Annotated in this window: 83 protein-coding genes and 20 pseudogenes (2 of these 103 running past the window's edge); 50 read left to right on the top strand and 53 right to left on the bottom strand. The window is 71.8% G+C overall.

The window, feature by feature from the left end; genetic code table 11:
* From OJ254_RS02820 to OJ254_RS02765, 12 genes and pseudogenes are all read left to right on the top strand, one after another.
* Window positions 1–480 carry the end of a serine hydroxymethyltransferase gene (locus tag OJ254_RS02820; RefSeq protein WP_265361100.1) on the top strand. 912 nt of this gene lie to the left of the window's left edge, so 480 of the gene's 1392 nt are visible here — the last part of the coding sequence; its start codon lies off the left edge, out of view; the stop codon is at window positions 478–480.
* Window positions 481–591: 111 nt separating this feature from the next.
* A complete protein-coding gene (locus OJ254_RS02815) occupies window positions 592–1923 on the top strand; it encodes an MraY family glycosyltransferase (protein WP_265361099.1) in 1332 nt (443 codons plus the stop codon).
* A 289-nt stretch (window positions 1924–2212) separates the two neighbouring features.
* Window positions 2213–2650: a Cg1360 family ATP-synthase-associated protein gene (locus OJ254_RS02810; RefSeq protein ID WP_265361098.1), complete on the top strand. Its 438-nt coding sequence runs from the start codon at window positions 2213–2215 to the stop codon at window positions 2648–2650.
* A 279-nt stretch (window positions 2651–2929) separates the two neighbouring features.
* Window positions 2930–3723: pseudogene (gene atpB, locus OJ254_RS02805) on the top strand (F0F1 ATP synthase subunit A).
* A gap of 76 nt (window positions 3724–3799) precedes the next feature.
* On the top strand, window positions 3800–4066 hold the full coding sequence (atpE, locus tag OJ254_RS02800; protein ID WP_030811000.1) for an ATP synthase F0 subunit C: 267 nt from the start codon (window positions 3800–3802) through the stop codon (window positions 4064–4066).
* A 39-nt stretch (window positions 4067–4105) separates the two neighbouring features.
* Window positions 4106–4672, top strand: a complete 567-nt coding sequence (locus OJ254_RS02795) for a F0F1 ATP synthase subunit B (protein ID WP_265361096.1) — start codon at window positions 4106–4108, stop codon at window positions 4670–4672.
* Window positions 4669–5484, top strand: coding sequence for a F0F1 ATP synthase subunit delta (locus OJ254_RS02790; protein ID WP_265361095.1), 816 nt, complete (start codon window positions 4669–4671; stop codon window positions 5482–5484). The genes OJ254_RS02795 and OJ254_RS02790 overlap by 4 nt, the downstream gene beginning before the upstream one ends.
* 210 nt (window positions 5485–5694) lie before the next feature.
* Window positions 5695–7287: a F0F1 ATP synthase subunit alpha gene (gene atpA, locus OJ254_RS02785; protein ID WP_265361093.1), complete on the top strand. Its 1593-nt coding sequence runs from the start codon at window positions 5695–5697 to the stop codon at window positions 7285–7287.
* Window positions 7288–7307: 20 nt separating this feature from the next.
* A complete protein-coding gene (locus OJ254_RS02780) occupies window positions 7308–8228 on the top strand; it encodes a F0F1 ATP synthase subunit gamma (protein ID WP_265361091.1) in 921 nt (306 codons plus the stop codon).
* Between the two features lie 5 nt (window positions 8229–8233).
* Window positions 8234–9676, top strand: a complete 1443-nt coding sequence (atpD, locus tag OJ254_RS02775; protein WP_265361090.1) for a F0F1 ATP synthase subunit beta — start codon at window positions 8234–8236, stop codon at window positions 9674–9676.
* Window positions 9677–9784: 108 nt separating this feature from the next.
* The gene (locus OJ254_RS02770) at window positions 9785–10168 is read left to right on the top strand and encodes a F0F1 ATP synthase subunit epsilon (RefSeq protein ID WP_030981912.1); all 384 of its coding nucleotides are present in this window, start codon (window positions 9785–9787) and stop codon (window positions 10166–10168) included.
* Between the two features lie 142 nt (window positions 10169–10310).
* On the top strand, window positions 10311–10754 hold the full coding sequence (locus tag OJ254_RS02765; protein ID WP_030414133.1) for a DUF2550 domain-containing protein: 444 nt from the start codon (window positions 10311–10313) through the stop codon (window positions 10752–10754).
* Between the two features lie 297 nt (window positions 10755–11051).
* On the opposite strand, the gene OJ254_RS02760 is transcribed toward OJ254_RS02765, so the two are convergent.
* On the bottom strand, window positions 11052–11741 hold the full coding sequence (locus tag OJ254_RS02760; protein WP_261955681.1) for a response regulator: 690 nt from the start codon (window positions 11739–11741) through the stop codon (window positions 11052–11054).
* Window positions 11738–12976 (bottom strand): sensor histidine kinase, encoded by a 1239-nt coding sequence (locus OJ254_RS02755; protein ID WP_265361088.1) that lies wholly within the window; start codon window positions 12974–12976, stop codon window positions 11738–11740. The genes OJ254_RS02760 and OJ254_RS02755 overlap by 4 nt, the downstream gene beginning before the upstream one ends.
* A 172-nt stretch (window positions 12977–13148) precedes the next feature.
* Between OJ254_RS02755 and OJ254_RS02750 the strand changes: the two genes are divergently transcribed.
* The gene (locus OJ254_RS02750; RefSeq protein ID WP_265361087.1) at window positions 13149–13736 is read left to right on the top strand and encodes a hypothetical protein; all 588 of its coding nucleotides are present in this window, start codon (window positions 13149–13151) and stop codon (window positions 13734–13736) included.
* A gap of 108 nt (window positions 13737–13844) precedes the next feature.
* Here the strand turns inward: OJ254_RS02750 and OJ254_RS02745 are convergent, their stop codons facing one another.
* The 3 genes and pseudogenes from OJ254_RS02745 to OJ254_RS02735 form a co-directional block, all read right to left on the bottom strand.
* Window positions 13845–14417 carry a cob(I)yrinic acid a,c-diamide adenosyltransferase gene (locus tag OJ254_RS02745; RefSeq protein ID WP_261955678.1) on the bottom strand — a complete coding sequence of 191 codons (573 nt, stop codon included), beginning with the start codon at window positions 14415–14417 and terminating at the stop codon, window positions 13845–13847.
* Window positions 14418–14427: 10 nt separating this feature from the next.
* On the bottom strand, window positions 14428–15183 hold the full coding sequence (locus OJ254_RS02740) for an ABC transporter permease (RefSeq protein ID WP_265361086.1): 756 nt from the start codon (window positions 15181–15183) through the stop codon (window positions 14428–14430).
* A 12-nt stretch (window positions 15184–15195) separates the two neighbouring features.
* Window positions 15196–15977, bottom strand: a pseudogene (locus OJ254_RS02735) (ABC transporter ATP-binding protein).
* 80 nt (window positions 15978–16057) lie between these two features.
* On the opposite strand from OJ254_RS02735, the gene OJ254_RS02730 reads away from it, so the two are divergent.
* The 4 genes and pseudogenes from OJ254_RS02730 to OJ254_RS02720 all read left to right on the top strand — a co-directional run bounded on the left by OJ254_RS02730 (window position 16058) and on the right by OJ254_RS02720 (window position 18245).
* Complete coding sequence (locus OJ254_RS02730; RefSeq protein WP_265361085.1) at window positions 16058–16699, top strand: TetR/AcrR family transcriptional regulator; 642 nt, start codon at window positions 16058–16060, stop codon at window positions 16697–16699.
* A 265-nt stretch (window positions 16700–16964) separates the two neighbouring features.
* Window positions 16965–17416, top strand: a pseudogene (locus OJ254_RS31370) (3-hydroxyacyl-CoA dehydrogenase family protein); the annotation flags it as partial.
* 60 nt (window positions 17417–17476) lie between these two features.
* Entirely contained in the window at window positions 17477–17776 is a 300-nt protein-coding gene (locus OJ254_RS31365; RefSeq protein WP_423835994.1) for a 3-hydroxyacyl-CoA dehydrogenase family protein, read from the top strand.
* Window positions 17777–17921: 145 nt separating this feature from the next.
* Window positions 17922–18245, top strand: coding sequence for an STAS domain-containing protein (locus OJ254_RS02720; RefSeq protein ID WP_030414124.1), 324 nt, complete (start codon window positions 17922–17924; stop codon window positions 18243–18245).
* A 438-nt stretch (window positions 18246–18683) separates the two neighbouring features.
* On the opposite strand, the gene OJ254_RS31865 is transcribed toward OJ254_RS02720, so the two are convergent.
* The gene (locus OJ254_RS31865; protein WP_341483550.1) at window positions 18684–19259 is read right to left on the bottom strand and encodes a hypothetical protein; all 576 of its coding nucleotides are present in this window, start codon (window positions 19257–19259) and stop codon (window positions 18684–18686) included.
* On the opposite strand from OJ254_RS31865, the gene OJ254_RS31860 reads away from it, so the two are divergent.
* Window positions 19202–19759 carry a hypothetical protein gene (locus OJ254_RS31860; RefSeq protein WP_341483549.1) on the top strand — a complete coding sequence of 186 codons (558 nt, stop codon included), beginning with the start codon at window positions 19202–19204 and terminating at the stop codon, window positions 19757–19759. The genes OJ254_RS31865 and OJ254_RS31860 overlap by 58 nt on opposite strands.
* Window positions 19760–19877: 118 nt before the next feature.
* A complete protein-coding gene (locus OJ254_RS31855; protein ID WP_341483548.1) occupies window positions 19878–21269 on the top strand; it encodes a hypothetical protein in 1392 nt (463 codons plus the stop codon).
* Here OJ254_RS31855 and nucS read toward each other — a convergent pair.
* A pseudogene (gene nucS / locus OJ254_RS02710) lies at window positions 21221–21881 on the bottom strand (endonuclease NucS). The gene OJ254_RS31855 and the pseudogene nucS sit on opposite strands and share 49 nt — an antisense overlap.
* A 249-nt stretch (window positions 21882–22130) precedes the next feature.
* On the opposite strand from nucS, the gene OJ254_RS02705 reads away from it, so the two are divergent.
* Entirely contained in the window at window positions 22131–22523 is a 393-nt protein-coding gene (locus OJ254_RS02705) for an SCO5389 family protein (RefSeq protein ID WP_030414121.1), read from the top strand.
* Window positions 22524–22630: 107 nt separating this feature from the next.
* Here the strand turns inward: OJ254_RS02705 and OJ254_RS02700 are convergent, their stop codons facing one another.
* Window positions 22631–23680 (bottom strand): LLM class flavin-dependent oxidoreductase, encoded by a 1050-nt coding sequence (locus OJ254_RS02700; protein WP_265361084.1) that lies wholly within the window; start codon window positions 23678–23680, stop codon window positions 22631–22633.
* 193 nt (window positions 23681–23873) lie between these two features.
* On the opposite strand from OJ254_RS02700, the gene OJ254_RS02695 reads away from it, so the two are divergent.
* Window positions 23874–24191 (top strand): ATP/GTP-binding protein, encoded by a 318-nt coding sequence (locus OJ254_RS02695; protein ID WP_261955670.1) that lies wholly within the window; start codon window positions 23874–23876, stop codon window positions 24189–24191.
* Window positions 24192–24224: 33 nt separating this feature from the next.
* Here the strand turns inward: OJ254_RS02695 and OJ254_RS02690 are convergent, their stop codons facing one another.
* From OJ254_RS02690 to mce, 8 genes and pseudogenes are all read right to left on the bottom strand, one after another.
* Window positions 24225–25103, bottom strand: coding sequence for an ABC transporter permease (locus OJ254_RS02690; RefSeq protein ID WP_423835810.1), 879 nt, complete (start codon window positions 25101–25103; stop codon window positions 24225–24227).
* The gene (locus OJ254_RS02685; protein WP_265361083.1) at window positions 25100–25483 is read right to left on the bottom strand and encodes a hypothetical protein; all 384 of its coding nucleotides are present in this window, start codon (window positions 25481–25483) and stop codon (window positions 25100–25102) included. Before OJ254_RS02685 ends, OJ254_RS02690 begins: the two co-directional genes overlap by 4 nt.
* Window positions 25480–26669, bottom strand: a pseudogene (locus OJ254_RS30730) (ABC transporter ATP-binding protein). The gene OJ254_RS02685 and the pseudogene OJ254_RS30730 overlap by 4 nt, the downstream one beginning before the upstream one ends.
* Before the next feature lie 650 nt (window positions 26670–27319).
* A pseudogene (locus OJ254_RS02675) lies at window positions 27320–28092 on the bottom strand (ABC transporter permease).
* Window positions 28093–28094: 2 nt separating this feature from the next.
* Window positions 28095–29117 (bottom strand): ABC transporter ATP-binding protein, encoded by a 1023-nt coding sequence (locus OJ254_RS02670; protein ID WP_265361081.1) that lies wholly within the window; start codon window positions 29115–29117, stop codon window positions 28095–28097.
* A 146-nt stretch (window positions 29118–29263) separates the two neighbouring features.
* Window positions 29264–30202, bottom strand: coding sequence for a coiled-coil domain-containing protein (locus OJ254_RS02665; RefSeq protein WP_265361080.1), 939 nt, complete (start codon window positions 30200–30202; stop codon window positions 29264–29266).
* 113 nt (window positions 30203–30315) lie between these two features.
* Complete coding sequence (gene scy, locus OJ254_RS02660) at window positions 30316–34578, bottom strand: polarized growth protein Scy (RefSeq protein WP_265361079.1); 4263 nt, start codon at window positions 34576–34578, stop codon at window positions 30316–30318.
* A 210-nt stretch (window positions 34579–34788) separates the two neighbouring features.
* The gene (gene mce, locus OJ254_RS02655; protein WP_265361078.1) at window positions 34789–35229 is read right to left on the bottom strand and encodes a methylmalonyl-CoA epimerase; all 441 of its coding nucleotides are present in this window, start codon (window positions 35227–35229) and stop codon (window positions 34789–34791) included.
* Window positions 35230–35366: 137 nt separating this feature from the next.
* On the opposite strand from mce, the gene OJ254_RS02650 reads away from it, so the two are divergent.
* Together OJ254_RS02650 and meaB are read left to right on the top strand one after the other, a co-directional pair.
* Window positions 35367–36578, top strand: a complete 1212-nt coding sequence (locus OJ254_RS02650; protein WP_265361077.1) for an acetyl-CoA C-acetyltransferase — start codon at window positions 35367–35369, stop codon at window positions 36576–36578.
* Window positions 36579–36649: 71 nt separating this feature from the next.
* A complete protein-coding gene (meaB, locus tag OJ254_RS02645) occupies window positions 36650–37609 on the top strand; it encodes a methylmalonyl Co-A mutase-associated GTPase MeaB (RefSeq protein WP_261955663.1) in 960 nt (319 codons plus the stop codon).
* A 272-nt stretch (window positions 37610–37881) separates the two neighbouring features.
* On the opposite strand, the gene OJ254_RS02640 is transcribed toward meaB, so the two are convergent.
* Window positions 37882–38487, bottom strand: coding sequence for a PepSY domain-containing protein (locus tag OJ254_RS02640; protein WP_265361076.1), 606 nt, complete (start codon window positions 38485–38487; stop codon window positions 37882–37884).
* A 134-nt stretch (window positions 38488–38621) separates the two neighbouring features.
* Here OJ254_RS02640 and OJ254_RS02635 point away from each other — a divergent pair, with 134 nt between their 5' ends.
* Both OJ254_RS02635 and OJ254_RS02630 read left to right on the top strand, forming a co-directional pair.
* Window positions 38622–39284: a response regulator transcription factor gene (locus tag OJ254_RS02635; RefSeq protein ID WP_265361075.1), complete on the top strand. Its 663-nt coding sequence runs from the start codon at window positions 38622–38624 to the stop codon at window positions 39282–39284.
* A gap of 16 nt (window positions 39285–39300) precedes the next feature.
* Complete coding sequence (locus tag OJ254_RS02630; protein WP_265365019.1) at window positions 39301–40722, top strand: sensor histidine kinase; 1422 nt, start codon at window positions 39301–39303, stop codon at window positions 40720–40722.
* A 41-nt stretch (window positions 40723–40763) separates the two neighbouring features.
* Here OJ254_RS02630 and OJ254_RS02625 read toward each other — a convergent pair whose 3' ends face one another.
* From OJ254_RS02625 to OJ254_RS02610, 4 genes are all read right to left on the bottom strand, one after another.
* Entirely contained in the window at window positions 40764–41240 is a 477-nt protein-coding gene (locus tag OJ254_RS02625; protein WP_261955660.1) for a MarR family winged helix-turn-helix transcriptional regulator, read from the bottom strand.
* Between the two features lie 116 nt (window positions 41241–41356).
* A complete protein-coding gene (locus OJ254_RS02620; RefSeq protein WP_265361074.1) occupies window positions 41357–42130 on the bottom strand; it encodes an AIM24 family protein in 774 nt (257 codons plus the stop codon).
* Window positions 42127–42777 (bottom strand): AIM24 family protein, encoded by a 651-nt coding sequence (locus tag OJ254_RS02615; protein WP_265361073.1) that lies wholly within the window; start codon window positions 42775–42777, stop codon window positions 42127–42129. The genes OJ254_RS02620 and OJ254_RS02615 overlap by 4 nt, the downstream gene beginning before the upstream one ends.
* Complete coding sequence (locus tag OJ254_RS02610) at window positions 42777–43415, bottom strand: AIM24 family protein (RefSeq protein WP_261955657.1); 639 nt, start codon at window positions 43413–43415, stop codon at window positions 42777–42779. Before OJ254_RS02610 ends, OJ254_RS02615 begins: the two co-directional genes overlap by 1 nt.
* Before the next feature lie 281 nt (window positions 43416–43696).
* Here OJ254_RS02610 and OJ254_RS02605 point away from each other — a divergent pair, with 281 nt between their 5' ends.
* Together OJ254_RS02605 and OJ254_RS02600 are read left to right on the top strand one after the other, a co-directional pair.
* Window positions 43697–44047, top strand: coding sequence for a DUF3817 domain-containing protein (locus OJ254_RS02605; RefSeq protein WP_265361072.1), 351 nt, complete (start codon window positions 43697–43699; stop codon window positions 44045–44047).
* Window positions 44044–44340: an MTH1187 family thiamine-binding protein gene (locus tag OJ254_RS02600; RefSeq protein WP_265361071.1), complete on the top strand. Its 297-nt coding sequence runs from the start codon at window positions 44044–44046 to the stop codon at window positions 44338–44340. Before OJ254_RS02605 ends, OJ254_RS02600 begins: the two co-directional genes overlap by 4 nt.
* A 487-nt stretch (window positions 44341–44827) precedes the next feature.
* Here OJ254_RS02600 and OJ254_RS02595 read toward each other — a convergent pair.
* Window positions 44828–45807: pseudogene (locus OJ254_RS02595) on the bottom strand (ArsR/SmtB family transcription factor).
* A gap of 76 nt (window positions 45808–45883) precedes the next feature.
* Here OJ254_RS02595 and OJ254_RS02590 point away from each other — a divergent pair.
* The 4 genes and pseudogenes from OJ254_RS02590 (at window position 45884) to icmA (ending at window position 50101) form a co-directional block, all read left to right on the top strand.
* Complete coding sequence (locus OJ254_RS02590) at window positions 45884–47221, top strand: MFS transporter (RefSeq protein ID WP_265361070.1); 1338 nt, start codon at window positions 45884–45886, stop codon at window positions 47219–47221.
* Between the two features lie 43 nt (window positions 47222–47264).
* On the top strand, window positions 47265–47777 hold the full coding sequence (locus OJ254_RS02585) for a MarR family winged helix-turn-helix transcriptional regulator (protein WP_261955652.1): 513 nt from the start codon (window positions 47265–47267) through the stop codon (window positions 47775–47777).
* 143 nt (window positions 47778–47920) lie between these two features.
* Complete coding sequence (locus OJ254_RS02580; protein WP_261955651.1) at window positions 47921–48253, top strand: DUF3817 domain-containing protein; 333 nt, start codon at window positions 47921–47923, stop codon at window positions 48251–48253.
* 148 nt (window positions 48254–48401) lie between these two features.
* Window positions 48402–50101: pseudogene (icmA, locus tag OJ254_RS02575) on the top strand (coenzyme B12-dependent isobutyryl-CoA mutase large subunit).
* 131 nt (window positions 50102–50232) lie between these two features.
* Here icmA and OJ254_RS02570 read toward each other — a convergent pair.
* Window positions 50233–50760: a hypothetical protein gene (locus tag OJ254_RS02570; RefSeq protein ID WP_265361069.1), complete on the bottom strand. Its 528-nt coding sequence runs from the start codon at window positions 50758–50760 to the stop codon at window positions 50233–50235.
* 254 nt (window positions 50761–51014) lie between these two features.
* On the opposite strand from OJ254_RS02570, the gene OJ254_RS02565 reads away from it, so the two are divergent.
* The 3 genes from OJ254_RS02565 (at window position 51015) to OJ254_RS02555 (ending at window position 52977) form a co-directional block, all read left to right on the top strand.
* The gene (locus OJ254_RS02565; RefSeq protein ID WP_265361068.1) at window positions 51015–51359 is read left to right on the top strand and encodes a hypothetical protein; all 345 of its coding nucleotides are present in this window, start codon (window positions 51015–51017) and stop codon (window positions 51357–51359) included.
* A gap of 69 nt (window positions 51360–51428) precedes the next feature.
* A complete protein-coding gene (locus OJ254_RS02560) occupies window positions 51429–52652 on the top strand; it encodes a WXG100-like domain-containing protein (protein ID WP_265361067.1) in 1224 nt (407 codons plus the stop codon).
* A complete protein-coding gene (locus OJ254_RS02555) occupies window positions 52618–52977 on the top strand; it encodes a hypothetical protein (RefSeq protein WP_265361066.1) in 360 nt (119 codons plus the stop codon). Before OJ254_RS02560 ends, OJ254_RS02555 begins: the two co-directional genes overlap by 35 nt.
* A 6-nt stretch (window positions 52978–52983) precedes the next feature.
* Here the strand turns inward: OJ254_RS02555 and OJ254_RS02550 are convergent.
* Window positions 52984–54320: pseudogene (locus tag OJ254_RS02550) on the bottom strand (sensor histidine kinase).
* Between the two features lie 199 nt (window positions 54321–54519).
* Window positions 54520–55224, bottom strand: a pseudogene (locus OJ254_RS02545) (response regulator transcription factor); the annotation flags it as partial.
* Between the two features lie 57 nt (window positions 55225–55281).
* On the opposite strand from OJ254_RS02545, the gene OJ254_RS02540 reads away from it, so the two are divergent.
* Window positions 55282–56457 (top strand): UDP-N-acetylglucosamine--N-acetylmuramyl-(pentapeptide) pyrophosphoryl-undecaprenol N-acetylglucosamine transferase, encoded by a 1176-nt coding sequence (locus OJ254_RS02540; RefSeq protein WP_265361065.1) that lies wholly within the window; start codon window positions 55282–55284, stop codon window positions 56455–56457.
* Window positions 56454–57491, top strand: a complete 1038-nt coding sequence (locus OJ254_RS02535; RefSeq protein ID WP_265361064.1) for an SDR family NAD(P)-dependent oxidoreductase — start codon at window positions 56454–56456, stop codon at window positions 57489–57491. Before OJ254_RS02540 ends, OJ254_RS02535 begins: the two co-directional genes overlap by 4 nt.
* Before the next feature lie 47 nt (window positions 57492–57538).
* Here the strand turns inward: OJ254_RS02535 and OJ254_RS02530 are convergent, their stop codons facing one another.
* Entirely contained in the window at window positions 57539–58255 is a 717-nt protein-coding gene (locus OJ254_RS02530; protein ID WP_265361063.1) for a TetR/AcrR family transcriptional regulator, read from the bottom strand.
* A gap of 340 nt (window positions 58256–58595) precedes the next feature.
* Between OJ254_RS02530 and OJ254_RS02525 the strand changes: the two genes are divergently transcribed.
* The 4 genes from OJ254_RS02525 to OJ254_RS02510 all read left to right on the top strand — a co-directional run bounded on the left by OJ254_RS02525 (window position 58596) and on the right by OJ254_RS02510 (window position 62809).
* Entirely contained in the window at window positions 58596–59564 is a 969-nt protein-coding gene (locus OJ254_RS02525) for a tetratricopeptide repeat protein (RefSeq protein WP_261955640.1), read from the top strand.
* A 629-nt stretch (window positions 59565–60193) separates the two neighbouring features.
* Window positions 60194–60811: a DUF6230 family protein gene (locus tag OJ254_RS02520; RefSeq protein ID WP_030415642.1), complete on the top strand. Its 618-nt coding sequence runs from the start codon at window positions 60194–60196 to the stop codon at window positions 60809–60811.
* A 137-nt stretch (window positions 60812–60948) separates the two neighbouring features.
* Window positions 60949–61500, top strand: coding sequence for a DUF6114 domain-containing protein (locus tag OJ254_RS02515; RefSeq protein ID WP_261955639.1), 552 nt, complete (start codon window positions 60949–60951; stop codon window positions 61498–61500).
* Between the two features lie 88 nt (window positions 61501–61588).
* Window positions 61589–62809 carry a hypothetical protein gene (locus tag OJ254_RS02510; RefSeq protein WP_265361062.1) on the top strand — a complete coding sequence of 407 codons (1221 nt, stop codon included), beginning with the start codon at window positions 61589–61591 and terminating at the stop codon, window positions 62807–62809.
* A 99-nt stretch (window positions 62810–62908) separates the two neighbouring features.
* On the opposite strand, the gene pyk is transcribed toward OJ254_RS02510, so the two are convergent.
* The 3 genes from pyk to pta all read right to left on the bottom strand — a co-directional run bounded on the left by pyk (window position 62909) and on the right by pta (window position 67768).
* Window positions 62909–64336 carry a pyruvate kinase gene (pyk, locus tag OJ254_RS02505; RefSeq protein WP_265361061.1) on the bottom strand — a complete coding sequence of 476 codons (1428 nt, stop codon included), beginning with the start codon at window positions 64334–64336 and terminating at the stop codon, window positions 62909–62911.
* A gap of 61 nt (window positions 64337–64397) precedes the next feature.
* Complete coding sequence (locus tag OJ254_RS02500) at window positions 64398–65633, bottom strand: acetate kinase (RefSeq protein ID WP_265361060.1); 1236 nt, start codon at window positions 65631–65633, stop codon at window positions 64398–64400.
* Between the two features lie 41 nt (window positions 65634–65674).
* Entirely contained in the window at window positions 65675–67768 is a 2094-nt protein-coding gene (gene pta / locus OJ254_RS02495; RefSeq protein ID WP_265361059.1) for a phosphate acetyltransferase, read from the bottom strand.
* 231 nt (window positions 67769–67999) lie between these two features.
* Here pta and OJ254_RS02490 point away from each other — a divergent pair, with 231 nt between their 5' ends.
* Window positions 68000–69025, top strand: coding sequence for an ATP-dependent 6-phosphofructokinase (locus OJ254_RS02490; protein ID WP_265361058.1), 1026 nt, complete (start codon window positions 68000–68002; stop codon window positions 69023–69025).
* Window positions 69026–69180: 155 nt separating this feature from the next.
* Here OJ254_RS02490 and OJ254_RS02485 read toward each other — a convergent pair whose 3' ends face one another.
* The 8 genes and pseudogenes from OJ254_RS02485 to OJ254_RS02450 all read right to left on the bottom strand — a co-directional run bounded on the left by OJ254_RS02485 (window position 69181) and on the right by OJ254_RS02450 (window position 79320).
* On the bottom strand, window positions 69181–71775 hold the full coding sequence (locus tag OJ254_RS02485; RefSeq protein ID WP_265361057.1) for an ABC transporter permease: 2595 nt from the start codon (window positions 71773–71775) through the stop codon (window positions 69181–69183).
* 80 nt (window positions 71776–71855) lie between these two features.
* Window positions 71856–72656, bottom strand: coding sequence for an ABC transporter ATP-binding protein (locus OJ254_RS02480; protein WP_265361056.1), 801 nt, complete (start codon window positions 72654–72656; stop codon window positions 71856–71858).
* A gap of 206 nt (window positions 72657–72862) precedes the next feature.
* On the bottom strand, window positions 72863–73570 hold the full coding sequence (locus OJ254_RS02475) for a helix-turn-helix domain-containing protein (protein ID WP_265361055.1): 708 nt from the start codon (window positions 73568–73570) through the stop codon (window positions 72863–72865).
* Window positions 73571–73727: 157 nt separating this feature from the next.
* A pseudogene (locus OJ254_RS02470) lies at window positions 73728–74561 on the bottom strand (carbohydrate ABC transporter permease); the annotation flags it as partial.
* A gap of 4 nt (window positions 74562–74565) precedes the next feature.
* Window positions 74566–75486 (bottom strand): carbohydrate ABC transporter permease, encoded by a 921-nt coding sequence (locus OJ254_RS02465; protein WP_423835808.1) that lies wholly within the window; start codon window positions 75484–75486, stop codon window positions 74566–74568.
* Window positions 75483–76846, bottom strand: a pseudogene (locus OJ254_RS02460) (extracellular solute-binding protein). The gene OJ254_RS02465 and the pseudogene OJ254_RS02460 overlap by 4 nt, the downstream one beginning before the upstream one ends.
* A gap of 88 nt (window positions 76847–76934) precedes the next feature.
* On the bottom strand, window positions 76935–77654 hold the full coding sequence (locus OJ254_RS02455) for a response regulator (protein WP_265361054.1): 720 nt from the start codon (window positions 77652–77654) through the stop codon (window positions 76935–76937).
* A gap of 7 nt (window positions 77655–77661) precedes the next feature.
* Window positions 77662–79320 (bottom strand): sensor histidine kinase, encoded by a 1659-nt coding sequence (locus tag OJ254_RS02450; RefSeq protein WP_265361053.1) that lies wholly within the window; start codon window positions 79318–79320, stop codon window positions 77662–77664.
* A gap of 175 nt (window positions 79321–79495) precedes the next feature.
* On the opposite strand from OJ254_RS02450, the gene OJ254_RS02445 reads away from it, so the two are divergent.
* Entirely contained in the window at window positions 79496–80911 is a 1416-nt protein-coding gene (locus OJ254_RS02445; RefSeq protein WP_265361052.1) for a cation:dicarboxylate symporter family transporter, read from the top strand.
* 74 nt (window positions 80912–80985) lie between these two features.
* Here OJ254_RS02445 and glgB read toward each other — a convergent pair whose 3' ends face one another.
* The 10 genes and pseudogenes from glgB to OJ254_RS02395 form a co-directional block, all read right to left on the bottom strand.
* A complete protein-coding gene (gene glgB, locus OJ254_RS02440) occupies window positions 80986–83160 on the bottom strand; it encodes a 1,4-alpha-glucan branching enzyme (RefSeq protein ID WP_265365017.1) in 2175 nt (724 codons plus the stop codon).
* Window positions 83161–83506: 346 nt separating this feature from the next.
* Window positions 83507–84987: pseudogene (locus OJ254_RS02435) on the bottom strand (maltokinase N-terminal cap-like domain-containing protein).
* Between the two features lie 329 nt (window positions 84988–85316).
* A pseudogene (gene treS / locus OJ254_RS02430) lies at window positions 85317–87034 on the bottom strand (maltose alpha-D-glucosyltransferase).
* A complete protein-coding gene (locus OJ254_RS02425) occupies window positions 87031–89034 on the bottom strand; it encodes an alpha-1,4-glucan--maltose-1-phosphate maltosyltransferase (protein WP_265361051.1) in 2004 nt (667 codons plus the stop codon). The pseudogene treS and the gene OJ254_RS02425 overlap by 4 nt, the downstream one beginning before the upstream one ends.
* Window positions 89035–89604: 570 nt before the next feature.
* Window positions 89605–91251: a sensor histidine kinase gene (locus OJ254_RS02420; RefSeq protein ID WP_265361050.1), complete on the bottom strand. Its 1647-nt coding sequence runs from the start codon at window positions 91249–91251 to the stop codon at window positions 89605–89607.
* Window positions 91248–91913 (bottom strand): response regulator transcription factor, encoded by a 666-nt coding sequence (locus OJ254_RS02415; RefSeq protein WP_265361049.1) that lies wholly within the window; start codon window positions 91911–91913, stop codon window positions 91248–91250. Before OJ254_RS02415 ends, OJ254_RS02420 begins: the two co-directional genes overlap by 4 nt.
* A 136-nt stretch (window positions 91914–92049) precedes the next feature.
* Window positions 92050–93682: pseudogene (locus OJ254_RS02410) on the bottom strand (M4 family metallopeptidase).
* A 286-nt stretch (window positions 93683–93968) separates the two neighbouring features.
* Window positions 93969–96247, bottom strand: a pseudogene (locus OJ254_RS31850) (M4 family metallopeptidase).
* Between the two features lie 320 nt (window positions 96248–96567).
* Window positions 96568–98387 (bottom strand): annotated as a pseudogene (locus tag OJ254_RS02400) (ABC transporter ATP-binding protein).
* Window positions 98384–100213, bottom strand: coding sequence for an ABC transporter transmembrane domain-containing protein (locus OJ254_RS02395; RefSeq protein ID WP_265361048.1), 1830 nt, complete (start codon window positions 100211–100213; stop codon window positions 98384–98386). Before OJ254_RS02395 ends, OJ254_RS02400 begins: the two are co-directional and overlap by 4 nt.
* A gap of 132 nt (window positions 100214–100345) precedes the next feature.
* On the opposite strand from OJ254_RS02395, the gene OJ254_RS02390 reads away from it, so the two are divergent.
* Window positions 100346–100468, top strand: a complete 123-nt coding sequence (locus tag OJ254_RS02390; protein ID WP_265361047.1) for a hypothetical protein — start codon at window positions 100346–100348, stop codon at window positions 100466–100468.
* On the opposite strand, the gene OJ254_RS02385 is transcribed toward OJ254_RS02390, so the two are convergent.
* The 3 genes and pseudogenes from OJ254_RS02385 to glgX all read right to left on the bottom strand — a co-directional run bounded on the left by OJ254_RS02385 (window position 100465) and on the right by glgX (window position 106646).
* The gene (locus tag OJ254_RS02385; protein ID WP_265361046.1) at window positions 100465–102366 is read right to left on the bottom strand and encodes an ABC transporter ATP-binding protein; all 1902 of its coding nucleotides are present in this window, start codon (window positions 102364–102366) and stop codon (window positions 100465–100467) included. The two genes, OJ254_RS02390 and OJ254_RS02385, sit on opposite strands and share 4 nt — an antisense overlap.
* Window positions 102363–104245 (bottom strand): annotated as a pseudogene (locus OJ254_RS02380) (ABC transporter ATP-binding protein). Before OJ254_RS02380 ends, OJ254_RS02385 begins: the two are co-directional and overlap by 4 nt.
* A gap of 127 nt (window positions 104246–104372) precedes the next feature.
* Entirely contained in the window at window positions 104373–106646 is a 2274-nt protein-coding gene (gene glgX / locus OJ254_RS02375; protein WP_265361045.1) for a glycogen debranching protein GlgX, read from the bottom strand.
* Between the two features lie 210 nt (window positions 106647–106856).
* On the opposite strand from glgX, the gene OJ254_RS02370 reads away from it, so the two are divergent.
* The 7 genes and pseudogenes from OJ254_RS02370 (at window position 106857) to OJ254_RS02340 (ending at window position 113485) form a co-directional block, all read left to right on the top strand.
* Window positions 106857–108101: a L,D-transpeptidase gene (locus OJ254_RS02370; protein WP_265361044.1), complete on the top strand. Its 1245-nt coding sequence runs from the start codon at window positions 106857–106859 to the stop codon at window positions 108099–108101.
* Window positions 108102–108426: 325 nt separating this feature from the next.
* A pseudogene (locus tag OJ254_RS02365) lies at window positions 108427–109571 on the top strand (L,D-transpeptidase).
* A 117-nt stretch (window positions 109572–109688) separates the two neighbouring features.
* Window positions 109689–110456: an enoyl-CoA hydratase/isomerase family protein gene (locus tag OJ254_RS02360; protein WP_265361043.1), complete on the top strand. Its 768-nt coding sequence runs from the start codon at window positions 109689–109691 to the stop codon at window positions 110454–110456.
* A gap of 264 nt (window positions 110457–110720) precedes the next feature.
* Window positions 110721–111260, top strand: coding sequence for an ATP-binding protein (locus tag OJ254_RS02355; RefSeq protein WP_423835806.1), 540 nt, complete (start codon window positions 110721–110723; stop codon window positions 111258–111260).
* 88 nt (window positions 111261–111348) lie between these two features.
* Window positions 111349–111792 carry a hypothetical protein gene (locus OJ254_RS02350; RefSeq protein ID WP_265361042.1) on the top strand — a complete coding sequence of 148 codons (444 nt, stop codon included), beginning with the start codon at window positions 111349–111351 and terminating at the stop codon, window positions 111790–111792.
* Window positions 111793–111848: 56 nt separating this feature from the next.
* Window positions 111849–112625 carry a DsbA family protein gene (locus OJ254_RS02345; RefSeq protein WP_265361041.1) on the top strand — a complete coding sequence of 259 codons (777 nt, stop codon included), beginning with the start codon at window positions 111849–111851 and terminating at the stop codon, window positions 112623–112625.
* Window positions 112622–113485, top strand: coding sequence for a cytochrome c biogenesis CcdA family protein (locus OJ254_RS02340; protein ID WP_265361040.1), 864 nt, complete (start codon window positions 112622–112624; stop codon window positions 113483–113485). Before OJ254_RS02345 ends, OJ254_RS02340 begins: the two co-directional genes overlap by 4 nt.
* Window positions 113486–113573: 88 nt before the next feature.
* On the opposite strand, the pseudogene OJ254_RS02335 reads toward OJ254_RS02340, so the two are convergent.
* The 3 genes and pseudogenes from OJ254_RS02335 to OJ254_RS02325 all read right to left on the bottom strand — a co-directional run.
* Window positions 113574–113926: pseudogene (locus tag OJ254_RS02335) on the bottom strand (hypothetical protein).
* A 181-nt stretch (window positions 113927–114107) separates the two neighbouring features.
* Window positions 114108–114938 carry an ammonia-dependent NAD(+) synthetase gene (gene nadE, locus OJ254_RS02330; RefSeq protein ID WP_279349583.1) on the bottom strand — a complete coding sequence of 277 codons (831 nt, stop codon included), beginning with the start codon at window positions 114936–114938 and terminating at the stop codon, window positions 114108–114110.
* A gap of 221 nt (window positions 114939–115159) precedes the next feature.
* Window positions 115160–115343, bottom strand: the final stretch of a protein-coding gene (locus OJ254_RS02325; protein ID WP_265361039.1) for a GH25 family lysozyme. Its footprint extends 371 nt past the window's final position; only the last 184 of its 555 coding nucleotides appear in the window; the start codon falls outside the window, past its right edge; the stop codon is at window positions 115160–115162.

Genomic DNA, 115343 nt, shown 5'->3' with positions numbered 1-115343 from the left:
GTGTTCCCCTTCACCCAGGGGGGTGCGCAGATGAACGCGGTCGCCGCCAAGGCCGTCGCCTTCGCGGAGGCCGCCACCCCGGCGTTCGGCGCGTACGTCCGTCAGGTCGTCGCCAATGCCCGGGCGCTCGCCGCGGCGCTCGCCGACCAGGGCCTGACGATCACCACCGGGGGCACCGACACCCATCTGATCACCGCCGACCCCACGCCGCTGGGGCTGGACGCCCGGACCGCCCGGGGCCGGCTGGCGGCCGCCGGGATCGTGCTGGACACCTGCGCGCTGCCGTGCGCACAGGGCGCCGCGACCCGCCGTACGGGGCTGCGGCTGGGCACCGCCGCGGTCACCACCCAGGGGATGGCCGAGGCGGAGATGACGCAGGTCGCGGGGCTGATCGCGGCGGCGCTGCGGGAGGACGGCACGGCCCGCCGGGAGATCGTCGCCCTGGTCCACCGATTTCCGCCCTATCCCACCCACGGGTGACGGCCGGAACCGCGCGCTGACACCCGGCGTCTTCTCCTGTATTCACGGCCAGGGGGCGGACCCGCATAGGGTGTGGGGCTGTGATGGCCAGCTATACCTCTGGGGCAGCCCGTGCGTGAATACCTGCTGACGCTGTGCGTCACGGCCGCGATCACCTATCTGCTGACCGGGCCGGTGCGGAAATTCGCGATCGCGGCCGGCGCGATGCCGGAGATCCGCGCGCGTGACGTGCACCGCGAGCCGACACCGCGGCTCGGCGGCATCGCCATGTTCGGCGGGCTGTGCGCCGGTCTGCTGGTGGCCTCGCACCTGACCAACCTCAAGAGCGTCTTCGAGAACTCCGACGAGCCGCGGGCGCTGCTGTCCGGCGCCGCGCTGATCTGGATCCTCGGCGTGCTCGACGACAAGTGGGGCGTGGACGCGCTGGTCAAGCTGGGCGGCCAGATGATCGCCGCGGGCGTCATGGTGCTGCAGGGCCTGACGATCCTGTGGATCCCGATCCCGGGCGTCGGCACGGTCTCGCTCACGCCGATGCAGGGCACGCTGCTGACCGTCGCCCTGGTCGTGATCACCATCAACGCGGTGAACTTCGTCGACGGCCTGGACGGGCTGGCCTCCGGCATGGTGTGCATCGCCGCCGCGGCGTTCTTCATGTACGCGTACCGGATGTGGTTCGGCTACGGCATCGAGGCCGCCGCGCCCGCGACGCTGTTCTCGGTCGTCCTGATGGGCATGTGCCTGGGCTTCCTGCCGCACAACATGCACCCGGCGCGGATCTTCATGGGCGACTCCGGATCGATGCTGATCGGCCTGGTGATGGCGGCCGGCGCGGTGTCGGTGACCGGCCAGGTCGACCCGGACCTGCTCAACCAGAAGGCGGGCGGTCTGCGCGAGGCCACCCACGCGATGGTGCCGGTCTACATTCCGCTGCTGCTGCCGCTGACCGTCATCGCGGTGCCGGTCGCCGACCTGATCCTGGCCATCGTGCGGCGCACCTGGAAGGGACAGTCGCCGTTCGCCGCGGACCGCGGGCACCTGCACCACAGGCTGCTGGAGATCGGCCACTCGCACAGCCGCGCGGTGCTGATCATGTACTTCTGGTCGGCGCTGATCGCGTTCGGCGCGGTGGCCTACTCGGCGAACAACGCCAGCATGTGGATTGTGCTGGGCATCGTGCTGCTCAGCGCGGTGGGTCTGGTGCTGCTCCTGCTGCCGCGCTTCACGCCGCGGGCGCCGCGCTGGGCGGAGCGGATGGTGCCGCCGCGTTACCGCAGGGTGGTCCGTACGGTGCTGGCGCCGGCGGCCGACGACGCGGACGGGACGACGGTCGACGGGGTGCCGGCGGAGGAGCCGGAGCCGGTTCCGGCGGGGATCAACGGGGCCACCGCGATCGGCGACCGGTCACGCTTCGTGGACCGGCGCAAGGCGGGCAGTCACCGCTGAACCCGGGCCGGGATCGCTCGAACGGGCACCGAAAACCGGGACGGTTGACTCCATACCAGACAAAAAACCGGCTGTCAGTGCACCAACGCGCGGGTTCACGCTCAAGTGTGACAGGGTCCACACGAACCAGGTAAAGACCTCATCAAATAGTTTGTGATACCGTTCACGAAACCCGGCGACAGAGCCGAAGGACCGTAGTGCGACGGTCCTTTGGCCTCAGGTTCCGCCTCAGGCCGGGTCTACGCTCGTCCCTGACGAACACACCCCCACCCCATGCCGGAGCGCCGCCATGCAGTCGAATGACGCCCGACTACTCCTTCACGCCGTTGTGCCCACGCTTGCCGCCGGCGTCGTCGCCGTTGCCGTGAGCGCTGGGGTCGCGGGTGCGACAGGAGCGATCGGCGCTGTCGTCGGCACCGTACTCGTGATGCTCGTCATGGGTGCCGGCCTGGTGGTCCTGCAGAAGACTGCGAAGAACATGCCGCAGCTGTTCCAGATGATGGGCCTGCTGCTTTACACGACGCAGATCCTGTTCGTGCTCGTCTTCCTGATCGCCTTCAAGGACACAACGCTCTTTGACACAAAGGCGTTTGCGTTCACCCTGCTCGGCACCACCCTTGTGTGGATCGCGGCGCAGACCCGCGGTCACATGAAGGCAAAGATTCTGTACGTGGATCCCGACTCCGCCCAGGGGAAGAAGGCGGAGACGGCGGGGTCGCCGAAGTGACACGTAGGGCCGAGATAAATGCCCTCATGCGGGCCTGCTATCGTCCGGTGCCAACTGCGGCACAGTTGGCGCAGGCGGCTGAGCTCCCGAGTCCTACGGGACGGAACGGGAAGTTCTCGCGGCCGATGCCTGCGATACGGCCCGGCCCAGCGCCGGCCAGCCGCCCCCTAATCCGTAAGACCAGTCCAGTGCCGCTCCGTGGCTCAACGCCGCGCCGACACAACGAGGTTGCCGTACCCATGCGCCACGCTGAAGGAGCTCGCGGTGAGTGCTGAAACGATGCTCGCCTTCGAGACCGACTGCCACATCTTTTCCGGGTGCGGCTTCGACGCTCCCGGGCTTCATAACTTCGTCTTCAAGCCGCTCTTCACCGTCGGTGGCTTCGAGTTCAACAAGCCGATGCTGCTGGCGCTGCTCAGCACGGGCGTCGTCGTGTGGTTCTTCTGGGCCGCATTCGGCCGGGCCAAGGTTGTTCCCGGAAAGCTGCAGATGATCGGCGAGGCGGGCTACGACTTTGTGCGTCGCGGGCTCGTCTATGACGCGCTGGGGAAGAAGGAGGGCGAGAAATACGTCCCCTTCATGGTCTCGCTGTTCTTCTTCGTGTGGATCATGAACCTGTGGTCGATCATTCCGATCGCCTCGTTCCCGGTGACCTCGATCATCGCGTTCCCCGCGGGCCTGGCCCTGATGGTCTACGTCCTCTGGGTCTACCTGACCTTCAAGAAGCACGGCTTCATCGGCGCCTGGAAGAACATCACCGGCTACGACAAGTCCCTCGGCTGGGTCCTGCCGCTGCTGATGGTCATCGAGTTCTTCTCGAACCTGATCATCCGCCCTTCACCCACGCGGTCCGGCTCTTCGCCAACATGTTCGCGGGTCACCTGCTGATCCTGATGTTCACCATCGCCAGCTGGTACCTGCTGAACGGCATCGGCTTCGTCTACGCCGGCGCCTCGTTCGTCATGACCATCGTGATGACGGCGTTCGAGCTGTTCATCCAGGCTGTCCAGGCGTACGTCTTCGTACTCCTGGCCTGCAACTACGTTCAGGGCGCGCTCGCCGAGCACCACTGAGCCCCCTGCCTCCCAGCCCAACAGCTGTCCGGTGGCCAACCCCCACCGGTACGTGAAATGAGAAGGAAGTAACGGCATGTCCGCTGCTCTCGAACTGGTCAACCTCGCCGCCGCCGGTGACACCGCCAAGTCCGCCCTGGTCGGCAACATCGCCTCGGTCGGTTACGGCCTGGCCGCCATCGGCCCCGGCGTCGGCGTCGGCATCATCTTCGGTAACGGCACCCAGGCCCTGGCCCGCCAGCCCGAGGCCGCCGGCCTGATCCGCACCAACCAGATCATGGGTTTCGCCTTCTGTGAGGCGCTCGCCCTCATCGGCATCGTCATGGGCTTCGTTTACAAGTAAACGAAACCCTCGACATCCATTCTGACGGAAGGCACTGATGTGAACGCCCTGGTCACCATGGCGGCGGAGGTTCCCGAGAACCCCCTGATCCCGCCGATTCCAGAGCTGGTCATCGGCCTGATCGCTTTCTTCATCGTCTTCGGCATCCTCGCCAAGAAGCTCCTCCCGAACATCAACAAGGTTCTGGACGAGCGCCGGAAGCAGATCGAAGGCCGGATGGAGGAAGCCGAAGCGCTTCAGGCCGAGGCCCAGCAGGTGCTCGCGGACTACCGGGCACAGCTGGCCGACGCCCGCCACGAGGCCGCGCGTCTGCGCCAGGAGGCGCAGGAGCAGGGCGCGACCCTCATCGCGGAGATGCGCGCCGAGGGCCAGCGGCAGCGTGAGGAGATCATCGCTGCCGGTCACGCCCAGATCGAGGCGGACCGCAAGCAGGCCGCGCAGTCGCTGCGTCAGGACGTGGGCAAGCTCGCCACCGACCTGGCCGGCAAGCTCGTCGGCGAGTCCCTCGAGGACCACGCCCGGCAGAGCCGGACCATCGACCGCTTCCTCGACGAGATCGAGGCCAAGGCGGCGTCGGACGCGACGAAGGCTGAGGCCGGCCGATGAACGGAGCGAGCCGCGAGGCACTCGCCTCCGCACGCGAGCAGCTCGACGCGCTGACGGACAACCCTTCCGTCGACGCCGCGAAGCTCGCCGAGGAGCTGGCTGCCGTCACCGCTCTGCTCGACCGCGAGGTGTCGCTGCGTCGGGTCCTGACCGACCCGGCGCAGGCCGGCGAGGCCCGGGCCGAACTGGCCGGACGACTGCTCGGCAGCCGGATCGGCGGCCCGGCCACCGACCTGGTGACCGGCATGGTCCGCGCGCGCTGGTCGCGCTCGCGTGACCTGGCGGACGCGCTCGAGGAGCTGGCCTTCAGCGCCGACCTCGTCGCCGCCCAGCGGGCCGGTGCCCTCGACGACGTCGAGGACGAGCTGTTCCGGTTCGGCCGGATCGTCGGCGCCAACCCCGAGCTGCGCCGTGCCCTGACCGACCGGAACGCGGCGGCGTCGGCCAAGACGGAGCTGCTGCGTTCGCTGCTGGGCGGCCGGGCCAACCCGGTCACCGAGCGCGTCGTGATCCGTCTTGTCGTACAGCCGCGGGGCCGTAGCCTGGAAGCGGGGCTCGACGCCCTCTCCAAGCTGGCGGCGCACCGCCGGGACCGGATGGTCGCGGTGGTCACCTCCGCGGTGCCCCTCAGCGAAGGACAGCGGGAGCGGCTGAACGCCTCCCTGACCGCGCTGTACGGCCGGCAGATCCACCTGAACCTCGACGTGGACCCCGAGGTCCTCGGCGGCGTCCAGGTACGGATCGGCGACGAGGTCATCAACGGGACCATCGCGGAGCGCCTCGACGAGGCGACCCGGCGGATGGCCGGCTGACCCAGCCACCAACTCAAGAGCTGCACAACCGGCGGCCAGACGCCGGACCAGCCGGCCGGACCGAGAGGTCCGGCTGCGGTCCGGAAGAAGCCCCGGGGACCAGCACCAGCATGACGGCGGCCCGAGTTGGGCCGTAAGCGGAAAGCCCCTGGGGACAACCCCAGACCCCGCAAGTAACTTCGGGCCCAACAAGGAGAGCAGGGAACCCAGATGGCGGAGCTCACGATCCGGCCGGAGGAGATCCGGGACGCGCTGGAGAACTTCGTCCAGGCGTACAAGCCGGACGCGGCCTCGCGCGAGGAGGTCGGCACGGTTAGCGATGCCGGTGACGGCATCGCACACGTCGAGGGGCTGCCCTCGACGATGGCGAACGAGCTGCTGAAGTTCGAGGACGGCACGCTCGGTCTTGCGCTGAACCTTGAAGAGCGCGAGATCGGTGCGGTCATCCTCGGTGAGTTCAGCGGCATCGAGCAGGGCCAGTCGGTGCAGCGCACCGGCGAGGTGCTCTCGGTCGCCGTGGGCGAGGGCTACCTCGGCCGCGTCGTCGACCCGCTGGGCAACCCGATCGACGGCCTCGGCGAGATCGAGACCGACGGCCGCCGCGCCCTGGAGCTGCAGGCCCCGGGCGTCATGGTCCGTAAGTCGGTGCACGAGCCGATGGAGACCGGCTACAAGGCCGTCGACTCGATGGTGCCGATCGGCCGCGGCCAGCGTCAGCTGATCATCGGTGACCGCCAGACCGGCAAGACCGCCCTGGCCGTCGACACGATCATCAACCAGCGCGACAACTGGCGCTCGGGCGACCCCAAGAAGCAGGTCCGCTGCATCTACGTCGCCATCGGCCAGAAGGGCTCCACCATCGCGTCCGTGCGCGGCGCGCTGGAGGAGGCCGGCGCCCTGGAGTACACCACCATCGTCGCCGCCCCGGCGTCCGACCCGGCGGGCTTCAAGTACCTCGCGCCCTACACCGGCTCGGCCATCGGCCAGCACTGGATGTACCAGGGCAAGCACGTCCTGATCATCTTCGACGACCTTTCGAAGCAGGCCGACGCCTACCGCGCCGTGTCCCTGCTCCTGCGCCGTCCGCCGGGCCGCGAGGCCTACCCGGGCGACGTCTTCTACCTGCACTCGCGTCTGCTGGAGCGCTGCGCCAAGCTCTCCGACGACATGGGCGCCGGCTCGATGACCGGTCTCCCGATCGTCGAGACCAAGGCGAACGACGTGTCGGCGTTCATCCCGACCAACGTCATCTCCATCACCGACGGCCAGTGCTTCCTGGAGTCGGACCTGTTCAACGCCAACCAGCGTCCGGCGCTGAACGTCGGTATCTCCGTCTCCCGCGTCGGTGGTTCCGCCCAGCACAAGGCCATGCGCCAGGTCTCCGGCCGGCTCCGCGTGGACCTCGCCCAGTACCGCGAGCTGGAGGCGTTCGCCGCCTTCGGTTCCGACCTGGACGCGGCCTCCAAGGCGCAGCTGGAGCGCGGTAAGCGCATGACCGAGCTGCTCCGGCAGAGCCAGTACAACCCGTACCCGGTCGAGGACCAGGTCGTCTCCATCTGGGCCGGCACCAACGGCAAGATGGACGACGTCCCGGTCGAGGACATCCGCCGCTTCGAGCGCGAGCTCCTCGACCACCTCCGCCTGGAGAAGAAGGACCTCCTGACCAGCATCCGCGAGGGCGCCAAGATGTCCGACGACACCATCGGGGCGATCTCCGAGGCCGTCGACGGCTTCAAGCGGCAGTTCGAGACCTCGGACGGCAAGCTGCTCGGCGAGGACACCACGGCCGGTTCGAGCAAGTGACGACGGAAGGGACCTGATCCATGGGAGCCATGCTCCGGGTCTACAAGCGTCGCATCCGCTCCGTCACCGCGACCAAGAAGATCACCAAGGCGATGGAGATGATCGCCGCCTCGCGCGTCGTCAAGGCGCAGCGCCAGGTGGCGGCGTCGACGCCGTACGCGAGTGAACTGACCCGCGCGGTGACAGCGGTTGCCACCGGTTCGAACACCCAGCACGCGCTGACGACCGAGGCGGAGAGCCCGGCCCGGGCCGCACTGCTGCTCATCACGAGCGACCGCGGTCTGGCCGGCGGTTACTCCTCCAACGTCATCAAGGCCGCGGAGCAGCTCACCGAGCGGCTCAAGGCCGAGGGCAAGGAGGTCGACGCCTACATCGTCGGGCGCAAGGGTGTGTCGTACTACAGCTTCCGCGAGCGCAAGGTCGTGGAGTCGTGGACCGGTTTCACCGACAACCCGACGTACGCGGACGCCAAGGCGATCGCCGCACCGCTGATCGAGGCCGTGCAGAAGGACACCGCCGAGGGCGGCGTGGACGAACTCCACATCGTCTTCACGGAGTTCGTCTCGATGATGACGCAGACGGCGCTCGACGACCGGCTGCTGCCGCTGTCCCTGGACAAGGCGGCCGCAGAGTCGGCGGAGTCGTCCAAGGGCGAGATCCTTCCGCTGTTCGAGTTCGAGCCGTCGGCCGAGGACGTCCTCGACGCCCTGCTGCCGCGGTATGTCGAGTCGCGGATCTACAACGCCCTGCTGCAGGCCGCCGCCTCCAAGCACGCCGCCACCCGGCGTGCGATGAAGTCGGCGACCGACAACGCAGAAGAGCTCATCAAGTCGCTCTCGCGGCTTGCCAACGCGGCCCGCCAGGCCGAAATCACCCAGGAAATCAGCGAGATCGTCGGTGGCAGTGCCGCACTGGCCGACGCGACCGCGGGGAGTGACTGACAACTATGACCACCACTGTTGAGACGGCCGCGGCGACGGGCCGCGTCGCCCGTGTCATCGGCCCGGTCGTCGACGTGGAGTTCCCCGTCGACGCGATGCCGGACATCTACAACGCACTGACCGTCGAGGTCGCGGACCCGGCCGAGGCCGGTGTCAAGAAGACCCTGACCCTCGAGGTCGCCCAGCACCTGGGCGAGGGCCTGGTCCGTGCGATCTCCATGCAGCCCACCGACGGTCTGGTCCGCCAGGCCCCGGTGACCGACACGGGCAACGGCATCACCGTCCCGGTCGGCGACATCACCAAGGGCAAGGTGTTCAACACCCTCGGTGAGATCCTGAACAAGCCGGAGGCCGAGTCCGAGGTCACCGAGCGCTGGGCGATCCACCGCAAGGCGCCGTCCTTCGACCAGCTCGAGTCGAAGACCGAGATGTTCGAGACCGGCGTCAAGGTCATCGACCTGCTGACCCCGTACGTCAAGGGCGGCAAGATCGGTCTGTTCGGTGGTGCCGGTGTCGGCAAGACCGTTCTGATCCAGGAAATGATCTACCGCGTGGCCAACAACCACGACGGTGTGTCGGTGTTCGCCGGTGTCGGCGAGCGCACCCGTGAGGGCAACGACCTCATCGAGGAGATGCAGGACTCCGGCGTCATCGACAAGACCGCGCTGGTCTTCGGTCAGATGGACGAGCCGCCGGGCACCCGTCTCCGCGTCGCGCTGGCCGGTCTGACCATGGCGGAGTACTTCCGCGATGTGCAGAAGCAGGACGTGCTGTTCTTCATCGACAACATCTTCCGCTTCACCCAGGCCGGTTCCGAGGTCTCGACCCTGCTCGGCCGGATGCCCTCCGCAGTGGGTTACCAGCCGAACCTGGCCGACGAGATGGGTCTCCTCCAGGAGCGCATCACCTCGACCCGTGGTCACTCGATCACCTCGATGCAGGCGATCTACGTCCCCGCGGACGACCTGACCGACCCGGCGCCGGCGACGACCTTCGCGCACCTCGACGCGACGACGGTTCTCTCCCGGCCGATCTCGGAGAAGGGCATCTACCCGGCGGTCGACCCGCTGGACTCGACGTCCCGGATCCTGGACCCGCGGTACATCACGCAGGAGCACTACGACTGCGCCTCGCGCGTCAAGACGATCCTGCAGAAGTACAAGGACCTCCAGGACATCATCTCCATCCTGGGTATCGACGAGCTCGGTGAAGAGGACAAGCTCACCGTCTACCGCGCCCGTCGTATCGAGCGGTTCCTGTCGCAGAACACCCACGTGGCGAAGCAGTTCACCGGTGTCGACGGCTCGGACGTCTCGCTGGACGAGTCGATCCACGCCTTCAACGCGATCGCGGACGGCGAGTACGACCACTTCCCCGAGCAGGCCTTCTTCATGTGCGGTGGCATCGAGGACCTGGAGAAGAACGCCAAGGAGCTGGGCGTCTCCTGACCCCGGCACCGGTCCCGGGGGCGGCCCTGGCCGCCCCCGGCCCGTACGACCACTAGTATTTGACCCAACATCTGCCACGCCAGGCAGGTGGAGACCCGAGGAGCCATCGTGGCTGAGCTGCACGTCGAGTTGGTCGCCGCGGACCGTCAGGTCTGGTCCGGCGAGGCCAGCCTGGTCGTCGCGCGCACCTCGTCGGGCGACATCGGCGTCATGCCCGGACACCAGCCGCTGCTCGGCGTGCTGCAGTCGGGCCCGGTGACGATTCGTACGACCGGCGAGAGCGGGGACGGCACCGTCGTCGCCGCCGTGCACGGCGGCTTCATCTCGTTCGCCGACAACAAGCTGTCCCTGCTCGCAGAGGTGGCCGAGCTGTCGGACGAGATCGATGTCCAGCGCGCGGAGCGGGCCCTGGAGCGAGCGAAGTCGGACGCTGACGCGGCCGCCGAGCGTCGCGCCGATGTCCGGCTGCGTGCGGTGACGGGCGTTCACTGAGCCCCGTCACCGACGAGATCGATCCTCAGCCGCGGGCTGCCCGGAATTCTCCGGAGCGGCCCGCGGCTGAGGCAATGCAGGTGCGTTTCCCTCCCCCGGGTTCCGTCCGGGGACACCCAACGAGGCGAGGAGGTCGGTCGAGATGGTCCTCGCTCTGCTTGTGAGCGGCGCGGTCGTGGTGCTGGTGCTGCTGGGGCTGTTCGTCTTCGGACTGAGGCGGCGGCTCATCCAGCGGTCCGGCGGCACCTTCGACTGCAGTCTGCGCTGGAACGTGCCGGAGAACGAGCCCAGCGGCAAGGGCTGGATCTACGGCGTGGCGCGCTACAACGGCGACCGGATCGAGTGGTTCCGGGTCTTCTCGTACGCGCCCCGGCCCCGCCGCCTGCTGGAGCGCTCCGCCATCGAGGTGCTGGAGCGTCGCACCCCGCAGGGTGAGGAGGAGCTCGCCCTGCTCTCCGACTCCATCGTGCTGGCCTGCCGGCACCGCGGCACCCGCCTGGAACTGGCGATGAGCGAGGACGCGCTCACGGGTTTCCTGGCATGGCTGGAGGCGGCCCCGCCGGGCCAACGAGTCAATGTGGCCTGAGTAGGGCGTCTCGTTGAGTGGGGGTGCCCCCGGACGGAGTCTGGGGGAGAGTCAATGTGGCCTGAGTAGAGGGTCTCGTTGGGTGGGGGTGCCCCCGGACGGAGTCTGGGGGAGGGGCCATGTGGCCTGAGGGCTGATGCGGGTTTCGAGGGGTGCGGGGGCCGGGCCCCGGGTCCCCTAGGGCGGGGGCGCACGGATCCCGTAAGGGTCGCGCGGGCCCCCTGCGGGGCCACAACGCGAGGGTGGGGGAGGGTATTCCCCAGGGTGCTCCTACGGCCCGCTCCTACGGCCCCGTTCCTAAGGCCCGTCGACTCCCAACTCCTGAGCCAGGACTGCCGCTTGGACCCGGCTGCGGAGGTCGAGTTTGGCCAGCAGGCGGCTGACGTGGGTTTTGACGGTGGCCTCGGCCATCGCCAGCCGTAAGGCGATGTCGGCGTTGGAGAGGCCGCGGCCCAGGCAGCCCAGTACCTCCCGTTCGCGCGGCGTCAGTGCGTCCAGGACCGCCGGATCGGGGGCGTCCGCGTCCCGTGCCGCCCGCGCCGCCGTCCGCGGGCTGGCGAATTCCGCGATCAGCCGGCGGGTGACCGCGGGGGCGATCAGGCCCTCGCCGGACGCCACCGTGCGCACCGCGGTCAGCAGCGCACCCGCGTCGCTGTCCTTCAGCAGGAAGCCGGCGGCACCCGCCCGCAGCGCGCCGAAGACGTATTCGTCCAGGTCGAAGGTGGTCAGCACCAGGACGTCCGCCAGCTTCTCGGCGACCACTTGGCGGGTGGCGGAGACCCCGTCCAGCCGCGGCATCTGAATGTCCATCAGAACGAGGTCGGGCCGCAGTTCCCGGGCCTGCCGCACCGCCTCCTCCCCGTCCTCCGCCTCCCCGACGACCTCGATGTCGGGGGCGGAGCGCAGGATGAGGACCAGCCCGGCCCGTACGGCGGACTGGTCCTCGGCGACGAGAACCCGGATCGGCTGCGCGTCGGCGCCTGTCATCGTTGCTCTTCCTCCTCGGCCGCGGGCAGCGCTGCCCGCACCAGCCAGACTCTGCCGGCCGGCCCGCTCTCCGGGCCGGCCTCGAATGCCCCGCCGAGCAGGGCGGTCCGCTCGCGCATCCCGACCAGTCCGGTGCCCGACCCCGGGGCGCGGGGTCCGGGCCGGTCGGCGAACGGGCTGCGGACGGTGACGGTGAGCGCCCCGCCGCGGTCGTGGGCGATCCGCACCCGGACCTCGCCGGGCGCGGCGTGTTTGAGCGCGTTGGTCAGCGACTCCTGGACGATGCGGTAGACCGCCAGCTCGACCGGGGCGGCGGTGCGCGGGCCGGGCCCGGTGCCGTCCGGGTGGCGGGCGTCGTCCAGGGCGAAGGTCAGCCCGCTGCTCGCGCCGTTCGTGCGGGCCTGGGCGATCAGCGCGTCCAGCCCGTCGAGGGTGGGGGTCGCGGCCGGCTCCTCGGCGTACTCGGCGGTGGCCTTCGGGTCGCGCAACAGGCCGATCAGCCGCCGCATTTCGGACAGCCCCTGCACGCTGTTCTCCCGGATGACGCCGAGCGCCTCGCGGGTCGCCGACGGGTCGTCGATGGACTGGGCGGCGGTGGCGTGGATCGCGATCGCGGACAGGTGGTTGGCGACCATGTCGTGGAGTTCCCGGGCCATCCGCGCGCGTTCGCCCGCGACCGCCTGGGTGCGGTCCATCTCGGCCAGCAGCGCGGTCTGCTCGGCCCGCAGCCGGGCGGACTCGGCGTCGTCGCGGTGGTTGCGGATGATCAGGCCGGTCCAGGCGGGCGCGATGGTGATCAGCGCGATGCCGATGACGACCATCACGACCTGCGGGTTCTGCCACGCCGCGGTCAGTGCGACGGCCGCCACGACCGTCACCAGCACCGAGTACAGCGGGATCCGGCGGGCCGCGGCGGCCCGGCCGTAGAGCACCGCCGCGTAGACGACGTCGGTGAACATCAGGACGGTGGCGACGAGCGTGCCGGCGCAGATGTCCAGCGCCAGGGCGGGCACCGCGATGCCCAGGGCCGCCAACGGGGCGGTCCGGCGCAGCAGTTCCGCTCCGGACATCGTGGTGAGCGCGACGAGGGTGAACGCGGGCGGCAGTCCCAGCTGCGGTGGTCCGCCGTGCAGGTCCATCGCCCACAGCAGCAGTCCGCCGAGCAGCCCACCGCCCGCGATGAGCACATCGAGTCGGTGCGGCCGGCCGAGGGCGGCGGGGGAGCTGGCGGTCACCCCTCCATCAAACACGGCGGCGGCGCCCGCTGCCTCCACGTCGCGGTCATCCCCGCGTTCCGCGCGCTACATCGAAAGATGCAGTCCGGGATCGTCGCAGGTGACGACGTTTCGGGCGGCGGCCGCTGGGAGGCTTGAGGTATTCGGTGGAAGATCCTGAGAGGAGGCGGCCGTGGTCGTCGCGCTGATCATCGCCTGTGAAGTCGGCTTCTGGGTGCTGCTGGCGGGGGGCCTGGCCCTGCGCTACCTGGCCCGGATGCCGCGCACCGGGGCGGCGGTGCTCCTGATGGAGCCGCTGCTGGAGCTGGTGCTGCTGATCGTCACCGCGATCGACCTGAAGAACGGTGCCTCCGCCGACTGGAAGCACGGACTGGCCGCGCTCTACATCGGCTACACGGTCGCCTACGGGCACTACACGATCAAGTGGGTCGACGGGCACTTCGCCCACCGCTTCGCGGGCGGCCCGCGGCCCCCGAAGCGTTACGGCATGGACCGCGCGAAGCACGAGGGGATGCTGTGGCTGCGCACGGTGGTGTGGGTGGCCGTCGCGATCGGGCTGCTGCAGGTGGCGATCTGGTACGTCGGCACGGACGGCGACACCGCGTCGCTGCGCGGCTGGCAGGGCTCCTCGCTGCGCATCCTGATGATCCACGGCGTGATCGCCCTGACCTACCTCATCTGGCCGAAGAAGGCCCCGAAGGACACCCCCGCCGCCCCCACGGAAGCGGCACCCGCTCCGCAGCAGAAGACCCTGCGCTGACGGGCGCCGCCGCCCGGTCCCGGCTCCGCCGGCCCGCCGCCGCGCGATCGAGCGTTCGCCGCCCGCTCGTCAGCGTTCGCCTTCCGTGCCAGGGTTCGTCGCCGCTCGTCAGCGTTCGCCGCCCGGTACCCACAGGACGTCGCCGATCTCCTTGTTGGCCGTGCGAGCCAGGATGAAGAGGAGGTCGGAGAGGCGGTTGAGGTAGGTGGCGGTGAGGGGGTTCATGGTGTCGCCGTGTTCCTCGAAGGCGGCCCAGGTCGAGCGTTCGGCGCGGCGGACGACCGTGCAGGCCTGGTGCAGCAGGGCCGCGCCGGGGGTGCCACCCGGGAGGATGAAGCTGCGCAGCTTGTCGAGTTCGGCCAGGAAGCGGTCGCAGTCGGCCTCCAGCTTGTCGATGTAGCTCTGCTCGACGCGCAGCGGGGGGAATTCGGGGTTCTCGGCCACCGGCGTCGACAGGTCCGCACCCACGTCGAACAGGTCGTTCTGCACGCGGGTGAGGACCTTGACGACCTCGGCGTCGAGCCGGCCCAGGGCGATGGCGGTACCGATCACCGCATTCGCCTCATTGGCGTCGGCATACGCCGCGATCCGCGAATCGGTCTTGGCGGTGCGGCTCATGTCGCCCAGGGCCGTGGTGCCCTTGTCGCCGGTGCGGGTGTAGATGCGCGTCAGATTCACCATACGGGCGAGACTACGCCGCGGCCTTCCGGAAGGCGCGGGTGCCGAGCACCACGGAGAGCGCGGTGAGGGCGAACGCGACCAGCACGCCGTACAGGACCGCCGAGGACGCGTAGTCGCCGACGAACGCCGCCCGTACCGCGTCCACGAGGTAGCGGAACGGCATGACGTGCGACAGGACGTCCAGCCACGCCGGCGCCAGCGTCATCGGCAGCATCAGCCCGGACAGCAGCATCGAGGGCATGGTGACGGAGTTGATCACCGGCCCGAATTCCTGTGGCGTGTTCACCTTCAGCGCCAGCGCGTACGACAGCGAGGCCAGGGACACGGTCAGGACGGCGACGAACACGAAGCCGATGAGGATGCCGGGCAGCGGCGCCCGCAGTCCCAGCACCAGCGCCGCCAGCACCAGCAGCACCGCCTGGAACACGAACAGTACGGCGTCCCGCAGCACCCGCCCCAGCAGCAGCGCCGACCGGCTCACCGCCGTCACCCGCATCCGCTCGACGACGCCGTACTGCTTCTCGACGATGATGCCGAAGCCGCAGAACGAGGCGCCGAACAGGCCGAGTTGGAGCAGCAGGCCGGGCACCAGCACCTGCCAGGAGCTGCCGGCCGAGGACAGCGGCAGCCCGGTCAGCAGCGGCCCGAAGAAGAGCAGGTACAGCAGCGGCATCAGCACGCCGAAGAGCATCTGGAGCTTCGAACGCAGGGTCTGCCGGGCGTAGCGGCCGAAGACCAGTGCGGTGTCGGACAGCAGAGGGGACATGGGGGTCGGCTCCTAGACGGCGAGGGGAGTGGTGTCCCGGGTTGCGGGACCGCGGCCGGTGATGGCGAGGAAGGTGTCCTGGAGGGACGCGTCGGGGGAGCCGCCGTGGGCGCGCTTGAGGGCGTCCGGCGTGCCGTCGGCGACCACCACTCCCTTGTCGACGATCACCAGCCGGTCGGCGAGCGCATCGGCCTCGTCGAGGTAGTGGGTGGTCAGGAAGACGGTCGTGCCGTGCTCGGATCGGATCCGGCGGACCAGGTCCCAGAGGTCGGCGCGGCTGCCCGGATCGAGGCCGGTGGTCGGCTCGTCGAGGAAGAGGACCTCGGGGCGGTGGGTCAGGCCCATGGCGACGTCCAGCCGGCGCCGCTGGCCGCCGGAGAGGGCCGCGGTCCTCCGGTCCAGGAGCTCGGTCAGGCCCAGCTCGGCGGCCAACTCCTCGGCGCGGTCCCGGGCTTCGGCCTTGCCCAGGCGGTAGAGGCGGGCCTGGGTGACGAGTTCCTCGCGGACCGAGACGTTCGGGTCGACGCCGCCGGACTGGGCGACGTATCCGCAGGCGCGGCGCACCCCGGCCGGGTCGCGGGCCAGATCGCAGCCGGCGACGGTCGCGGTGCCGCCGGTGGGTGCGAGGAGGGTGGTGAGCATCCGCAGGGTGGTGGTCTTGCCGGCGCCGTTGGGGCGAGGAAGCCGAGGATCTCGCCGCGCTCGACGGTGAGGTCGATGCCGCGGACGGCCTCGACGGGGCCGCGCTTGGTGGAGAAGGTCCGGGCGAGTCCGGACGCGCTGAGTACGGGCATGCCGCAAGAAAAACAGAGAGACTGAAAAATTGCAACGTCCCCAAAATTTCAGTGAGCCCAGGCAGGGGTAGCCTGGGGGCATGGCAGAGGGACTCAGGGAGCGGAAGAAGCGGCAGACCCGCCAGTACATCTCGGACGTGGCGACCGGTCTCTTCCTGGAGCGCGGCTTCGACGCGGTGACCATCGCGGAGATCGCCGAGGCCGCCGACGTCTCCGTCAACACCGTGTACAACTACTTCCCGGCGAAGGAGGACCTCTTCTTCGACCGCAGCAAGGGCGTCGTCGACCGGCTGTCGCGGTTCGTACGGGCCCGGCGCGCAGGGGAGTCCGCCGCCCTCGCGGTCCTGCGGGAGCTGCGCGAAGAGGTGGAGGGCGTTTCGCCCAAGGTGGGCCTCATCGAGGGCTATGAGCGCTTCATGAAGGTCGTCCACAGCTCGCCGTCCCTCCAGGCCCGCCTGTGGTACATGCAGCGCGAGCAGTCCGAGGACCTGGAGGCCACCCTCCGGGAGGAGACCGGTGCGGCGGACGGCGACCCGATGCCCGCCCTGATGGCCGGCCAGATCAACTGGGTGCACCAGACGTTGATGACGACCATCGCCCAGGAGATGATCGCCGGCCGCGAGCCGGCGGTGGTCTCGCGCGAGGCGCTGGTCCTGCTGGACGAGATGGAGGAGCTGCTGAGCGAGCGGGTCCTCAACTACGGGGTGCGGGGCGCCGGCTGAGCGCGGTGGCCCCGCGGTGCCCGGCCCGCCGGCCTCTCCGGGGCGTCCCCCTCGTGTGATGTCCGTCATGCGCATCGAACGCCGCGGTCCGTAGGGCCTTGTTGAGGGGGCGGCCGGGTGGCGGGTGGGAGTGACTCGCATCTCTTACCCACCAAAGGATCGCCAACGACCGCTAACGTCAGCCGAAGACCGACAGACTTTCAAATGCACAGGGTGTGAGGGGACAGCAGTGGCAAAGAAGCTCGCCGTCATCGGCGCCGGACTGATGGGGTCCGGTATCGCGCAGGTCTCCGCCCAGGCGGGCTGGGACGTGGTGCTCCGCGATGTGACGGATGAGGCCCTGGCCCGCGCAAGGGCGGCATCGAGGCCTCGTACGAGAAGTTCGTCGCCAAGGGGAAGCTGGCCGCGGCCGACGCCGAGCAGGCGCTGGCCCGCATCACCACCACGACCGACCTGGAAGCCGTCGCCGACGCGGACATCGTCGTCGAGGCGGTCTTCGAGCGGATCGACGTCAAGCGCGAGATCTTCCAGACGCTGGACAAGCTGGTCAAGGACGAGGCGGTGCTGGCCTCCAACACCTCCGCCATCCCGATCACCAAGATCGCCGCGGCCACCTCCCGCCCCGAGCGGGTCGTCGGGACGCACTTCTTCTCGCCGGTGCCGATGATGCAGCTCTGCGAGCTGGTCCGCGGCTACAAGACCAGCGACGAAACCCTCGCCACGGCCCGGGAGTTCGCCGAGTCCGTCGGCAAGACCTGCGTCGTCGTCAACCGCGATGTGGCCGGCTTCGTCACCACCCGGCTGATCTCGGCGCTGGTCGTCGAGGCCGCCAAGCTCTACGAGTCCGGCGTGGCCAGCGCCGAGGACATCGACACCGCCTGCAAGCTGGGCTTCGGCCACGCGATGGGCCCGCTGGCCACCGCGGACCTGACCGGCATCGACATCCTGCTGCACGCCACCGACAACATCTACACCGAGTCCCAGGACGAGAAGTTCGCGCCGCCGGAGATCATGCGACGCATGGTCGACGCGGGCGATATCGGACGCAAGAGTGGGCAGGGCTTCTACGAGCACTGATGCCGTGTCAGGTCATTGGGCCTGATGGGGTCACCCCATGGGGTGAATTCGGTATCGGTTCGCTTACAGGCGGCAACTTCGCCGCATGAGAGGCAGTCAGATCTGTAGACGTCCATGCATGAACCCATGACACAGGGGAGCGCATATGCACATCAGGGGCGACCACGCCGAGCTGGTCGTCGAGGGCCGCCTCGACGTCCGCAGCGCGGCGGACGCCCGGACGGCGCTGCACACGGCCGTCGACTCCGGTCGGGGTGACCTGGTGCTGGACCTCACCGCGCTGGATTCCTGGGACGCCACCGGCCTCGGTGTGATCATGGGCGCACACCGCAGGGCCGGCCGGGTCAACCGGCGGCTGGTACTGCGCGGGGTGCCGCCCCAGATGCAGCGCCTGCTGGTCGCCACCCGGCTCCACCGCATCCTCGCCATCGAGGGCGGCATCGAAGCCGAATCGCTTCCTCGGGTGTGACAGCCCGGGCACGAGAGGGGGCGCGCAGGAGGGACGGGGACCTGCGCGCCTTTTCCGGAAGCCCTGCGCTCCCGAAAGGGCGCGCACAGAACGCGCCATAACGGTTGAACCGGGAGTTTTGGGGCAGTGCCCGCCCCCGCCGGTGCAAGGCCCCGCGCTCCGGGTCTAAGGTTCGGTTCCCGCCCGTATGCCATCATCCGCGGCGGACACCGGACCGGACGTGACGGCGGGGGACCACCTGCCGCAGCAGACGCGCGGACGGCCGGAGCGACTTCGGCACGGTACACGTGGGAGCTTGCAGCATGGACCCGAACACTCACCGGGGACCTGAGGAATACGGCGAGCAGGGCACTCCTGCCGATCCGCCGGCCCCGCGTTCGGCGGCGCGCAGAGCGGCCCCCGCGGCCCGGCCCGCGTCGTCCGGCTCGTCTCGGGCAACTACCTCGTCACCGTCAACCCCGTCGACGGCAGCGAGATAGAGCCCTGCCCGCCCGGGGAACGCCCCGCCGAACCCGTCCGGCTCAGCGCCCAGGAGCGCGCCGCGGCCGCCCGCGCCGCCGCACCCCGGTGCCCCCGGGGCCGCCCGGATCCGCCGGCCACGGCACCACGCTCGAAGAGCGCACCGAGGACGTCGAGCGCCTGGTCCGGCTGCTCTCCCGCGGCCGCTCGGTACGCCTCACCGGCCCGGCCGGCTCCGGCCGCACCCGTCTGCTGGACGCCGTCGCCACCGCCTGCGCCGACCTCGCCCCCGACGGCGTGGTCCGGCTCTCCGGCTACCACCGCACCGCAGCCGACCTGCTGCACGCCCTGTTCGCCGCGGTCCACCACGCCCCGCAGCACCGCCCGGACCGGCCCGAGCTGCTGCGCCTGGTCGCCGAGATCGGCGCCATCGTCGTCCTCGACGACCTCGAATTCGGCGGCGCCGCGCTCGACGAACTGCTCGACGCCACCCCCGAGTGCGCCTTCCTGATCGCCACCACCCCCGACGTCGCCGCGCCCAGCGCCGGCTCGCACCTCGAAGAGGTCTTCCTCGGCGGCATCGGCCGGGCCGGCTGCGTACGGATACTGGAGCGCGCCGTGGACCGGCCGCTCACGACGACGAGGCGGCCTGGGCCGCCGACCTGTGGTTCGAGTCCGAGGGGCTGCCGCTGCGGTTCGTCCAGGCCGCCGCCCTGCTCCGGCAGCACGACCGGCACCGCAACCGCGCCGGCGCCCTCGACGACGGCTACGGCCTCTTCCCGGCCGAGCAGCCCGGGACCACGGACAGCGGCCAGGACGGCTCCGACGCGGACGGCGCCGACGGGACAGACGGCACCGAGACCCGGCTGCCCTCCCTCGGCGAGGCCGCCGCGCCCGCTCCGCTGCTCGCCGAGGGGCTGAGCGACGCCGCCCGGGAGACCCTGCGGTTCGCCGTCGCGCTCGGCGGCGAACTGCCGCACCAGGCCCACCTGCCGGCCCTCACCGAGGACACCACGCCGACGCCGCCCTCGGCGAGCTGCTGGCCTGCGGACTGATCACCCCCGTCGGCAGCCACTACCGGCTCGCCGCCACCGTCCAGGACCAGCTCACCACGGCCGGTTATGCCGAGGGCGGCACCGCCCGGGCGCACACCGCCGCGCAGCACTACGCCTGGTGGGCCGGCCACCCCTCGGTCACCCCCGAGCGGGCCGCCGCCGAGTCCGACGCCGCGCTGGCCGCGATGGCCGTACTGACCGGCAGCCGGGAGAGCGGCCACGCCAGCGCGGCCGTGCTGCTGGCCCGTACCGCGCCCCCGCCTTCGCCGCCGCGCTGCACTGGAGCGCCTGGGAACGCGCCCTGCGGCACGGCCAGGAGGCCGCCCGGCTGGCCGGCGAGGTCGCCGAGGAGGCGTACTTCCACCACGAGCTGGGCGTCCTCGCGCTGTGCACCGGCAGCCTCGACCGGGCCCGCGCCGAACTGGAGGCGTCCATCGGGCTGCGCGGGGTGCTCTCCGACCGCAACGGCGCGGTGGCCGGACGGCGCGCGCTGGCGCTGGTCACCGACCGGGCCCGGGTCGCCTCCGCGGCCACCACGGCCGTCCCGCAGCTCCCGCCGGCCGGCCCCGGCGGCAAGCAGTCCGCCGGGCCCCGCGGTGACGGACCGGCCTCGCCCGACGCGGTGTCGACCGCCAAGCTGCGGGTGCCGCCCGCCGCCGAGGCGGCCTCGGCGACCGTGATCTCCCGCGGCGTCTCCTCGACGGCGGCCACGACGGCCCTCCCGGCCACCGCGGACACCGGCGGCGGCAAGGGCGTCAAGGCACTGCTCGGTGCCCGCCGCAACCTCGTCGCGGCCGGCGCCGGCGCCCTGCTGGTGGCCGTCTTCGGCACCGTCATCACCCTCGGCATGACCTCCGGCGGCGAGGACGCCCCCGACAACAAGGTCAGCACCGAGCAGTCCACCGACGGCGGCAGCAGCCCCGACCTGCCCGCCACGGACCCCACCACCGGACTGCCGCCCACCGGCCACCGCGCCACCCAGCCCGGCCGGACCGGCCGCCCGGCAGCCCGGCCCCGTCGACCAGCGCGCCGCCACCACCGGCGAGCCCACCGACCCCGGCACCGGCTCGGCCGACCCGACCGCCGACCCCACCACCCGACCGGAGGGCCCACCACGCCCACCAGCCGGCCGACCCGGCCCACCCACCGGCCGACGAGCGAGCCGACCGGCCCGACGCCGACCGACCCCACCCCGACGACCACCGACCCCACCCCGACGACCGACCCGACGACCGAGAAGCCTCCCAGAGCAGCGCCGCCTCCGCCTCCGCGCCCGCGGGCAACACCCCGGCGGGCACGGACGGCAGCGGCACGGCCTCGGACGGCACGGCCTCGTCCACGGGCACGCAGAGCGCCCCGACCGCGTAACAGCCCCATACGACACACGGCGCGACGGCCCGGTACCGAGAGGACCGGGCCGTCGCGCCGTGTGCCGTATGAGGTGGTGTCGCCGGAGCCGGGTCAGAACAGCCGGAGCTTGTCGTCCTCGATGCCGCGCAGGGCGTCGTAGTCCAGCACCACGCAGCCGATGCCGCGGTCGGTGGCCAGTACCCGCGCCTGCGGCTTGATCTCCTGCGCCGCGAAGACGCCCTTCACCGGCGCCAGGTGCGGGTCGCGGTTGAGGAGTTCGAGATAGCGGGTGAGCTGCTCGACCCCGTCGATCTCGCCGCGCCGCTTGATCTCGACGGCGACGGTCTGCCCATCGGCGTCCCGGCACAAGATATCCACCGGACCGATGGCAGTGGGTATTCACGCCGAATCAGCGAATAGCCCTCGCCAAGGGTTTCGATCCGGTCCGCGAGGAGTTCCTGGAGGTGCGCCTCCACACCGTCCTTGATCAGGCCCGGGTCGACGCCCAGCTCGTGCGAGGAGTCGTGCATGACCTCTTCGAGGGTGATGATGAGCTTCTCGCCCCCCTTGTTCTCCACGTCCACACGGCCCCGTCGCCCTCCTTGAGGGTGCAGGGCGGGGACATCCAGTTGAGGGGTTTGTAAGCCCGGTCGTCCGCGTGGATGGAGACCGAACCGTCCGCCTTCACCAGGATGAGGCGCGGGGCGGAAGGGAGATGGGCGGTGAGCCGGCCCGCGTAGTCCACGGAGCAGCGGGCGATGACGAGACGCATGGTGCGCCACGCTACTCGACGGAGGGCCGGCTACGCGATTCGCCCTGGACCGGGGTGCCTTTACGGGGGAAACCCCCGCACCCCAGGCGCTCACCATTGGCCGGTTGTATGTGCAATCTCCTGGTGCGGGCCTCTTGCGCGGCATACCGTTGAAGCGGGGGGTCGTGAGGCGAACACGCTCCGTCGCGGAACCCCTTGTCCCAGCCCTAGGCCCCGTCCGTCCCGGCGGGGCCGCGAGAGGAGAACCTCATGTCGCTCGACGTCTCACCGGCCCTCCTCGAACAGGCCGAGCGAGGCGAGGTCGACGAAGCCGCTTTTGTCGACTGCGTCCGGAACTCCCTCCCCTACGCATGGGGGATGATCAGCTCCCTGGTGGCCCAGCTGAAGGTGGACGGCGGAGAGTTCGCCGACAACCAGACGCCGCCGCCGGACGAGCAGGCGCGCGGTCAGCTGCTGCGCGCACTGGCGAGTGACGCGATCCGTGGTTCGCTGGAGCGCCACTTCGGGGTGCGCCTCGCCTTCCAGAACTGCCACCGGGTGGCGGTCTTCCCGCTCGACCCGGCGGTGGACGACCGGCTGGCCCGGTTCACCTCCGTCCGGGGTCAGCTGCTCAACCAGTCGCCCGAACTCCGCGACTGCTGAACGGAGTTGCTGCCGCTGAGTGCGCGGGGTTGGGCGCGCTCCGGGAACGGTGCGCCAGCGGCAGCACCACCGCATGACGACGGCACCCGTACGCCGTCGCCCAGGGATCACACCAGTTGCGGCAGGACCTCCGAGCCCAGCCGGCGGACGTTCTCCTCTGTCGCCGCGAGATCGCCGGAGCCCTCGACGAGCAGCGCGAAGCGGGTGATGCCGGTGCGCTCCGACGTCGCCGCCAGGCGGTCCGCGCACCACCGCGGCGGGCCGACCGGATGCAGCTCGCACAGCAACTCCGTGTACGCCAGCGGATCGCGCATCGACCGGTAGCGGCCGTCGACCGTCACATGCGCGCCCAGCCCCTGGCGCAGCCAGCCGGGCATCGCCTTCATCAGGGTCTCCGTCGCGGCCTCGCGGGCATCGGCGATCTGCACCACACCCGCCGAGACGTGTGCGGCCGCAGCGATCTCCTCCGGCTCCCGGCCGGCCTCGCGCGCGGCCGCCCGCCACAGCGCGATCATCTCCGCCTTCTCCTCGTCCCCGCAGTGCATGCCCAGCAGCATGGGCAGCCCGCGCGCGGCGGCCATCCGCACGGACGACGGGGAGGTGCAGGCCACCACCACGGGCGGGCCCGGCGGCCCGGCCCCCGGTTCGTCCGGATCGATCAGCGCCTGGTCCGGCCGCGGCACCACCGCCACCTCGCGGAAGGCGTACCGCTCGCCCCGCGCCCCGACCCGGGGCTCGCGCAGCCAGCGCAGCAGCAGATCGAGCGACTCGGGGAAGCCGTGGTCGTACGCGGCGAGCCCGGAGCCGAAGACCTCCAGATCCACCCAGGGGCCGCCCCGGCCGACGCCGAGCGTGAACCGCCCCTCGGACGTCAGGTGCAGCAGCGCCGCGGACTCGCCGAGCGCCACCGGATGCTGGGTCGGCAGCACGCTCACCGCCGTCCCGACGCCGATCCGGCGGGTCCGGCCCAGCAGCAGCGCGGCCAGCGTCACCGCATTGGGGCAGACGCCGTAGGGTACGAAGTGGTGTTCCGCCAGCCAGACCGCATCGAGCCCGGCCTCCTCCGCGACCACGGCGGAACGCACCGCCCGGTGCAGTGCTTCCCCCTGTCCCTGACCGGGGAATTGAGCGGCCAGGATGAAAGCTCCCACACGCATCGCTCTCTGCCTCCTCGCAGCCGACGCGGCTTCCCCCCTTACAGGCAACAACGCCTGACACGTGCCAAGGGCACGGCCTCGCCGGGAATTTCCCGATGATCACAGAAACCTGCCGCCCGGAACGCGCCGTGCCGCGTGCCGCGTACGCTGGTGACAGCCCGTGACCCCGTTCTCCCCTTTATGAGGTGTGCCCGTGTCCCCGCGTCGAAACCGCCAGCGCGGCGGTGCGAAGCCCATCGACCGCACGGGCGGCGACCGTTACGGCCTCGAACGGACCGAGGAGTGGCGCGGCGAGGACTGGGTCGTACGGCAGGTCGGGGGCGGCGGCGCGGCCAAGCACTACCGCTGCCCCGGCTGCGACCAGGAGATCCCGCCCGGCGTGCCGCACGTCGTCGCCTGGCCGCAGGACGGCGGCGTCGACGACCGCCGGCACTGGCACCGGGCCTGCTGGAACGCACGGGACCGCCGGAGCGCGCGGCTCCAGCGGTCCCGAAATGCGCCTCGCTACTGAGGCCTCGCCCGGTTCCCCGGGCCCTGGTCGTCCCTAGACGTCGCGCTGGGCGATGGCGGCGTAGGCACCGCCCAGCACCACCGCGGTGACCCCGGCCAGGATCCACAGCGGGGTCCAGCCCGACGGGCCGCTGGGCAGGAACGGGATGTCGTAGAGCGTCGCCAGCGCGCTGGGCACCGAGTACTCGATGAGCGCCCGCTGGAGCTCCTTCACGCTCTCGCCCTGCAGGAACAGCGCCAGCAGCATCGGCAGCAGCACCAGGCCCATCATGGCGCTGATGGCACCCGCGGAGTGCCGCAGCAGCGTGCCCACGCCCAGCGCCAGCAGACCGAGCAGCGCGACGTACAGACCCGCGCCCACGGTGGCGCGCAGCCACTGGTCGGTGGTCGGCGCCGGGCCGTTGAGCATCCCGAAGTCGAGCAGGGCGACCAGCGTGGTGGCGATCGTGGTGATCACCAGCGCCAGCCCGAAGAACACGACCGCCTTCGCGGTCAGCACCCGCACCCGGCTGGGGCAGGCGGTCAGCGTCGTACGGATCATGCCGGTGCCGTACTCCGAGGAGATCGACAGCACGCCCAGGGTGATCACGCAGAGGCTGCCGAGCAGGACACCGACGAACCCGACGGCGAGCAGCGGGTCCATCTCGCGCTCCGAGCCCGCGGCGAGGGTGGCGAGCAGACCGATGCCGACGATCAGCAGCAGCATCACGCCCAGCGTCCAGATCGTCGAGCGCACCGAGCGGATCTTCGTCCACTCCGAGGCCAGCGCATGGCCGAGGTGGGCCGGCCGCACCGGGATGGACGAGACATAACCGCCCGCGCCCATGGGGGCGGGCGCCGCGACCGGCGGCTGCGCCGGCGGATGGCCCTGCGGCGCGGGCGCCTGCACGGGCGGCTGGGCCTGGAGCATCATCGTGCCCCCTCGGTGGCGGGGGGCTGCGCCTGCGGAGCCTGGGCGGGCGGCTGGGGCTGGGCCTGCGGGGGCTGGGCCTGGAGCATCATCGTGCCGGCGTCCTTGCCCTTGCCCGGCCCGTGCGCGGCGAGCGGCCGCGGCTCGGGCATCGGCTGCGCCTGGAGCATCATCGTGCCGCCCTCCTTGGCCGGGGGCGGGGCGGGGGCCTGGGCCTGAGCCTGGGCCTGGGCCTGAAGCATCATCGTGCCCGCGTCCTTGGCGGGCGCGGGCTGCTCCGGGGCCGGCGGTGCGGCGGGCGGCACGGGCGGTACCGGCGGCTGTGCGGCGGCTTCCTGCGGGGCGCGCTCAGGCTGGGGCTGCGGCTGCTGAGGGCTGGTCATCGGGCGTCCTCGGTGTGGGGCACGGGCTGGTCGGCGGGGGCGGCGGGCGGCATCGGCGCGGCGGGCGGCTGCCCGTAAGGGTGGGGCGCGTACGGTGCGGGTGCCCCGTACGGGTGACCCTGAGCCGGCGCGGGCGGCGGGTACCCCGGCCCGGGAACGGCGCCGGCCGCCTGCTGGGCGTACGGGTTGGGCATCTGGCCGGGAACGCCCGGCCGCCGTACCCCGGCGCGTACCCCGCCGGAACCTCCTGCAGACCGGCTCGCGGGTCGCTGGTCGAGCGGTAGTCCACGGCGCCCTGCGTCATCCGCATGTACGCCTCTTCCAGGGACGCCTGGTGCGGCGACAGCTCCCACAGCCGGACGTCGGCCTCATGGGCGAGGTCACTGATCCGCGGCAGCGGCAGCCCCGTCACCCGCAGCGCACCGTCCGGCTCCGGCGTGGCCTGACCGCCCGCCTCGCCGATCGCGGCGGTCAGCTTCTCGCGCTGCTCCGGCTCGGAGTCGGGCGTCCGAACCCGGGCGAAATCGGCCGAGTTGGCCGAGATGAAGTCCTTGACCGACATGTCCGCGAGCAGCTGCCCGCGGCCGATCACGATCAAGTGCTCGGCGGTCAGCGCCATTTCGCTCATCAGGTGCGAGGAGACGAAGACGGTGCGCCCCTCGGACGCGAGCTGCTTCATCAGGTTCCTGACCCAGAGGATGCCCTCCGGGTCCAGGCCGTTGACCGGCTCGTCGAAGAGCAGCACCTGCGGATCGCCGAGCAGCGCCGAGGCGATGCCGAGCCGCTGGCCCATGCCCAGCGAGAAGCCCTTGGAACGTCGCCCGGCGACGTCCTGGAGACCGACCACGCCCAGCACCTCGTCGACCCGCCGGGCCGGAATGCCGGACAGCTGCGCCAGCGACAGCAGGTGCGCGCGTGCGCTGCGCCCGCCGTGCACGGCCTTGGCGTCGAGCAGCGCGCCCACCTGGCGCGGCGCGTTCGGGAGGCTGCGGAACGGGCGGCCGGCGATGGTGGCGGTCCCCGACGTCGGTGCGTCGAGCCCCAGAATCATCCGCATGGTCGTCGACTTCCCGGACCCGTTGGGCCCCAGGAAGCCGGTCACCGTGCCCGGCCGCACCTGGAACGACAGGTTGTACACGGCCGTCTTGGCGCCATAGCGCTTCGTCAGGCCGACTGCCTCGATCATTCTCCGCCCCTCGCAAGATGGTCGGGGCAGAGGCGCCCTCGTGCCCCCGTGAGGATTAGGAGGCTATCGGTGCGTTGACGGTTCCCGTAATCCGCCCACGTAGCCGTCTCTCCCGCCGCGGTTGTTGCTCGCCGTTGCGCTTTGCGGCGCGCCGCACGTACCTGGCCGTCCCGCCGCGGGGCTTGTTCGCCGTTGCTCCCCCAGCTAACGCTGGGAGGTGCCCCCAGCGGCGGGCGTTTGTGTTTTGGGTGCGGTGCCGGCCCTCCAGACTTCGTCCTCCGGTCCAGCCCCTCCCGTGAGTGGGAGGTAAGAGCTGGGGGGGGCGGGCCCGGTCTGTTGCTTGCGCGCCCGTGGGTGTTACGTACACCCCCACCGTCCTTAACTTTCCCCCCGCGGGAGGGGACGGGCCGGAGGACGAAGTCTGGAGGACCGGCACCGCACCCGACAACCACCCAGCCCGCCGCAGGCGCAACGGCGAACAACACCCGCGGCGGGACGGCCGACAACGTGCGGGGCGCCGCAAAGCGCACAACGGCGAGACGACCCGCGGCGGGAGAGACGGGTACGTGCGCGGCGCCGCAAAGCGCGCAACGGCGAGCAACACCCACGGCGCTGCAGCCGAGTACGTGGGAAGAAAGCCAAGCGCAGCGTCACGCATCGCGGCGCTTCAACACCACGTACCCCCGATGAGCGCCACCACCGTCCAAGCGATCATGATCCCCAGCCCGCCCCACGGCCCGTAGGGCACGTCTTCGCCCGCGCGGGGGACCACCTGCATGATCTTCGAGCCGGCCTGGTCGGGCAGGAAGCGGCCGATCTTCCGGGTGGCGGAGACGTTGCCGAGGATGTTGGAGATCAGGAAGAAGAACGGCATCAGGATGCCCAGCGAGAGCATCGGACTGCGCAGCATCGTGGCGACCGCCATCGAGAAGAGGGCGATCAGGGTCATATAGAGGCCGCCGCCGATCACGGCGCGCAGCACACCGGGGTCGCCGAGGTGGGCGCGCAGATTGCCCAGCATCGCCTGGCCCGCGAAGAACGTCACGAAGCTGGTGGCCAGGCCGACGACGAAGACCAGCGCGGTGGCGACCAGGAGTTTGCAGAACAGGAACGTGCCGCGCTGCGGTACCGCGGCGAGCGAGGCGCGGATCATGCCGGTGCTGTACTCGTTGGAGACCACCAGCACGCCGAAGACGATCATCGCGAGCTGGCCCAGTCCCATACCGGCGAAGCTGATGTTGGTGGCGTCGAACGACAACCGGTCCCGGGCCGGCATGGAGCTGAAGTCGTGGTTGGCCAGGGTGCAGATCAGCATGCCCAGCCCGATGGTGACCAGGACGGCGATGGCCAGCGTCCACACCGTCGACCGCACCGATCTGATCTTGGTCCACTCGGACCGGATGACCTGCCCGACCGCCGCCATGGTCAGCTCCTCTTCCTCTGCCAGTCCGTGCCCCAGCCGGTCGGCTGCGGCTCGCCCGGCCGTGCCCCGGCCGGCTGGGGGGCTGCCGGGACGGCGGTGGTCGGCACCGGCACCGGCTCGCCGTTGTGCGCGTGGTACTCCACCGATCCGGCCGTCAGCCGCATGAACGCCTCCTCCAGGGAGGCCTGCTGGGGGCTCAGCTCGTGCAGGGTCAGGTGGTGGGCCGCGGCCAGTTCGCCGAGCCGCTCGGCCGGCACCCCGTCGATCTCCAGCGCCCCGCCGCCGGCCGCCGCCGCGTGGATGCCTTCGGCGCGCAGCACGTCGAGCAGCTTCTGCTGTTCCGGGGAGCGCATCCGGACGTACGAGCGCGAGTTCTGGTGGATGAAGTCCTTCATGGACGTGTCCGCCATCAGCCGGCCCTGGCCGATGACCACCAGGTGGTCGGCGGTCAGTGCCATCTCGCTCATCAGGTGGGAGGAGACGAAGACCGTACGGCCCTGGGCCGCGAGGTGCTTCATCAGGTTGCGGATCCAGTGGATGCCCTCGGGGTCGAGGCCGTTGACCGGCTCGTCGAAGAGCAGCACCTGCGGATCGCCGAGCAGGGCGGCCGCGATGCCCAGCCGCTGGCCCATGCCGAGCGAGAAGCCCTTCGCGCGCTTCCTGGCGACCGAGCTGAGCCCGACCATTTCGAGCACCTCGCCGACCCGGCCGCGCGGGATGCCGTTGCTCTGCGCCAGGCACAGCAGGTGGTTGGCGGCGCTCCGGCCGCCGTGCACCGCCTTGGCCTCCAGCAGCGCGCCGATGTACGTCAGGGGGTCTTCGAGCTGGCGGTAGTGCTTGCCGTCGATCCGGACCGTGCCCGACGTCGGGTTGTCGAGGTCCAGCATCATCCGCATGGTGGTCGACTTGCCCGCGCCGTTGGGGCCGAGGAAGCCGGTGATGATGCCGGGCCGCACCGTGAAGGTGAGGTGGTCCACCGCGACCTTGTCGCCGTAGTGCTTGGTCAGCCCCTCAAGCTCGATCATGTACAGCACGCTAGGCGCGCCTGGGCGGCCCGGCCACCGGGGCGGGGCCGGCTGGCTGACCCCCTGTACGACCGGGCCCCCGCCACCGCCTCAGAGGGCGGTACGGGGGCTCGATCGAAACGGGCGAGAACCTTCCGACGGGTGGTTCAGCGCGTCTGCTGGGCCGGGACGCCGCGGGAGACCGCCTCGTCGTCGCCGGGGGCGCCGGCCGCGGCGACCGCCGCACCGGTCAGCGTGGCCAGCATCTCGCGGACGTTGGTCAGCTGGGCGTTGATGGAGTCGCGGCGGTTGGTCAGCGCCGCCAGCTCGCGCTCGGATTCGCTGCGGATACGGTCCGCCTTGGCGTTGGCGTCCGCCACGATGTCCTCGGCCTGGCGCTGCGCGGTCTCCACCGTCTGGCGGGCCCGGCGCTCGGCGTCCGTACGCAGCTTCTCGGCCTCCAGGCGGAGCTGCTCGGCGCGGTGCTCGATCTCGGCGAGGCGCTTCTCGGCCTTGGCCTGACGGGAGGCGAGGTCGCGCTCGGACTGCTCGCGGCGCTTGGCGAGGTTGGTCTCGAAGTCCGCGGCGGCCTGGGCGGCCTTGGCGCGGGTCTCCTCGAAGAGGGAGTCCGCTTCCTCCCGCTTGGACTGGGCGTCCTTCTGGGCCTCGGCGCGCAGCGTGGACGCCTCGCCCTTGGCCTTCTCGACGATCCGGGCGCCCTCGTCCTCCGCCTTCGCCTTGCGCTCGGCGGCGAACGCCTCCGCGTCGTTGCGGACCTGCTGGGCGGCCGACTCGGCCAGCTCGCGGTGCTGCTCGGCGGCCCGGCGGGCCTCCTCGCGCAGGTCCTTGGCCTCCTCCTCGGCGAGCCGGAGGATCTTCTCGACGCGCGCTCCGAGGCCCGCGTAGGACGGTTCGGCGTCATTGACCTGCGCCTGGGCGTTCTGCGTCTCGAGGTGGAGTTCCTCGATCCGCTTTTCCAGCGACGTGATGCGGGCCAGCGCGCCGTCGCGGTCGGCGACGAGCTTCGTGATGCGGTCATCCACCTGACCGCGGTCGTACCCACGCCGCACGAGCTCGAAGCCGAAGGGGGAGGAAGTGTCGCTCATGGGGTTCCTGTCGAAGAGACCGGTGAGGTGATAAGGAGAATCCTAGGGGTCACAACGGCGTGTCATCGAGTCATTGCCCGTTTGATCTGGAGAATGTCCCCTCATTTGAGTGGCTACCCTTCAGACTGCTTGCCACTCGAACGAGTTGCTCCGGCGCCCGCGCCCGCTTTCACCCCGTTGCCCTTGTTTTCGCCGCCTCCGCCAGGTGCCTCGAAGGACTCCAAAGCCTCCAGAACGTCCTGAACGCGGGAGATTTCGGCGTTGATGTCCTCCCGCCGGCGGACCAGGGTCTCCAGCTCGCGCTTGCCCTCGTCCACGATGCGGACGGCCTCCTCCCGGGCCTCCTCGCGCATCCGCTCCGCGTCGCGCACCGCCTCGGACTTCTTGTTCTCGGCCTCCTTGATCAGGCTCTCGGCCTTCTTGACCGCCGCGATCCGGACCTTGCTCGCCTCGCTGTTGGCGTCCGCCATCATCCGGTCGGCCTTCTCCTCGGCCTCCACCTGCTGCGCGGTGGCCTGCGCGATGAGCTTGTCGACCCGCTCGCCGGCGTTCTTCATGGTCTCCGCCGACTCCCGGCGGGCCCGGTCGTGCAGCTCCTCGACCTCGGACTCGATCCGCTGCCGCAGCTCCTCGGCGCGCTCCCTTATGGCGGTGGCGTCCCCACGGGCCTCCTCCAGCAGCGCGTTGGCGTCCGTACGGGACTTCTCCACCCGGGCGTTGCCGTCCGCGGTCGCCTCCGCGACGAGCCGGTCGGCCTCCTTGCGGGCCGCCCCGACCATGGTGTCGGCCTGCTCCTCGGCCTGGGTGGCGACCTTCAGCGCCTCCTCCTGGGCCTTGGCGATGAGCTGGTCGGCCTGCTCCGCGGCGTCCCCGCGGCGCTTGGCGGCGTCCTTGCGGGCCTCGTCGAGCAGCCGGTCGGTCTCCTCCTGGGCCTCCGCGCGCATCCGCTCCGCGGCCGCCTCCGCGTCCTCCTTGATTTTGGCCGATTCGTTACGGGTGCGGCCGGCGTGCTCCTGCGCGGCGGTGACCGTCTCGGCCGCCTCGGCCCGCAGCCGGTCCGCCTCCGCGGTGGCGGTGGCGATCATCCGGTCCGCCTGCTCGCGGGCGTCGGCCCGGGTACGGTCCGCCTCCCGCTCGGCGTCCGCGGTGGTCTCCGCGGCCTCGGCACGCAGCCGCTGCGCCTCCGTCGCGGCCTCCGACACCAGCGTGTCGGCCTGCTCCGCGGCGTCCGCACGGGCCTTGTTGGCGTCCGCGCGGGCCTGGTCGCCGGTGCGCTCGGCGTCCCGGCGGGCCTGCTCCAGCACCTCGGCCGCCTCGGACCGCAGCTGCTCGGACCGCTCGGTCGCCGCGGCCACCAGGGACTGCGCCTGCTGCTCGCCCTCCGCGCGCAGCCGCTCGGCGGCCTCCTGGGCCTCCTGGACCGTACGGTCCGCGTCCTCCTGCGCCGAAGACGTCAGCTCGGTCGCCTCGGTGACGATCCGTTCGGCCTCCGAACGGGCCTCGGTGATCAGGCGGTCGGCCTGCTCCGCGGCGTCCGACCGCATCCGGTTCGCGTCCTCGCGCGCCTCGGCACGGGTCCGCGCGGCGTCCTGCTCGCCGGCCGCCAGCGCGTCCGACGCGTCGGTGCGCAGCTGCTGTGCCTTCGCGGTGGCGTCCGTGACCAGCTTCTCGGCCTGTGCGGTCGCCTCAGAGACCAGCCGGTCGGCCTGCTCGGCGGCCTCCGTACGCGCCGCGTTGGCGTCCCGGCGGGCCTCGTCGAGCACCCCGGCCGCCTCCGTGCGCAGCCGCTCGGCCTCCTCGATGGCCTCCGCGACGGCCCGCTCGGCAAGCGTCCTGGCGGCCTCCGACGCCTCCTGCGCCTCCTGCCGGATGCGCGCCGCGTCCTCCGACGCCCGCTCCCGCTCGTCGTAGGCGTCCTTGCGGACCCGGTCGGCCTCCTCCTGGGCCTCCGACTTCGTGCGCTCCGCGGCGTGTTCGGCCGCCGACCGCAGTCCGGCGATCTCCTCGGCGGCCTGCTCGTGCAGCCCCGCGACCGAGTCCCGGACCTGCTGCGCGGTCTGCTCGGCCGTCGCCACCAGCTCGCCGGCCCGCCGGTCCGCCTCCTCGACCAGCCGCTCGGCCTCCTCCTGAGCCTCGGTCACCCGCGTACGGGCCGAGGCCAGCAGCTCCTCGCTCTGCTCGCGGGCCGCGGTGCGCTCCTGGTGGGCCTCCTCGCGGGCCTCGCCCAGCAGTTGCTCGGCCTCCCGGCGCCGCCGCGCGGCCTCCTCCTGCGCCTCGGCCAGCGCCTGCGCCGCCTCGGCGCCGGTGCGCTCCGCGGCGGCCGCGGCCTCCGCGCGCACCCGGTCCGCGGTCTCCTGCGCCTCCGACTTGAGCCGTTCGGCCTCGGCCGCCGCCTCGCTGCGCAGCCGTACGGCCACCGACTCGCCCTCGGCGCGCGCCGCCGAGGCGTCCGCGGCGGCCTCCGTGCGCAGCCGCTCGGCCTCCTCCTCGGCCTCCTGCTGGAGCGTGCGGCGACGCTCGGCGGCCTCCGACGTGAGCCGGGCGGCCTCCTCCTGCGTCTCGCGGCGCAGCCGTTCGGCCTCCGCGCGGGCCTCGCGCAGCGACTCCTCGGCGGCCGTGACCCGCTCCTCGGCCTCGGTACGCAGCCGGTCCAGCTCCGCCTGGGCGTCGGTGCGCAGCTGCTCGGCGGCCTCCTCGGCCTCCTCGCGCAGCTTCGCGGCGCTCTTCTCGGCCGTCGACGTCAGCTCCTCGGCGGCCTGGGTGCCCTCCAGCAGCAGCTGTTCGGCCTCCGAACGCGCCCGCTCCAGCGCGTCCTCCGCCTGCCGGCGCAGCGCCGAGGCCCGCTCGATGGCCTCCGTCCGCACCCGTTCGCTCTCCGCGACGGCACCCGAACGGGTCTCCTCGGCATCGGACTTGGCCTTGACCAGCAGCTCCTCGGCGGTACCGGCCGCCTCCTCGATCTGCTGGACCGCCTCGCGCCGGGCCTCGCCGCGGATCCGCTCGCCCTCGGCGACCGCGTCGGCCCGCAGCTGCTCCGCCTCACCGCGCAGCCGCCGCGCCTCCTCCTGGAGTTCGGCGGTCTTGGCGCGGTACTCCTTGGTGTCGTCCTTCGCCGCGCCCTTGAGCTGCGCCGCGGTGTCGTGCGCCTCCTCGCGCAGCCGGTCGGCCTCGGCCTCGGCCTCCTTGCGCAGCCGGTCGGCCTCCTCGGCGGCGGCCTTGGTCGCGGCCTTGGCGTCTTCGGACGCCTTGGTCAGCATCTCCTCGGCGGACCGGGCGGCTTTCGCCAGCTGCGCCGCGGAGTCCTCCGCCGCCTTCGACCGCGCGGCCTCCTGCGCCTCGGCGAGCAGCCGCTCGGTCTCCGTACGGGCGTCGACGCGCAGTTGCTCGGCCTCGGCCTTGAGCGCCTCGGCCTCCTTGGTGGCCTCACCGACCAGCCGGGCGATCTCCGCCTTGGCCGTACGGGTGCGCTGCTCGTTCTCCGACTCGGCGGCCGACAGCCGCTTTCCGGCGTTCTGCTGCGCCTCCTCGACCAGCTTCTCGGCCTCGGCGCGCGCCTCGCGCAGCGCCGTGTCCGCCTCCTGCAGCCGGGCCTCGGCGGTACGGGTCAGCTCGGTGGCCTGACGGCGCGCCTCCTCCGCCTCGGTGCCGGCCGTGGTGCGCAGCCGCTCGGCCTGATCCGTGGCCTCCTGGGCCTGGTTGGACGCGGCGGTCAGCAGCCGCTCGGCGTCCGTACGGGCGCGGCGCAGCAGGGATTCGGCTTCGGCGCGGGCCGCTTCGGCCTCCGAACCGAGCCGGGCCCGGGCCTGCTCGATGAGCCGCTGGGCCTCGGCGCGCGCGGACGCCAGGGCCGATTCGGCCTCCGCCCGGGACTCCTCCATCAGCCGGCGGGCCTGCGACTCCGTACGGGCGCGCAGCTGTTCGGCCCAGGCGACGTTCTCGTTGACGTGCGATTCGACGGTCTGCCGGCGCTCGTTGAGCTCCTCGTCGAGCCGCTGGCGGCGACTGACCGCCTCGGCGTGCAGCTCGGCCTCCAGCCGGGCCTGCCGCTCGGCCTGCTCCTGCAGCACCCGCTGGGTCTGTGCCCGTGCCTCGCGCAGCTCCCGCTCGGCGTCCGACCGCAGCTGATCGGCCTGGATCTGCGCGTTGCGCAGCAGTTGTTCGGCCTGGTGGCTGACGTTGTCGTAGGCAGGACGGGTCGCGAGGTTGCGACGCGCCTCGTGCAGCTTGGCGCGCAGCACCTCGACCTGGTAGCCGAGGTCGTCGGCGTGCTGGACGGCCTTGTCCCGCTCGGTCTTCAGCCGCTCCATCTCGGCTTCGAACTGCGAGAGGTGGTCGCCCTCAGCCCACTTACGCTCCTGGCGCTCGTTGCCCCGCACTGCGCGGTCCCATCCGTCCCCTGGTCATGGTGGCGGCCGGCTCCGGTCCTGCGGTGCTCGTCCCGTACACGTCACGTCGTACTCGACTGGCACCCGTTGGAGCTGACCCTTCTCCGAAGAAATGGTGTCAGATCATCGGCAGAGTATGGACCGAGCCCCACTCCCGTACCCCGGCCGAAGCTGCACTCTACCGGCCGGGGAACGTGAAGGTCAGTGGTCCGTGCTGGCGGGGGGTGCGGCGGTGACGAGTTCGGTGAGTACGCCGTGGCAGTCCTTGGGGTGCAGGAAGGTGATCCGCGAGCCCATCGAACCCGTCCGGGGCTGGTCGTAGAGCACCCGGACGCCCTTGCCGCGGATGGCCTCGGATTCACCGTCGACGTCCGCGGTGCCGAAGGCGATGTGGTGTACGCCCTCGCCGTTCTTGGCCAGCCATTTGCCCACCGCGGAGTCCTCGCGGGTGGGCTCCAGGAGCTGGAGGTAGGAGGCCCCGCCGTCCGAGGTCTCGTTGATCTTCAGCATGGCTTCCCGGACGCCCTGCTCCTCGTTGACCTCGGTGTGGAACACCTCGAAGCCGTACGTGGCACGGTAGAACTCGACAGTCTTGTCGAGGTCGAAACAGGCGATCCCGATGTGGTCGATTCGCGTCAGCATGGTTCCAGTGCACCCCTCTCACGACTGGTTACGCAACGTGCGCGCGATCACACCTGCTGGCCGGTGACCCGACGGGTACCGCTCAGTACATTGACGGGAACCCTCGTTAACTTCCCTGCAAAGGAAGGCCGCATCGCATGTCTGAAACCAACGGCACGAACGGCACCACCTCAGTAATCGTGGCGGGAGCCCGTACCCCGATGGGGCGGCTTCTCGGATCCCTGCGGACCTTCTCAGGCGCCGATCTGGGCGGCTTCGCCATCAAGGCGGCGCTGGACCGGGCGGGCATCGGCGGTGACCAGGTGCAGTACGTGATCATGGGCCAGGTGCTGCAGGCCGGGGCGGGGCAGATCCCGGCGCGCCAGGCCGCCGTCAAGGCCGGCATCCCGATGAACGTCCCCGCGCTCACCGTCAACAAGGTGTGCCTCTCCGGTCTGGACGCGATCGCGCTGGCCGACCAGCTGATCCGTGCGGGTGAGTTCGACGTCGTCGTCGCCGGCGGCCAGGAGTCCATGAGCAACGCGCCGCACCTCCTCCCCAAGTCCCGGGAGGGCTACAAGTACGGCGCCGTCGAGATGCTCGACGCGATGGCCCACGACGGCCTGACCGACTCGTTCGAGGGCATCGCCATGGGCGAGTCGACCGAGAAGCACAACACCCGGCTCGGCATCGCCCGGCCGGAGCAGGACGAGATCGCCGCGGCCTCCCACCAGCGGGCCGCCGCGGCCCAGAAGAACGGCCTCTTCGAGGCCGAGATCACCCCCGTGGAGATCCCGCAGCGCAAGGGCGAGCCGGTCGTCTTCAGCAAGGACGAGGGCATCCGGGCGGAGACCACCGTGGAGTCGCTGGGCAAGCTGCGCCCGGCGTTCGCCAAGGACGGCACGATCACCGCCGGCACGTCCTCGCAGATCTCCGACGGTGCGGCCGCCGTCGTCGTGATGAGCAAGGCCAAGGCCCAGGAACTCGGCCTGGAGTGGATCGCGGAGATCGGCGCGCACGGCAACGTCGCCGGCCCCGACAACTCGCTGCAGTCCCAGCCGTCCAACGCCATCAACCACGCCCTGGGCAAGGAGGGCCTGACCGTCGCCGACCTCGACCTGATCGAGATCAACGAGGCGTTCGCGGCGGTCGCCGTGCAGTCAATGAAGGATCTGGGGGTCTCCCCGGAAAAGGTGAATGTCAACGGCGGCGCGATTGCCCTGGGTCACCCGATCGGGATGTCCGGCGCCCGCATCGTGCTGCACCTGGCCCTGGAACTGCGCCGGCGCGGCGGCGGAACCGGCGCGGCCGCGCTGTGCGGTGGCGGCGGTCAGGGCGACGCGCTGATCATCCGCGTACCGGGTAAGTAAGCGACAGCCCGTACGCGCGTGCGTACAGGCTGGCCAATCGCGTACCAGCGAGCCGAAGGAGCCGAGCAGCGATGGTGGACGTCCCCCAGCTGGTGGAACAGGCACGGCAGGGCCGGCCGAGGGCGGTGGCCCGACTGATCTCCCTCGTGGAGGGGGCGGCGCCGGAGCTGCGCGAGGTGATGGCGGCGCTGGCACCGCTCACCGGCAACGCCTACGTGGTCGGGCTTACCGGCTCACCGGGCGTGGGCAAGTCCACCACCACCTCGGCCCTGGTCACCGCGTACCGCAAGACGGGCAAGCGGGTCGGCGTGCTCGCCGTCGACCCGTCCTCGCCGTTCTCCGGGGGCGCGCTGCTCGGCGACCGGGTCCGGATGAGCGAGCACGCCTCCGACCCCGGCGTCTACATCCGCTCGATGGCCACCCGCGGCCATCTGGGCGGACTGGCCTGGGCCGCACCGCAGGCCATCCGGGTCCTCGACGGGGCCGGCTGCGACGTGATCCTGGTCGAGACCGTCGGGGTCGGCCAGTCCGAGGTGGAGATCGCCTCCCAGGCGGACACCTCCGTGGTGCTGCTCGCGCCGGGCATGGGCGACGGTATCCAGGCGGCCAAGGCCGGAATCCTGGAGATCGGCGACGTCTACGTGGTCAACAAGGCCGACCGGGACGGCGCCGACGCCACCGCCCGGGAGCTCAACCACATGCTGGGCCTCGGCGAATCCCGGGCGCCCGGCGACTGGCGGCCGCCCATCGTGAAGACGGTCGCCGCCCGCTCCGAGGGCGTCGACGAGGTCGTCGAAGCGCTGGAGAAGCACCGGGCCTGGATGGAGGAGCACGGCGTGCTGGCCGAACGGCGCCGCGCCCGGGCCGCCCACGAGGTCGAGACGATCGCGGTCACGGCGCTGCGTGAGCGGATCGGCGACCTGAGCGGCGACCGCCGGCTGGAGGCCCTGGCCGAGCGGATAGTGGCGGGCGAGACGGATCCGTATCGGGCGGCGGACGAGTTGGTGGACGGCGTCACGAATGGCGGCTGACGCCGGGGCGCCCACGTACCTGGCTTTGCCGCCGTGGTGGTTGCTCGCCGTTGCGCGCTTTGCGGCGCCCCGCACGTACTTGGCCGTCCCGCCATGGGGCGTCTCGCCGTTGCGCCTGCGGCGGGCTGGGTCTTGTTGGGTGCGGTGACGGACCTCCGGGGCCGGTTGTGTGGACTGCTGACGCTTTACGTCCACACAACCGGCCCCTCCGGCCCGTCCCCTCCCGTTGGGGGAAAGACAACGGTGGTGGGGGTGGCGGCCGGTTATTCGGGTCAGTCGTCCCCGTTGTCGTCGTGCGCGGGGGCGGTGTTCAGGGTGCCGGTGTGCGGGTCGATGAGGAGCTTGTGCTCGGTGCCGTCCTTGGTGACGGTCTCGACCTCCCAGACGGCCTTGGCGCGGTGGTCGTCGTCCAGTTCGACGGAGGTGACCGTGCCGTGTTCCGCGGCGGCCTTGCGGGCGGCGGTGGCGGCGTCCGTGCGGGCGTGGTTCAGGGCGGTCCGCTCCCCGGTGTGATCGTCGTCGTCCTCGCGGTCGACGTGCTGGTTCAGCACCCGTGCGGTCCGCGCGTCGAGGGTGACCTCGTGCCACTTTCCGTCCTTGCCCAGCACATCCGCGTCCCAGACCAGACCCGGGCGGTCCTGGTCGAGGTCCAGGCCGGAGACCTTGCCGGGGACGGCCTTCAGGGCGGCGGCCGCGGCCTGGGGAGCGCTCACCCGGGCGGCGCCGGCCTCGTGGAGGTCCTCGGTGTCCTGGGGGCTGTGGCCCGCGGCCGGCGCGCCGTTGCCGGAGCCGCTGCCGCTGACCGCGACGGCGGTGACCGTACCGCCCGCCAGCAGGGCGGCCGCGGCGGCGGTGGCGATGGCGAGGTGGCGCTTCATGTGCTCTCCTCCGTGGTTGCTCGGACCCGGTCATCCGGGTCAACGTCGTGCCGCCACAGTGGCCGAACGCACCTGAAGCCGAGCTGAAGGCAGCTGAAGGACGCTTCAGGTTCCGGATGGCAGGCTTGGCCGCTATGCGGCTCTTGATCGTGGAGGACGAACAGCGGCTGGCCCGGTCGCTGGCCAGGGGCCTGCGGGCCGAGGGATACGCGGTCGACGTGGTGCACGACGGCCTCGAAGGGCTGCAACGCGCCGGCGAGGACGCCTACGACCTGGTCGTGCTGGACATCATGCTGCCCGGCATGAACGGCTACCGCGTCTGCGCCGCACTGCGGGCGGCCGGGAACGAGGTGCCGATCCTGATGCTGACCGCCAAGGACGGCGAGTACGACGAGGCCGAGGGGCTGGACACCGGTGCCGACGACTACCTGACCAAGCCGTTCTCGTATGTGGTGCTGGTGGCCCGGGTGAAGGCGCTGCTGCGGCGGCGGGGGCGGGGCGCCCCGCCGGTGCTGCGGGTGGGGACGCTCGTCGTCGACCAGGGGGCGCGCCGGGTCGAGCGGGACGGTACCGAGGTCGCGCTGACCGCGAAGGAGTTCGCCGTCCTGGAGCAGCTGGCCCTGCGGGCGGGGGAGGTGGTGTCCAAGGCGGAGATCCTGGAGCACGTGTGGGACTTCGCCTACGACGGTGACGTCAACATCATCGAGGTGTACGTGAGCGCGCTGCGGCGCAAGCTCGGCGCCGGGCACATCGTGACGGTGCGCGGTGCGGGATACCGGCTGGTGGCCGGTGCGTAGGGCGCGGGGCCGGGTCCTGGGTTCGGTACGGGCCCGGGCGGCGGCCGGCGCGACCGCGGTGGTGGCGCTGGCGCTGATCGCGGCCGGTACGGCGGTGCTGCTGGTGCTGCGCGGCAATCTGCAGGACCAGGCCGGGCTGCAGGCGGAGGTCGCGGCGCGCGAGGTGGCCGCGCAGATCGCCACCGGTACGGCGTACCCGAAGCTCGATCTGCCGGACGGCGAGGACCATCCGGTGGTGGTCACCGACGACGACGGGCGGGTGCTGGCGGCGGGCGAGGACGTCCGGGCCGTCGACGGCAGGCCGGTCAAGGGCGGGCCGGCAGCGGGCGACGCGGGTGCCGCCGGGACCGGCCGGTCGGGTGACGGTGACGACGATGACGGGGACGACGACCGGGGCGGGCCGCGGCCCGGTGAGGTCGACGACGACGTGCGGTACCGGGACGGGACCGCCGACGTCGACGGCACGGTGGCGGCCTACCGGTTCGCGGCGGTCGAGGCCGAGGACGGCCGGGGCGAGAAGGCCGTGGTGCGGGCGGGGTCGGCGCTGGCGCCGGAGCGTGCCGCGGTCGGCTCGGTACGGACCGCCATGCTGATCGGGCTGCCGCTGCTGCTCGTGGTGGTGGCGGGGGTGACCTGGCTGGTCACCCGGCGGGCGCTGCGGCCGGTGGAGGGCATCCGGTCGGAGATGGCGGCGATCACGGCCAGTACGGACCTGAGCCGGCGGGTGCCGGTGCCGTCGTCCCGGGACGAGATCGGCCGGCTGGCGCGCACCACCAACGAGACGCTGGCCGCGCTGGAGACGAGCGTCGAGCGGCAGCGGCGGTTCGTCGCGGACGCCTCGCACGAGCTGCGCAGTCCGATCGCCAGCCTGCGCACCCAGCTGGAAGTGGGGGTGGCGCACCCCGAGTTGCTGGACGTCCCGGGCGCGGTGGCGGACACCGTGCGGCTGCAGCGGCTGGCGGCGGACCTGCTGCTGCTGGCGCGGCTGGACGCGGGGGAGCGGCCGGCCGCGGCCCGGGTGGACCTCGCGGCGCTGGTGCGGGAGGAGCTCTCGCAGCGGGCCGGGGACCGGATTCCGGCCACCGCCGGTGAGCTCGCGGGCGTCGAAGTGGCCGGGTCGCGCGGTCAGTTGGGGCGGGTGCTGGGGAATCTGCTGGACAACGCGCAGCGGCATGCGGCGGGGGAGGTGCGGGTCGCGGTGGTGCGCGAGGGGGAGTGGGCCGTGCTGCGGGTCGAGGACGACGGGTCCGGGGTGCCGGAGGCGGACCGGGAGCGGATCTTCGAGCGGTTCGTCCGGCTCGACGACGCGCGGGCACGGGACGACGGCGGGGCCGGGCTGGGACTGGCCATCGCCCGGGACGTGGCGGTCCGGCACGGTGGCACGCTGGCCGTACGGGACCGGGCGGTCTTCGAGCTGCGGCTGCCGGCGGCCGGCTGAGCCGGTGCGGCCGCGGCCCCGGCGGGGCCGCGGCCGGGCGGTCAGATCGTGCCGCGCTGGACGCGGAGGTGTTCGGCCACCGGGGTGAGGGAGGCCCGCAGCGCCTGCAGGTCATCGGGGGAGAACAGGTCGATGAAGTGCTTGCGGACCGAGGCGACGTGGTGCGGGGCGACCCGGCGCATGGTGTCCCAGCCCTCCTCCGTCAGCACCGCGTAGAGGCCACGGCGGTCCGATTCGCAACTCTCGCGGCGTACCAGGCCGGCGTTCTCCATCCGGGTGATCTGGTGGGAGAGACGGCTCTTGGACTGCAGGGTGCTGGCGGCCAGGTCGCTCATCCGGAGCCGGTGGTCCTCGGCCTCGGAGAGGTTGACGAGGATCTCGTAATCGTTGTTCGTCAGGCCGAACGGTTGCAGATCGCGCTCCAGTTGGTGCATCAGCAGTCTGCTGACGTCCAGATGAGTGCGCCAAGCACGCTGCTCCTGGTCGGTCAGCCAGGGAGTGTCGCTGTCGGTCGTCATGGATGAATTCTACCTGTTAAAAGTTGAATAGTGAATTAATCCCCGTTGGGGTGACGACGACCGGCCGGGGCCGGGTGTGGGTCAGACGTTCGAGGTCACCGTCCGCAGACTACCGCTCACAGCCCGAAGCGGCGCTGGAGGCTCCCGAGGTTGCCGGGCAGCTGGGGCAGTTGTGAGCCACTTTGCGGAACGTGTCCGCCACCGCCCGGAACGCCCTCTTCCACCGGGACCGCGCCGGTCGCCACCTCCGGCATCAGCTGCTCCGTCGACTGCAGCAGGACCGTGCCGGCCCCCACGAACTCGAACTGGTGCTCCTCGCCCGAGGCCCCTCCGATACCGGTGTGCGCGCGCAGCCCGCCGAGGAATCCCCGCAGGTACTGGTGGTCGTAGTGGTGGCACGGCGAGGGGCAGTCGGCCCAGCCGACGAGCGCCTGCGGGTCCACCCGGATCGGCGGCTCCATGAACACCACCGGCCCGTTGGACGCCGCCACGAACTTGCCCGTCCCGATCAGCGTGAGGAAGCCCGGAATGATCGACTGCTTCAGCGACAGAGATGGCTGAAACGCGAGCAGATTGCCGGAGCGAATAGTGAGGTTGCCCTCATCGAGATCGTAGGAATTCACGTCGAAGGCACGGTCCGCGAGCAGCATCTTTCCCCGGCCCTCGGCGACGACCCAGTCCGCGGCGTGCAGTGGCGAATGGAAACTTCCGGCGATCAGCCGGTCCAGCCGGCCGTGCCCGATGCCCTGGAAGTCGATCTGCCCGTAGTAGGCGATCATCTTCCCCTTCTGCAGGAACCACTGGCCGTTCAGATCGACGCTGAAGGCGTACGGATTGACGTTGTCATCGGCGGGGAGCGAGGCGACGTCGTGGACAACGGGACCGGTCACAGCTTCTCCTCCGACGCCTGGACGTAGACGGTGCCCTGGCCCGACAGCTCCAGCTGGAAGGCCTCGCCCGAACCGCGGCCGACCATGTCGCGCCAGCCGAGCGCGGTGGACAGTTTGTTGCGGACCTCGCCGCGGTGCGCGACGTACGCCTGGGGGTCGACGTGGACCGGGCGCTGCGGGGTGATCGGCAGCTCCAGCACGCCGCCGTGGGCCATCACCGCGGCCGAGCCGACCCCTGCGAGCGTCGTCGTGAACAGGCCCTGGCCGGTGACCTGACCGCGGACCATGCCCATCACACCGCCCTGCGCGCCCATGAACATCGTGCCCTGCTGGAGCGAGCCGTCGAAGGCCAGCAGCCGGTCGGCCTCGACGTAGAGCGTCTCGCCGGTCAGGTCCACGACGTGGACGTGATGACCGCCGTGCCCGAACATGACCGTGCCACTGCCTTCCACGGTCATCAGCGGGGTCGCCTCACCGGCGATCCGGCGGCCGATCATCGAGCCGATCCCGCCCTGGCCGCCCTGGATGTTGGGCGTGAACGAGACCTCCCCGCGGTACGCGAGCATCGCCCCGCGCTGGCTGAACATCCGCTGGCCGGGCGTGATCGTGGCCTGCACCATGCGGGAGTTGAGCGCCGTGAACGGCATCAGACCTCACCGCCCACGGTGTTGCGCTCGCTGGGCTGGACGTAGACCAGGCCCTCGCCCTCGAAGCGGATCTGGAACGCCTCGCCCGAGCCCTCTCCCATGAACGTGCGGAAATTCACGCCCGACTGGAAATGCTGCTTCAGATCGCCGGTGTGCGCCACATAGGCGCCCGGGTCGACCTGGAGCGGGTACTGCTTGGTGACCCGCAGCACCACCGCGGGGCCGTCCGAGGTGATCGCCGCCTGGCCGCTGCCCTCGACGGTGGTGGTGAACAGGCCGTTGCCCTGGGAGGCGCCGCGCAGGCCGGTGAACGTCGTGCCCGTGCGCAGCGCCGCGTCCGTGCAGAGCAGGTTGCTGGCCTCCACGTACAGCTTCTCGCCGTGCAGCCGCACCAGATTGATCTCGCTGGCGCGATCGGCGAAATAGCAGGTGCCGTGGCCCTTCACCTCCATCACGGCCATCTGCTCACCCGTGAGCCGCCGGGTGACCATGCCGCGCAGACCCTCGCCGCCGCCGGTCATCTTCTTGAAGGACATCTGGCCGTCGTACGCGACCATCGCCCCGTTTTTCGCCTTGACGGCATCGCCCGTCATGTCGACGGCGAGCACCTTGCTCCCCTGGAGCCGAAACTGAGCCACGCGTCAGACGGTAATGGTCACCGGCCGCGCGGGGCAGGTCCTTTGCCCCTGACATCGCCCGGAGATCTCCCTGACGCCGGACCGGGGCCCGCTCGCCGGCCCCCTGCCGGCCGGCCCGGCGTGGTCCGGCTCACGTCCCCCGGCGCGGTGATCGCGGGCGCGGCTGTAACAATGGGGCGACGCTTGTGAACCCTTGCACAAGCCCGCCCGTCGCCCGACCTCCACCCCCAGAAGACGGCGCTGCGCGCCGACCGCCCATCTGCCACCCGAACGAGGTTCCCGTGGACATCAAGACCGCCGCCGCCCTGCACCGCCTGCGCCTGGCCTCCGTTCCGGAGGCCATCTCCTTCCCCGCGCTGCTGATCTTCGGTACCGGTTTCCGGCTCGCCTTCGACTACGACGCCCTGGTGATGCCGCTCGGCCTGATCCACGGCCTGCTGTTCATCACCTACGTGGTGCTGCTGCTGGACGTGTGGAACCGCACCAAGTGGCCCTTCAAGCGCGTCGCGTTCTTCTTCCTGCTGGCGATCCTCCCGTTCGGCGGCCTCTACGGCGACCGGGTGCTCAAGCGCGAGGAGGAGGCCGGCGTGATCGCCGCCCGGGCCCGCAAGGAAGGGGTCGTCAACGCATGATCGTCGCCTTCTCCGTGAGCCCGCTGGGCGTCGGCGAGGACGTCGGCGAGTACGTCGCCGACGCGGTCCGGGTCGTTCGCGAGTCCGGCCTGCCGAACCGCACGGACGCGATGTTCACGTCCATCGAGGGCGAGTGGGACGAGGTCATGGCCGTCGTCAAACGAGCCGTCGCGGCCGTCGAGGCCCGCGCCGGACGGGTCTCGCTGGTCCTCAAGGCGGACATCCGCCCGGGGGTCACGGACGGCCTGACGTCGAAGGTCGAAACGGTCGAGCGGTTCCTCTCCGAGGGCTGATTCCCACGTACCTGTCTGTTCCGCCGCGGGTCGCTGCGCTTTGCGGCGCCGCCCACGTACCTCGCTGTCCCGCCGCGGTTGTTGTTCGCCGTTGCGCCTGCGGCGGGCTGGGTGGTTGTTGGGTGCGGTGACGGGCCTGCGGGGCCGGTTGTGTGGACTGCTGACGCTTTACGTCCACACAACCGGCCCCTCCGGCCCGTCCCCTCCCGTGAGGGGAAAGTGAAGGACGGTGGGGGTGCACGTAATGCCCACCCGCGCGCAGGCAACGGACGACGCCCGCCCCCAACCAGCTGAGAAACTCCCCACTCACGGGAGGGGCTGGACCGGAGGACGAAGTCTGGAGGGCCGGCACCGCACCCGAAACACCACGCCCGCCGCCAGGCGCAACGGCGAGCAAGACCCGCGGCGGGAGAGACGGGTACGTGCGGGGCGCCGCAAAGCGCAACGGCGAGCAACAACCGCGGCGGGACAGACGGGTACGTGGGCGTCAACCAAGCAACGCCAGGCCCAGTGCCGTCTGCTCGTAGAGCACTTCGTGGCCGTGGCGGTGGGAGGTCAGGAGGCCCGCGGCGCGGAGGACGGAGAGGTGGGCCGAGACGGAGGACGGGGCGAGGCCGAGGCGGTGGGACAGTGCAGTCGTGGTGGACGGCGCGTCGAGCGCGGCCAGGACGGCCGCCCGCTTCGGCCCCAGCAGCCGGGCCAGTGCGGGCCCGGCGTCCGGCTCGGACCACAGGCCGCCGATCCCGCGGGCCGGGTAGATGACGGTCGGCTGCCACGGCGGATCGAAGCCGCTCACCACGTCCGGCCAGGCGAAGACGCTGGGCAGCAGCAGCACCCCGCGGCCGTCCAGGTCCTGGGTCTGCAGGAAGTCGGTGCGGGTCCGGACCGTGAGGGTGTCGCCCGACCACGTCAGCCGGGGATGCAGATCGGCGAACAGCCGCCGCAGTCCGCCGTCCGCCAACTGGCGTGAGCGGTAGGCGATCTCGGCCTCCAGCAGGGCCCGCAGCCGGGCCAGTCCGGGGCGAGCAGCGCGTGCCAGGCCCGTTCGGTGACGTCGGCCAGCTCCTGCACGGCGCGGGCCGGATCCGCCAGTGCCGCCCGGCCGCGCGGGGACTCGGCCCCGCCGGGCGTGCAGGCCAGCGACTTGGCCATCTCGGCCCGTGCCAGCTCCGGGTCGGTGGCCCGCAGCCGCGCCAGTTCCTCGGCGAACCCGGTCGTCGGGGTGTCCGGGGGCCGTCCCAGGAAGTCCGGGGTGTAGCCCGGTGGCGAGGCCGGCATGAACAGCCACAGCGGTGTCAGGTCCAGCCCGGCCAGCGCCGTGCGCATCCGCCGTAACCACGGCGCGTGGTAGCCGTGCCGGTCGGTGCGGCGCAGGGTCCGTACCGCCTCGTGCGTCTCGCACAGCGGCGAGATGGCGAACCGGATGCGCAGCAGGTCGTCGGCGCCGAAGTGCAGATGCAGCGGCATGACCGCGGTACCCCCCGGGGATTCGGCTGGGGCCGAAAGATTACGGGACGGGGGCGGCGCGCGGCAGTCTGCCGCCATGTCCGCGACCACCGGGCCCGTTCCGCCGGGCCGTACTCCCGCACGCCCCGAGGAGGGGCCCGAGGACGGTGGCGGCCCTGCCGCTGCCGGCCGCCCGGCCCGTTACCGTGCCGTCTTCGCCGTCCCGGAATTCCGTGCGGTCTTCGCCGCGCACCTGCTGTCCTCCCTCGGCGTGGTCGTCTGCGAGATCGCGCTGTCCGTGCTGGTCTTCCGGCGCACCGACTCCCCGCTGCTGAGCGCCCTGACCTTCGCGCTCGGGCTGCTGCCGTACGTCCTCGGCGGGACGCTGCTGTCCGCCGTCGCCGACCGGTACCCGGCCCGCCGGGTGCTGGTGGTCTGCGATCTGCTGTGCGCGCTGGCGGCGGCCGGGATGGTCCTGCCCGGCACGCCGGTCGCCGTGCTGCTCGTCCTGCGCTGCCTGATCGCCGCCGTCGCGCCGGTCTTCGCCGGCACGCGTGCCGCCACGCTCGGCGACATCCTCGGCGAGGGCGATCTGTTCGTCCTGGGCCGGTCGGTGATCCGCATCGTGAACCAGAGCGCCCAACTGGTGGGCTTCGGTGTCGGAGGGCTGCTGGTGGCCGTGGTGACGCCCGGGGCGGTGCTCGCCCTCACGGCCGTCACCTTCCTCGGGTCGGCGCTGCTGCTGCGCCTCGGCACCCGGGCCCGCCCGGCCCGGGACGGCGGCGGCGCGGCGGCCGGGCGCGGAGCCCTGCTGGGCGCGTCGCTGGGCGGCGTACGGCGGCTGCTGGCGAACCGCAGGGTGCGCGCGCTGCTGCTCCTGACCTGGCTGCCGCCGGCCTTCGTGGTCGTCCCCGAGGCGCTGCTCGTCCCCTACGCCGACCTGCTCGGCGCCGGGCCGGGCGGTGCGGGGCTGCTGATGTGCAGCATGCCGATCGGCGCCGTGGTGGCGGAGAGCCTGGTCGGCTCGCTCCTGGGGCCGCGGGCCCGGTCCCGGCTCACCTTTCCCATGGGTGTCTTCGCCGTCCTGCCGTCCCTCGGTTTCGCCGCGCAGCCCTCGCTGGGCTGGGCGGTGCTGCTCCTCGTCCTGACGGGTACCGGCATCTCGTACAACTTCGGGGTGGACCGGTGGTTCGTCGCCGCGGTCCCCGAGGAGTTGCTGGGGCAGGGGATGACGGTGGTGCAGGCGGGGCGGATGACGGCGATGGGCCTGGCGATGGGTGCGGCCGGTCTCGCGGCGGAGTACGCGCCACTGCGGGCGGTGATGCCGGCGGCGGGGGCCCTCGGCGTGCTCTGCGTCCTCGCCGTGATCCGCGAGGTACGGCGGACCGCCGGGCGGGACCGCCGGCCCGGACCGCTGCATGAGACCGAAAACTGAGACAAGGCTGACCACAATATGACCGCCGGGTAGGGTCGGAGACGTGCCGAAGCCGCTCAGCCTTGCTTTCGACCCCATCGCGCGCGCCGACGAACTGTGGCGCCAGAGGTGGGGAGCCGTGCCGTCGATGGGCGCGATCACGTCGATCATGCGCGCCCATCAGATCCTGCTGTCCGAGGTGGACGCGGTGGTCAAGCCGTACGGACTGACCTTCGCCCGCTACGAGGCGCTGGTGCTGCTGACCTTCTCCAAGGCCGGTGAACTGCCGATGTCCAAGATCGGCGAGCGGCTCATGGTGCATCCGACCTCGGTGACGAACACCGTCGACCGGCTGGTGAAGTCCGGCCTGGTCGCCAAGCGGCCCAACCCGAACGACGGGCGGGGCACCCTCGCCTCCATCACGGACAAGGGCCGCGAGGTCTGCGACGCCGCGACCCGGGACCTGATGGCCATGGATTTCGGACTCGGCGCGTACGACGACGAGGAGTGCGCGGAGATCTTCGCGATGCTGCGGCCGCTGCGGGTGACGGCGGGGGATTTCAAGGACGCGGACTGAGGCCGGGGAGTACGGTCGCTGCGGGTCAGCGCGCTTGTGCCCCGCGTCCGCGGGGGTGGTCCGCGAAGGGTCCTCACCTGGTAACGGGCGGTTGCGTGCTCCCCGCGTCCGCGGGGATTTTCTGGGCGGTTACGCTCGTATCCATGAAATCCAGCGTGCTGACCCGCTATCGGGTGATGGCCTACGTCACCGCCGTGATGTTGCTGGCGCTCTGCGCCTGCATGATCGCCAAGTACGGCTTCGGGATGGGCAAGGACCTCACCCTGGTCGTCTCCCAGGTCCACGGCGTGCTCTACATCATCTACCTGATCTTCGCCTTCGACCTGGGCTCCAAGGCCAAGTGGCCGTTCGGCAAGCTGCTGTGGGTGCTGGTCGCCGGCACGATCCCGACCGCGGCGTTCTTCGTCGAGCGCCAGGTGGTGCGCGAGGTCGAGCCGCTGCTCGCCGAGAGCGCCCCGGAGCCGGTCAAGGTCTGACCCCGCTCCGTCACGCGCCCGTCCCGCACCGGTACGGGCGCGTTTTCGCGTTCCCGCCTCTTCCCCGGCCCGCTACGGGGTGTGACAACCGCGACCCACGGGGCGCTCCCGTCGACAATTACTAGGACGTCCTAGTAAATTCGATCGTATGGACGCTGACGCGATCGAGGAAGGCCGCCGTCGCTGGCAGGCCCGGTATGACGCTGCCCGCAAGCGGGACGCGGACTTCACCACGCTCTCGGGCGATCCGTCGAGCCGGTGTACGGGCCCCGGCCCGGGGACTCCGTCGAGGGCTTCGAGCGGATCGGATGGCCGGGCGAGTACCCCTTCACCCGGGGTCTGTACCCGACCGGCTACCGCGGCCGCACCTGGACCATCCGCCAGTTCGCGGGCTTCGGCAACGCCGAGCAGACGAACGAGCGCTACAAGATGATCCTGGGCAACGGCGGGGGCGGGCTCTCGGTCGCCTTCGACATGCCGACGCTCATGGGCCGGGACTCCGACGATCCGCGCTCGCTGGGCGAGGTCGGCCACTGCGGCGTGGCCATCGACTCCGCCGCCGACATGGAGGTCCTCTTCAAGGACATCCCGCTCGGCGACGTCACGACGTCGATGACGATCAGCGGCCCGGCCGTGCCGGTCTTCTGCATGTACCTCGTCGCCGCCGAGCGGCAGGGGGTGGATCCGGGGGTGCTCAACGGGACCCTCCAGACCGACATCTTCAAGGAGTACATCGCCCAGAAGGAGTGGCTCTTCCAGCCGGAGCCGCATCTGCGCCTCATCGGCGACCTGATGGAGCACTGCGCGCACGGCATTCCCGCGTACAAGCCGCTCTCGGTGTCCGGCTACCACATCCGTGAGGCCGGGGCGACGGCCGCGCAGGAGCTGGCGTACACCCTCGCGGACGGCTTCGGGTACGTCGAACTGGGGCTCAGCCGCGGCCTGGACGTCAACACCTTCGCGCCGGGGCTTTCGTTCTTCTTCGACGCCCATGTCGATTTCTTCGAGGAAATCGCCAAATTCCGCGCGGCACGCCGGATCTGGGCCCGCTGGATGCGCGAGGTGTACGGCGCGACGAGCGAAAAGGCGCAGTGGCTCCGCTTCCACACCCAGACGGCCGGTGTTTCGCTGACCGCTCAGCAGCCGTACAACAACGTCGTACGGACCGCGGTCGAGGCCCTGGCGGCGGTGCTGGGCGGCACCAACTCCCTCCACACCAACGCCCTGGACGAAACCCTCGCGCTGCCGAGTGAGCAGGCCGCGGAGATCGCGCTGCGGACGCAGCAGGTGCTGATGGAGGAGACCGGGGTCGCCAATGTGGCGGATCCGCTGGGCGGTTCGTGGTTCATCGAGCAGCTGACGGACCGCATCGAGGCGGACGCGGAGAAGATCTTCGACCAGATCAAGGAACGGGGCCGGCGGGCGCATCCCGACGGGCAGCACCCCATCGGCCCGATGACCTCCGGAATTCTGCGCGGTATCGAGGACGGCTGGTTCACCGGCGAAATCGCCGAATCCGCGTTCCGTTACCAGCAGGCGCTGGAAAAGGGCGACAAGAGGGTCGTGGGCGTCAATTGCCACGAGGGTTCGGTCACCGGTGACCTGGAGATCCTCCGGGTCAGCCACGAGGTCGAACGCGAACAGGTCCGCGTCCTCGCCGCCCGCAAGGCCGCCCGCGACGACGCCCGGGTGTCCGCCTCGCTCAAGGCGCTGCTGGCCGCCGCGCGGGACGGCAGCAACATGATCGAGCCGATGCTCGACGCGGTACGCGCCGAGGCCACCCTGGGCGAGATCTGTGGCGCCCTGCGCGACGAGTGGGGCATCTACACGGAGCCGGCGGGCTTCTGAGCGGGTCTCCCCGCCGCCAGGCGGTTTTCCCGTCCCGTTGAGCCGGCCGACGCCACCGTCGGCCGGCTCAACGCGTCAGTACGAGCCCGAGCACCGGACCGACGGAGGGCGGGCGCGGGCGGGGGAGTGGTTCAGCGCGGAAGCAGGAAGGCGAGGAGCGGGCTGACGACGAGCATGCCGACGGCGGACAGCGCCACGACGCCGAGCGTGATCGCACGGGTTGCGGTGCCCTTGGTCTCGCGCCAGGTCTCCCTCAGGCCGCGCCCGCTCCGGCCGAGGTCGGTGAGCAGCCAGAACAGGGCGAAGGCCGCGGGGAGAAGGCAGGCGAACGCTCCCACGAAACTTTGCAGGGCCTGAGTCGTGTTGACCAGCTCGGTGTCGTGGTCACCGATGCCGCTGGCCGGGAGTTCCACGCCCGCCGGCAGGGATTTCCCCAGGCCGCTCATTTCGGCTCGGGGGTCATTCGCTTTTCCGGTGTCCGCACGGAAGGTTCCGGTGCAGGTGTAATCGGTGTAGGAATGGCCTTTGCGGGAGTGGTGGTAAACGGAAGTGCAGTGCGCGACGGTCAAATGTCCGGGCGTGCCCCTGACGCCCGCAGAAGCCAATCCCGACCAGGCGGTCCAGGCGCCGAAAAGCAATGCTCCGATCATCACGAGCACGGTCGCGCATCGGCCCAGAAAGCGTTTTACGGGGGTGGCACCTGAAATTGGGGCATAGTGGATATTTCCTTTCGTGCTCGCCGACGCGGTCGAGCCAGTTGCGGTAACTCTCCGGTGAGGGGCGGAAGTTACACCGAACGTAAAAAAGATCTTCACCTTTCCCCCACTTAAGCTGGCCGTGGGCCTCGGCTACCGTACGTTACGGTTGACGTCTTCTTTACGCTCTCAAGTCAATGCCATTTCGAGGGGGAGTCGTGGCGGGTGCCGGTTATGACGTCGATCCGGGAGTTCTGAAGACGCAGGGTGGCGTCTTCCGGGAAATTGGCTCCGGATTCGGTGAGGCCGCCAAGAAGCTGAAAGCCGCGTGCGGGGGCGATCCCGCGGAGGCGTGGGGGAAGGACGACTTCCTCGACATGTTCAACAATTTCTACGCGCCGGTGGCCGAGGGGCTCTGCGACTCCATGCCGCACCTCGGTGAGGAGATCACCAAGATCGGCGAAAAGCTGGAAGCGATGGGCGCGCACTACGACTCCACCGAGCAGGACCAGCACGACCACATGGCCGCATACGCGGCCCAGCGACCGCACTTCGCCGGCTGACGCCCTTTCGGTTACGCCTCTTTCCCGCTCGTCCGCATCAACAAGACCGTTTTCCGGGGGACACCTCACGTGGCCGTTACGCTGCCTACCGAACTCGACTGGATCCTCGATCTGCTGGGCTTCCAATGGCCCAATGTCGACGAGGACAAGATGCGGGACGCCGCGGAGGGCTGGAGCAACTTCGCCGCCGCCGCCCGCCAGTACCAGTCGCAGGGTGTCACCGCCTCCAACGCCGTGCACGGCGCCAACTCCGGTGAGGCGGTCGAGGCGTTCGACAAGACCTGGAAGAAGTACGGCGGTGACGGCGGCTTCCTGGAAGAGGCCGCCGACGCGGCGGACGCCCTCGCCATCGTGTTGCAGGTGGTCGCCACGATCGTCCTGGTGATGAAAATCGCGGTGATCGTCCAACTCATCGCGCTGGCGGTCGAGTTCGTCGCCGCACAGGCGGCGGCTCCGGTCACCCTGGGGGCTTCCGAGGCCGGGGCGGCCGCGGCCACGGTGACGACCCGGGTCCTCGTCCGCCGGATCATCACCGAGGCGAAGCAGAAGATCGTCCAGGCCGTGAAGGACGCCCTCGCCCAGAAGGTGGAGAAGAAGGTCGGCGAGATGCTCAAGGAGCTCGCCATGGACTTCGCCAAGGACGCGGCCAAGGGCCTCGGCGGGAACATCGCGACCCAGGGCATCAAGGCGCACTTCGGGGCGCAGGACGGGTTCGACTGGGCGGAGGCCGGTAAGGCGGGGCTGAAGCCGCTGGTGAACCTCGACGGCAAGGGGCTGGGTCTCGCCGGCGACAAGGTCAAGGACCTCAGCCAGGCCGGTACCGGCCTGTACCACATGGGGCAGGGCGTCGGGAAAGTCGCGCAGGGCGACTTCGCCGAGGGCGGCAAGCAGATCTGGGACGGACGCGAGGAGACGGCCAAGGGCGTCCGGGAACTCCACGGCGTCCGCTACAAGGACAAGGAGCCGGCGGCCGAGGGGAAACCTCTTCCGAGGGTGGGGCGTCCGAGGGCGGTTCCGGCTCCTCGTCCGGCGAGGGGTCCGGGTCGTCCGGGTCCGGCAGCTCGACCGCCTCCTCCGGAGAAGGGGGCTCCAGCACCGCCTCCGCGGGAACCGGTGAGTCCACCGCCTCCTCCGACGGTGCCGCCGCCGCGTCGGCCCGTACCGCGGCTCCCACTCCTCCCCCCGCCCCCACCACCGAGAGCGGCCGCGCCGAGGCCGCGCAGGCGCGTAACGCCTTCGGGTGAAAGGAACCACCACCATGAGCAGCGGAAACGGATTCGCCCACCCCGGTGAGCGGGAGTACCCCGTGGAGGACCGGGACCTCGCGGAGGAGCAGAACGAGCACCTCACCAGGTCCTTGCGGGCGGTGCGGGACAACGCGGCCGCTCCGGCCGAGGCCCAGGACCTCGCGCGCAAGGTGCTCGGTGGCCGGCTGGAGCTCAAGGACGTACTGGACGACCCGTCCGGGTACCGGGCGCTGACCGACGGGCTCGCCGGGATGCGGGAGAGCTGGCGGTCGATGTCGCCGGAGGACCGGCAGGCGGTGCGGGCGCGGATCGAGGACAAGGCCGAGGAGGCGGAGGCCGACGGGGTCGGCGCCACGTACCGGCCTCGGTGACCCTCCTCAGAGCGGTGGCACCGGCATCCGCAGCCGGAACAGTGCGCCGCCGCCCGGTGCCCGTTCCGCCGTGAGGTCGGCCGCGTGGGCGTGGGCGATCTGGCGGGCCATGGCGAGGCCCAGGCCCGAGCCGGGGAGGGCGCGGGCGGCGTGGGCGCGGTAGAAGCGGTCGAAGACGTGCGGGAGGTCCTCGGGGCGATGCCCGGACCGTGGTCGCGGACCGTCAGGTTCAACTCACCATCGGCGTAGTCGAGTTCGGCCTCCACCGGTCCGCCCGGCGGGGAGAACTTGGCGGCGTTGTCGAGGAGGTTGGAGAGCAGCCGGGTCAGGCGGGAGGGGACGCCGGGGACGGTGACCGGGGCCGCCTCGGGGGCGAGGCGGAGGGTGAAGGTGGTCTCCGGCCAGTGTTCGCGGGCGGTGGCCACCGCGTGTTCCAGGAGGGCGGCCGGGCGGACCCGTTCGACCAGGGGCTGGGGCTCCTCGTCCCGGGCGAGTTCGATCAGGTCGTTGACGAGGGTGGTGACCTCGCGCAGCTGCCGGCCCAGGGCCGCCGAGGCGCGGTCGCGCTGGGCGTCGGTCAGGCGGTCGGCGCGGGCGAGCAGTTCGGCGTTGGTACGGAGCGCGGTCAGCGGCGTCCGTAGTTCGTGGGAGGCGTCGGCGACCAGGCGGCGCTGTGCGGTGACGGACTGCTCCAGGGCGGCGAGCATGGTGTTGAAGGTGGCGGCGAGGCGGGTGAGTTCGTCCTCGCGGTCGGTCGGGCCGGCCGGCAGCGCGATGCGGTGGCGGGGGTCGCGGGTGGCGGCGATGCGTTCCGCGGTGGCGGTGAGGCGGGCGACCGGCGCCAGGCCGGCCCGGGAGACCGCGTAGCCGAGCGCGGCGGCGAGCAGGATGCCGGCGCCGCCGACCGCGGACAGCGCCCAGGCGGCGTGCTGTACCCCGCGTTGGACGGTGTCCGAGCGGAGCGCCACCTGGAGCGCCTCGTGCCGGCCGTGCGGCACGGTGTACATCCGGACGGGCTGTCCGTCGACCGTGAGGTCGCGGTAGTACGGCGCCTGCCGGCCGGTGGCGACCTTGCGGGTGGCGTCGGAGACCGGCAGGACGGGGTAGCCGCCGCGCGGGTCCTTCGCCGGGTCGGCGGGGACGATCTGGAAGCAGGGCACGGCCTGGTAGCGGCAGGAGGCGTCGCTCACGGTCGGGCCCCAGTCGCGGGTCTCGTGGATCTTCTGGGTGGCCGTCTGGGCGAGGCCGAGGTCAAGCTGGCGGGTCATCTGGTAGTGGATGATCAGGAAGGCGGCGGCGCAGACACCGACCGCCACCAGAGCGACCGCGGCGGACGCGGCCAGGGCCAGGCGGGTGCGGAGGGGGTGGTGGTGGCGTCGCCATGGGGCCGCGTCCGGAGTGCCCGCCCCCTGGCCGCCGCCCGCATCCCCCGGCCCGTTCGTCCCCGGCCCGTGCGTCCCTGTCCGGTCCACCCCTGTCCCGTGCGTCCCCGCGCCGTTCGCCCGCGCGCCCTGCTCCCCGCTCATCGGCTCTCCGGAGGCCCAGGCGGTAGCCGATGCCGTGCACGGTGTGGACCAGGCGGGGCTCGCCGCCGGCCTCCAGTTTGCGGCGGAGGTAACCGACGTACACCGCGAGGGAGTTGGAGTCCGGGCCGAAGTCGCGGCCCCAGACGCGCTCCAGGATCATCTCGCGGGGCAGCACCTGGCCCGGGTGCAGCAGGAGCAGCTCCAGCAGCGCCCATTCGGTACGGCTGAACTCCAGCGGGCGGCCGGCGCGGTGGCCGGTGCGGGTCACCGGGTCGACGACCAGGTCCTCGAAGGAGAGCCGGGTGTCCTCGACGGCGGGCGCGGCGGCCCGGCGGAGCAGGGCCCGTAGCCGGGCCAGCAGTTCGTCCAGGGCGAAGGGCTTGACCAGGTAGTCGTCGGCGCCGGCGTCCAGTCCGTCGACCCGTTCGCTGACCGAGTCCAGCGCGGTCAGCACGAGGATGGGCGTGCGGTCGTCCAGCGCGCGCAGCCGGCGGCAGACCGCGAGCCCGTCCAGCACCGGCATCATCACGTCCAGGACGATGGCGTCCGGCTGCCAGGCGGCGACCTCCGAGAGCGCGGCCAGCCCGTCGGCGGCACCGCGGACCGCGTAGCCCTCCACGGACAGGCCGTCCTCCACGGCGGCACGCACCTCCGGTTCGTCGTCGACGACGAGGATCTTGGGGGCCGGGGCGGGCCCGGGTGGGGACGACGGCATGGACATAGGCTGCCAAACACCTCTCTTAGAAGCTTCTTAGGGCACATGGCGAGCGTGGCGGCCATGCGCACACCACTCTCTGTCGTGATCGGTGCGGGTGGCACCGGCGGTCACATCTACCCCGGCCTCGCCCTCGCCGACGCGCTCCGCAGGGCCGTGCCCGATGCCGTGATCTCGTTCGTCGGGACCGAACGCGGCCTGGAGACACGGCTGATACCGCAGGCCGGGTACCGGCTGCACACCGTCGACATGATCCCCTTCGACCGCTCGCTCGGCGCCCGACGCTATCTGCTGCCGGCCGCGCTCCTGAAGTCGGGCGCCCAGTGCCGGGCGATCCTCAAAGAGCAGAAAGCCCAGGTCGCGGTCGGTATGGGCGGCTATCCGAGCGCACCTGTGATCGTCGGGGCGCGGCTGGCGGGGCTGCCCAGCCTGGTCCACGAATCCAACGCGGTGCCCGGCCGGGCGAACCGGTTCGCGGCCCGCCTGACCCCGCACCTCGCCCTCGCCTTCGACCGCAGCCGGCCGCATCTGGCGGGCGGGGAGCGGGCCGAGACGGTCGGGATGCCGCTGGTGGGCCCGCTGGCCGGGCTGGACCGTACGGGGCTGCGGCCGGCCGCCCGGCGGGCGCTGGGCGTCCCGGACGGGGCCCGTCTGCTGCTGGTCAACGGCGGCAGCCTGGGCGCGGCCCGGCTGACCGAGGCGGCGGTGGGACTCGCCGCCCGGTACCGGACGCGTACCGATCTGCGGCTGCTGATCAAGACCGGCCCCGCCGCCCTGGAGGAGACCCGGGCCCTGCTGGCGGCGAACGGCGGGGCGGCGGTCGCCGAGGCCGTGCCCTATCTGGACCGGATGGACCTGGCGTACGCCGCGGCGGACCTCGTGGTGTGCCGGGCCGGTTCGGCGACCGTCGCCGAGCTGGCCACGATCGGGATGCCGGCGGTGCTGGTGCCGTATCCGCACGCGCCCGGCGACCACCAGACGCACAACGCGCGGGTGCTCTCCGACGCCGGGGCCGCGGTGCTGCTGTCCGACGGGGAGACCACGGCGGAGCGGCTGGACGCGCTGGTCACCCCGCTGCTCACGGACCCCGACCGGCTGGCCGCGATGGGCGCGGCCGCCGACCCCGGCACCCATGCGTACGCCGCGGACCTGCTGGCCGCCAAGACCCTGGCGCTGGCCGCCCGCCACCACCTGACCACGCCCCCGGACGTCAACCCCTCCCTGAAGGAGTCAGCATGAGCAGCAACAACAGCAGCAGCAACAGCAACAGCAGCAGTACTGGACGGCAGTGGGCCGGGCGGCGGGTCCTGGTCACCGGGGCCGAGGGCTTCATCGGTTCTGCCCTCGTCGACCTGCTCGTCGAGGCCGGCGCCGAGGTACGCGCCCTGGTCCACTACAAGCCGTACGCGGAAAAGGGCAATCTGGCGCGCTATCTGACGCCGGGCGGGCCGGTGGAGATGGTCGCGGGCGACGTGCGGGACGCGGGCCGGGTGGCGGACGCGGTCGCCGGCTGCGACACGGTCTTCCATCTGGCCGCGCTGATCGGGATCCCGTACAGCTACGACTCGCCGGGCGCGTACGTGCAGACCAATGTGGTGGGCACGGAGAACGTGGCGGAGGCCTGCCAGCGGCACGCGGTGCGACGGCTGGTGCACACCTCCACCAGTGAGGTCTACGGGACCGCACGGACCGCGCCGATCGCCGAGGACCACCCGCTGCAGCCGCAGTCGCCGTACTCCGCCTCGAAGATCGGCGCGGACATGATGGCGCTGTCGCACTGGCACGCCTTCGAGCTGCCGGTGACGGTGGTCCGGCCGTTCAACACCTACGGGCCCCGGCAGTCCGCGCGGGCCGTGATCCCCACGATCCTGGCCCAACTGCACGCGGGCGCCCGGCAGATCAGGCTCGGCTCGCTCACCCCGACCCGGGACTTCACCTACGTCACGGACACCGCGGCCGGGTTCCTGGCACTGGCCGACTGCGACCGGGCGCTGGGGCAGGTGGTCAACCTCGGCACCGGGCGGGAGATCGCGATCGGCGCGCTCGCCGAGGCGCTGATCGCGGCCTCGGGGCGGGACGCGGAGGTGGTGGTCGATCCGGCGCGGCTGCGGCCCTCCGGCAGCGAGGTGGAGCGGCTGCTTTCGGACAACTCCCGGGCGCGGGAATGGGCGGGTTGGCAGCCGGAGGTCTCCCTGGAGGAGGGGCTGAAGCGGACCTCGGAATGGGTCGCCGAGCATCTGCACCTCTTCGCGGCCGACCGTTACCAGGTCTGATCCGCGTCCCGCTGCCGGCCGGCGTTCCTCTGCTACCGGGGCCTGCCCTAGGAGTCGCCGTGTTCCCCGGCCCCGGCGGGCCGGCCGGTCCGCCCGTCCGGGTCGGTCCGCCCGTCCGGCCCGGTCTGCCCGTCCAGGCCGGCCAGCCCGCCGAGGAAGAGGGCGGTGAAGTCCCGGCCCCAGTCGGCGTCCACGGGTTCGCCGCTGACCAGGGTGCGGTGCACGATCGCGCCGGCGATCACGTCGAAGATCAGGTCCATGGTGCGGGCGGCGGTCCGCGCGCCGTCCTCGCCGGGGGCGTCGGCCGGCAGTTCGCCGCGTTCCTGGGCGCGCGCCCGGCCCAGCAGGACCAGGCGCTTCTGGCGCTCGACGATGGCCGAGCGGATCCGTTCGTGCAGCGCCTCGTCGGTGGTGGACTCGGCGACCACAGCCATCAGGGCCGTCTTGGTCTCCGGCCGGGCGAGCAGCGCGCCGAACTGCAGCACCACGCCCTCGATGTCGGCCCGCAGGCAGCCCCGGTCGGGGAGTTCGAGCTCGTCGAAGAGGACCGCCACGGCGTCCACGACGAGCTCGTTCTTGTTCGCCCAGCGGCGGTAGAGCGTCGTCTTGGCGACTCCGGCGCGGGTCGCCACCGCGCTCATGGTCAGCCCTCCCCAGCCGAGGTCGACGAGTGCGGCACGGGTGGCGCCGAGGATCGCGTGGTCGGTCTCGGCGCTGCGCGGGCGGCCCGTGCGGCCCTTCCTCGGACTGGGGGAGTGGTGCATGCGGGCGACCATACCGGCCAGTACGGGGCGGGGCGGGGCGCCTCGTGAGGGAGATCACGGAGCGCGGGGCCGGAACCGGTTGTTGCGCAGGGGCGACGGCGAGTTACGCTACGACCCGTAGCGTAAGACTGGCATCCCTCCTCCGGATGAGAAGCCGTCTTGAGCGACAACCACCGGCCTGGGTGGGGACCCGAGGCCGCACGTACGGCCGTTGAGGCCGATCGCAGTACCGCGCACCACCCCGGCTGTCCGGCAGCCGGAAACGCTGACCACGTCGACCGACCGCACCGCTTTCCGGATCGCTTTCCGGAACGGGCCGCCCAGGGGGGAGGATGGACCCATGCAGCCACGCAATATGTCCATGAGCGGAGTCGTCGACCTCGCAGCGGTGAAGGCGGCCGGGGAAGCGAAGCAGAAGGCCGAACAGGCGCGCGCCGAGGCCGCCCGTACGGGCCGGGCGCCGGCCGGCGGGGCCCGCCTGGTGTACGACGTCGACGAGGCCGGGTTCCAGCAGGACGTCCTGCAGCGCTCCACCGAGGTCCCGGTGGTCATCGACTTCTGGGCCGAGTGGTGCGAGCCGTGCAAGCAGCTGGGTCCGCTGCTGGAGCGCCTCGCGAACGAGTACGCCGGCGCCTTCGTCCTGGCGAAGATCGACGTCGACGCCAACCAGATGCTGTTCCAGCAGTTCGGGGTGCAGGGCATCCCGGCGGTCTTCGCGGTGGTCGCCGGACAGCCGATCCCGCTGTTCCAGGGCGCGGCCCCGGAGGCGCAGATCCGGCAGGTGCTGGACCAGCTGGTGCAGGCCGCCGAGCAGCAGTTCGGCATCGTCGGCGCCCAGGTCGACCCGCAGGCCGCGGCCGAGGAGACGGCCCCCGCCGCGCCCGCGCCGGGTCCGTACGACGCGGTGCTGGAGGCCGCCAGTCAGGCGCTGGACGCCGGTGATCTGGGCGGCGCCATCCAGGCGTACAAGAACGTCCTCTCCGACGACCCGGCCAACCCGGAGGCCAAGCTCGGTCTCGCGCAGGCCGAACTCCTGCACCGGGTGCAGGACCTGGATCCGCAGGCGGTGCGCAAGGAGGCCGCGGACAACCCGGCCGACGTGCCGGCGCAGATCCGCGCTGCGGACCTGGACCTGGTCGGCGGGCACGTCGAGGACGCCTTCGGCCGGCTGGTCGAGACGGTGCGGCGGACCGCCGGGGACGACCGGGAGGCCGCGCGGCTCCGGCTGTTGGAGCTGTTCGAGGTCATCGGTGCGGAGGATCCGCGGGTGACGGCGGCGCGTACCGCGCTCGCCCGGGTGCTGTTCTGACCCGCTGTCCTACGAGGCGTCCGGTTCTGACCAGGCGTCCGCTTCTGACCTGTACGCCCTTCGCACGTTGACCAAACAAACGAAGCAGCGGCCACGTTTTACCTAAACTTGGTAAACGTGGCCGCTGTTACTTGGAGTAAGTCGAAGCGACCCCCTTGCGGCACTGTGTCCGCAATTGCGCGATGTCTCTTCGCGGTGAGTGGCGACCGTGTGTGTCGGGGTGATGTCGGTCGGTCGTCGCGTGGTTATCAGCCCGTTACCCGCAAGTAACGAGCCCCTTGTGCACGGGCCGTGAATGGACCACGATCGGCCACGCTCGGTCCATTCCCGCAGCCCGGCATCCGGTCGGCGCGACGGGGCACTTGGGTCCCCACCGAGTGGTCGGCGGCAGTGGCGCCGGCCGTGGACAGGGGGTCTCTGCCCCTTCGGCAGAGCCTGTCCAGGAGGTTGCGCGAGAGCGTGGCCAGTGGTTGTCGCTCGGGGGTGATCGCCGGTATTCGGAAACACGATGTGCCTCCGAGGACAGGCGCTCTCCTTCCCGAGGACGTAGCACTTCTCCCATCCCAGGTACCGCCGCCCCAACTCGGGCGGCAGATACCGGAGATGTACGTCCGAGAAGGAGGAAAGTCATGGAGTCCCTGGCTCGTGGCGGGACCAGATGGAAGCGGTTCGCCGTCGTCATGGTGCCGAGCGTGGCGGCGACCGCCGCGATCGGTGTCGCCCTGTCGCAGGGTGCCCTTGCGGCGTCGTTCAGCGTGTCCGGCCAGCAGTTCAAGGTCACGACGGACCGTCTGGACGGCACCGGCTTCGTCCAGTACGGAGCCATTGACGCCCAGAAGGGCGGCAAGGCTGTCCCGGTGGCGGTCTCGGCGTTCTCCAACGCCAAGATCAAGAACCTGTGCCAGTCGGTGGTCGTTCCGGTCCCGGTCTTCGGCGATGTGTCGCTGAAGCTGTCGGCCGGTGGTGGCAGCACGCCGGTGGAGGCGAAGAACCTCTACATCGACCTGGACCAGCTGGACGCGGACGCGACCTTCAACAACATCAACATTGGTGTTGCTGCGGGATCGACGTCCAAGGGCCCCGGCATTCAGAAGGGTGACAAGACCGACCCGGGCTCGTTCGCCCAGGAGGCCGACTCGGCCGTGCTCACCCACGTCAAGCAGACGGCGTGGGCCACGACGGCCGGCACCTTCAAGCTCAGCGGCCTGAAGATGAGCGTCGCCAAGGGCAAGAACGAGTGCTACTGACGCACTGAGCGTACGGGCGCGGGGCCTTGAGCCAGTGCGGCGGCCCACGCCGTTCCCCGTGCCCGTACGCCGGGTAGCGCTTGGTAGACAACTCAGCTCAGAACCACCGATTTGCCAGTCCCGAGGAGCTGTACGACATGAGCGCCGAAACGCGACCACGGCTGATCGAGTCCGTCGGCCGGAAGCGGATTTCGTTCCGGGAATGGCGCGGACACCGCCCGTTCTGGGGCGGCATGCTGACTCTGCTGGCCGGCCTCCCGATCATGTACATCCCTTACGCGAATCTCACGATCGGGTCCCTGACCGTCCGCATGGCCACCACCGCCGGCGCCGGCTCGCTGATCATCGGCGTACTGCTGGTCGTGCTCGGTCTGACCATGTGGTTCCAGCCGGCCTCGCGGGTCTTCGCCGGTGTGGCGGCGATCCTGCTGGCCCTGGTCTCGCTGGTCGTCTCGAACTTCGGTGCCTTCCTGATCGGCTTCCTGCTGGGGCTGATCGGCGGTGCTCTGGGAGTCGCCTGGGCGCCGGGCGGGCCGGAGAAGAGCGGGGACGACGCGGAGGAACCGGTCCGCAACGTCGCCGGGCCGGTGGTCGCGACGGACCCCGCCCGTGGGTCGGGCAACGGACTGGACGACCTGTCAGGAACGAGCCCGATCAATGGAACGAACGGGAGGCACCGTGCCGGGTGACGAGCTGCATGAGGAGAACGCAGCCGCCGGGGCGAGAACCGGGCCGAGGCACGCGGCACCGAAAAAGCCGCTGCTGACTCGGCTCCACGTGCCCGCGGGCAAGGCGATCGCGATCGCCGCCATGCCGTCCGCCGTCCTCATGGGCATGGGGCTGACGCCCCAGATGGCGATCGCCAAGCCGGCGCCGCCCAAGAGCCCCTTCAAGGACGGGCCGTGCGTCACTGCTCCGGACAAGGTGGACGGACAGGACGGCAAGAAGGCCAAGGACGGCGCGAAGGACCAGAAGGACGGCGGACAGGCGAAGGACGACAGCACGTCGTCCGCCAAGCCCTCCGCGGATCCCTCTGCCTCGCCGTCGCCCTCGGCCGGCAAGCAAGCGGACCAGACACCCGAGGCCACGCCGTCCGGCTCCGCCTCGAAGACCGACGAGCCCTCGGGCTCCGCGACCCCGTCGCCGTCGGCCTCCGAGGAGAAGAAGGACGACGGGGGGCTGCTGGGCGGGATCGGCGATGCGCTCGGCGGTCTCCTCGGCGGCGGCTCGTCGGACGACGACAAGGCGTCCGCCTCGCCGAGCCCCACGCCGTCGGCCTCGGCGTCGCAGGAGTCCACGTCCGGCGATGCGGCCAAGGACACCGCGTCCGCCACGGACAAGGCCACCAACCCGGTCAAGGACACCGTCGACGGCCTCACGGGCGGCGCCAAGAAGGCCGGTGACGCCCTCCAGAACGGGTCGAAGACGGTCAACGACACCGTGCACGGCGCGGTGGGCACGGCCGACAACGCCCTGCCCGGCGGCGGTCTGGACGGCAAGGACGCGGACGGCAAGAAGTCGTACCCCTGTGTCGTCGAGAACAAGCAGAAGGGCAAGGACGAGCAGACGCCCGTCACGCTGCCCGACGACCCCTGGCACCTGGAGTCCAGCGGTCTGACCCTGCGCGGTCTCGACTACGAGGGCGTCGTCAACGTCACCACGCAGAACGGCCACACCAAGCAGGCCCTGAAGTTCACCGCGGACAGCGTGGACATCGGCGACCTGCACCAGATCGTGGACGACAAGGCGTCCGGCAAGCACTACCACGTCCGGTCGACCCCGCACTCCAAGTCCACGATCCGCGGCGGCAAGGTGACCATGTACACCGAGCGGCTGCAGGCCAACCTCTTCGGGCTGATCCCGATCGTCTTCGATCCGGAGCACCCGCCGCCGCTCAACATCCCGTACGCGTACTTCACCAAGGTGAAGCTCGACCAGGCGGGCCAGTTCGGCGGCAACCTCACCGTCCCGGGCATGAACGTGTCCATCGAGGACTGACCGGGCACACCACCCGGCCGGAGCTTTCCGGGAGCCGCGGAAACGGCGGTGGGCCGCCCCCCTAGGGGGCGGCCCACCGCCGTTTCGTCGTACGGGGCGTCAGCCGCGCCCGCCGCCGAGGTGATGCACCCGGACCATGTTGGTGGTGCCGGGGACGCCGGGGGGCGAACCGGCGGTGATGATCATGGTGTCGCCCTCGCTGTAGCGCTGGAGCTTGAGCAGCTCGGCGTCCACCAGGTCGACCATGGCGTCGGTGTTGTCGACGTGCTCCACCACGAAGCTGTCCACGCCCCAGCTCAGCGTGAGCTGGTTGCGGGTGGAGACGTCGGTGGTGAAGGCCAGGATGGGCTGGGCCGCGCGGTAGCGGGACAGCCGGCGGGCGGTGTCACCGGACTTGGTGAAGGCCACCAGCGCCTTGCCGTTGAGGAAGTCGGCCATCTCGCAGGCCGCACGGGCCACCGCACCGCCCTGCGTGCGCGGCTTCTTGCCGGGCACCAGCGGCTGCAGGCCCTTGGAGAGCAGCTCCTCCTCGGCCGCCTCGACGATCTTCGACATCGTCTTGACGGTCTCGATCGGGTACTGGCCGACCGAGGACTCCGCGGAGAGCATGACCGCGTCGGCGCCGTCGAGGATGGCGTTGGCGACGTCGGACGCCTCGGCGCGGGTCGGCCGGGAGTTGGTGATCATCGACTCCATCATCTGGGTCGCGACGATCACCGGCTTGGCGTTCCGCCGGCACAGCTCCACCAGGCGCTTCTGCACCATCGGGACCTTCTCCAGCGGGTACTCCACCGCCAGGTCACCACGGGCGACCATGACGGCGTCGAAGGCCATCACGACCTCCTCCATGTTGGCCACCGCCTGCGGCTTCTCCACCTTGGCGATGACCGGCACCCGGCGGCCCACCTCGTCCATGACGCGGTGCACGTCCTGGACGTCCTTGGCGTCCCGGACGAAGGACAGCGCGACCATGTCGCAGCCCATCCGCAGGGCGAACTTCAGGTCCTCGATGTCCTTCTCGGACAGCGCGGGGACGTTCACCGCGGCGCCGGGCAGGTTGATGCCCTTGTGGTCGGAGATGACCCCGCCCTCGATGACGATGGTGCGCACCTGCGGGCCGTCGACCTCGATGACCTGGAGGGCGACGTTGCCGTCGTTGATCAGGACCGGGTCGCCCTTGGAGACGTCACCGGGCAGGCCCTTGTAGGTGGTGCCGCAGATGGTCTTGTCGCCGGGGACGTCCTCGGTGGTGATGACGAACTCGTCGCCGCGCACCAGCTCCACCGGGCCGTCGGCGAAGGTCTCCAGGCGGATCTTGGGGCCCTGGAGGTCGGCCAGCACGCCGATGGCGCGGCCGGTCTCCTCCTGGGCCTTGCGGAGTCGGTGGTACCGCTCCTCGTGCTCCGAGTGGGTCCCGTGGCTCATGTTGAAACGGGCCACATTCATACCGGCCTCGATCAGCGTCTTCAGCTGCTCGAAGGAGTCGACGGCGGGGCCCAGGGTGCAGACGATTTTGGAACGGCGCATGGCTTGGATCCTATCGGTTTGTTTCAGAGCGGAATATTCCGGTAGGCGAAAACACCAACGTCTAGGCGTTGACCAGGGCGTATGTCTGCTGGGCGATCTCCAGTTCCTCGTCGGTGGGCACCACGGCGACCGCGACCCGGGAGTGGTCCGGCGAGATCAGCCGCGGTTCGCCGGAGCGTACGGCGTTCAGCGAGGCGTCCACGACCAGGCCCATCTCCGCAAGGCCCGCCACGGCGGCCTCGCGCACCGGGGCGGCGTTCTCCCCGACGCCCGCGGTGAAGGCCACCGCGTCGACCTTGCCGAGCACCGCGCTGTAGGCGCCGATGTACTTCTTCAGCCGGTGGATGTAGATGTCGAAGGCGAGCCGGGCCCGCTCGTCGCCCTCGTCGATCCGGCGGCGGATCTCCCGCATGTCGTTGTCACCGCACAGGCCGACCAGCCCGCTCTTCTTGTTGAGCAGCGCGTCGATCTCGTCCGTCGACATCCCCGCCACCCGCTTGAGGTGGAAGGTCACCGCCGGGTCGATGTCGCCGGACCGGGTGCCCATGACCAGCCCCTCCAGCGGCGTCAGGCCCATCGAGGTGTCCACGCAGCGGCCGCCGGCCACCGCCGAGGCGGAGGCGCCGTTGCCCAGGTGCAGCACGATGACGTTGACCTCGGAGGGGTCCTTGCCCAGCAGCTCGGCGGTCTTGCGGGAGACGTACGCGTGCGAGGTGCCGTGGAAGCCGTAGCGGCGGATCCGGTGGGCGTCGGCGGTCTCCACGTCGATGGCGTAACGGGCCGCGTGCTCCGGCATCGTGGTGTGGAAGGCGGTGTCGAAGACGGCGACCTGCGGCAGGTCGGGGCGGAGTGCGCGGGCGGTCCGGATGCCGGTGATGTTCGCCGGGTTGTGCAGCGGGGCGACCGGCACCAGCCGCTCGATCTCCGTCAGGACCGCGTCGTCGATCACGGTCGGCGCGGTGAACTTCAGCCCGCCGTGCACCACCCGGTGCCCGATCGCGGCCAGCTCGGGGGATTCCAGGCCGAGCCCGTCGGCGGCCAGCTCCGCGGCGACGGCCTTCAGCGCGGCCTCGTGGTCGGCTATCGCGCCCTCGGTCTCGCGCTTCTCGCCGCCGGCCGCCAGCGGCGTGTGGATGTGACGAGACGTCTCTCCCCCGCAAGCGGGAGGTGCCCCCACCCCGATCCGCTCGACGAGCCCGACGGCGAGCCGGGTGCCGGCCGCCATGTCGAGCAGCTGGTACTTCACCGACGAGGAGCCGGAGTTGAGGACGAGGACGCGGGTGGCAGTGGCAGACATCTGGTGCTTTCCGGTGGGTGGCGGGGAGGGGCTTGGCGGGGTCAGGCGGTGGGTCCGGCGCCGGGCCGGGCACCCTGCGCCTGGATGGCGGTGATGGCGACGGTGTTGACGATGTCCTGGACCAGCGCACCGCGCGAGAGGTCGTTGACCGGCTTGCGCAGGCCCTGCAGGACCGGGCCGACGGCGACCGCGCCGGCCGAGCGCTGCACGGCCTTGTAGGTGTTGTTGCCGGTGTTGAGGTCCGGGAAGATCAGCACGGTCGCCTTGCCGGCCACGTCGGACTCCGGGAGCTTGGTCTGCGCGACCGCCGCGTCCACCGCCGCGTCGTACTGGATCGGGCCCTCGACCTTGAGGTCCGGGCGGAGTTCGCGGACCAGCTCGGTGGCCTTGCGGACCTTGTCGACGTCCGCGCCGGAGCCCGAGGTGCCGGTGGAGTACGACAGCATCGCGATCCGCGGCTCGACGCCGAACTGGGCCGCGGTGGTGGCCGACTGGATGGCGATGTCGGCCAGCTGCTCGGCGTTCGGGTCCGGGTTGACCGCGCAGTCGCCGTAGACCAGCACCCGGTCGGCCAGGCACATGAAGAACACCGACGAGACGATCTGCGCGTTCGGCTTGGTCTTGATGACCTCGAAGGCCGGGCGGATGGTCGCCGCAGTGGAGTGCACCGCACCGGAGACCATGCCGTCGGCCAGGCCCTCCTGGACCATCAGCGTGCCGAAGTAGGAGACGTCGGCGACCACGTCGTAGGCCAGCTCGTAGCTGACGCCCTTGTGGGCGCGGACCTTGGCGTACAGCTCGGCGAACCGCTCGCGGAGCTCGGAGGTCTGGGGGTCGATGATCTGGGCGGCCGCCAGGTCGATGGCCAGGTCGGCGGCGCGCTTGCGGATCGCCTCCTCCTCGCCCAGCAGCGTCAGGTCGCACACGTCGCGGCGCAGCAGCACATCGGCGGCGCGCAGCACCCGCTCCTCGGTGCCCTCGGGGAGGACCACCCGGCGGCGGCCGGAGCGGGACCGCTCGATCAACTCGTGCTCGAACATCATCGGGGTGACCCGGCCGGAGCGGGCCACCGAGATCCGGTTGGTCAGCTCGACGGTGTCCACGTGCCGCTCGAAGAGGCCCAGCGCGGTCTCCGCCTTGCGCGGGGAGGCGGCGTTGAGCTTGCCCTCGATGGCGAACAGCTCGCCGGCGGTCGGGAAGGAGCCGCCCGGTACGGAGATCACCGGGGTGCCGGGGGCGAGCCGGCCGGCCAGCGCCATGATGTCGGGGCCGGGCCGCTCGTCGAGGGTGAGCAGCACACCGGCGATCGGCGGGGCCCCGGCGCTGTGCGCGGCGAGCGAGCCGATGACCAGGTCGGCCCGGTCCCCGGGGGTCACCACGAGGCAGCCGGGGGTGAGGGCCTTGAGGAAGGTCGGCAGCATGGCGCCGCCGAAGACGAAGTCGCGGGCGTCCCGGGCCAGGCCGGAGTCGTCGCCCAGGAGTATCTCGGCGCCGAGGGTGTGCACGATCTGGGCGACGGTCGGCGCGGAGAGCGAGCCGTCCTCGGGAAGCGCGTAGCAAGGCACCGGCAGGCGGGCGGCGAGCCGCTCGACGACCGCCTCGCGCAGCTCGGGGGCCACCCGGTTGACGACCACGGCGACCACATCGCACCCGTGCGTCTCGAACGCCCGGTAGGCGTTGTGGGCCTCGGCGCGGACCGACTCGGCTTCCTGGCCCTGGCCGCCGACGACGGCGATCAGCGAGGCGCCGAATTCGTTGGCGAGCCGGGCGTTGAGGCTCAGCTCGTCCGGGAGGCTGGTGTCGGCGTAGTCCGAGCCGAGGACCAGGACGTACTCGTAGTCGCGGGCGACCGCGTGGAAGCGGTCGACGAGCTGCGAGACCAGCTCGTCGGTGCCGCGCTCGGCCTGGAGCGTGGCGGCCTCGTCGTAGGCCATGCCGTACCCGGTGTCGGGGGACTGGGAGAGCCGGTAGCGGGCCCGCAGCAGGTCGAAGAGGCGGTCCGGTCCGTCGTGGACCAGCGGGCGGAAGACCCCCACCCGGTCGACGTGGCGGGTCAGGAGCTCCATGACTCCCAGCTCGACGACCTGGCGGCCGTCGCCGCGGTCGATACCGGTCACGTATACGCTGCGCGTCACGCGTGCTCTCCAATCCATTCCGTGGTCGCAAGGTCAAAATTGGCCGTTATGGTGGGCTTGCCCCTCTTGACAATACCTGCGCGTGTGGCTAGGTCGCTCTTCCAGTTTCCCTTGAGAGGGCCGGGCGGGGACAGTAGGGGTGGGGTCGATGTGTGAGGCCGGGACCCGTCGGGCCCGTGAAACAATCGGACCGGCTCAGGAACCCACAGCGAGCACAGGAGACACAGCACGATGCGTATCGGAGTCCTCACCGCAGGCGGCGACTGCCCCGGCCTGAACGCTGTGATCCGGTCCGTCGTCCACCGCGCCCTCACCGGCCACGGCGACGAGGTCATAGGTTTCGAGGACGGCTTCGCCGGCCTGCTCGACGGCCGCTTCCGCAAGCTGGACCTGGAGGCGGTCAGCGGCATCCTCGCCCGCGGCGGCACCATCCTCGGCTCCTCCCGTCTGGAGCGCGCCCGACTGCAAGAGGCCTGCGAGGACGCCAAGGACCACTCCAAGGACTACGGCATCGACGTCCTGATCCCGATCGGCGGCGAGGGCACCCTCACCGCGGCCCGGATGCTGTCGGACGCCGGGCTGCCCGTTGTCGGCGTCCCCAAGACCATCGACAACGACATCTCCTCCACCGACCGCACCTTCGGCTTCGACACCGCCGTCGGCGTGGCGACCGAGGCCATCGACCGCCTCAAGACCACCGCGGAGTCCCACCAGCGGGTCATGGTCGTCGAGGTGATGGGCCGGCACGCCGGCTGGATCGCGCTGGAGTCCGGGATGGCCGGCGGCGCCCACGCCATCTGCCTGCCCGAGCGCCCCTTCGACCCGGCCGACCTGTGCACGATGGTCGAGGAGCGGTTCTCCCGCGGCAAGAAGTTCGCGGTCATCTGCGTCGCCGAGGGCGCACACCCGGCGCCGGGTTCCATGGACTACGGCAAGGGCGCCATCGACCAGTTCGGCCACGAGCGCTTCCAGGGCATCGGCACCGCCCTCGCCCGCGAACTGGAGCACCGCCTCGGCAAGGAGGCCCGGCCGGTCATCCTCGGTCACGTCCAGCGCGGCGGCACCCCGACCGCGTACGACCGGGTGCTGGCCACCCGCTTCGGCTGGCACGCCGTCGAGGCCGCGCACCGCGGTGACTTCGGCAGGATGACCGCACTGCGCGGCACGGACATCACGATGGTGCCGCTGGCCGACGCGATCACCGAGCTCAAGACCGTGCCGGGGTGGCGGATGGACGAGGCCGAGTCGGTCTTCTGAGCCGGCCCCCCCCGCACCGCGGCGAAACCACCACGGCGGCGAACCCGCACACGGCGGCGCAACCAACACGGCGGCGCAACCAACACGGCGGCGCGCCTCCCCCGGCAGGGGAAGGCGCGCCGCCGTTGCGTGTGCCGCCGGGTTCGGCCGCCGCCTCACTCGGCGCCGATCGCCTCCAGCGTGTTCAGCCGGGCCGCCCGGCGGGCCGGCCACAGCGCCGCCAGGACGCCGACCACCAGCGCGATCAGCAGGAACAGCGCCAGCCTGCCCCAGGGCAGCACCATCTCGTACGTCGGGAACGACGAGCCGACCAGGCTGCCGCCGGCCCAGGCCAGGAAGATCCCGACCCCGATGCCGAGCACCGCGCCGAACAGCGAGATGACCACCGACTCCAGCCGCACCATCTGCTTGATGCCGGTCCGCGCCAGGCCGATCGCCCGCAGCAGTCCGATCTCCCGGGTCCGCTCGAACACCGACATCGCCAGGGTGTTGACCACACCGACCACCGCGATGATCACGGCCATGCCCAGCAGTCCGTACACCATGTTGACGACGGTGTCGATCTTGCCGGCGTCCTCCTTGCGCAGGTCGTCGCGGGTCTGGACCTTCAGCAGCGGACTGTCGCCGAGCGCGTGCCGGATCTCCTTGGTCAGCGCGGGGGACGCCCCGTCCGCCGCCTTCACCAGCAGGTCGTCGTTCTTCACGAGGGACAGGTGCGGGTCGACCAGCGAGACATCGGCGAAGGACTCCCCGAGGATCTCGTTGTCCTGATAGACGGCGGCGACCTTCAGCCGGGTCGGCCGCTTCTTGGCGTCTTCGGGGCCTTCGCCGAACCGGGCGCTCACCGTGTCGCCGGCGTGCCAGCCGTGCAGCTTGGCGCCCGTCTTCGAGATCGCGATCCCGCCGGCCCGGACGGCGTCCAGCGAGCCCTCGGTGAACGTGATCCGGGTGACCTTGTCGATCTGGGTGAGGTCGGTGCCGCGGAGGTAGCCGAAGCTGCCCTCGCCGCTGCCGCCGGTGCTGAAGCCCGTGCCGCGCAGCGGCGCTGCCGCCTCGACGCCCGGGACCTTCGCCACCTTCTTCGACAGCTCGGGGTCCAGACCGACGAACGTCGAGGTGTTGATCCGGTAGTCCGCGGTCAGCCCGTCGGCCGCCATCTTGTCCATGCCGAGCTGTGCCGAGTGGCCCACCACGGTCATGCCGGTGATCAGGGTGAGCCCGATCATCAGCGCGGACCCGGTCGCCGCGGTGCGGCGCGGATTGCGCAGCGCGTTCTCCTTGGCCAGCTTTCCGGCGACCCCGAACAGCCGGGTGGTGACCAGCCCGGCCAGCGAGACCAGCGGCCGGGACAGCAGCGGCGCCAGCACGATCACGCCGGTCAGGGTCAGCGCCGAACCGGCCATGGCGATCGGCACGTCGTCCCCGCTGTTCAGGGTGGAGACGTACAGCATCACCGCCACGCCCAGGCCGGTGAGCAGCAGACCGAGGGTGTTGCGGACGACCAGGCTGCGGGGCGCGGGCGGCGCCTCGACGGTGGTCAGCGCCTCCACCGGCGCGATCCGGGCCGCCTTGCGGGACGGCAGCCAGGCGGCGAGCACGGTCACCACGACGCCCACGGCCAGCGAGGCCAGCACCGTGGTGGGGGCGATGACCACCGGACCGTCCGGGAAGCCCGCGCCGTTGGCGTTCAGCACCGTCCGCATGCCCACCGCGATCCCCAGCCCCAGCGCGAAGCCGACGACCGAGGAGACCAGGCCCAGCAGCGCCGCCTCGGCGAGCACCGAGCGCACCACCTGGCGGCGCGAGGCACCCACCGCGCGCAGCAGCGCGATCTCCCGGCTGCGCTGCGAGATCAGCATGGTGAAGGTGTTGGCGATGATGAACACCCCGACGAACAGGGCGATTCCGGCGAAGGTCAGCAGGGTCGTGCTCAGTGCCTTGTTCTGCAGGGCGATCATCTGGGCCTGCTGGGCCGCGAGGGTGCTGCCGCTGGTCGCCTCGGCGCGGTCCTTCGGCAGCAGCTCACGGACCTTGGCGGTCAGGGCCTGCTGGTCGGTGCCGGGCGTGGCCGACACGATCAGTTCGTCGAACTGTCCGGGGTGCAGGTAGAGCCGCTGTGCGGTGGCGGTGTCGAAGAGCGCCAGGCTGCCGCCCGCGGTCACCTGCGGGTCGTCGCTGTGCACGATGCCGACCAGCTTCTTCTTCAGCAGCGGCCCGTCGGTGGCGAACCGTACGGTGTCGCCGAGCGTGACCCCGGCCGCCTCGGCGGTGGACTCGGCCAGCGCGATCTCGCCGCCGTTCGCCGGGCCGCGGCCCCGCACGAGCGGGTAGCGGGGGTCCGTGCCGTCCTTGCCCGGGCGGTAGTTGACCGCGAGGTTCTGCCAGCCGTTGCCGACCGGCTGGTCGTCGCGGCCGGCCAGGGTGGCCTGGCCGGTGACGTCCGGCCGTACCGCGGCCACGCCCGGCAGCGCGCGGATCCGGTCCGCCAGCCGGTCGTCGAGGGCGGTGGCCCGCTTGCCGTCCTTGCCGGCTTGGACGGCTACGGGCCCATGGGGGTCGTCGTTGATGGCCTGGACGGAGACGGCCACGTCCTTGAGGTTCTTGGTGGAGGCGTTCTTGACGGCCTCGCCGACGGTGTCGCTGAAGATCAGGGTGCCGGCGACGAAGGCGACGCCGAGCAGCACCGCGAGGGCGGTCATCAGCAAACGGGCTTTGTGCGCAAGGACATTGCGCAGTGCGGTACGCAGCATGGTGGTGGTGTCAGTCCTGGGTCCGGGGCTCGGGATACATGAGGTGCGGGCGGGCCCGCGTCGGCTGGTCCGGCCCTCGGCTAGCTGGTCCGGCCCTTGGCGTCGAACAGCCGCATCCGGTCGAGCACCGCGTCCGCGGTCGGCTCGTGCAGCTCCTCGACGATCCGGCCGTCGGCCAGGAAGACCACCCGGTCCGCGTAGCCGGCCGCGACCGGGTCGTGGGTGACCATCACCACCGTCTGCTCCATCGCCCGCACCGACTCGCGCAGGAAGCCCAGGACTTCGGCGCCGGAGCGGGAGTCGAGGTTGCCGGTCGGCTCGTCGGCGAAGATGATCTCCGGCCGGGCGGCCAGCGCCCGGGCCACCGCGACCCGCTGCTGCTGGCCGCCGGAGAGCTGGGCCGGCCGGTGCGCCAGCCGTCCGCCCAGCCCGACGGTCTCGATGACCGCGCTGATCCACTCCCGGTCGGGCTTGCGGCCCGCGATGTCCATGGGGAGGGTGATGTTCTCCAGCGCGGTGAGCGTGGGCAGCAGGTTGAACGCCTGGAAGATGAAGCCGATCTTGTCGCGGCGCAGCCGGGTCAGCTGCTTGTCGTTGAGCGACCCCAGCTCCACGTCCCCGATCCGGGCCGAACCGCCGGAGATCTTGTCCAGGCCCGCCATGCAGTGCATCAGCGTGGACTTGCCGGAGCCGGACGGGCCCATGATCGCGGTGAACCGGGCCTTGCCGAAGTCCACGGAGACGGAGTCCAGCGCCACCACCCGGGTTTCCCCCTGGCCGTAGACCTTGCTCAGGTCGGTGGCGCGGGCGGCGACGGCGCCGGCGGCGCGGGTGGGTGCGGACGAGCCGGGAAGGCCCGGGAAGGCGGCCGGGTGGGACACGGGACTCCTGGAAGGGGACGGGAAATTCGACCTCCCCATTCTCGAAGGCGCAGGTCAGCCTGGTCGTCGGCCCCAGGGACGGAAAGCCGGACCGATCGGAAGGGTGACACCGGCCCCCGGAGTCCATCTCTGGGGGGACGGCCGTACGACCTGGGACCGACGGGATCCCTCAGGGTCGTGCGCGCGCTGCCGGGCGGGGCGCGCGGTCAGGGCAGATCGCCGATGCGTGCCCAGAACTCGGCGAGGATGCCGTCGAGGAAGGCGCGACCCGCCTCGCCCGACTCCCCGGTCCCGTCGCCGCCGCCCCAATTGAGCGTAGCCGCCATCGACGCCTGGTAGTCGGCGTGCAGCGCCTGCAGGACCTCCTGGATCCGCTGCTTGGACACCGGGACGAGCTTGCCGACCGGCCGGACGTACGCCTGCCAGCGGGTGGTGGCCGCGCTGGTCAGCAGCTCGGAGAGCTTGGCGTCCTGGCCGGTGAAGCGGAGCAGCGCGGGCAGCGGCAGGTCCAGCGTCTCGGCCAGCGCGGCGGCCTGCCGCTCGCTGCCGCCCCACTTCCCGCCCGCCTCCAGACGCTCGTACCCGGCCTGGTCCATGCCGATCCGCAGGGCGAGCGCGTCCGGTGCCAGACCGGCCGCGAGGCGGTACTCGCGCAGGGTGCCGGGGGCGCCGAGCAGTTCGCCGGGCGCGCACCACAGGGCACCGGCGAGCGCGGTCAGTTCGGATTCCGTAGGAGCGCTTTCGCCCAATTCCCAGGACGCCACCGTGGCCGGGGAGACCGGAATTCCATAAGCGGCGCGAATTCCGTAGGCGACATGGGCGGGGGTCATGCCGAGGGCCTCGCGGAGCCGGCGGGCGGCGGTGGCGTCGAAAGGGGGCCTGCGCGGCTCCCCGGCGTGCGTGTTCACCGGCATACGGTAAGTGACGATGTGGCTTCGCACCTATCGTGTGGAAACCCAAGGATGAAAGTCGTAGGAACCTCCTAGCCGGTCGGTTTTTCGCTGTCGGGGCGTGAAGATTTCCGGTCGATGGGTCGCTCACCAGCGTCGACCGGCCCACCTCTCCTTCACTACCCTTCACGGCGCCGCCCAGCGCGAAACCCCCGCCGAGTCGCCGGGAAATGAGGACGTACAGCAGCACGACCGGTGTCGAGTAAAGGAGGGAGAATGCCGCGAGTTCGCCGAACGCGATGGCCCCGTAATTGCCGAAGAAATTGAAAATGCTGACCGACGCGGGCAGTTGCTCCGGGGAGAGCAGCAGCATGAACGGCACGAAGAAATTGCCCCACATCATGATGAAGGTGTAGATGGCGACCACCGCGAGTCCGGGCCCCATCAGCGGCAGGATCACCCGCAGCAGGGTCTGCCACCACGACGCGCCGTCGGTCCACGCCGCCTCCTCCAGGGCCCGCGGCACCCCGTCCATGAAGTTCTTCATCAGCCAGACAGCGAACGGGAGTTGGGCGGCGGCCAGGAACAGTGCGGTGCCGTAGCGGGTGTCGATCAGGTTGATCTGCACGAACAGCCCGTACACCGGCACCATCACCGCGGTGATCGGCAGACACGTCGAGAACAGGATGGTCAGCAGGTACGGGCGGGCGAAGCGGGAGCGGAAGCGGGACAGCGGATAGGCGGCCAGCGCCGCGCAGACCACCGTGAGCAGGGTGGCGCCGCCGCAGATCAGCAGGCTGTTGAGCATCGGCGTGAAGGTGATCTCGTCGGTCAGCACCGCCGAGAAGTTCCCCAGCGTCGGGGGCGCCGGCGGCCGCACCCGCAGCGTGGCGTGCGCGTCCAGCGACGCCAGCACCAGCCACAGCAGCGGAACGGCGAACGCCACCGCGACGAGCAGCAGTCCGGCATCGGCGGCCAGCCGGCGGACGACCCGCCGGGGGAGGGGCAGCGGCACCGCGTCAGACCTCCTCGCGCATCAGGCGCAGCCAGCCGGCCGCGAACACCGCGCCCACCAGCAGCAACAGCAGTGCCACCGCGGTGCCGTAGCCGATCAGCGACTTCAGGAACGCCTGGTCGTACATGAACACCGGCAGCGTCTGGCTGCGGTTGCCCGGGCCGCCCCGGGTCATCGCCCAGATCAGCCCGAAGACGGAGAGCGTCTGCAGGGTGTTGAGCATCAGGTTCGTGCCGATGGAACGGCGGATCATCGGCAGCGTGATGTGCCACAGCCGGCGCAGCCCGCCCGCGCCGTCCACCTCGGCGGACTCGGTGACCTCCGGCGGGATCCCGGACAGCGCCGCGGAGTAGATCAGCATCGAGAACGCCGTACCGCGCCAGACGTTGGCGAACGACACCGCCAGGATCGGCAGCGTGAACAGCCAGTTCTGGGTGGGCAGATGGAGCCAGGACAGCACCGCGTTCAGGGTGCCGCGCCGCTCGAAGAACGTGTACAGCAGGAAGCCGGCGACGATCTCCGGGAGCACCCAGGCGGTGATCACCACGGCACCGGTCAGCACCCGCACGGGACGCGAGGCGCGCCGCATCAGACCGGCCAGCGCCAGGCCGAGGGTGTTCTGCCCGAGGATCGAGGAGAGCACCGTGAACACCAGCGTCAGCACCACCGCGTTGCGGAAGCCCGGATCGCCGAACGCCTGCCGGAAGTTGGCCAGGCCCACGAAGGACGCCGACTCCTGACCGGTCAGCTGGGTGTCGGTGAAGGCCAGGTAGACGCAGTAGGCGATCGGGCCGGCCAGGAAGAGCATCAGCAGGACGGTGGCCGGGAGCAGCGGCGACCAGCGCAGCAGCCGGGTGCGGACCGGGACGGCCCGCGGCGTGCGGGCGGGCGCGGCGGTCCGGGCGCCGGCGACGGTGCCGGTCACGGCCGGGCGACGGTCCGGCCGTCCACGATCGACCCGAGGCCCTCGTCGTAGTCCTTGGCCGCCTCGGCAGGCGAGGAGTCATCGGCGGTGACCGCCTCCATCGCCTCCCCGATCGCCGCCGCGACCTTCGGGTACTCGGGCAGCGCCGGACGGAAGCGGCTGACCTTCACCAGCGAGGTGAAGAAGCCGATGCCGGGGACGGACTTCAGATAGCGCGGATCGGTCGCGACGTCCTTGCGCACCGAGATCTGCGCGCCCCGTACGCACCACTCCAGCGCGTTCGCCTTCGACTGGAAGGTCTGGATCAACTTCCAGGCCAGGTCGGGCTGTTGGGCCCGCCGCGGCACCGACCAGGTCCAGCCGCCGGCCAGGCTCACCGTGCCGGGCGGGCCACCGTGCTGGGTGGGGAACGGCGTCTGGCCCAGCGTCGTCGACCACTGCGGCCAGGGGTTGCCGCCGCCGGTCTTCTGCCACTGCTGGCCCAGCCACGAGCCGTCCAGGTCGATCGCCAGCTTCTCCTCGGGGAGCAGTTCGGCGGCCACATTGGTCTGGATGTTGGGGCTGAGCGCGTCGGAGACCTCGGGGCCGAGCCCCTCCTTGTAGACGGTGTCGATGAAGGCCAGGCTGTCCCGGAAGCCCTTGCTGCCGGTGACCCACTTCTTGGCCGCCGGGTCGTACAGCGGGTCCCGCCCCGTGCCGTACAGCAGCATCTCGAAGCCCTGCATCACGGCCGCCTCGCCGGCGCCCTTGCCGGTGAAGACGTTCAGCGGGATCACCCCGGGGACCTTCTTCTTGATGGTCCGGGCCGCGGCCAGCACCTCGTCCCAGCTCCTCGGCCGCCAGTTCGCCGGCAACCCGGCCCGGTGGAAGATCTTCTTGTTGAACCACAGCCCGCGGGTGTCCGTACCGTCCGGGACGCCGTACGTCCTCCCGTCCGGCCCCGGGCCGCGGCCTTCGCGGCCGGCTCGAACTGCCGCCAGTCGGCCCACGACGTCACCTGCGCGTCCAGCGGCCGCAGCAGCCCCGCCTTGATGTCGGAGTTGACCAGGAAGGTGTCCTCGTAGACCAGGTCGGGGGCGGTCCTGGGGGAGCGCATCATCTGCTGGATCTTGGCGTAGTAGTCGTTCTCCGACGCCTGGATCGGGATCAGCCGGACCTTCTTGCCCGCGTTGTTCTTCTCGAACTGCCGGGCCACCAGGCGGATGTAGTCGTCCCGCACCGTGACCTTGGCGTTGGTGTCCTTGATGAAGGCCACCTTGACGGTGTCCTTGTCGCTGCCGGACCCGCTGCCGCAGCCGGTGAGCGTCCCGGCGGCGACGGCGGCGGCGACGAGCAGAATCAGCGGAGCGGTGGGACGCACGGCAGACCTCCTGCGGGACCACGGCCAACTCACGGTCAACTCACTGTGGGGTGCTGCCCGCTGAACGTAAGTCACCGATCACAGCGGGTCAATGGCCCGACCAGCGGTAGCGCAATTCGGGCCGGCCGACCTGGCCGTACTGCGGCGCGCGGGCCGCCCGGCCGCCGTCCACCAGATGCTCCAGATAGCGGCGCGCGGTGATCCGGGAAATGCCCACGTCGGCGGCGGCCTCGGCGGCGGTCAGCCCGCGCTCGGCGGCCCGCAGCACATCGGTCACCGCCCGCAGGGTGGCCGCGGTCAGCCCCTTGGGCAGCGCGGCCGGCCGCGGGGCGCGCAGCGCGGCGATCGCCCGGTCCACCTCGTCCTGCCCGCTGGCCTCCCCGCTCGTGGCGCGGAACTCGGCGTACCGGGTGAGCCGGTCCCGCAGCGTGGCGAAGGTGAACGGCTTCAGCACGTACTGCACCACGCCCAGCGAGACGCCCTCCCGGACCATCGCCAGATCGCGGGCCGAGGTGACCGCGATGATGTCGGCCCCGTGCCCGGCCGCGCGCAGCGTCCGCACCAGCTGCAGCCCGTGCCCGTCGGGCAGATACAGGTCCAGCAGCAGCAGATCGACCGGGTGCTGGTCGAGGTGGCGGCGGGCGTCGCCCATGGAGTGCGCGGTGCCGGACACGGTGAAGCCGGGCACCCGCCCGACGTACAGGGCGTGCGCGTCGGCGGCCACCGGATCGTCCTCGACGACCAGCACCCGGATGTCCAAGGGGCTCACCGCCACCCACCTCCCTCGGCCGGGCCGGCCGGCCCGCATGCCCTGCTCATGCCGACGCTCCCGTCCGCAGCGGCAGGCGCACGGTGAACCGCGCGCCGCCCTCCGCCGCCCGTTCCAGGGTCACGGTGCCGCCGTTGCGCCGCACCGCCTGCCGCACCAGAGCCAGCCCCAGTCCGCGGCCGGCCGCGCCCTGCTTGGTGCTCCAGCCCCGCCGGAAGATCTCCTCGGCGGTCTCCGCGGCCACCCCCGGCCCGTTGTCCGCCACCCGCAGCAGCAGCTCGCCGCCGTCCGCGCGGGCGGTGACCCGCACCCGCGGCGGCGCGACCGGGGCGTGCTCCGGGCCCGGGGCCGCCGCGTCGATGGCGTTGTCGAGGAGGTTGCCCAGCACCGTCACCAGGTCCCGGGTCGGCAGCCCGGGCGGCAGTACCCCGTCGTCGATCCGGCTGTCCGGTGTCAGGGTCAGCTCCACCCCGCGCTCGTTGGCCTGGGCGGCCTTGCCCAGCAGCAGCGCGGCCAGCACCGGTTCGGCGACCGCCCCGACGACCTGGTCGGTCAGCGCCTGCGCCAGTTCCAGCTCGGCGGTGGCGAACGTCACCGCCTCCTCGGCCCGGCCCAGCTCGATCAGCGAGACCACGGTGTGCAGCCGGTTGGCGGCCTCGTGCGCCTGCGACCGCAGCGCCTCGGCGAAGCCCCGCACCGAGTCCAACTCGCCGGAGAGCGCCTGGAGTTCGGTGTGGTCCCGCAGGGTGACGACGCTGCCGCGCTGCTCGCCGCCGGAGACCGGCGCGGAGTTGACCACCAGCACCCGGTCGCGGGTCAGATGCAGCTCGTCGACCCGCGGCCCGGGCTCCCGCAGCGCCTCGGTCAGCGGCTCCGGCAGCCCCAGCTCGGTCACCGCCCGGCCCACCGCGTCCCCGGACAGGCCCAGCAGCTCCCGCCCGCCGTCGTTGATCAGCGCGACCCGGCGCCGCCCGTCCAGCATCAGCAGCCCCTCGCGCACGGCGTGCAGCGCCGCCTGGTGGTAGTCGTGCATCCGGCCGAGCTCCTGGGCGTTCATGCCGTGGGTGTGGCGGCGCAGCCGGGCGTTGATCACGTACGTGCCGGCACCGCCCAGCACCAGCGCCGCCGCGGCCACCCCGACCACCGCGAGCACCTGCTCGCGCAGCTGCCGGCTGATCGTCTTGATCGTGATCCCCGAGCTGACCAGCGCGGTGATCCGGCCGCCGGCCCGCGGATCGCGGACCGGGGCGACCACCCGTACGGACGGGCCGAGCACCCCCAGGTGCGTCTCCGGGAAGATCCGGCCGTGCAGTGCCGGGCCGATGTGCCCCAGGTACTTCCGCCCGATCGCGGACGGCTCCGGATGCGTCCAGCGGGTCCCGTCCGGAGCCATCACGACCACGAAGTCCACCCCCGCGTCGCGCCGCAGCCGCTCGGTGTACGGCTGGAGCGCGGCCGTCGGGTGCTTGGTGCGGGCCGCCGCCACCACGGCCGGGGAATCGGCCACGGCGGTCGCGGCCGCGGTCGCCTGCCGCTGCGCCGTCTCCTCCGCCTGCCGCCCGGCACTGAGGTACGCGAACCCGGCGCAGCCCACGACGACCACCGCGACCAGCACCACCTGCATGGCGAAGAGCTGGCCGGCCAGGCTGCGGGGGCCGCGCAGCCGGCCGGGCCACCGGGGCCCGCGGGGTCGGGGGAGTCGCATACGGAACAGTCTGCCGGGTCACTTTTACGTGAACGAAATGTACGTAAGGGTGACGGGCGCCACAGTGGGCCTGCATAGTCGCCGGGACTCATCGTGCGCCGAGCCTCCCCAGTGCCTGAACGGCCTGGGTGGTGCCCCAGATCAGGCGCAGGACCGTAGACCCGAGGAGGCAGCCGTGGCTGCACAGACCCCGCCGTCCGGGGCAACCACCGAGGAAGCCGCGCCGGCGAAGCGGGACCGGACCCACTTCCTCTACATCGCCGTGATCGGGGCGGTGCTCCTCGGCATCATCGTGGGCTTCGCCGCCCCCGGTGTCGCCGTCGAGCTCAAGCCGCTCGGTACCGGGTTCGTGAACCTGATCAAGATGATGATCTCGCCGATCATCTTCTGCACCATCGTGCTGGGCGTCGGCTCGGTCCGTAAGGCCGCCAAGGTCGGCGCGGTGGGCGGACTGGCCCTCGGCTACTTCATGGTGATGTCGACCGTCGCGCTGGCCATCGGCCTGGTCGTCGGGAACGTCCTGGAGCCCGGCTCCGGGCTGCACCTGACCGAATCCGTGCGGCACGCGGGCCACGCGCAGGCCTCGGGCAGCGCCGAATCGCTGCCCGAGTTCCTGCTCGGCATGATCCCCACCACGCTGGTCTCCGCCTTCACCCAGGGCGAGGTGCTGCAGACGCTGCTGGTGGCGCTGCTGGTCGGCTTCGGACTGCAGGCGCTGGGCTCGGCGGGCGAGCCGGTGCTGCGCGGCGTCGGCCACCTGCAGAAGCTGGTCTTCCGGGTGCTGGCCATGATCATGTGGGCGGCGCCGGTGGGTGCCTTCGGCGCGATCGCGGCGGTGGTCGGCGAGACCGGCCTGGACGCGCTGAAGTCGCTGGCCATCATCATGGTCGGCTTCTACGTCACCTGTCTGCTGTTCGTGATCGTGGTGCTCGGCGCGCTGCTCCGGCTGGTCGCCGGGGTCAACATCTTCCTGCTGCTGAAGTACCTCGCCCGGGAGTTCCTGCTGATCCTGTCGACGTCCTCCTCGGAGTCGGCGCTGCCCCGGCTGATCGCGAAGATGGAGCACCTGGGCGTCAGCAAGCCGGTGGTCGGCATCACCGTCCCGACCGGCTACAGCTTCAACCTCGACGGCACCGCGATCTACCTGACGATGTCCTCGCTGTTCGTGGCCGAGGCGATGGGCAAGCCGCTCGCGCTCGGACAGCAGATCTCGCTGCTGGTCTTCATGATCATCGCGTCCAAGGGGGCCGCCGGTGTCACCGGCGCGGGCCTGGCCACGCTGGCCGGCGGCCTGCAGTCGCACCGCCCCGAACTGGTCGACGGCGTCGGCCTGATCGTCGGCATCGACCGCTTCATGAGCGAGGCCCGGGCGCTGACCAACTTCGCCGGCAACGCGGTCGCCACCGTGCTCGTCGGGACCTGGACCAAGGAGATCGACCGGGCCCGGGCGGCCGAGGTGCTGGCCGGCCGGATCCCGTTCGACGAGAAGACGCTGTCCGTCGACGCGCACGGCCCGGCCGCGGACCCGGCGCCGCCCGCCGCGGTCGCCGGCCCCCGGGACGGCGGGGCGAAGGAGTCCGCCACGGTCTGATCCACGGCCGCAGCAGGGGAGAAGGGGCGGACGCCGGTCGCGGCGTCCGCCCCTTCGGCCGTCAGCGGGAACGCCTACGCCGGCTGGAGCCAGATCGTGGCCAGCGGCGGCAGCACCAGCGGGACGGAGCTGGTCCGCCCGTTCCAGGGCACCGTTTCGGTCTTCAGCGGATCGGGGTTGGCCACGCCGCTGCCGCCGTAGCGCGCCGCGTCGGTGTTGAGCACCTCGCGCCAGACCGGGACGTCGTCCGGGACGCCGATCCGGTACCCGTGCCGGACGACCGGCGAGAAGTTGGTGACCGACACCAGCGGGGCACCGTCGGCGGCGAAACGGAGGAACGAGAAGACGTTGTCCTCGCTCGCGTCGCCGTCGATCCACTGGAAGCCGGCCGGTTCGGTGTCCCGCTCCCACAGCGCCGGGGTCGCGGCGTAGTGCCGGTTCAGCTCCCGGACCAGATCGCGGACGCCCCGGTGGTCCGGTTCTGCCTCGTACGACGGGTCGAGCAGCCACCAGTCCGGGCCGTGGCGTTCCGCCCACTCCGCGCCCTGGGCGAACTCCTGCCCCATGAAGAGGAGTTGCTTGCCCGGGTGCGCCCACATGAAGCCCAGGTACGCCCGGTGGTTGGCGCGCTGCTGCCACCAGTCCCCGGGCATCTTCGACACCAGTGCCTGCTTGCCGTGCACCACCTCGTCGTGCGAGATCGGCAGCACGTAGTTCTCGGAGTAGGCGTAGATCATCGAGAAGGTCATCTCGCCGTGGTGGTACTTGCGGTGCACCGGCTCCTTGGAGACGTAGCCGAGCGAGTCGTGCATCCAGCCCATGTTCCACTTCAGGCCGAAGCCCAGACCGCCGAAGCCGCCGGGCCCGACGTGGTGGGTGGCGCGGGTGACGCCGTCCCAGGCGGTGGACTCCTCGGCGATGGTGACGACGCCGGGGCAGCGCCGGTAGACCGTGGCGTTCATCTCCTGGAGGAAGGCCACCGCGTCGAGGTTCTCCCGGCCGCCGTTGACGTTCGGGGTCCAGCCGCCGTCCTCGCGGGAGTAGTCGAGGTAGAGCATCGAGGCGACCGCGTCCACCCGCAGTCCGTCGATGTGGAACTCCTCGCACCAGTACACCGCGTTGGCCACCAGGAAGTTACGGACCTCGGTGCGGCCGTAGTCGAATTCCAGGGTGCCCCAGTCGGGGTGCGCGGCCCGGGACGGGTCCTGCGGCTCGTACAACGGCCGCCCGTCGAACTCCGCCAGCGCCCAGTCGTCGCGCGGGAAGTGTGCCGGCACCCAGTCCATCAGCACGCCGATGCCCGCCCGGTGCAGGGCGTCGATCAGGAACTTGAAGTCGTCCGGCGTGCCCATCCTGGCCGTCGGCGCGTAGAAGCCGGTCACCTGATAGCCCCAGGACCCGCCGAAGGGGTGCTCGGCGACCGGCATGAACTCGACGTGGGTGAAGCCCAGGTCCTTGACGTAGGCCGGCAGCTGGGCGGCGAGCTGCCGGTAGGTGAGACCGGGGCGCCAGGACGCCAGGTGCACCTCGTAGACGGAGAACGGCGCCTGGTGGACCGGACGTTGGGAGCGCCGCGCCATCCAGTCGTCGTCCTGCCAGCGGTGGCGCGAGGTGTGCACGACCGAGGCGGTGGCCGGCGGGCACTCGGTCCGGCGGGCCATCGGGTCGGCGCGCACCGTCCGCGAGCCGTCCGGCCGGGTGATCTCGAACTTGTACAGCTCGCCCTCGCCGAGGTCCGGCAGGAACAGCTCCCAGACACCGGAGGAACCCAGCGACCGCATCGGATGGCCGGTGCCGTCCCAGCAGTTGAAGTTGCCGACGACGCGGACGCCCTGCGCGTTGGGCGCCCAGACCGTGCAGCGGGTGCCGGTCACGCCCTGGTGGTCCATGACGTGGGCGCCCAGCGCCCGCCAGAGCTGCTCGTGCCGGCCCTCGCTGAACAGGTGCAGGTCGAGTTCGCCCAGCGTGGGCAGGAAGCGGTACGGGTCGTGCACGGTCGCGGTGCTCTCGCCGTAGTCGACCAGCAGCCGGTACTCCGGGACGGTGCGCAGCGGCAGCACGCCGGCGAACAGCCCGTCGCCCTCGGAGTGCAGCTCGGCGCGCAGCCCGTCCGCCAGGACGGTGACACCGCTCGCGAACGGCCGAAGGGTACGGATGAGCAGCCCGCCGCGCACGGGGTGGGCGCCGAGCAGCGCGTGCGGGTCGTGGTGCGCGCCGGCCAGCAGCCGGCCGCGGTCCTCGTCCGACAGCGGGGTGGCGGCCCGTACGCCGCGGCCGCCGGTGCCGGGCCGCGCCGCGGCGGCCGCGGTCCCGGGTGGCCGGGCGGGCCGGTCGCCGGGTGCGGCGGCCGCTTCCCGGGGCGCGGGCGGACGGGTGCCGGACGCCGGGGCGCCGCGGCTGCCGGGGGCCGCGGTCCCGGGGCCGGGGGCGGCGGGCCCGGTCGCGCTCGCGGCGGCCCCGTCCGGTGTGGACGCGGGGTCGGGAGGGGTGGGGCGGGACGGCGGTGGGGCGGCGGTCACGGGCGGGGCCTCCTCGGGGGGGGGCGGTGCGTCGGCGGTGCGTCGGGGGTCGCGTCGTCGGCTCGGGGCGGGCGGGTCAGGGCGGGCCGGATCCGTCCACGCCCACGGCCGGTTCGCCGCCCGCCGCCAGCCGCCGGACCGCGGCCATCGGGACGGACAGCCAGTCGGGCCGGTGCCGGGCCTCGTAGAGCACCTCGTAGACCGCCTTGTCGGTCTCGTAGGCCCGCATCAGCTCGGGCGCGGAGCGCGGATCGAGCCCGCCGGCCTCGGCATAGCCCAGGCAGTACGCGGCCCGGGTGCGCCGGGCCCACTCCAGCGCCCAGGGGTCCGCGCCGGCCGGCCCGCTGCGCGCCGCGTAGTCGAAGGAGCGCAGCATGGCCGCGACGTCCCGCACCGCGGGCTGCAGCTTGCGCCGCTCGGCCAGCGGACGGGCCGGTTCGCCCTCGAAGTCGATCAGCGACCAGCGGCCCTCGTCGGCGGAGCGCAGCGTCTGGCCCAGGTGCAGGTCGCCGTGGATGCGCTGGGCGGCCCAGCTGCGGCCGTCGTGCCCGACCGCGGCCAGCGCGTCGAAGGCGGTGCGCAGCCGGGCGCGGTAGGGCTGGAGCACGGGTACCGCCCGGGCGGTGGCCTCCAGCCGCTCGATCATCTGGGCCGCGATCACGTCGAGCTGCGGGCGGCGCAGCTCGGTGGTCGGCAGCGTCTGGGCCAGCGCGGTGTGCACCTCGGCGGTGGCGTGCCCGAGCGCCCGGGCCGAACCGGTGAAGTCGGCGCGGACGGCGAGCGCGTTGAGCGCCAGCTGCCAGCCGTCCGCCGAGCCCGGCAGGAACGGCTGGAGCACGCCCAGCGTGGTCGCCTCGCCGTTCTCCTCGGCGACCGCCGACTCGAACCACGCGGCGGGTGCCGGGACCCGGGCGCACTTGGCGTCCGCCAGTGCCCGGGGCAGTTCCAGATCGGGGTTGATGCCCGGCTCGATCCGCCGGAAGACCTTCAGGATGAACGAATTCCCGTACACGATCGAGGAGTTGGACTGCTCGACGGCGATCGGCCGGGCCGGTAGTCCGGAGGGGATGTCCGCGTCGGGTTCGCGGCAGAAGCGCAGGGCCCCGAGCCGCCCGGGGACCCGCAGCCGTTCCAGCAGCAGCCCGCAGAGCCGGTTGTCCAGCAGTGCGTCGTAGACCACCCGGCCGCGCAGCGGGCCGCCGCCGGGCCGGCCGATCACCGCCCGTGCCAGCTGGGGCGGCGGCGCCGGATGCACCCCGAGCAGCAGCTGGTAGCGGTCCCGCCGGCCGGTGTGCGGCTCGGCGGGGAGCTCTGCTGGGCCCGGACCAGCAGCTGCAGCAGGCCGGGCGAGGTGCCGTCGCCGGCGCACGGCAGCAGCTCGGTCGCGGACAGCAGGGCGAAGCCGGTGAGAAGCCGCCCCTTGCCGGCGAACCAGCGCTGGCGGGGTACCCATTCGGCGAGCAGCGGTGCCAGCGAGGAGAGCAGATCGGGGGCGGTGACGAGCGGACGGTGGTCAGGGGTGTTACGGGTGGCACGGGTCGGGGCGGTGTCCGACATGGCGTCGCGTCCTTTCCCCGGGCACACGACAGGTAGGGCAAAGTGTCCCGGAATGCGGCCTTCACTGTGCGGTGGCGCGGTGGCGGTACCCCCGGACGGAGGGTGTGAAGATCCTCCCGGCGGGGGTGTCGGGATCGCGGCAGCGGTCGTGCCGGTGCGCGTGTCCGCTGCGCGGTGGTCCCCCTCGAACCGGGGACCACCGAGGGCTCACCCGGCCCGTGCGGTAGTAAGGAGACTGCCCGAGCGAAAGGTCAAAAAACGCCCGTACGCGGGATGCGGCCGCGTACGGGCGGGATGCTCGGTGCCCGTGCCCGGTCAGGGCCGGGGCACTAGGTGGCGTTTCTGCGCAGCCGGAACCAGTAGAAGCCGTGGCCCGCGAGGGTGAGCAGGTACGGCAGTTCCCCGATGGCCGGGAAGCGGACGCCGCCGATGAGTTCCACCGGATGGCGGCCGCTGAACGCCCGCAGGTCCAGCTCGGTCGGCTGGGCGAAGCGGGAGAAGTTGTGGACGCACAGCACCAGGTCGTCGTCGGCGCCGCCGGTGCCCGGCGAGGCCCGCAGGAAGGCCAGCACCGCCGGGTTGGTGGAGGACAGCTCGGTGTAGCTGCCGAGACCGAACGCCGGGTTCTGCTTGCGGATCTCGATCATCCGGCGGGTCCAGTGCAGCAGCGAGGACGGCGAACTCATCGCGGCCTCGACGTTGGTGACCTGGTAGCCGTAGACCGGGTCCATGATGGTCGGCAGGAACAGCCGGCCCGGGTCGCAGGAGGAGAATCCGGCGTTGCGGTCCGGGGTCCACTGCATCGGGGTGCGCACCGCGTCCCGGTCGCCGAGCCAGATGTTGTCGCCCATCCCGATCTCGTCGCCGTAGTAGAGGATCGGCGAACCGGGCAGCGACAGCAGCAGGGCGGTGAACAGCTCGATCTGGTTGCGGTCGTTGTCGAGCAGCGGGGCCAGCCGGCGGCGGATGCCGATGTTGGCCCGCATCCGCGGGTCCTTGGCGTACTCCGCGTACATGTAGTCCCGCTCTTCGTCCGTGACCATTTCGAGGGTCAGCTCGTCGTGGTTGCGGAGGAAGATGCCCCACTGGCAGCCGGACGGGATCGCCGGGGTCTTGGCGAGGATCTCCGAGACCGGATAGCGCGATTCGCGGCGCACCGCCATGAAGATGCGCGGCATGACCGGGAAGTGGAACGCCATGTGGCATTCGTCGCCGCCGACCCGTAGTCACCGAAGTAGTCGACGACGTCCTCCGGCCACTGGTTGGCCTCGGCCAGCAGCACGGTGTCCGGGTACTGCTTGTCGATCTCGGCCCGGACCCGCTTGAGGAAGGCGTGCGAGGCCGGCAGGTTCTCGCAGTTGGTGCCCTCCTCGGCGTAGAGGTACGGCACCGCGTCGAGCCGGAAGCCGTCGATGCCCAGGTCCAGCCAGAACCGCAGTGCGGAGATCATCTCCTCCTGGACCGCCGGGTTCTCGTAGTTGAGGTCCGGCTGGTGGGAGAAGAAACGGTGCCAGTAGTACTGCTTGCGGACCGGGTCGAAGGTCCAGTTGGAGGCCTCGGTGTCGACGAAGATGATCCGGGCGTCGCCGTACTGCTTGTCGTCGTCCGCCCAGACGTAATAGTCGCCGTACGGGCCGTTCGGATCGCTGCGCGACTCCTGGAACCACGGGTGCTGGTCGCTGGTGTGGTTCATCACCATGTCGATGATGACCCGCATGCCGCGGTGGTGCGCGGCGTCCACGAATTCCACGAAGTCCGCCAGATCACCGAATTCGGGGAGCACCGCGGTGTAGTCGGCGACGTCGTAACCGCCGTCCCGCAGCGGCGATTTGAAGAACGGGGGCAGCCAGAGGCAGTCCACGCCCAGCCACTGCAGGTAGTCGAGTTTCGCGGTGAGGCCCTTGAGGTCACCGATGCCGTCGCCGTTGCTGTCCTGGAACGAGCGCACCAGGACTTCGTAGAAGACGGCCCGTTTGAACCAGTCGGGATCGCGGTCCTTCGCCGGGGTGTCCTCGAACGTGTCGGGGACAGGCTCATTGACGATCAATTGGGTGACCCTCCGATCGGTGAGGACGGTCGCAGCGACAGCACATGGGCGGGCGCGAGCGAGCGGCCCGGCTCCAGGCGCACATAGTTGTCCCTGCCCCAGTGGTAGGTATCGCCGGTGAGCTCGTCGCGCACCGGAAAGGACTCGTGCCGGCCGAGGCCGAGTTCCGGCATGTCCAACGACACCGTCGCCTCGTGGGTGTGGTGCGGGTCGAGGTTGACCACCGTGAGCACCGTGTCGGTCCCGTCACCGTGCCCCGCGCGCTTGGAGAACGCGAGCACGGCGTCGTTGTCCACGGGGTGGAAGTGCAGATTGCGGAGCTGCTGCAGGGCAGGGTGCCGGCGGCGGATGCGGTTGAGGGCGGTGATCAGCGGGGCGATGGTCCGCCCCTGCTTCGCCGCCGCATCCCAGTCGCGCGGCCTGAGTTGGTACTTCTCCGAGTCGAGGTACTCCTCGCTGCCGGGGCGTACCGGGGTCGACTCGCAGAGCTCGTATCCGGCGTACACGCCCCAGGTGGGGGACAGGGTGGCGGCCAGCACGGCGCGGATCTCGAAGGCGGGGCGGCCGCCCTCCTGGAGGTAGGCGTGCAGGATGTCCGGGGTGTTGACGAAGAAGTTGGGCCGCAGATAGGCGGCGGATTCGCCGGACAGCTCGGTGAGGTACTCGGTCAGCTCCTGCTTGGTGTTGCGCCAGGTGAAGTACGTGTACGACTGCTGGAAGCCGATCTGCGCCAGGGTGTGCACCATGGCCGGGCGGGTGAACGCCTCGGCGAGGAAGAGCACGTCCGGATCGGTGCGGTTGATGTCGCCGATGATCTTCTCCCAGAAGGCCACCGGTTTGGTGTGCGGATTGTCCACCCGGAAGATCCGTACGCCCTTGCCCATCCAGAAGCGCAGCAGCCGTTCGGTCTCGCGGACCAGGCCGCGGAAGTCGGCGTCGAAGGCGAGCGGATAGATGTCCTGGTACTTCTTCGGCGGGTTCTCGGCGTACGCGATCGAGCCGTCGGAGCGGTGGTGGAACCACTGCGGGTGCAGGGTGACCCAGGGGTGGTCCGGCGAGCACTGCAGCGCGAAGTCCAGGGCGACCTCCATCCGCAGGTCACGGGCGGTGCGCACGAAGTGTTCGAAGTCCTCGAAGGTGCCCAGGTCGGGGTGGAGCGCATCGTGCCCACCGGCCGCCGAGCCGATCGCCCAGGGGGAGCCGACGTCGTCCGGGCCGGCCGACAGGGCGTTGTTGGGGCCCTTGCGGAAGGAGGTGCCGATGGGGTGGACGGGCGGGAGGTAGACGACGTCGAAGCCCATGGCGGCCACGGCCGGCAGGCGTTCGGCGGCGGTGCGCAGGGTGCCGCTGACGGCCGTGCCGTTCGGGGTGACCACCGCGCCCTCGGAGCGCGGGAAGAGTTCGTACCACGAGCCGTACAGGGCCCGGCGGCGCTCGACGACCAGCGGCATCGGGCGCGAGACCGTGAGCAGTTCGCGCAGCGGGTGGCGGCCCAGGGCCTCGATGACCTGCGGGGCGAGCGCGGCGGCGAGCCGGGTGGCGGCGGGCAGTTTCGGGTCGCGCAGGGCGTCCACGGCGGCCAGCACCGCCTCCCGGCCGTCGCTCTTGGGGACGTCGGCGGCCGCCCGCTCGTGCAGCTCGGCGCCCTCGGCGAGGACCAGCTCGGTGTCGATGCCCGCCGGGATCTTGACCGCGGCGTGCTTGCGCCAGGTGGCCAGCGGGTCCGACCAGGCCTCGACGGTGAAGGTCCAGCGGCCCTCGACGTCCGGGGTGACCTCGGCGCTCCAGTGGTCGGTGCCGGGCGCCCGTTCCTGCATCGGTGTCCAGGGTCCGCAGCGGCCGGCGGGATTACGCAGCACCACATTGGCCGCGACCGCGTCATGACCCTCGCGGAAGACCGTGGCCGAGACCTCGAAGGTCTCGCCCACCACGGCCTTCGCCGGGCGGCGGCCGCAATCGATCTGCGGGCGGATGTCCAGAACAGGGATGCGACCGATCATGGGCTCACCTGGGGCTTGTGATGCTTTGCGGGGTTTTGTCCTTTGTATCCGCTCCACGGGAGGGGGACCGGGTGCGGGCATGGGGGCTCCTGTCCGCTTCACCCGGCTGGCGGAGAACACGGCCGGCCGGGGCGTACTCGATGAGCCTTCCCTCGACCGGAGGACATGAACTCCGGCGGAATGTGAACTACTGGTACGTAACCAGCGGCCCGGTGCGGCCTCGCGGACACACGGCCACCCCGGTACGGAAGGCTGCGGGGCTGGGCGGACACGATCGGCGTTCGCCTCCTCAACTCAGGTGTGATCACAGCGGAGTTGCGGTGTGCGGAAGTACCGGTGTCGCGCCGCGGCCGGTCGGCGCCACACCGCAGCCTCTCTCCAGGAGGGATCTCGTACAAGAGCGCATGAGGGGGTGGAATCGGCCATATCGGAAAACGCGCGGGTAGGTAGCCGCCCGGGATCCGCTGAGGCGCTCAACTCCCTTGCTTCTGGCGGTGGTTGGGGCGACGTTCGAGGTGTGGCCGACGCGCGGGCCACCCGGATGGGGGAGCGGTGGGGGTCACCGCCGCGTCAGCGGTCCCGGCGGTGCGCGACGGCCTTCCTGACCAGGCGGCCGTCGGCGAAGCACAGCTCGTACGCCGCGTCGGGGTCGGCGTCGACGCCGTAGTACGTGCAGGACCAGCCGCGGGGCGGTGCGGGGGTGCCGTCCGGGGGTGCGTCCAGCCGGAAGAACGGCACCAGGTCGGCCACCCGGGTGCGCGGCATGCCCGGGCGCAGCCGGTCGTAGTCCGCCCGGTCCAGGATCGTCCAGTCGGTGCTGACCAGGGCGAAGACGCCCATCAGCACCAGCAGTGCGGCGGTCACCGCGAGCGGGACGGCCACCGTCTGGCGCAGCCGCCGCCGCACCTGGCGCCGGGCCCGGTCCAACTCCCGGGCGGCGGCGGTCGGTTGGGGCGCGGCGTCGGAGCCGGCGAACGGGCCGCCGGCGAGGGGGAGGTGGGCGGTGACCGTGAAGCCGCCGTCGGGGGCCGGGCCGGTGCGCAGGGTGCCGCCGGCCAGCCGTACCCGCTCGTCCAGGCCGACCAGTCCGCTGCCGCCGGAGACCGCCGCCGGGGCGGGGCCGGGCGGCGGCGCGGCATTGGTGACGGTGACCCGAAGCTGCCCCTCCGCCCGCTCGATCCGCACCCGGACGGCCGCGCCCGGGGCGTGCTTGGCGGCGTTGGTGAGCGCCTCCTGGACCAGCCGGTGCACGGCGGGTCCGGTCATGCCGGGCAGACCGGCCGCATCCCCGCCCGGCTGCTCCGCCCCGCCCGGCCGTTCCGCGCCGCCGAGCGGTCCGGCGCCGTCGGGCTGCTCCAGCGTCACCGTCATCCCCGACGCCCGGGCACGCGCCACCAGCCCCGCCACGCTCCCGTCCGCGGGCCGCCGCGGCGCGCCCTCGTCGTCCGTCCGCAGCACGCCGATGATCTCCCGCAGCCGCTCGGTCGCCGCACCGGCCGCCGCCCGCAGCTCACCGGCCGCCGCCCGGCGGTCCGCGTCCAGCCCCGGGTCCAGCTCCAGCGCGCCGGCCCGCAGCGCGATCAGCGCCAGCTCGTGGCCGAGCGAGTCGTGCATGTCGCCGGCGATCCGGGCCCGTTCGCGCAGCCGGGTGCGGTCGGCGACCGCCTGCTGCTCGCGCTCCATCCGGTCGGCCAGCCGCCAGCCGGTGCGGACGAGTTCGCCGTACTGGCGGCGGTAGCGGCCCAGCAGCCAGGGCAGCACCACGTTCAGCAGCAGCGCCAGCAGGAAGGTGAACCACGGCCACAGGGTGCGGGTGACCAGCGCGCACACCGGAACGCCGGCCAGCGCGACACCGGTGAAGAACCACAGCGCGGGCCGGGCCCGGGCCGGCCGGACCCCGGCGAGATAGCCGAGCACGGCCAGCGCCAGGGCGTACGCACCGGTGAACAGCTGCACCGACAGCACCAGGCTCGGCACGACCGGCACCGCGACCGCCACCAGCGGCGCCCGTCGGCGGACGAGCACGGCCAGCGCGAGCAGCGGAAAGCCGGCCAGGGTCGCCCAGCGCCGGGGCCCCGGGGGGTCGTCGAGGGTGCAGAGCGGCGGGACGCACAGCAGCAGCCACAGCACGAGGCCGGGGAGCCGGGCGCGCAGCCGTCCCGCGTCCGCGCGCCGCGTCCAGGACCACAGTGCGGCCGGGGACGGCAGGCGCCTCACTGGGCGGGGACCAGACCGGCCTCGTAGGCGAGGATCGCGGCCTGGACGCGGTTCTTGAGGCCCAGCCGGGCGAGGACCGCGCTGACGTAGGCCTTGACGGTGCCCTCGACCAGGAACAGCCGGCGGGCGATCTCCGCGTTGGACAGCCCGGCGCCGACCAGACCGAGCACCTCGCGCTCGCGCGGGGTCAGCCCGGCGACCCGCGCCCGGGCGGCCGCACCCCGGCCCAACTGCCCCTCCCCCAGCTGGGAGATGACCCGCCGGGCGACGGACGGGGCCAGGCAGGCGCCGCCCTCCGCGACGGCCCGGACCCCGGCGATCAGCTCCCGCGGATCGCCGGTCTTGAGCAGGAAGCCGGCGGCGCCCGCGCCGAGCGCGCCGGCGATGTGGTCGTCCTCGGAGAAGGTGGTCAGCATGACCACCGCGGTCTGCGGGAGAGCGGCGGCGAGTTCGGCGGCCGCGGCCAGGCCGTCCAGGCGCGGCATGCGGATGTCGAGGAGGCAGACGTCGGGGCGGTGCCGCAGCGCGAGGTCGACCGCCGTGCGGCCGTCGCCGGCCTCCGCGACCACCTCGATGCCGGGTTCGGTGGCGAGGATCGCGCGCACCCCGGCCCGCAGTACGGCCTCGTCGTCGGCCAGCAGCACCCTGATCGTCTCGCCCATCCGGACCCCCGCTCCGCCCCGTTGCGCGCGCCGACCGCCCCGTGACGCGCGAAGGCGGTGTCCGGAGGGTCTCCGGACACCGCCCGCTTCGGGGTCACGTTACCCCGGGCCGATCAGTGTGCATCGGCCGGTTGTGTCACTTGACGGCGACGCCGGTCCAGGCCGCCTCGACGCCCTTGACCTCGGCGCTGTCCTTGCCGTAGAGGTCGGTCGCGGCCTTGACGGTGGCCTCGCGGGCCGCCTTGTAGTCGGTGTTCGAGGTCATGTACTCGGTCAGGGCCTTGAACCAGATCTTCTCGGCCTTGTCCCGGCCGATGCCCTCGACCTTCTTGCCGTCCGCCGTCGGGCTGTCGTACTTGACGCCACCGATCTCCTTCGCGCCGCTGCCCTCGGACAGCAGGTAGAAGAAGTGGTTGGCGACGCCCGAGGAGTAGTGCGGGTCGAGGTTGCCGGTGTTGGAGTCCCAGTTGTCCTGCGACTGACCGTCCTTGGACGGCTTGTCCATGTAGCGCAGCGGCTTGCCGTCACCGTTGATGTCGATCTTCTCGCCGATGAGGTAGTCGCCCGGGTCCTTGTCGTTCTTGGCGTAGAACTCGACCGAGGTCCCGAAGATGTCGGAGGTGCCCTCGTTGAGGCCGCCGGACTCGCCGCTGTAGGTGAGGTTGGCGGTGGCGGAGGTGACACCGTGCGACATCTCGTGCGCCGCGACGTCGATGGCGGTGAGCGGCTTCTTGTTGCCCTCGCCGTCGCCGTACGTCATGCAGAAGCAGCTGTCGTCCCAGAACGCGTTGACGTAGCTGTTGCCGTAGTGGACGCGGGACGAGGCGCCCTTGCCGTCGCCCTTGATGCCGCTGCGGCCGTGCACGTTCTTGTAGTAGTCCCAGGTCTCGGCCGCGCCGTAGTGGGCGTCGACGGCCGCGGTCTGCGGGTCGTCGGCCTTGCCGGTGCCCCAGGCGTCGTCGTCGTCCGTGAAGGCCTTGCCGTCACCGGACTCGCTGTTCCCCAGGTTGGTGGTCTTGTGGCCACCGCGCCCGTCGTCGGTCAGCGTGAAGCCGCTGCCTTCCTTCTTGGTGCCCAGCTCGACGCTGCCGCTGTACTCGCTCTCGCCCTTGCCGGTGTGGATCTCGTCGTACTGGAACAGCTTCTTGCCGGTGTTGGCGTCGGTGATGACGTGCATCCGGCTGGGGGTGCCGTCCTTCTGGACGCCCTTGACGACGGTGTCGTAGGCCAGGACCGGCGTGCCGGAGGCGGCCCAGACGACCTTCTTCGGGGTCTGCGGGGTCGCGGCCTGGTTGGCGGCGAGCGACTTCACCGCGGTGCCCGGGCCGACTTCGCGGCGGCCTGCGGGGCGATCTTGGCGGTGGTGGAGGCCACCTTGATGCTCTTCTGCGTCGACTTGGTGGTCGACTTGATGGCGCCGCCCTTGGCGGTGTGCACGACCAGGTCGCCGCCCAGCACCGGAAGCCCGGCGAAGGTGCGGTCGTAGCGGGTGTGCGTGGTGCCGTCGGCGTCCTTGATGACGTCCTTGACGACCAGCTTCTCCTGGCCGCCGAGGCCGAGCGCCTTCGCGGTCTGCGCCTTGGTGCCGTCCGCGTCGCGCAGCAGTTCCGCGCGGTGCGAGGCGCTGAGCTGGAGGGGGGAACCGTCCTTGTGGGGGCCGGTGCCGGCGAGGCGCCGGCCGTTCCGACGGTGATGCCCGCTGCCAGCAGGGCGGCGGCCGCAAGGGCGCCACCGGTGATACGGGTCTTGCGGGATATGTGGGGGGCCACGCGTGCTCCTTCAACTTTGCCAAGTGGTGGGGGTGCAAAGCGATGCGGGTGTGACTCGCGTCGGGAAGACTGCCAGCTGAACGCGTGCATGTCAGGAGCCTGTTCACAGGTTGGCTGAAAATCGTCCGCACAGAGGTGCTCGGTGTTCGCATAACGGAGGAGGGCGCCGCCCCCGGAATTCCGGGGACGACGCCCAAGTGCCCTGCTCACCAGGTCAGTTGCCGGTCCTTCCGGCCACCTTCCCGGCTATGTCACATCGAAGTGACAGCTGAGTGCCGACGCCGGATCAGAACGTCAGCTTCCAGCCGTTGATGTAACCGGAGTCCTGCGAGTAGACGTCCTGGACGCGCAGCTTCCAGGTGCCGCTCGCCGCCTTCGAGGAGGCGTTGACGGTGTACGTGGTGTTCACGTTCGCCGCCGAGTCGTACGGGTTGGAGTTCTTCAGCCGGTAGGCCGTGCCGTCCGGGGCGATCAGGTCGATGACCAGGTCACCGCGGTAGGTGTGGACGATGTCCACGCCGACCTTCAGCGTGCTGGAGGCGTTGCCGCTGCGGCTGACGTTGATCGGCGAGGTGACCGCCGCGCCCGCGTCCGGGATCTGCACGTCGTCGGAGTTCTCGAAGACGCTGCCGCCGCCGGTCGCGTTGACCGTCCAGGTGAAGGAGGTGGTTCCGGTCTTCTTCGCGGAGTCGGTGACCGTCACCGTCACGTTGGACGTGCCGGCCGTGGTCGGCGTCCCGGAGATCAGACCGGTGCTCGCGTTGATCGACAGCCCGGCGGGCAGCCCGCTCGCCGCGTACGACAGTGCGCCCGCGGTGCCGCTGGTGGCCTTGATCTGCAGGCTCGCGGCCTGGCCCACGGTGCTGGTCTGGTTGCCCGGGTTGGTGACGGTGACCCCGCCGCCATCCGGGACGCGGGACCCGACGTTGACCGCCGCCCAGGTGTTGGCGACCGTGTTGTACGTCGCGCTGCCCTGGCCGAACAGGTCCGCTGCCGCCTTCAGCGTGGCGGTGCGGGCGTCGGCGTAGTTGGTGGTGGCGGTCATGTACTGGCTGAGCGCCTTGAACCACACCTTCTCGGCGTTGGCCCGGCCGATGCCCGGTACCGGCAGGTTGTCGAAGGTCGGGCTGTCGTAGTGGACGCCGCCGATGTCCTTCGGGCCGCTGCCCTCGGACAGCAGGTAGAAGAAGTGGTTGGCGACGCCGGACGAGTAGTGCACGTCCTTGTTGCCGACGCCGCTCGACCAGTAGTCCGCGGAGGCGCCGTCCTTGCTGGGCTTGTCCATGTAGCGCAGCGGGGTGCCGTCGCCGTTGATGTTGATCTTCTCGCCGATGAGGTAGTCACCGGGGTCGGACGGGTTGTTGGCGTAGAACTCCACGGCCGTGCCGAAGATGTCCGAGGTGGCCTCGTTCAGACCGCCGGACTCGCCGCTGTAGTTGAGGCCCGCGGTGTTCGAGGTGACGCCGTGCGACATCTCGTGGCCCGCCACGTCGAGGGAGGTCAGCGGGTCCGCATTGCCGCTGCCGTCGCCGTACGTCATGCAGAAGCAGCCGTCGTCCCAGAAGGCGTTGACGTAGCTGTTGCCGTAGTGGACGCGGGAGTAGGCACCCACGCCGTCGCCCTTGATGCCGCTGCGGCCGTGCACGTTCTTGTAGTAGTCCCAGGTCTCCTGGGCGCCGTAGGCGGCGTCCACGCCCGCGGTCTGGGCGTTCTGCGGCGTACCGTCGCCCAGGTGTCGTCCGCGTCGGTGAAGAGCGAACCGGTGCCGGACGACCCGTGCTTGAGGTCGTAGGTCTTGTGGTTGCCGCGGGTGGCGTCGGTCATCGAGAAGTTCGGCGCCGAACCCGACGTGCCGATGGTGACCTTGCCGCTGTACTCGCTGTTGCCGATACCGGTCTCGATGCCCTGGTAGCGGTAGATCTCGGCGCCGGTGGTGGCGTCCGTGATGACGTGCAGCTGGTTGGGCGTGCCGTCGTCCTGCAGCCCGCCGACCACGGTCTCGTAGGCCAGCCGCGACTTGCCGTCGGCGACCCAGATCACCTTGCGGGGCGCCTTCGCGGCGGCGGTCTTCTTCGAGCCCAGCGACTGTGCCGACTTGACGGCCTTCGCCGCGGCGGTGGCCGGGGCCACCTTGGCGGTGGTGCTCACGGCCTTCAGCTGCGAACGGACGGCCTTGGTGACGCCCTTGAGCTTGCCGGCCTTGGTCTCGTGCACGACGAGATCGCCGCCGAGCACCGGCAGTCCGGCGTAGGTGCGCTCGTAGCGGGTGTGGACCGTGCCGTTGGCGTCCTTCGAGACGTCCTTGACGACCAGCTTCTCCTTGGCGCCGAGCTTGAGCTCGCGGGCCGTCTCGGCGGTGGTGGCGCCGGCCGCCCGTATCAGCTCCGCACGCTGGGACGGGGACAGCTTGGCCGGCAGTGCGCCGGGATCGGGTACGGCGTGCGCGGTGCCGGGCCGCGCGGTGGCCGCCGTGCCGGTGCCGGCCTGGACTCCGACGGCCAGCATCGCGGTGACGGCGACCAGTGCGCCGGTCGCGACGGCGCGTCCATGGGGGGTGCGTCTCACACTGACTCCTTCTGCGGTGGCCGCTACGTGACGGCGCGGCCGAGGGGGACCGGGCGGCCCATCGGCCGTCCGGGCAGATCGAGGCAGAACACTTGGAGCGTGTGGGGGGAGACGTACGCGAGAGGTGCGACGTACTGGTGGAACGGGTCGTGCAGGGGAAGCCGGCTGCCGCAGGGCGTGGTGCTGTGGGGACCGTGCGGCGGCTGCGGGGAAGAGTCCCACCGTGGATGGCTGGTTGTCAGGGTCCGTTCAAGTAATTGGCCGGAAAACGTCCGTTGCGCGAAATCGACGTCCGGAATCCGGACGACGGGTGAGCCCCGTCACGGCCGTTCCCCGTGCCAGGACCGCCAGAGCGCCGCATACGCACCGCCGTTCGCCACCAGCTCGTCATGGGTGCCGACTTCGGCCAGCCGGCCGGCCTCCATGACGGCGACCCGGTCCGCGTCGTGCGCGGTGTGCAGCCGGTGCGCGACGGCGATGACCGTACGGCCGGCGAGGACCGCGGCCAGCGCCCGCTCGGTGTGCCGCGCGGTACGCGGATCGAGCAGTGCCGTCGCCTCGTCCAGGATCACCGTGTGCGGATCCGCCAACACCACGCGCGCCAGGGCGAGTTGCTGGGACCGCGCGCCGTCGAGGCGGTGGCCGCCCGGGCCCAGCTCGGTGTCCAGACCGGCCGGCAGCTCCCCGGCCCAGTCGGCCCCGACGGCCGCCAGCGCCGCCCGCAGTTCGCCGTCCCCGGCGCCGGGCGCGGCCAGCCGGAGGTTGTCGCGGACGCTGCCCAGGAACACGTGGTGCTCCTGGGTGACCAGGACCACGTGCCGCCGCAGCACCTCCGGATCCAGCCCGGCGACCGGCACCCCGCCGACCGTCACCGACCCGCGGCGCGGCGCCTCGATGCCGGCCAGCAGCCGCCCCAGCGTGGACTTCCCGGCCCCGGAGGGACCCACCAGCGCCAGCCGCTCACCGGGGCGGACGGTGAGGGTGACGCCGTGCAGGACGTCGCCCGCGTCCCGGTCCGCCGCCTCCCCGGCCGGCCCGTCACCGCCGGTGGGGTAGGCGTAGTGGACGGCACGGACCTCGACCCGGTCACCGGCCGGCACCGGTCCGGCGCCGGCGGCCGCCGCCCGTCGCGCGGGACCGCGCCCAGCCCCTCGACGCGGGCGAACGCGGCGCCACTGCTTTGCAGTTGCTCCATCCACAGCAGGATCGTGTCCAGCGGCTCGGACAGCTGCCGCAGATACAGCGCCGCGGCGACCACCGCGCCCAGACGGACCCCGCCCGACCCCATCAGGGCCCCGCCGGCCAGCAGCACACCGGCCACCGGCAGGACGTGGGCGAAGTCCACCGCGGGCAGCAGCACACTGCGCAGGAACAGCGTCCGCAGCCGCGTCCGGCGGCACTCCGCGATCGCCCGCTCGCTCGCCGCCCACCGGCGCTCCTGCAGGCCCAGCGCCTCCACCGTCCGGGCCCCCGTGGCGGTGGCGGCCAGCAGCTCGGCCAGTTCCGAGGTCGCCGCGCCCTCCGCGAGATAGGCCCGGTGCGCCCGGCGCAGATACCAGCGGACCGCCAGCAGTCCGCCGAGCAGCCCCAGCGCGCACAGCCCGAGCAGCGGGCCGGCCACCACCACGGCACCGAGCAGGAACAGCGCCTGCACGGCCGCGACCGAGACCTCCGGCGCGGCGTCCCGCAGCGTCCGCCCGACCGAGGTGACGTCCGTCGTGCCGCGGGCCGTCAGATCACCGGTCCCGGCCCGCTCCACGACCGCGGCGGGCAGCGCCAGCGCCCGGTCGACGTACCTCTCGCGGATCCGCGCCGCGGCCCGTTCCCCGAAGCGGTGGCCGACGTACCGGGCCTGCCGGGCCAGCAGCAGCTGGGCCACCGCGCACACCAGGATGACCAGCGCCAGCCGGTCCACCGCGGCCACCCCGCCGCCGTCCCGGACCGTGTCCACGATCCGGCCCAGCAGCCACGGACCGGCCAGCCCGGCACCGGCCGCCAGCGCGTTCAGCACCAGCATCAGCGCGAACGCCCGGCCGTCCCGGCGCACCAGCCGCAGCGCGGCCCGCCGGGTCGCGGGCGGATCGGCGACGGGGAGCCGGCGGGCGGTGGGTGGTGTGGCGGGTGCCGCCGGTGACGTCATGACGTGGCTCCTCCGGCCCGGTCGTCCTCGCTCGCTTCCTCGCGCCCGTTCTCGCGGTAGCTCTCGTGCTCGTCGTCGTCCTCGTCGTCGCCCTCGTCCTGGTCGCGGGAGACCAGGCGGCGGTACTCCGGTACGTCGTCGAGGAGCTGGCGGTGGCCGCCGGTCGCGCTGACCTTGCCGTCGACCAGGAAGCACACCACGTCGGCGTGGTCGAGCAGCAGCGGGGAGGCGGTGGTGACGACCGTCGTACGGCCCGCGCGGGCGGCGTGCAGCCGGGTCGCGACCGCCGCCTCGGTATGGGCGTCCACGGCCGAGGTCGGCTCGACCGCGAGCAGCACCTCCGGGTCGGCCAGCAGCGCCCGCACCAGGCGCAGCCGCTGCCGCTGGCCGCCGGAGAGGTTGCGGCCCTGCGCCGCGACCGGCGAGTCCAGCCCGTCCGGCAGCGCCCGGACGATGTCCTCGGCCAGGGCCGTGCGCAGGGCCCGGCCGATCGCCGCGTCGGTGCGGTCCCGGCGTCCGCTCACCACCTCGCGCAGGGTGCCGGCGAACAGGTCCGCCTCGTTGTCCGCGACCAGGATGCGTTCACGGACCCGGGGCAGCGGGATCTGGTCCAGCCGGACCGCGCCCCAGGCCGCCGCGGAGTCGGCGAACCGGCCCAGGCGGTCGACCACCGCCGCCGACTCGGCCGGCCGGGCGGCGACCAGCGCGGTCAGCAGCCCGGGTACCACCTCGACGCCCGACTCCGGATCGCGCAGCACGGCCACCCGCTCGGGGCCGTTCACGACCGTGCCGTCGTCCGCTGCGGCGTCGGTGGCGTCAGCTGCGTCGGTGGCGTCGTGCGGATCCGCCGCGTCCGCCGGCAGGTGCAGGAACCGTACGACCCGGCGGGCGGCGACCAGGCCGCGGGTGAGGTCGTGGCCGCCCTCGATGAAGAACGACACCGGGACCACCAGGGCCGCCGTATAGCCGTAGACCGCCACCAACTCGCCCGTGGTGAGGTCGCCTTGGGCCGCCATCCGGGCCGCGAGCCAGGTGACGGCGGCCAGGAACAGGGTCGGCAGGCCCACCCCGAGCGCCTGGATCCAGCTCGTCACCGCCCCGACCCGGTAGCCCTCACTGCGCAGCTCCTGCGACGCGCGCCGGTAGCGGCCGGCGAACACCTCCTTGCCGCCCAGGCCGCCGAGCACCCGCAACCCGGCGACCAGATCGCCCAGTTGGGCCGCCAGACCGCTCTGCCGCTCGCGGTAGTGGGTCTCCGCGCCCTGCAGCCGGCCCAGCAGCGGACCGACCGCCACCGCCAGCAGCGGTACGCCCAGCAGCACCACCGCGGCGAGCAGCGGCGAGACGGCCAGCAGCAGCACGGCGACGACCCCGTACGCCAGCACCCCACCGACGCCCGGCCCGGTCATCGTCAGGGTCTGACTGATCACCGCGACGTCGCCGATCCCGATGGTGACGACCTCCCCGGCCGTCACCTGCCGGGGCAGCGCCGCGCCCAGCCGCAGGGTGTGCGCCATGACCGCCCGGACCGTGCGGAACGTGGCGTCCATCCGGATCCTGGTCATCGTGCGGTGCCGCATCACGCCCAGCCAGGCGTTCAGCCCGCCGACGGCCAGCAGCACCGCCACCCATCCGGCCAGCGCCGCGGGCCGCCCCGGCGCCAGCCCCTCGTCGATCGCCCGGGAGAGCACGTACGGCGGCACCATCAGCCCCGCATTCCACAGGCTCCCGTACGTCGCGCCCGCCGCGACCCGCCCGCGCTGGCTCGCCACCAGCCACCACAGATACCGCCCGGCACTGCGCGGCACCTTCGCCGACTGCGTCATGTCGCCCCCGTCCCGTCCGCCTAGTCTAGGTCGGCGACTTGACCGTCACTCATGGGGCAATGCCTGGCGTCGCCGCCATGAACTCCGCCTCGACGAGCGCCACTCCTCTGCCGGCGCCGGGCTACGAGCTCGGTGCGGCGACGTACCCGGGTCCGCAACCTCCGCGATCTGCTCGCCTCCGGGGTCACCGTCGAGGACACACCGGCCGGCCGGCACACGCCGTCCAGCGCACGCCGCCCGGACCGCGCCGCCTAGACCAGGCTGTCCCGCCACGCCTGGTGCAGGGCGGCGAACCGGCCGCGGTCCTTGACGAGTCGGTCCGGGGGGCCGTCCTCGACGATCCGGCCGTCGGCCATGACCAGGACCCGGTCGGCGATCTCGACGGTGGACAGGCGGTGCGCGATGACCACGGCCGTACGGCCCCGCAGGACGGTGTCCATGGCGCGCTGGACCGCGCGTTCACCGGGGATGTCCAGGGAGCTGGTCGCCTCGTCGAGGATCAGCACGGCAGGGTCGGCGAGCAGCGCCCGGGCGAAGCCGACGAGCTGGCGCTGGCCGGCGGATATCCGGCCGCCCCGCTTGCGCACGTCGGTGTCGTAGCCGTCCGGCAGGGCGGTGATGAAGTCATGGGCGCCGATGGCCTTCGCGGCGCTCTCGATCTCCGCGCGGGTGGCGTCCGGGCGGCCGAGGGCGATGTTGTCGGCGACCGTGCCGGAGAACAGGAACGCCTCCTGGGTGACCATCACGACGGCGCGGCGCAGCTCCGCCGTGGACAGCTCGCGCAGCTCGACGCCGTCGAGCAGGACCCGGCCCTCGGTCGGGTCGTAGAAGCGGGCCAGCAGCTTGGCGAGGGTGGACTTGCCGGCGCCGGTGGCGCCCACCACGGCGACCGTCGAACCCGCCGCGAGGGTCAGGTCGAAGCGGGGCAGCACCTCGCCGCCGGTCCGGTAGGCGAAGCGGACCTCGCGGAACGCCACCTCGCGGCCCGGCCGGCCGGACGCGACGGCCGGCAGCCCGGCGGGGGCGGACGGTTCCGGGACCGACGGGCGCTGGGCGAGCAGACCGGCGATCTTCTGCAGCGAAGCGGCGGCGCTCTCATAGGCGTTGAGGAACATGCCGAGGCGGTCGATGGGGTCGTAGAGCCGGCGCAGATAGAGCACCGCGGCCGCCAGCACGCCCAGCGCCAGGCCGCCCGTGGCCACGCGGTACGCGCCCCACAGGACGATCGCGGCGACCGCGACGTTGGCGGCCAGGCGGGAGAGGACGACATAGCGCGCCATCTCCAGGAACGCGTCGCCGTTGACGCGCTCGTGGCGGTGGTTGAGCTTGGCGAATGCCGCGTCGTTGGACCGCTCGCGGCGGAACGCCTGCACCGGGCGGATGCCGTTGAGGGTCTCGGTGAACTGCACGATGACGCCCGCCATCGCCGTCGACTTTGCGCTGTAGACGCGGTGGGAGCGGCGTCGGTACGCGCGCACCTGGAGCGCCAGCGGGGCGGCGGAGACGAGCGCGGCCAGGCCGAAGCCCCCGTCCAGGAAGAGCAGGGTCACGGTGATGTAGACCGTCGACAGGGCGATGGTGATCAGTTCCTGGATGCCCTCGTCGAGGAGTTCGCGCAGCGACTCGACGTCGGTGGTGGCCCGGGATATCAGCCGGCCGGAGGTGTAGCGCTCGTGGAAGTCCAGGCTGAGCGCCTGGCCGTGCCGGAAGATCCGGCCCCGCAGGTCCACCAGGACGTCCTGGCTGATCAGGGCGGAGAGCCGGATGAAGCCCCACTGCAGCCCGCCGGACGCCGCGGCGCACAGCACGGCCACCACCGCCACGGCCACCAGCGGCCCGTGGTCGCCCGCCCGCAGCGCCGGCACCGCCCGGTCCAGTGCGTAGGCGACCAGCAGCGGGCCGGCCTGCACGGCGGCCTGCTGGAGGAGCAGCAGGACGGCGACCACACCGACGCGGCGGCGGTGCGGCGCCAGCAAGGAGGCGAGCAGCGAACGGGCGGCGTTCCGGGGAGCGGGCAGCCGGTCCCGTTCGAAGGCGTCATCGGCCTTTGGCGGCTGCCCCGGGGAGTGGTCCGGGTCGGTGGGGAGCTGCCGCGCCGCGCCGGGGTCGGGCTCGGGGGCGTCGGACGGGCGGCCGGTCGTGGTGGTGGTCATCGGGCGGCCTCTTCCTCGCCGGACATCAAGGTGGCGTATTCGGCGTTGTCCCGGAGGAGTTCGTGGTGGGTGCCGACGGCGGCGATCCGGCCGCCGGAGAGCAGTGCCACGCGGTCGGCGAGCAGGACCGTGGACGGGCGGTGGGCGACGACCAGGGCCGTGGTCGTCGCCAGGACCTGGCGCAGCGCCGCCTCCACCAGGGCCTCGGTGTGCACGTCGAGGGCGGAGAGCGGATCGTCGAGGATCAGGAAGCGGGGCCGGCCGACCACCGCGCGGGCCAGCGCCAGCCGCTGCCGCTGTCCGCCGGACAGGCTCAGGCCCTGCTCGCCGACCGGGGTCGCGCCGCCCTGCGGCAGCGCGTCGACGAACCCGTCGGCCTGCGCCACCCGCAACGCCCGCCGCAGATCCTCCTCTTGGGCGTCGGCCGTGCCCATGAGGACGTTCTCGGCGGCGGTCGCGGAGAACAGCGTGGGTTCCTCGAAGGCCACCGCGACCAGCGAGCGGACCTCGTCGCGGCCGATCGCCGCCAGATCGCGGCCATCGAGGGTGATCCGGCGGCGGTCGGGTCGTACAGCCGCGGCACCAGCGCCGTGAGCGTGGTCTTGCCGCTGCCGGTCGCGCCGACCAGGGCCATCGTCTCGCCGGGCCGGATGTGCAGGGTGACGTCCTGGAGGGTGGGCGGGGTGTCCGGCGGGGCATCGGGGTAGCGGAACTCCACCCGGAGAAGACCAGACCGCCGGATGCCGACCGGGGCCGCTCCCCGCCCGCCCGCTCGCCGCCGGCCGGCGGTACGTCGCGCACCTCCGGCTCGCCCGCCACCGGCGCGTCGCTCGTCACCGCCGCGTCCGCCACCGGCGCGTCGCGCACCTCCGGTTCGTCCATCACCTCGAAGTACCGGTCGGTGGCCGTGGCCGCCTCGTTGCTCATGGCCAGCAGGAAGCCGATCGACTCCACCGGCCAGCGCAGCGCCAGCGCCGTCGACAGGAACGCGACGAGCGTGCCCGCGGACAGCACGCCGTCGGCCACCTGGACCGCGCCGAGCACCAGCGCGGCGCCGAGCGCGCACTCCGGGAGGGTGGTGTTCAGCCCCCATATCCAGGCCAGCAGCCGCGCCTTGCGCAGCTCGGAGGCGCGCAGCCGGCCGGTCAGCTCCTTGAAGGCCCGGGCCTGGCTGCGGTGGCGCCCGAAGCCCTTGATGATCCGGATGCCGAGCACCGACTCCTCGACCACGGTGGTCAGATCGCCGATCTGGTCCTGGACGACGCGGGCCGCCCGCCCGTACTTCGCCTCGAAGACCGAGCACAGCACCAACAGGGGCAGCAGCGGCGACAGCAGCACCAGCCCCAGCGACCAGCGCTGGGCCACCAGAAGCACCCCGCCCACCAGGATGGTCACGCCGTTGACCAGCAGGAACGTCAGGGGGAAGGTGAGGAACATGCGCAGCATCTGCAGGTCGGTGGTGCCCCGCGACAGCAGCTGGCCCGACGGCCAGCGGTCGTGGAAGGCGACCGGAAGCCGCTGCAGCCGGCGGTAGAGCGCCGCGCGCATCGCCGCCTCCACCCCGAGAGCGGGCGCGCCACCAGCCAGCGCCGCAGCCCGAACAGCAGCGCCTCGGCGAGCCCGAGCAGCAGCAGGAAGCCGCCGCCCAGCCACACCCGCCCGTGTCACCCGCCGCGACCGGCCCGTCCACCAGCCACTTGAGCACCAGCGGGATGACGAGGCTGACGCAGGAGGCCACCACCGCCACGAACGCGGCCGTGAACAGCCGCGCCCGCACCGGCCGCACGAACGGCCACAGGCGCAACAGCGAGCGCACCGCGGAGCGTGGGGATAAGGACGTCGGGTCGGTCGGGTTCGTCGCGTACGTGGTATCAGCCATCACTCGCGAGAGTAAGGCGCACCACTGACAACGCTCAGCTGGATTTCGGCGGGCCGCGGCCGGCACCCGTCAGTTCACGCCGCGCCGGCCCCCGCGCCGCCCGGCACCGGCCCGCACCGCCCCGGCCTCAGCCCGGCACCGCCCGGAACAGCACCACCGACCGCCCCTCCAGCGTGCGCGTGCCACCCGCCGGGCAGGGCGGTTCGCCGGCGGTGGGCTGCTCCTCGCGGGCGGTGTCCACGAGGAGTTCGTAGGTCTGCGCCCAGGGCGGACCGGGGAGGGTGATCTCGCGGGGGCGGGCGGCGGCGTGCAGGACGGCGAGGAAGCTGTCGTCGACGATGCGGACGCCCCGTTCGTCGCGCTGGGAGATGTCGTTCCCGGAGAGGTACATGCCGAGCGTCGCCCCCGGGGTGTACCAGTCCTGTTCGGTCATCTCCGTGCCGTCCGCGGTGAACCAGGCCAGATCACGCAGCCCGCCCTGTTCGTGCGGCCGCCCGGAGAAGAACGCCCGGCGGCGCAGTACGGGGTGGGCGCGGCGCAGCGTGATCAGCCGGGCGGTGAGGTCGGCCAGCGGCCGCCAGCGGGGGTCCTCCAGGAGCGACCAGTCCAGCCAGCCGGTGGGGTTGTCCTGGCAGTAGGCGTTGTTGTTGCCGTGCTGGGTGCGGCCCATCTCGTCGCCGGCCACCAGCATCGGCACGCCGGTGGACAGCAGCAGGGTGGTCAGGAAGTTGCGCAGCTGGCGGTGGCGCAGCGCGGTGACCTCGGGGTCGTCGGTCTCGCCCTCGGCGCCGCAGTTCCAGGACCGGTTGTCGTTGTTGCCGTCCCGGTTGTTCTCGCCGTTGTCGCCGTTCCGTTTGTGCTCGTAGGTGACCAGGTCGCGCAGGGTGAAGCCGTCGTGCGCGGTGATGAAGTTGACCGACGCGTACGGGCGGCGGCCGCCCCAGGCGTAGAGGTCGCTGGAGCCGGAGAGCCGGTAGCCCAGGTCGCGCACGTCGTGCTGGGCGCCGCGCCAGAAGTCGCGGACGGTGTCGCGGTAGCGGTCGTTCCACTCCGTCCACAGGGGTGGGAAGGCGCCGACCTGATAGCCCCCGGAGCCGACGTCCCACGGCTCGGCGATCAGCTTGACCCGGCGCAGCACGGGGTCCTGGGCGATCACGGCGAGGAACGGGGAGAGCATGTCGACGTCGTGCATCGAGCGGGCCAGCGCGGCCGCCAGGTCGAAGCGGAAGCCGTCCACGCCCATCTCGGTGACCCAGTACCGCAGGGAGTCCGTGATCAGCCGCAGCACGTGCGGCTGGACGACGTGCAGGGTGTTGCCGCAGCCGGTGTAGTCGGCGTAGCGGCGGGCGTCGCCGGCCAGCCGGTAGTAGCCGCGGTTGTCGATGCCCCGCAGGGAGAGCGTCGGGCCCATTTCGCCGGCCTCCGCGGTGTGGTTGTAGACCACGTCGAGGATCACCTCGATGCCCGCGTCGTGCAGCGCCCGCACCATCCGCTTGAACTCGCCGACCTGCTGCCCGCGGGTCCCGGTGGCGGCGTAGCCGGCGTGCGGCGCGAAATAGCCGATGGAGTTGTAGCCCCAGTAGTTGCGCAGCCCCCGGCGCACCAGGTGGTCCTCATGGGCGAACTGGTGGACCGGCAGCAGCTCGACCGCCGTGACGCCGAGCCGGACCAGGTGGTCCAGCGCGGCGGGGTGCGCCAGCCCCGCGTACGTGCCGCGCAGCCGCTCCGGAATACCGGGGTGACGCATCGTGAAACCGCGTACGTGCAGCTCGTAGAGGACCGAATCCGGCCACGGGGTCTTCGGGCGGCGGTCGTCGCGCCACTCGTCGTCGCCCTCCTCACCGGCGTCCTCGCCGACCACGACGCCCTTGGGGACGAACGGCGCGGAGTCCCGGTTGTCGCGGACCGTGTCGGCGAGGTGCTGGTCCGGCCAGTCCCGGACGTGCCCGTAGAGCTGGGCCGGCAGCGCGGTCCCGGGGCCGGCCGGTTCCGTACGGCGGCCGAAGTCGCCGTCGACGGCCCTGGCGTACGGGTCGAGCAGCAGCTTCGCCGGATTCCAGCGGGCGCCGGACCAGGGGTCCCAGCGGCCGTGCACCCGGTAGCCGTACCGCCGGCCGGGGCGCACACCGGGCAGGAAGCCGTGCCAGATCTCGTGGGTCAGCTCGGTCAGCGGATGGCGGGTCTCCCGTTCCTCCTCGTCGAACAGGCACAGCTCCACGGCCTCGGCACCGCCCGCCCACAGGGCGAAGTTGGTGCCGGCGACCCCGTCGGGGCCGGTGCGGTAGCGCGCCCCAGGGGGGTGGGGGCGCCGGGGCGGATGTCCGCGGGCGGGGCGAGGGGCTCGTCCGCCACCGCCTCTTGTTCGGGTGCGCTCGACACGTGCCGGCCTCCTGCGGCTCATGGCTCGGTCGGGCGGTGCCCGCGCACGGAGTCCCGGCCGCGCGTACGTTCCCGCCCTCCCCGTTGTTCTTCCCGCAACCGGCCGTTGCCTCACGTTTCCCCGCGCGGGGGCTCGGCGCGCCGCCCCCGGAGCCCTCCGTGGCGGGACAAACGGATGGATCCGCACGCGACATACCCCCGTCACTCCCCACCATCATTCACAATTCGGTATATGACCGCCCATCAGCAGGAACGTGCAGGGGGACGAGCGAAGCACCACCGGAACGTCCGCGCCCGCGTCGCCCGCGCCGTCGTGGCCTGGCTCGCCGGGACGGTGGCACTGGCCGGCTGCGGGGACACCGAGGCGCTCATCGGCGGCGCCCCGCGCACCCCGGAGGAGGCGATCAGGATCGTCCCGGAGAACGGCGCGCGCGGCGTACGGGCCAACCGGCGGTTCGAGGTCCGGGTGCCGGAGGGGCGGCTGGAGCGGGTGCACGTCACCCGCACCGCGGGAGCCGGCCGGCAGCCGGTGGTCGGCCGGATCTCACCGGACGGCATGGTCTGGCGCCCCGTCGCCGGCCCGCTCCGGCCCGGCACGACGTACACCGTCGACGCGGTCGCCCTGGACGGCGCCGGCCACCGCGCCACCCGCCGCACCACCTTCACCACCGCCCCGCCGGTCCACCGCGTCACCGGCTCGTTCTCACCGCAGGGCGACGCCACGGTCGGCACCGGCCTGATCTTCTCGATGGTCTTCAACCGCCCGATCGCCGACCGCGCGGCCGTCGAGCGCGCCGTCCGGGTGAGCGCCCAGCCCCGCGTCGAGGTCGCCGCCCACTGGTTCGGCCGCCGCCGCCTCGACTTCCGCCCCCGCGACCGCTGGCGGCCGGGCACCAGGATCACGGTGGAGCTCCGGCTGCGCGGTGTGAAGGCCGCACCGAGCGCCTACGGGACGCAGCGCCGGACCGTCCACTACCGGGTGGGCCGCGACCAGGTCAGCTTCATCGACGCCGCGCGGCACACGATGACGGTGCGCCGGGACGGACGGACCGTCGCGGTGCTGCCGGTCACCGCGGGCGACGCCGAGAACCCCACGTACAATGGGCGGATGGTCATCCTGGAGCGGCACTCGCTGACGCGGATGGACGGCGGCACGGTCGGCTTCGGCGGCGAGTACGACATCCCCGACGTGCCGCACGCCATGCGCCTGACCAGGTCCGGGACCTTTCTGCACGGCAACTACTGGGCGCGGCCCGAGGTCTTCGGTGGCCTCAACACCAGCCACGGCTGCGTCGGCCTCAAGGACATCAAGGGCGGCGGCCCGCACACCCCGGCCGGCTGGTTCTTCGCCCAGTCGATCGTCGGGGACACCGTGATCGTCCAGAACTCACCGGAGCGGCTGGTCGCACCGGACAACGGCCTGGGCGGCTGGAACCTGTCCTGGGAGCAGTGGCGGTCCGGCTCCGCGCTGCACTGACCGGCTCCGCGCTGCACTGACCGGCGCCGGAGGCTCCGCGACCGCGCCGGAGCGGCTCCGGCGGGCGTGCCCGGCCCCCGCTCCCGCTCACCCCCGCACTTGGGACTAAACGGTGACATCCGCGGGGAGTTCACATGTCAGTGCGGTGTGGTTATCTAACGCCAGGCGCGCGGTCCTCCGCGTCGCGCGCGGGGGAGTGCGGGCCGTACGAGGGGAAATGGGGCCAGTGGTGAACGTCCAGCCGAATCCGGGGGTGCCGGCGCGCCGGCACCGGGGGCCGCGCGCCGGCGGCGCACCGCTCGCGTTGCTGCTCGGCGCGACGCTGATGCTGGTGAGCGCGTGCGGTGGCGACGACGGAGACGACGGGAAGCCGGCCGGCAAGGCCGGCGGCGACAAGGCGGCCTCGCAGGCCGCGGTGACGATAGCCCCAAGGACGGCGCGGACGGCGTGGCCACCAGTGGCGCGCTGAAGGTGACCGCCGGCAAGGGCCGGCTCAAGACCGTCAAGGTCACCGACGGCAAGGGCAACGCGGTCGACGGGAAGATATCCGGCGACGGCGCGCTGTGGCAGCCGAGCGGTCATCTGGGCGCCTCGACGAAGTACACCGTCGACGCGGTCGCGGTGGACGGCCGGGGCCGGGAGGCCGCCGAGCACTCCACGTTCACCACCCTCGTCCCGAAGAACACCTTCATCGGCCAGTACAGCCCGGAGAACGGCCAGCAGGTCGGCGTCGGCATGCCGGTCTCGATCCGCTTCACCCGCGGCATCACCCGTCCCGAGGCGGTGGCGGACGCCATCAAGGTCACCGCCAGCCCGTCGGTCCCGATCGAGGGCCACTGGTTCGGCAACGACCGGCTGGACTTCCGCCCGGAGAAGTACTGGGCGCCCGGCACCAAGGTCACCCTCAAGCTCGACCTCGACGGCGTCGAGGGCCGCCCCGGTGTCTACGGCACCCAGGCCAAGCAGGTCTCCTTCACCGTCGGCCGCAGCCAGGTCAGCACGGTCGACGCGGAGAAGAAGACGATGACCGTGGTCCGCGACGGCAAGAAGATCAAGACCGTCCCGATCACCGCGGGCGCGCCCGGTACGGAGACGTACAACGGCACGATGGTGGTCAGCGAGAAGCACCTGGTGACGCGGATGAACGGCGACACGGTCGGCTTCGGCGGCGAGTACGACATCAAGGACGTCCCGCACGCCATGCGGCTGAGCAACTCCGGGACGTTCATCCACGGCAACTACTGGTCCGGCCGGCCGACGTTCGGCACCCGTAACGCCAGCCACGGCTGCGTCGGCCTGTTCGACCAGCGCGGCGGCGGCGACGGCTCCACCCCGGCGGCGTGGTTCTTCCGGAATTCCCTCGTCGGCGATGTCGTCATCGTCAAGAACTCGCACGACGAAACGATCCAGCCGGACAACGGCTTCAGCGACTGGAACCTCTCCTGGGAGAAGTGGAAGGCCGGCCAGTAGGGCGCCGGTGGCGAGCGGGCGGGGGAGCGGCGGGAAACGGCCGGAAGGCGACCGGGGCCGGGCACTGTGACGGAGCGCACCGGTCCGCCCGCCGTTAACGCGTACTAACCTTCCGGCATGACTGTGAATCTTGAGGTCGCCGAGGGTGTCGGCACCATCCGCCTGGACCGCCCGCCGATGAACGCACTCGACATCGCCACCCAGGACCGGCTGCGCGAGCTGGCCGAGGAGGTCACCCGCCGCGACGACGTGCGCGCGGTCGTCGTCTGGGGCGGCGAGAAGGTCTTCGCGGCCGGCGCGGACATCAAGGAGATGCAGGTCATGGACCACGCGGCGATGGTCGTGCGGTCCAAGGCGCTGCAGGACGCGTTCACCGCCGTGGCCCGGATCCCCAAGCCGGTGGTCGCCGCGGTCACCGGCTACGCGCTCGGCGGCGGCTGCGAGTTGGCGCTCTGCGCCGACTTCCGGATCGCCGCCGACAACGCCAAGCTCGGCCAGCCGGAGATCCTGCTCGGCCTGATCCCGGGCGCCGGCGGCACCCAGCGGCTGGCGCGGCTGGTGGGCCCGTCCAAGGCCAAGGACCTGATCTTCACCGGCCGCCAGGTGAAGGCCGAGGAGGCGCTCGCCATCGGACTGGTCGACCGGGTGGTGCCGGCCGCCGAGGTCTACGAGCAGGCGCACGCCTGGGCGGCGCGGCTGGCGGCCGGACCGGCGCTGGCGCTGCGGGCCGCGAAGGAGTCCGTCGACGCCGGACTGGAGACCGACATCGACACCGGCCTGACGATCGAACGGAACTGGTTCGCCGGGCTGTTCGCGACCGAGGACCGGGAGATCGGGATGCGCAGCTTCGTCGAGGAGGGCCCCGGCAAGGCCAAGTTCCTCTGATACGCGCGGTGTTGACGGGACACAGGAGGTTTGGCCGGGACCCGATGCCCCGTGTGGGCGAATCGCGGAAAACGTAACTCCGGCTCACACAGGCCCTGTTGACGCATCGGATTGATCATTCGTATGCCCGGTGTCGTCGCAGGTCAGTGGCGGGATCCCGGAACCTCTGCTGCCGCTGGCATATGTCTCCGCCGGGGTCCGGAGCCGTCGTTTCCGGGCGACGGATTCCGTCGGTTCCGCCCCCGTGACCGTCAAGTAGCAGCCATGATGGGGGGCATGGCGGGCCTCGAAGGTATGGAGCAGCCGCGGCCGCGGAGCGATCCGGCCGCCGCGCGGTGGGGCATCCCCGGTGCGGACCGGACCCCGGCGCCGGCTCCCGGCAGACCGGGTGCGGTAACCGTCGACCTGGTGGCCGAGCCGACCCTCGGCGAGGTCCGGCTGCCGTCCCGTCCGCAGTCCGCGGGTATCGCCCGCCGGCTGACCGCCGCCGTCCTCCTGAAACAGTGGTCCCTGACGCCCCAGCTCGCCGAGCAGGCCGTGCTGCTGGTCTCCGAGCTCGTCGGCAACGCCGTACGCCACACCGGCGCCCGGACCCTGGCGCTGCGGATGCTGCGCCGCCGTGGCTGGATCCGCATCGAGGTGCGCGATCCGTCCCGCGGGCTGCCCTGTCTCATGCCCGTCCAGGACCTGGACATCAGCGGGCGCGGACTGTTCCTCGTCGACACGCTCTCCGACCGGTGGGGCGTGGACCTGCTGCCGCGCGGCAAGACCACCTGGTTCGAGATGCGGGTCGGCGACCGCTGAACGCCCCCTCCGGCCGGTGCTCCGGTCGCGCGGTGGCGGTCCGTAGGATGGGCTGTTCCTGCGCGCGACCGGTACGGAGAGGAGGGACATGCACCAGCTGCGGCGATCGGCCGGCCTGATGCTGCTGCTCCTCCTCGCGGTGACCTTCGGTCCGCTGCTGTGCCGGACCGGCCTCGAAGCGGTGGCCCCGGCCGGCCGTACGGCAGCGCCGGCGGCCGTGGCGACGGCCGTGACCGCGACCGACGGGCGGCCCGGTGCGAAGCCGGTGGCCGCCGCTCCGGCCGCCCCGCTGACGGCCCCTCCGGTCGCCGCCGACGCGGGGAAGCGGTGCTCGGACCGGCATGCGCCCGGCCCCGACGAGTCCGCGCCGCTGCCCACCCCGCACCGCGGTGAGCCGTTGGCTCCCGCGCCGACCGCCGGCGCCGGGCCGCTCGCCGCCGACGCGCCCGCCCAGTTCGCGCTGGCCCGTCCGCCGACGGGCCGCGCCCCCGCCACCGACCCCACCGCGCTCCTGCCCGTACTGCGGATATAGGCCGCCGGCCACTCGCACCCGGCCGAATTCCCTCTCCGTACGTCAGGAGCTTCCGCATGCCCGCAAACGCTTCCCCCACCCGCAAACTGGCCGCCATCGGCGCGGTCCTGGCCCTCGTCGTGGCGCTGGTCGCCATCGGCGTCGCCGTCGGCAGGACCATCGAGGGCGACCGCGACACCGCCCGCGGCGGCGCGCCCGAGGCCGCCGCCTCGCCCCGGTCCGAGGAGGACCCCGACCAGCAGAAGATGTTCGACGACCTCGCCCGGCGGACCAGCCGGCGCACCGCCGGCGACCCACTGGCCGTCGGCAAGAAGGACGCCCCGGTCGTCCTGGTCGAATACGCCGACTACCAGTGCTCGTTCTGCGGCCGCTTCACCCGTGAGACCCAGCCCGAGCTGATCAAGAAGTATGTCGACGCGGGCACCCTGCGCATCGAGTTCCGCAACTTCCCGGTCTTCGGCGCCGACTCCGAGCGGGCCGCCCGTGCCTCCTGGGCGGCCGGCCGGCAGGGCCGGTTCTGGCAGCTGCACGACACGCTGTACGCCAAGACCCGCAAGGGCGCGGCGCTGGCCGAGGACAAGCTCGTCGAACTGGCCGAGGAGAGCGGGGTGCCGGACCTCGACAGGTTCCGCAGCGACCTGAAGAGCGCGGACGCCGAGCGGGCGCTGAAGAAGGACCAGGACGAGGGCTACCGGCTCGGGGTGCAGTCCACGCCGTCCTTCCTGATCAACGGCCGGCCGGTGGCCGGGGCCCAGCCCACCGAGGTCTTCGCGCAGGCGATCCAGGACGCCGTGGCGCGGGCCGGCAAGGGCGGTGCGGGGGCCGGGAAGTGACCGACATCGGCTACCTCGCGGCGTTCCTCGGCGGGGTGCTGGCGCTGATCAGCCCCTGCAGCGCACTGCTGCTGCCGGCGTTCTTCGCCTACTCGCTCACCGGCACCGGCCGGCTGCTGGCCCGCACCGGGGTGTTCTACCTGGGGCTGGCCACCACGCTCGTACCGCTCGGCGCGGCGAGTACGGCGGCCAGCCGGCTGTTCAACGGCCACCGCGACCTGCTCATCACCCTCGGCGGCTGGACGGTCATCGCGATGGGGCTCGCCCAGATCCTCGGCCTGGGTTTCGCCTCCCGCCGCGCGCAGGCCGCGGCGGCCCGGATCACCCCGCGGTCGGCGGTCACCACCTTCCTCCTCGGCTGCGTCTACGGCCTGGCGGGCTTCTGCGCAGGCCCGATCCTCGGCGCGGTGCTGACCGTGACGGCGGTCAGCGGCTCGCCGGTGTACGGCGCCTCGATGCTGGCGGTCTACGCCCTGGGCATGGCGCTGCCGCTGTTCGTGCTGGCGCTGTTCTGGGACCGCTTCCGGCTCGGGTCCCGCGGCTGGCTGCGCGGCCGGGAGTTCACCCTGGGGCGGCTGCGGCTGCACACCACGTCGGTGGTGTCCGGGGTGTTCTTCCTCGGCATCGGCGTGCTCTTCCTGTGCTTCAACGGGACCAGCGCGCTGCCCGGCATCCTCGACGCCGACGCCGAATTCCGGGTCGAGGAATGGGCGGCCCGGCTCGGGAACGGCGTGCCGGACTACGCCCTGATCGCGGTGGCCGCCCTGGCCGTCGCCGCGCTGCTGGGGCGGATCGCCCTCCGGCCGGAGAAGCGACCGGAGGACGGGGACGGCGAGGCACCGCCCCCGGCGGGCCGGTAGCCGGACACGCCCCCGCTGCTCCCGGCCCGCCGCGGCGGTGGCCCCTTGCGCGTCTCTCGTGCGGCGGGGCTGCCGCCGCGGCCGGGCGTCAGGCGCTCAAGGGGCGGCGCCAGCGGGGATGCGGGCGGGCGAACCGGCGGATGTGCGGGCTGTGCGCATCCGCCCGGCGCCGGCGGTCGTTGCAGAGCAGGCACTTGCCGTAGCCCGGCGGGAGGGGTCCTCCGGGTCGCCGTAGAGCGGGTCGACCGCGCCGTGCGGATGCAGGGCGCAGCCGGTCGGGCCGGTCTCGGCGCCCAGCGAACTGGCGGCGGTCAGTGCTTGCCGGAGGACGTCGACGAGTTGGTCCGCGTCGTGCCGGTTGGGCGCGGACTGGAGGGCGGTGGTCAGGTCGGAGGCGGTGGTCAGCGCGGTCTGGAGTTCGCGCAGGTGTGCGTAACCCATGCCTTGGAGCGTAGGCGGACCCACTGACAGTTGATCTTCCGATCGCACTTCGCGGCTTCCCATGCCCGCATCCATGCCCGCCCACGCCCACGATTTAGCACCGTAAGGGTGACCGTCCCCTTGCGGGTGCATGACGGGCGGGGTAAAGCGCCGGCGGCCGGGCCGGCCGCCGGCTTCGCGACTACGGCGCCACCGGCAGTGCCCGCTTGTGGGCCGTGAGGCGGTAGCGGCGGGCGATGGCCTCGAAGGCGGGGGTGGGGACCGGGTTGCCTTCCAGGAAGTCGTCGATCTGGTCGTAGGTCACGCCGAGGGCGTCCTCGTCCGGCTTGCCCGGGTCGAGGGTCTCCAGGTCGGCGGTCGGCACCTTCGTGACGAGCTCCCGCGGGGCGCCCAGCGCCGCCGCCACCGCGCGCACCCGGCGCTTGGTGAGACCGGTCAGCGGCACGACGTCGGCCGCGCCGTCGCCGAACTTGGTGAAGAAGCCGGAGACCGCCTCGGCCGCGTGGTCGGTGCCCACGACCAGTCCGTCGTGGGCGCCCGCGACCGCGTACTGCGCGATCATGCGCTGCCGTGCCTTGATGTTGCCCTGCACGAAGTCCTGGTGGTGCGCGTCGCGGAAGACCAGCCCGCCGTCCACCGCGGCCTGCAGCGCCGCGTCGCTCGCCGGGCGGACATCGACGGTCAGCTCCCGGTCGGCGCGGATGAACTCCAGCGCGCGCTGGGCGTCCTTCTCGTCCGCCTGGACGCCGTAGGGCAGCCGCATCGCGTAGAACGTCGCCTCGTACCCCTCGGCCCGGGCCCGCTCCACGGCGAGCTGGCACAGCCGGCCGGTGGTGGTCGAGTCGACGCCGCCGCTGATGCCCAGGACCAGCGAGCGCAGGCCCGAGGAGGTCAGCTGCTCCGTGAGGAAGGCCACCCGGCGCTCGATCTCCTGCTCGGCGTCGAAGGACGCGGTCACCTGGAGATCCCGGGCGATCTCCTGCTGCAGGGCCATGGACGCCGGGTCGGTCACGGCTGCTCCTTTTCCGCTCGGATTCGTTTCCGTACGCGCGCGCATTTCGTTCCTGCGCGAGGGGTCCCGTACGGAAGGGATGTGGGCCTGGTCACGCCATGCGCGCTTCGGTCACCGGTTGTTGCCTTTCGGCGTACGAAACGTGGCGCGAGGTCGCGCTGTGTTCGTCGCCGGCATACGGACGGTGGCCGTGAGCGCGCTTTCGCGTGCCGTAGGAAACTTTATGCCGGGTGCGCCCACTTCTTCAGAGCGGTCCTGCTCGAAAAGTTCGCGACGTCCTTGTCCAGCGGGTGGTCGGTGTACTGGTGGATGCGCCACTTCGCCTTGATCCGCGGGTGCCCGGCGGTGACGTAATCGGCGATCCACAGGCCGTCGGCCGCGTAGGACGTGGTGTCGTGGTGGAGC

The organism is Streptomyces endophytica (assembly GCF_026153355.1).
GTDB lineage: Bacteria > Actinomycetota > Actinomycetes > Streptomycetales > Streptomycetaceae > Streptomyces > Streptomyces endophytica.
This window is presented reverse-complemented; position numbering and strand designations above follow the sequence as displayed.

Coding starts and splice junctions, on each gene's coding strand:
- OJ254_RS02395 (WP_265361048.1), bottom strand. CDS start 100,213: ATGACGCAGTCGGCGAAGGTGCCGCGCAGTGCCGGGCGGTATCTGTGG.
- OJ254_RS02515 (WP_261955639.1), top strand. CDS start 60,949: ATGAGCGCCGAAACGCGACCACGGCTGATCGAGTCCGTCGGCCGGAAG.
- OJ254_RS02355 (WP_423835806.1), top strand. CDS start 110,721: ATGATGGGGGGCATGGCGGGCCTCGAAGGTATGGAGCAGCCGCGGCCG.
- OJ254_RS02475 (WP_265361055.1), bottom strand. CDS start 73,570: ATGCCGGTGAACACGCACGCCGGGGAGCCGCGCAGGCCCCCTTTCGAC.
- OJ254_RS02360 (WP_265361043.1), top strand. CDS start 109,689: ATGACTGTGAATCTTGAGGTCGCCGAGGGTGTCGGCACCATCCGCCTG.
- OJ254_RS02485 (WP_265361057.1), bottom strand. CDS start 71,775: ATGCTGCGTACCGCACTGCGCAATGTCCTTGCGCACAAAGCCCGTTTG.
- OJ254_RS02740 (WP_265361086.1), bottom strand. CDS start 15,183: ATGTCCCCTCTGCTGTCCGACACCGCACTGGTCTTCGGCCGCTACGCC.
- OJ254_RS02540 (WP_265361065.1), top strand. CDS start 55,282: ATGCGCACACCACTCTCTGTCGTGATCGGTGCGGGTGGCACCGGCGGT.
- OJ254_RS02760 (WP_261955681.1), bottom strand. CDS start 11,741: ATGACAGGCGCCGACGCGCAGCCGATCCGGGTTCTCGTCGCCGAGGAC.
- OJ254_RS02665 (WP_265361080.1), bottom strand. CDS start 30,202: ATGAGCGACACTTCCTCCCCCTTCGGCTTCGAGCTCGTGCGGCGTGGG.
- atpA (WP_265361093.1), top strand. CDS start 5,695: ATGGCGGAGCTCACGATCCGGCCGGAGGAGATCCGGGACGCGCTGGAG.
- OJ254_RS02670 (WP_265361081.1), bottom strand. CDS start 29,117: ATGATCGAGCTTGAGGGGCTGACCAAGCACTACGGCGACAAGGTCGCG.
- OJ254_RS02590 (WP_265361070.1), top strand. CDS start 45,884: ATGTCCGCGACCACCGGGCCCGTTCCGCCGGGCCGTACTCCCGCACGC.
- OJ254_RS02525 (WP_261955640.1), top strand. CDS start 58,596: ATGCAGCCACGCAATATGTCCATGAGCGGAGTCGTCGACCTCGCAGCG.
- OJ254_RS02580 (WP_261955651.1), top strand. CDS start 47,921: ATGAAATCCAGCGTGCTGACCCGCTATCGGGTGATGGCCTACGTCACC.
- OJ254_RS02425 (WP_265361051.1), bottom strand. CDS start 89,034: ATGATCGGTCGCATCCCTGTTCTGGACATCCGCCCGCAGATCGATTGC.
- OJ254_RS02535 (WP_265361064.1), top strand. CDS start 56,454: ATGAGCAGCAACAACAGCAGCAGCAACAGCAACAGCAGCAGTACTGGA.
- atpD (WP_265361090.1), top strand. CDS start 8,234: ATGACCACCACTGTTGAGACGGCCGCGGCGACGGGCCGCGTCGCCCGT.
- OJ254_RS02810 (WP_265361098.1), top strand. CDS start 2,213: ATGCAGTCGAATGACGCCCGACTACTCCTTCACGCCGTTGTGCCCACG.
- OJ254_RS02625 (WP_261955660.1), bottom strand. CDS start 41,240: ATGACGACCGACAGCGACACTCCCTGGCTGACCGACCAGGAGCAGCGT.
- OJ254_RS02685 (WP_265361083.1), bottom strand. CDS start 25,483: ATGACCAGCCCTCAGCAGCCGCAGCCCCAGCCTGAGCGCGCCCCGCAG.
- OJ254_RS02520 (WP_030415642.1), top strand. CDS start 60,194: ATGGAGTCCCTGGCTCGTGGCGGGACCAGATGGAAGCGGTTCGCCGTC.
- OJ254_RS02455 (WP_265361054.1), bottom strand. CDS start 77,654: ATGCGGGCCGGCCGGCCCGGCCGAGGGAGGTGGGTGGCGGTGAGCCCC.
- meaB (WP_261955663.1), top strand. CDS start 36,650: ATGGTGGACGTCCCCCAGCTGGTGGAACAGGCACGGCAGGGCCGGCCG.
- OJ254_RS02615 (WP_265361073.1), bottom strand. CDS start 42,777: ATGCCGTTCACGGCGCTCAACTCCCGCATGGTGCAGGCCACGATCACG.
- mce (WP_265361078.1), bottom strand. CDS start 35,229: ATGCTGACGCGAATCGACCACATCGGGATCGCCTGTTTCGACCTCGAC.
- OJ254_RS02490 (WP_265361058.1), top strand. CDS start 68,000: ATGCGTATCGGAGTCCTCACCGCAGGCGGCGACTGCCCCGGCCTGAAC.
- pyk (WP_265361061.1), bottom strand. CDS start 64,336: ATGCGCCGTTCCAAAATCGTCTGCACCCTGGGCCCCGCCGTCGACTCC.
- OJ254_RS02765 (WP_030414133.1), top strand. CDS start 10,311: ATGGTCCTCGCTCTGCTTGTGAGCGGCGCGGTCGTGGTGCTGGTGCTG.
- OJ254_RS02530 (WP_265361063.1), bottom strand. CDS start 58,255: ATGCACCACTCCCCCAGTCCGAGGAAGGGCCGCACGGGCCGCCCGCGC.
- OJ254_RS02500 (WP_265361060.1), bottom strand. CDS start 65,633: ATGTCTGCCACTGCCACCCGCGTCCTCGTCCTCAACTCCGGCTCCTCG.
- OJ254_RS02705 (WP_030414121.1), top strand. CDS start 22,131: ATGTCGCTCGACGTCTCACCGGCCCTCCTCGAACAGGCCGAGCGAGGC.
- OJ254_RS02780 (WP_265361091.1), top strand. CDS start 7,308: ATGGGAGCCATGCTCCGGGTCTACAAGCGTCGCATCCGCTCCGTCACC.
- OJ254_RS02650 (WP_265361077.1), top strand. CDS start 35,367: ATGTCTGAAACCAACGGCACGAACGGCACCACCTCAGTAATCGTGGCG.
- OJ254_RS02600 (WP_265361071.1), top strand. CDS start 44,044: ATGATCGTCGCCTTCTCCGTGAGCCCGCTGGGCGTCGGCGAGGACGTC.
- OJ254_RS02745 (WP_261955678.1), bottom strand. CDS start 14,417: ATGGTGAATCTGACGCGCATCTACACCCGCACCGGCGACAAGGGCACC.
- atpE (WP_030811000.1), top strand. CDS start 3,800: ATGTCCGCTGCTCTCGAACTGGTCAACCTCGCCGCCGCCGGTGACACC.
- OJ254_RS02640 (WP_265361076.1), bottom strand. CDS start 38,487: ATGAAGCGCCACCTCGCCATCGCCACCGCCGCCGCGGCCGCCCTGCTG.
- OJ254_RS02385 (WP_265361046.1), bottom strand. CDS start 102,366: ATGACCACCACCACGACCGGCCGCCCGTCCGACGCCCCCGAGCCCGAC.
- OJ254_RS02720 (WP_030414124.1), top strand. CDS start 17,922: ATGCACATCAGGGGCGACCACGCCGAGCTGGTCGTCGAGGGCCGCCTC.
- glgX (WP_265361045.1), bottom strand. CDS start 106,646: ATGAGCCGCAGGAGGCCGGCACGTGTCGAGCGCACCCGAACAAGAGGC.
- OJ254_RS02700 (WP_265361084.1), bottom strand. CDS start 23,680: ATGCGTGTGGGAGCTTTCATCCTGGCCGCTCAATTCCCCGGTCAGGGA.
- OJ254_RS02370 (WP_265361044.1), top strand. CDS start 106,857: ATGACCGCCCATCAGCAGGAACGTGCAGGGGGACGAGCGAAGCACCAC.
- OJ254_RS02415 (WP_265361049.1), bottom strand. CDS start 91,913: ATGGGCGAGACGATCAGGGTGCTGCTGGCCGACGACGAGGCCGTACTG.
- OJ254_RS02690 (WP_423835810.1), bottom strand. CDS start 25,103: ATGATGCTCCAGGCCCAGCCGCCCGTGCAGGCGCCCGCGCCGCAGGGC.
- OJ254_RS02790 (WP_265361095.1), top strand. CDS start 4,669: ATGAACGGAGCGAGCCGCGAGGCACTCGCCTCCGCACGCGAGCAGCTC.
- OJ254_RS02450 (WP_265361053.1), bottom strand. CDS start 79,320: ATGCGACTCCCCCGACCCCGCGGGCCCCGGTGGCCCGGCCGGCTGCGC.
- OJ254_RS02345 (WP_265361041.1), top strand. CDS start 111,849: ATGCCCGCAAACGCTTCCCCCACCCGCAAACTGGCCGCCATCGGCGCG.
- OJ254_RS02730 (WP_265361085.1), top strand. CDS start 16,058: ATGGCAGAGGGACTCAGGGAGCGGAAGAAGCGGCAGACCCGCCAGTAC.
- OJ254_RS02350 (WP_265361042.1), top strand. CDS start 111,349: ATGCACCAGCTGCGGCGATCGGCCGGCCTGATGCTGCTGCTCCTCCTC.
- OJ254_RS02555 (WP_265361066.1), top strand. CDS start 52,618: ATGAGCAGCGGAAACGGATTCGCCCACCCCGGTGAGCGGGAGTACCCC.
- OJ254_RS02635 (WP_265361075.1), top strand. CDS start 38,622: ATGCGGCTCTTGATCGTGGAGGACGAACAGCGGCTGGCCCGGTCGCTG.